Origin of the sequence: Rahnella inusitata (genome assembly GCF_003263515.1) — a bacterium.
In the GTDB taxonomy this organism is placed as follows: domain Bacteria; phylum Pseudomonadota; class Gammaproteobacteria; order Enterobacterales; family Enterobacteriaceae; genus Rahnella; species Rahnella inusitata.
In genome coordinates, this window is sequence record NZ_JYDE01000031.1 from 1 (window position 1) to 115343 (window position 115343).

Genomic DNA, 115343 nt, shown 5'->3' on the forward strand with positions numbered 1-115343 from the left:
TTCGCAGGGGGAGGACCAGGGCTGCATCATTTACTTAAATTTCTTATGGTTCTCATTCCTGGTCGCCTTAAATCCTTCAGCTTCTTTCTTCGCTTCATCCACTTTGCCCGCTTTAGCTAAAGCGGCAGCCGAATCGATCTGGCCAATCAGCGTATCCAGCCCTTTGTGGTAGTCCTTCATCTCAGGGCTGTCCGGCGCTTTGCCTTTCAGCTTCGGTGGGGTCGCTTTCTTCGCATCTTCCGCTGCTGCTTTCATGTTCGCCAGACCGGTGGTCAGTTCCGCCTGATCGTTGGTTTTCAACACTTTGCCGTAGTTATCGGCAATCGTGTCCATGTCTGTTTCTAAATCTGCCGCCAGTGCGACCGTACTGCTTCCTAATAAAGCCACTACGGCTAACGCCATCAGATGTTTACGCATAAGGGAGTCTCTCTATTGTTATAAATTTGTTATTTAAAACGACATTGCTTGTAAGGCTTTATAAAAATAGGCTGAGAAGGGGCAAAGTGGAACGACTTTTTTTGTAAAGAGGCGTGATAGGCGAGGAAAAAAGTAAGCAGCGATCGGGCGACCGCTGCTTCGGGAGATTATTCGCCGGCGATTTTCATCGACGGGAGCAATACAGAACCACACTGGATGTTGCTGCGGGTTTCGATATCGCTGCCGATGGCGACCATATCGCGCCACATGTCTTTCAGGTTACCGGCGATGGTGATTTCACTTACCGGATACTGGATTTCACCGTTCTCGACCCAGAAACCTGCCGCACCGCGGGAGTAGTCGCCGGTAACGCCGCTGACGCCCTGCCCCATCAGTTCCGTCACCACCAGACCTTTGTCCAGCTTACGCAACATGCCGGCGAAGTCGTCACCCTGACCGGCGATGCGCCAGTTGTGGATGCCGCCTGCGTGCCCCGTGGTTTGCAGACCGAGTTTGCGCGCGGAATAGCAGGTCATCAGCCAGGTTTGCAGCACGCCCGCTTTAACGATGTCACGACGCTGGGTGCGTACACCTTCGCTGTCGAACGGCGTCGAGGCCAGCCCCTGCAACAGGTGCGGATGTTCTTCGATGGTCAGCCACTCGGGCAGGATCTGTTCGCCAAGGCTGTCGAGCAGGAAGGAAGATTTACGGTAAATGCTGCCGCCGCTGATCGCACCAACCAGATGGCCGAACAGGCCGGTCGCCACTTCGGCAGCGAACAGCACCGGTGCGTGCATGGTCGGTAATTTACGCGGTGCCAGACGCGACAACGTGCGGCGTGCGCACTCTGCGCCAACCCATTCCGGGTCTTTCAGATCGCTCATTTTACGGGCAATGGAATACGCGTAATCGCGCTCCATGTTGCCTTCGTGCTCGGCGATGACTGAGGCGGAGATCGAGTGGCGCGTCGAGCAATAACTTTGCAGCATGCCGTGGCTGTTGCCAAAGACGCGAATGCCGTAATGGCTATTGAAGCTGCCGCCTTCGGTGTTAGTGATGCGTTTGTCGGCTTTCAGCGCGGCCTGTTCAGCGCGCGCCGCCAGCTCAATGCTGCGATCCGGATCCAGCTCTTCCGGATGGAATAAATCCAGATCCGGCGCGTCGAACGCCAGCATCTCTTTATCCGCAACGCCTGCGAAGGGATCCGGCGAGGTGTAACGGGCAATGTCCAGCGCGGCCTGCACGGTGCGGGAAATCGCGTCCGGGCTTAAATCTGTGGAAGACGCGCTGCCTTTGCGGTTTTGATAGTAAACGGTGATGCCCAGCGCGCCGTCGCTGTTGAATTCAACGTTCTCGACTTCACCAAAACGTGTACTGACGCCGATACCGGTGGTTTTGCTGACCGCCACTTCCGCGGCGTCTGAACCCGCTTTCGCCAGTTCTAATGCCTGAGATACGGCCTGTTCGAGGGTTTTACGCTGCTGCGCAACTTGATTCACTACGTTCATCGGCATGCCATCGCTTATGAGATAAAAGGGATTGTTCTACACTGAAACACAGATACTTATACTTTTGAGTCTAACAGAGACTCGCCATAATTTCGCATGGCGTGCGGCGTTGTTAAGACCGAAGTTGCAACAGAATAGCCATCTCTGTGGCATAATGCCGCCGAAGCAATAAAGCACAATCAAACTGACAGGATTACCTCGATAAGAGGAAGCGCCCATGACAAAGAAAATTGACGACTGGCTCGATGACGTTCCCGAGAATAATGAGAACGAAGAAGATGATGAGATCATCTGGGTCAGTAAAAGTGAAATCAAACGTGACGCCGAGGCGCTGAAAGATCTCGGTGCAGAAATGGTGGATCTGGGTAAAAACTCACTCGATAAACTGCCGCTGGATGAAGATCTGCGTGCGGCCATCGATTTAGCTCAGAAAATCAAAAAAGAAGGCCGTCGCCGCCAGTTACAGCTGATCGGTAAAATGCTGCGTTCGCGCGATGTGGAGCCGATTGAAACCGCGCTCGACAAGCTCAAAAACCGCCACAACCAGCAGGTTTCGCTGTTCCATAAACTGGAAATGCTGCGTGACCGTCTGGTCGAAGAAGGCGATGAAGCGGTGCCAACGGTGCTGGAGTTATATCCGGAAGCCGACCGCCAGCAGCTGCGTGCATTAATCCGCAACGCACAGAAAGAGAAAGCGACCAACAAACCGCCGAAATCTTACCGCCAGATTTTCCAGTATCTGCGCGAACTGGCTCAGGCCCAGGAATAAAAAACAAAACCCGCTGAAAGGCGGGTTTTTTGTTTTCAGCCTTTCGCTTTCGCGACAGGTTTCTCCAGCAGGTTCAGACGCAACTCGCCTTCCAGCTCTTCTTCTGCCTCTTCAAACAGCAAAATCAGTGCGCCGAAACGCCGCTTACGGCTGGCAGTCAGATTGATAAAATCTATCTCCACCGGCAGCGCAATACCGCCCGTGACTTCATCCCAAAGTGCATCCAGATTCGCGCCAAAGCTTTCTGTCAGTGCAAACTGACGGACAAACTCGGCATAGAATGCCGGTAAATCCGGGATGTGATTAAAATCGAAGCTCACTTTATTCATCGACATTACTCCACCCGAACAAAATTCTGATAATGGTCACGGCTGACATAAATCAGCCCGTCGCTGGCGAACAGCACGCGGTCAGCGCCGCGACGTCCGCAGCGATAGTTGATATCCGCCTCACGCCAGACCCGTTTGTACGCTGTCGGTAAACGCCCTTCCCGGTTCGAGAAACGGTCGCCGCCGATGGCTTTTCCCGGCAGCACGTCGCAAAGATTACCGGAACGTGCATCCCAGCCCGCTTCCCGCGCTTTTTTCTTGGTGATGTAGTTGTCAGGCAACCGGTGATTCTGGCGTAAATAGCTGACTACCGTTTTCTCATCGGTGCCCGAGACGATGGTGCCAGAGTTGTATGTCGTTTTCGCGACAACCTGCCCGGCGACGCCGGACAGCCCCAGAATCACGGCGGCGACCATCATCAGCGTGCGTGAACGCAGCCCGTTAAATACCTTCATTGACGTCCTTTGTGCATAGCCGGAAATGATGTGTTCCTCTTTATTGTTTCCTAAAATCCGCTTTCTGAAAAGGTGACTTATAGATTTCCTAAATGTAACGTTTTTACCTGCAAATACTCTTCCAGCCCCAGCACCGACCCTTCGCGCCCCAGACCGGACTCTTTCACCCCACCAAACGGCGCGGCTTCGTTGGAAATCGCGCATTCGTTCACGCCGATCATGCCGCTTTCAATCGCGTCCGCGACGCGGAAAACGCGTTGCAGGTTCTGGCTGTAGAAATAGGCTGCCAGCCCGAACGGAGTATCATTGGCGCGCTGAATAACTTCCTCTTCCGTTTTGAAACGGAAACAGGCCGCCAGCGGGCCAAAGGTTTCTTCGTGGGCGACTTTCATATCGTCGGTGGCATCGGCAATCACCGTCGGCTGGAAGAAGTTGCCGCCGAGCTTGTGACGCTCGCCGCCTTCCATCAGTCGTCCGCCTTTCTCCAGCGCATCTTTGACGTGATCTTCTACTTTCTCCAGCCCTTTGATGTCGATCAGCGGCCCGACAATCACGCCGTCATCCATGCCGTTGCCGACTTTCAGCTTGCGGACTTCTTCCACCAGACGGGAAACGAACGCATCGTAAACGCCGTCCTGCACGTAGATGCGGTTGATGCACACGCAGACCTGTCCGGTGTTACGGAATTTACAGGTGATCGCGCCTTTGACGGCGGCTTCGAGATCGGCATCGTCAAACACGATATACGGCGCGTTGCCGCCGAGCTCCATCGACACTTTTTTCATGGTGTCGGCGCTGTTACGCACCAGCGTTTTGCCCACTTCGGTCGACCCCGTGAAGGAGACTTTGCGCACTTTGTCGCTGGCCATGATGGCGTCACTGATAGCATGCGTATCACCGGCCACGCCGTTTATCACACCATCAGGCACACCGGCGTCTTTTGCCAGCTGTAACAGCGCGAAGGCCGAAAGCGGCGTGTTATTGGCCGGTTTGATGAGGCCGGTACAACCCGCCGCCAGCGCCGGGCCGAGTTTGCGGGTCAGCATCGCCAGCGGGAAATTCCACGGTGTGATTGCCGCGACCACGCCGACGGGTTCACGGGTGGCAAAAATGCGGGAACCGGCCTTTGCTGGCGGAATAATTTCGCCGTTCGCGCGCTTAGCTTCTTCGCTGAACCATTGCAGATAGCTGGCGGCGTAATCGACTTCGCCCAGCGCCTCTTTCAGCGGTTTGCCCTGCTCCGCCACCATCAGCTCGCCGAGAAACTGTTTGTTCTCCAGCATCAGCTCATACCAGCGGTGCAAAATTTCAGAACGTGCTTTGGCAGTGGTTTTGCGCCACGCCGGGAAGGCATCGCTGGCCGCTTTGATCGCCGCTTCGGTTTCCGCTTTCCCGGCTTTGGCGACTTTTGCCACCACGTCGCCGGTGGCCGGATCCAGCACATCAAACGTGGTTTTGGCTTCATGCCATTTACCGCCGGTGAAATAACCGGTCTTAAATAAAGGATGTTCGGACAGTTTCATAGAGTGGGCAGACATGTAAATCCTCCTGACGTATGCCGTTTAAAGCAGTGAATAGAAATAAGTATAGCGGCTCAGGAGGAAGCGTCTCTCAGACAGCACTGAGAGACACAGCTCGCAAAGTGGAATGTCACACGTTCACAACCGCAAAGCCGGTGAGTAAACTGAGTTATCACGGTCTTAATAATTAAGGAAAAGGGATGTCGACACGCGTAAAAATGAATATCGGCGAGCTGTATACGGACATGGGCGAAGGGCTGCCGGAAGAGCGCCGCGCAGGGAAAGAACGGGTGTACGATTACAACCTCACCCGCCCCTCGGAAGAGGAAAAGCGCCAGCGGATGCTGAAAGACATGATGGGCAGCATCGGCGAGAACGGCTGGATTGAACCGCCGCTGCGCGTGGCCTACGGCACGCATACGCACATCGGCAAGAACTTCTATGCCAACTTCAATCTCACGCTGGTAGATGACGCCACGGTCACCATCGGCGATAACGTGATGATTGCGCCGAACGTGACCCTCGCCACCGCCGGGCATCCCATCGATCCGGAAATCCGCATCACCGGGCAACAGTTCTCCCTGCCAATTGTGATTGAAGATAACGTCTGGCTGGGTGCGGGCGTAATGGTGAATCCGGGCGTAACGATTGGTCGTAACAGCGTGATTGGCGCAGGCAGCGTGGTCACAAAATCTATCCCGGCGAATGTAGTCGCGGCAGGCGTCCCGTGCCGCGTTATGCGGGTCATCGGGCCGCAAGATCGCGAAGCCTTCCCGACGTAAAAGAGAACGAAAAAGGCCGGTGCTTTTCAGCATCGGCCCTGCTTTTGATTGACTCAGGCGACGAACGAATGCTGATAACGGTGCAGCATGTCGGTCAGGCGCCGCACCGGTTCGGTGACTTTCAGCGGCGCGTCGTATTCCACCAGTTTTTCCTGATACTCCCCGAGCTCACTCAGCAAGCGCTGATAATAATACGTCCGCTTTCCTTCGCCCGAGGCTGACACTACGTGGTCAGCCGTATTACGGATTTTCTTATGGAAGGCCGACAGTTCGTCGTTCACCGGCACTTCCGCCAGCTTCATCCGCTGATGCGCGATTATCAGCATCAGCGCCAGGCGGTATTTACCGATGTCGTTCGGGAACATCACCAGCAGCTGATTCAACTGATGGTATAACGCAGGCAGATGGTTCTCGCGGCGGCGATAGGCTTTGGTGGTCAGCGCGGAAACGGCGCTGCTCATAAAGCGGTTAAGCAGCGTGCGGCCCGTTTTCTCCCGCGATTTATCACGCACCACCAGCAGCACCACCATTGCAATCACCGTACCGATCGCCTGACCGGTGACGTTATCCAGAAACGACGTCACGTTGAATTTCATCGGGTTACTCAGAACCAGAATATTGATGGTCCCCGCCAGCAGCCCAAGCATACCGAGGCGGCGCTTGGTCACTTCAATACCGATGAAGAAGGTGAAAATCCCCAGAGACAGACACAGCAGGAACAGGCTTTGCTGCGTCGCGGGCATGATCAGCATAAACATCATCGACCCCACCGGGATCGCCAGCAGCATACCGACGATAAAGTCCATCGCCATGCCTTTCGGGTTAGGCGTGCGCATCGCCAGCGAGGTCACGACGGCGATAATCACCACGCAGCCGCTGCCCGACGTCCAGCCGGTCCACAGCCACATCAGGCAGCCGATGGCGGTCGCGGTAAAGGTGCGCAGGCCGTTAATCAGCGCATGATGGCGCTCCGCCGAAGCAGGTCGCACCACCACTTCGCTGTCCAGCACGCTGCTTTCAATACTGCTGATGCTGCTATTAGTGTGAACGCCTTTCATCAGCAACAGCGCACGGGTAGCCGCTCCGGCCCAGGCGCTGATGGTCATCAGGACGTTATCACTGTGCGAACCGGTAATGGTCTGGCGCAGCAGTTTCAGCCGGCGGTGTACATCCGCGATGGTTTCCGCGGGTTCATCGAACATCGCCTTCAATTCCGGAGACAATCTTTCCGGCGTGTTTTGCAGGATCAGATAGGTTTCGCAGGCCTGCGTAATCATGCTCAGCGAGGTGCTGTGCAGCGCTTTCAGACGCCGGTTGCAGCGCTGCCAGCGTGATGATTCCATCATCAGACTGCTGCGCATGCCGTTGAGCGCCGTGGTGCTTTTCACCAGATTATTCCACGATTTATCAATATCTTCCTTTGACGCGTTGTTCACGCAAATCCGCATCAGCGCGAACTGATCGAGCAACAGCTGACTGACGGCGCGGTCGATATCTTTTTTGATAGAACGGGGAGAAAACAACAGATCAGCGACGATCGCACAACAAATCCCGAGGACGATTTCACTGCAACGCTCTACCGCAAACTGCGGCGTTTGCAGCGGCGTGGCGGCGGACGTGACGACGATAATCAGCGCGGTGTAACCGGCCAGACCGAGCGCATAGGAGTTTTCGACGCGAACCAGCGAAGACCACCAGGTGCAGACGCCCGCCCAGATACAGCACAGGAGCAGCATCACCACCGGTGCGCGCGCCGTGGCGATCACGATCACCAGTGCGGCCAGACAGCCGATAAAAGTGCCGATAACGCGCAGAAAACCACGGTGGCGGATGGCACCGGCAAACGGCTCGCCACCGGCCGCCAGCGCAGGGCCGGAGGTCACGATGGCGGCGGTCATGGCCGACCAGCGCGGGGTTTCGAGTTGCAGATAGAACCCGAGCACCAGCGCGCCGAGGATCGCGAACGTCAGCTTAAACGCAAAACGGACACGGGGAATAAGTACGCTATTCATCTTCCGGCCTTAGCCAAATTCTCTCAGGCGGTGTAACAGACGACGGAACGGCGAGCCGTCAGTTTGCTTACGATCGTGACTGCCGGTAATAACAACGGTCGCCGTAGTGCCTGCCGGATACGGATGCAGCTGATCGGCATCATCAAGGACAATTTTGACCGGCACACGCTGCGCCAGACGTACCCATTCGAGGTTGCTGTCGATAGTCGCCAGCCCGTTGGTTGCCGCAGAGGATGAACTGTTGGTTACCGCGGCCGCCACGCTGTCGACCGTGCCGTGCATGATGCGATTGCTGCCAAGCGGCGTGATTTCCACGCGGTCACCTTTGCTCAGGCCGGACAGTTTCGTTTCTTCCAGATAGGCAAGAATATAGAAGGAGTTTTTCTTCACCAGCGCGACGGCGGTCGAGCCGCGGTTGATGTAGTTACCCGGATGCACGGTGAGGTTAGTCACCCAACCATCGGCAGGGGCAACAACCACGGTGCGCTGGAGATCAAGCACCGCCAGATCGCGCGCAGCCTGGGCTTTCGCCAGCTGATGTTGTGCAGTTTGCAGCACGTTGTTCGCCTGGTCGATCTCTTCCTGCGACATCGCCTGCACACCCAGTTTCACACGACGTCCGGCTTCGCGTTTTTTCTCAGCGGCCAGCGCCTGATAGTACGCGACGTCAGCACTCGCTTCGTCCAGCGCCTGCTGATAACGCGGCTGATCGATTTTGAACAGCACTTGCCCCTTCTTCACCAGCTGGTTATCAATGACCGGCACATCGGTGATAAGACCGGTGACGTCGGGTGCGATGGATACCACGTCAGCGGTAAATTTGGCATCACGGGTCCACGGTGATTCAGTGTAGAACGCCCAGGCTTTGAAGATTGCGATGACAGCCAGAACGACAAGAATCAGCGTAATTAGATAACGTATTATTTTTATAGAGAAATTTTTCACAACGCCCTCAGACGAACATGCAGGAGATCAGGTAGAAAAGACAGCAGTACAAAGCTGTGTTGAACAACGCCGGGTGCCAGACAAAGTCGTAAATTCCCGTAGGCTGCAAAACGCGCCGCAGCAGGAAAAACACCACCAGCGCCAGCAGTATTTCAAAGAACACCGGGGGAAACGACAATCCGAAAATCACCATTACCGGAAGCAAACTCATCAAAAATTCCTTACATTATGACGACGGGCAGTATGACGGCAGAAATGCTGGTTAATCCCGCGCGCACATTATTCATTATTTTAGGCAACAGCTCACAAACCCGGAGAAATAATTCACGGGAGGCAGAGATGGAAACTGTGGGGTTGCCAGGGAAGTGTGCGAAGGTAAGTAATCAGGATAACTGAAACCTGAGGTTTATCGCCCGGAAGGGTATATTAGCCTGCTTATTATCAAGGGATCAACGTTATGTGATCTAAATCACTTTTAAGCCAGAGTTAACAATGGACCGATTAAAACGCATGTCAATTTTCGCTCAGGTTGTGGAGAGCGGCTCATTTACCGCCGCGGCGCGACGCCTTGATATGAGCGTTTCCGCCATCAGCCAGACGATCTCAAAGCTTGAAAATGAGTTACAAATCAAATTATTAAACCGAAGCACCCGCAGTATCGGCCTGACCGAAGCCGGAAAAATTTATTATCAGGGCTGCCGGAAAATGCTTCATGACGTGCGTGAAGTGCATGAGCAATTATACGCCTTCAACAACACACCCACCGGGACGTTACGCATCGGCAGCTCATCAACAATGGCACAAAATGTTCTTGCTGCGATGACCGCCGAAATGCTCAGTGAATACCCCGGCCTGACCGTCAATCTGGTCACCGGCATCCCGGCGCCGGATCTGATCGCCGACGGCTTAGACGTAGTCATCCGCGTCGGGGCGTTACAGGACTCGAGTCTGTTCTCCACGCGACTCGGTTCGATGCCGATGGTGGTGTGCGCCGCCCGCAGTTATCTGGCTCAGCACGGCACGCCGGAAAAACCGGCGGACATGGTGAATTTCTCATGGCTGGAGTACAGCGTCCGTCCGGACAGTGAATTTGAACTCATCGCCCCCGAAGGTATCACCACCCGTATCAATCCGCAGGGACGCTTCGTCACCAACGATTCGCAGACGATGATCCGCTGGCTGAAAGCAGGCGTCGGCATCGCCTACGTACCGCTGATGTGGATTATCGAAGAGATTAACGCCGGAGACGTGGAGATTCTGTTTCGCAGCTATCAGTCGGATCCGCGCCCGGTTTACGCGCTGTACACCGAAAAAGACAAACTGCCGCTGAAAGTGCAGGTCTGCATTAACTATCTGACGGATTACTTCAAACAGGTCGGCAAGGTATATCAGGGCTACCGGCAGGGGAAGAAGGGGATGCCGTGGGAGTGATGTCTGGAAAAAACACACCAAAATCCCACCTAACCTCCCCTTATCAAAGGGGAGGGATAAAAACAAAAAGAGTAGAGATTACGCCGTGCCACCCACCGTCAGATTATCCAGCTTGAGGGTCGGCTGGCCGACGCCGACCGGCAGGCTCTGGCCTTCTTTGCCGCATACACCGACACCTTTATCGAGCGCCAGATCGTTACCGACCATCGAAATCTGCTGCATCGCTTCGATACCGGAACCGATAAGCGTCGCGCCCTTAACGGGTTTGGTGATGCGACCCTTTTCAATCAAATAGGCTTCGGACGTGGAGAACACGAATTTGCCGGAGGTGATGTCCACCTGACCGCCGCCGAAGTTCGGTGCATACAGACCATATTCGACGCTGCTGATGATGTCTTCCGGCGTGGATGTTCCCCCCAGCAGGTAGGTGTTGGTCATACGCGGCATAGGCAGATGCGCATAAGATTCACGACGGCCATTACCGGTCGGCGCAACGCCCATCAGGCGCGCATTCAGTTTGTCCTGCATGTAGCCTTTCAGCACACCGTTTTCGATCAGCACGTTGTACTGGCCCGGCACGCCTTCATCATCAATCGCCAGCGAGCCGCGCAGGCCGTGCATCGTACCGTCATCGACCACGGTACACAGTTCAGATGCCACCAGTTTGCCCATCTGACCGCTAAAGACCGACGTACCGCGACGGTTGAAATCGCCTTCCAGCCCGTGACCCACCGCTTCGTGCAATAAAACGCCCGGCCAGCCCGCGCCCAGTACCACCGGCATACCGCCAGCCGGTGCAGCAACCGCCGTCAGGTTCAGCAGCGCCATACGCACGGCGTCACGTGCAAAAGCTTCGGCGCGCACTTCACCGTTCACAGTTTCGAGGAAGTAATCATACCCGACGCGCGCACCGCCACCGCTGGAGCCGCGCTCACGGCGACCATCATGCTCGACCAGTACGCTGACGGACAGACGCACCAGCGGACGGATATCCGCCGCCAGCGTGCCGTCTGTCGCTGCGACCAGTACGGTTTCATAGACGCCGGTGATGCTGGCGCTGACTTCCTGCACGCGCTTATCGGCCGCGCGGGCAATTTTGTCCACGCGATGCAGAAGGTCAATTTTCGCTTCGCGCGACAGGCTTTGCAGCGGATCCAGCGCAGAGTACATAGATTTGTAGGCCACTTCGCCCAGCGTTCGCGTTTTTCCGTTGCCCTGTTCGCGGACAATACTGCGCGCCGCCGTGGCGCTTTGGTTCAGCGCATTCAGTGTTATCTGATCGGCGTAGGCAAAACCGGTTTTCTCGCCGCTGATGGCGCGCACGCCGACGCCCTGATCGATATTGTAAGACCCATCTTTGATGATGCTGTCTTCGATTACCCAGGCTTCATGGAAGCTGGACTGGAAAAAGAGATCGGCGTAATCGAGACGACGTTCTGACAACTGGCCCAAAACGGAAAACAGATCCTGATGACTCAGATTATTGGCAGTTAGTAACTGCTCACTGACTAAGGCCAGACTCATAGATGTTCACTCTCTTTTAGACGAAAATCCGGCGTGCTGAGGTGCAGAGATGACCTCAGTCCACCGGACAATCCATTGTTACAGGGTTATTAACAGCCTAACACAGCCCGCACGAGGTTGCCTGCCGCCATCTTTATGGCATTACTGCGCGGCGGCTTTCGGTGCGGTGACAGGTTTACGCAGAATTTCATTAATGTGCGGCTCCGCGATGGTGCCGGTTATCTGATAGCGAATCAGCGAAATTTTATTCCACAGCGGGGCGAGCACTTTACTGGCGGCAAACACCGCCACGCCGACCACCGGGTTAATCACAAAGGCGGTTGCCACGCCAACGGTAGCGGAAATTTCCGGGGCGATCACGGCCTGGAGATCCAGCTGCTGATTCACAAAATTCACTTTGCCGGTGATGGCGATGTCCGCCGCCAGCCCGTCAACCAGCAGATCGTCGGTGTGTAACGTGCCGTCTTTAATCCATGCGGTCGATTTGATCGAATCGAAGTAGAAGCCCTCTCCGAAGGTATCGCTGAAATCGAGGCGCAGCTTACGCAGCAATGCGTCGAAGCTCACCAGACGCAATAACTGACCGGCACGGCCACCGCCGACGTCGGCGATTTCACCTTTACCCAGCTCGTTTTTCAGCGTGCCGTTGAGGGTACTGACGTCCGGTTTCCACGGCACGGATTTCCAGTGCAGGTCGAAGTTGATGTCAAACGGCGCGCCCTTCAGCGGTGTGGTGACGCCAAAGAAAGACATCGCCTGATCGATATTTTTGCCGCTCAGCTTACCCTTCAGGCCGGTACTTTCGCCCTGAGCATTCTGTTTCCAGTCGCCCTGAACGTCCAGACGCGCGACGCCAGTGTCGATCAGGCCGTTGCGCAGCATCAGTTGATCGCCCTGCGGTGTCACATCGGCGTTCACCTTACGGAAGTTCTGACCGAGGAACCAGCAGACCTCACAGCGCAACTGCACCGCAGGCCAGCTGGCGAAGGAAACTTTGTCACTGGCAAACGGATTCCCCGCCGGTTTGCCGCTGCCTGCGACATCGGCCACCGTCCATTGCGGGTTGAAATAGAGATAGCTAAGGTTCGCCAGCCATGGACCGTTGTCGTTCATGTTCAGCGTGCCGTCAATCTCTTTGCCTTTCGCCTTGATCTCCATGCCCTGACGCCCCTGCGTGGAGCTTATCGTCAGGTCATTCCATACCTGTCCCCCCAGCGTCAGCGCCGGTGTCGTCAGGATGATTTCATGCGGGAAGCTGAATCCGGCCATTTTGCCGTTGCCGCTTTTACCATTACTGCTGCTTTGCGCGGCTTTATCCGGCGACAGCAAACCGAGCCAGCTTTCGCCATCGAGCGGCGGCAGGTTTAGCGTCAGGCTGCTGTCTGCGGGCAGCGGCGGCGTTTTTTTGGTATTGGCCTGCCAGGAAGCACGATCCAGTTTCAGCTGTTTACCCAGCAACCAGCGGCTGTTGAAATGATCTTTACCCGCCAGCACACCTTCGAGATTGAAACTGTGTAAATCGCCTTTCACCTTCACCAACAGTGGCATGGCGTTTCCGGCCTTTTTGCTCAGCGGATCAGGTAAGTGACTGCTCACATCTTTCAGATCGGCGTTCACATCCACGGTGTAGTTGGGTGTGCCTTTGTGCGGCAGGGAGATATTGACGTCACCCTTCCACGGCGTTCCTCCGGAAATTTTGCTCGCTGCTGCGGCAGGCAGACCCGGCAATTTCGAAAGTTGCCAGTTTGCGTTCAGACCGACCTGAATTTTGAAGTCATCCGCCAGTTCCTGCGTACTGAACATCACGTTGACTGGCTGCCCGAACCAGGTGCCGGTTAACTGATTGCTTTGCAGGTTGCCGTTGTCATAGCTGAACTGACCGGTGAGATGGCTGATCGTGCTTTCCAGCGGTTTGATCAGCAGGCTGTTGTCTTTAAGCGTCACGCCACCGGTCGCGCGAACTTCCTCGCCGTCCAGCGGAATATCCAGATGTAAGCGGCCATTCACTTCGCCGCTGATTTGCAGCTCCTGTAATGCGCCGCCCAGCGTGTCGTGCAGCGGCGTATTCATGAAGTAATCGCCGATATCTTTGCCTGAACCGCGCAGGTCGGCATCAACAAACAGCTTTTGTTTCAGATAGTCAGGAATATTGGCGACAACATTATTACCATCAACATTGCCCAGTTTGGTGTGCTCAGCCTTCATGAACAGGCCGTCGTTGAGGAAATCGAGATCGATATCCAGATCGGTCAGCGCTGGCCATTTCGGCTGGAATTCGAATGTGGAATGACGCAGGGGCACCCAGACCTGGAACTGCCCTTCGTTCTTTTTGAACGGGAAGTGATGCGGATTGCCGTTGAAGGTCAGCGTAGCGTTATCCACCTGACCGCCTTTAATCGCGCCGGTCAGATAATCCACCAGATGTTTACCCATCAGGTGTTCAGGGAAGTAGCGCCACGCCTGTCCGGCGTCGTACAAACGGATACCAGCCAGAATATTCAGCCACGGCTCGCCTTTTGCCGGCTGAGCATAGTGGAAATCGCCCTTCGCCCACAGCGCATCGGCTTTGACGTCGACGTCTTTACCGGACAGCGTCCAGCCATCCTGATCGTTCGTCCAGCTGATGGACCCGGTTGCCGCACTCACATCCAGCGGCGCGCGGAACATTTCCCCGTAAGGCAGCAGGCTGTCTTGCAGTTTGACGTCTAGCTGACCGCTGGCCACGCTGCCTTTCAGGCTGCCGTTGAAATGATTAATACCCGGCAGTAATTCCCAGCGCTGCCAGCTGACATCGTGCCAGTCGGCGATAAAACGGGTGTTTTCAGGTTGTTTAAGTGGAATGTCGAGCGCGAGGCGATCGATATTGCCCGCCGGTTTCAGATCCTGCCAGCGTTCTAACAGCGTTGGGGTAAGGAAAGAAATGGTCGGAATGACCGGCCCCAGACGTTCCAGTTGCAAATTGGTGCCGCGAATGCGCAGTTCTTCACCCTGCGACGGGCCAAGAAATTCGTTATTTTCCGGCAGATACAGTGCCTCCAGCGTACCTTTCGGCCAGGCGACGCCGTCGGTTTTGATGTTCAGCTGTTGAGTACCGAGCTGCCAGCCATTGCCCTGACGGTTTCCGTGCAGCGTCAGGTTATCGACGTCCAGACGGTGTAGATCATCACCGGTTTTCCAGGTCGCGGAACCGGCCTTCAGCAGCGCGTCACCGGCGTAGACATCGCCGTTGCGTACGGTCAGCCACGCCGCCAGACTGAAATTAGCCGTCTCAAGACCGGTGTTGCTGCGCAGCCAACGGCTAAACCACGGCTTCATGTCGATATCATCGGCCTGAAGGTAAATCTTGCCGTTGTTCAGCAGGCCGTTGGAATCGTTCAGATCCATACGCAGTTGCACCACGCCATGCTGGCCGTTGAAACTCGACAGGCTCAGTTGCCCCTCGGCACGGTGGCGGTTGTGCGTGTTCAGCCAGGTCAGCTGCGGGATATCAAATTCGGCGCGCGGGCCGGACGGGGTCAGGAAGGAAATACGACTGTTGCGCAGGTCGAAGTGATCCACCTGGCGGAGGAAAATATCGCTGATGCGGTTGGGCTTAAGGCCGTTGCCTTGGTTGTCTCCGCCCAACGTACTGTTGAGATCCAACTGCATATTGTAGAAAGTGAGATCGCGGAACTGCCAGCGCAGATGCAGCATCGATTGCCAGACGTCCAGCGCCATGGTGATACGCTGAACCTTCAGGTTGGCATCCGGCAACGTGACCTGCAGGCCGCGGATCTCCATAATCGGGCCAAAGGTTTTCCAGCTGGCACTGATCTGTGACAGTTCGATCGGCACGCCCGTGACGGATTCAACTTTTTCGACCAGCTGATTCTGGAAACGGCTCAACTGAGGCAACGCCAGACGTAAGCCACTGATCACCAAAGCCACTATCACGACAAGGGTTGCGCTGGTGGTTAATAAGATACCGGGCAGTCGCCTCAAACTTCTCTCCTTGTTTCCCATTCCATACCGGTCTTCACCCGTACAGACGGCAATGGAAACCTGTTACTTCCTGATGCATCTGACACTTTGCCTTCAGATCACATCATCACGACGTCAAACTGCTCCTGACTGTAGAGCGGCTCCACTTGCACTTTGACCTGTTTGCCGACGAAAATTTCGACTTCAGCCAGTGCATGGGATTCTTCGCCCTTCAGCGCTTCGCCCACGGCCGCCGAGGCGTAAACCAGGAAGCGGTCGGAATCATACGCATGATGCACGCGCACGATTTCGCGCAGAATTTCGTAGCATACCGTTTCGACGGTTTTCACCGTGCCGCGCGCATGACAGGTCGGGCAATCGCTGCACAACACATGTTCGACGCTTTCACGGGTGCGTTTGCGGGTCATTTCAACCAGACCGAGCGCAGAGAAACCGTGAATGCCGGTTTTCACGCGGTCTTTCGACAACGCCTGCTCAAGACTGTGCAATACGCGACGGCGGTGATCTTCATTCGACATATCAATAAAGTCGATGATGATGATGCCACCGAGGTTACGTAACCGCAGCTGACGGGCAATCGCCTGCGTCGCTTCGGTGTTGGTGTTGAAAATGGTGTCTTCCAGATTGCGATGGCCGACGAACGCACCGGTGTTGATGTCCACGGTGGTCATGGCTTCGGTCTGATCGATGATCAGATAGCCGCCGGATTTGAGTTCCACCTTGCGCTCGAGCGCACGCTGGATTTCATTTTCCACATCGTACAAATCGAAAATCGGTTGCTTGCCGTTGTAATGCTCAAGCTTGCTGGTCATTTCCGGCATGTACTCACTGGTAAATTCCACCAGTAATTCATAGGTCAGGCGGGAATCAACACGAATGCGATCCAGCGCTTCACCGGCAAAATCACGCAGCACGCGGTGCGCCAGTGCCAGCTCGCCGTACAATTTGTACTTGGTTTTGTTGCGACGTTTGCGCTCCATCACCTTGGTCCACAGGCGCTTGAGATAAGCTGCATCCTGCTTGAGTTCTTCTTCGCCCACGCCTTCGGCGGCGGTACGAATAATGTAGCCACCGTGCTCGTCACAATATTCAGAGACGATACGTTTCAGGCGATCGCGCTCGGCTTCGCTTTCAATGCGCTGCGAAACGCCCACGTGCGACGCACCCGGCATAAACACCAGATAACGTGAAGGCAGAGTGATGTCCGTGGTCAGACGCGCGCCTTTGGTACCGAGCGGGTCTTTCACCACCTGCACCATCAGATCCTGGCCCTGATGCACCAGTTCTGCGATGTCGCGCACGTTGAAATTTTTCTGCTCATCACGGGCGACACATTCAGTGTGCGGCATAATGTCAGACGCGTGTAAAAACGCGGCTTTCTCAAGTCCGATATCAACAAACGCGGCCTGCATCCCAGGCAATACGCGACTGATTCGTCCTTTATAAATGTTGCCGGCAATCCCGCGCTTGGTTTCGCGCTCAATATGGATTTCCTGCAGAATGCCACCGTCAATGTAGGCCACGCGGGTTTCAGACGGCGTGACATTGACCAGTAATTCAGCTGTCATGTTTTCTCCTAAGCTCGCGTAAGGCAGCAAATTCATTGAGCAGCTCCTGAGTCTCCACCAGCGGGAGCCCCACGACTGCATAGTAACTGCCGCGAATTTCACGGACGAAACAACCGCCCTTTCCCTGAATACCATAAGCGCCCGCTTTATCCATGGGCTCACCGCTCAGAATATAGTGTGCAATGTCATCGGCAGATAGCGAACGAAAGGTGACATCGGTCACAACCAGCGTACTCAGACAATCTCGCCTGTCAGCGAAAGCGACAGCGGTCATGACCTGATGCTGCCTGCCGGACAATGCATTAAGCATAACAGCGGCTTGCGATTCATCACGCGGCTTTTCCAACACTTTACCGTCGAGGACAACAATGGTGTCCGCGCCCAGCACCGGCAGATCTTCCGTCGCGACCGCAACACCGGCTCGCGCTTTATCTTTCGCCAGACGCATAACATACGCGTCCGGTGCTTCATCATGCTGACGTTCTTCCGCCACGTCAGTTACCAGACGCTCAAAAGGCAGATCCAGTAACCCCAGCAATTCACGCCGGCGGGGCGATCCGGAAGCGAGATAAAGTTCGGTCATAACATCCTCATTGAACAGCAAACTGACGACGAATTTTACGCATCAGCAAGAACAGCCACGGCCACAGAATACCGTCCACCACGCTGCTCCAGAAAACTTCAGGGCGAAACGACACGTTCACCACCATGAACTGGCCCCAGAACACCATCACGTCTACCGCCAGCGACAGCACCATGACGATAAGCGCCTGCTGCCAGAGTGCCAGATTGCGGAATAACTGGAATTTGAACGCGACCAGATAAGCGGTGATGGCAAACGCCAGCGCGCGAATACCCAGCGTTGAACCGAGGATCAAATCCATGATGAAACCGACAATAAAACCGGTGCCGACGTTGACGCGGTGCGGTAATGCCATCACCCAGTAAATTAAGATCAGCAACAACCAGGAGGGCCGGAACATATAGATCTGTTCAGGCCACGGCATGACCTGCAACAACATGGCTATGATAAAGGATAGCCAAATAATCCAGCGTCCGTGGCTCCGGTAGCTGTTCATCGCGTCGCCCTCGGCGTCACGGATGTGCTAACCGGTGCCGTCACAGTGCCGGTTGCCGGTGCCGGAAGCGGTGCCGGAGGCCCCATATCACCCGGCGGCGGCAATACCTGAGGCATCATTTGCATCAGACGTTCATTGGCCACACGATGGACTTCATCAGGCGGCAACGGATGATCACCGTTGCGATCCGAGCCCCACAGCAGTAGCAGATAACGCAGACGTTGCAGACCGGCCGTCGGACGTGCCTGAATCACCGTATAAGCGCGCTGGTTGTCGACTTTGACAGAAGACACCACGCCCACCGGATAACCTTCAGGGAAACGGCCACCGAGACCAGAGGTGACAAGTACATCGCCGACGCGAATATCGGTATTGCTTGGCAGATGTTCCAGTTGCAGATCGTCCGCACAGCCGCTGCCGGCAGCGATCACGCGGATATCGTTACGCAACACCTGAATCGGCAGGGCATGAGACGCATCGCAAATAAGCAGCACACGGCTGGTGAGTGCACCGACGGCAACGATCTGACCAACAACGCCCTTATCGCTTATGACCGGCTGGCCGACGTAAACGCCGCTATTGCTGCCTTTATCAATGACGACCTGATCACTGTACGGATCATCGCTGGTAGACAGAACCTGAGCCACCATTTTGTGCTCGTCCTGACGCAGCGGCGAGCCCAGCAGCTCACGCAAACGGGCGTTCTCTTGTTTGTATTGACCAAGCAGCATCAGGTCGCTGTTTTTCAGCAACAATTCCTGGCGCAAAGCACGGTTTTCCAGCTCGAGCTGGCCGCGCGTCGCGAACGTCGAGGAAACCTGATCTAAGAATTCACGCGGGGCGTTTGACAGAAAATAGAAGGGACTGACGGCAGTATCCATATAGGTGCGGATTTTAACAAACGTACCTATTTTACTGTCGGCAACAATCAGGACAATGGCCGTAAGAATAGCCAAAAAAAGTCGCAGTTGCAGGGAAGGTCCCCTGCTAAAAATTGGCTTCATAAAATATGCGAGTTCCTCGGCAACAGAAGGTTTCAGTCAGACGAAGTCAATGCTTCCCCTGACAGAAAAGGCGGCAATCTCATGGGATAGCCGAAAACACCGCCTAAACATTCTCAGTTTAGACAGTGTTTGCGCGGATCCACATTGAACACTGCACACTTCGCGTTGCAGGTTTTACCTGACGGACAACCACCTTCCCGGGCAGACTATTTTTTGAGAGGAATAAAGGAAAAAACGTATTCCGTCATCAATCAAATCGTCGCTGAGATTACTCTTCGCTGAATAAGTCGCCGCCGTGCATGTCGATCATTTCTAATGCTTTACCGCCGCCGCGAGCAACGCAGGTCAACGGATCTTCTGCGACTACCACCGGAATACCGGTTTCTTCCATCAGCAGACGATCGAGGTTGCGCAGTAACGCGCCACCGCCGGTCAGCACCATGCCACGCTCGGAAATGTCAGACGCCAGTTCTGGCGGACATTGCTCCAGTGCAACCATCACTGCGCTGACGATACCGGTCAGCGGCTCTTGCAGCGCTTCCAGGATTTCGTTGGAATTCAGCGTGAAACCACGCGGAACGCCTTCAGCCAGGTTACGGCCACGCACTTCGATCTCGTGCACTTCATCGCCCGGATACGCCGAACCGATGCTGTGTTTGATACGTTCAGCTGTGGCTTCACCAATCAGGGAACCGTAGTTACGACGCACGTAGTTAATGATAGCTTCATCGAAGCGGTCACCACCAATACGTACAGAAGAGGAATACACGACGCCGTTCAGGGAAATCACAGCCACTTCCGTGGTACCGCCGCCGATATCCACCACCATAGAACCGGTGGCTTCTGAGACAGGGAGACCCGCACCGATCGCCGCAGCCATCGGTTCTTCAATCAGGAACACTTCACGTGCACCAGCACCTTGTGCGGATTCACGAATAGCACGGCGTTCAACTTGCGTTGCGCCGACCGGTACACAAACCAGCACGCGCGGACTTGGGCGCATGAAGCTATTGCTGTGAACTTGCTTAATGAAGTGTTGCAGCATTTTCTCAGTCACGAAGAAGTCAGCGATAACGCCGTCTTTCATTGGACGAATAGCTGCGATATTGCCGGGAGTACGACCCAGCATCTGTTTTGCGTCGTGACCAACAGCAGCAACGCTTTTAGGTGAACCAGCACGATCCTGACGAATTGCCACAACTGATGGCTCATTCAGCACGATGCCTTGTCCTTTTACATAGATGAGGGTATTGGCGGTACCCAGGTCGATGGACAAGTCGTTGGAAAACATGCCACGAAATTTCTTAAACATAACGAAAGGATAATCCTGCTAGCTGGGGGCGGAAAATAAAATCCGCCTACTTTACCAACCACGCGAAGCAGCGACAAGGCGCAAAAACGTCCTGCTTACGTGAAAATTGTCCGCGATGTCGCCATTCACTTGAGGTGACTTTTTGAGGCTGATGGCACTGCGATATAATTCTGTATCGCAGGCTAGATTTACCTCGGGCAGGCACCCAGGCGAAGTAGCAACACCGCACATAAATTCTTACACTTTCACCAGGAATCTCCGTCAACCCGCGGCCAGATGATAAGCACCGTATGCCAGGCAAGGGAGTCGGTCGAAAGCTGGGTCATTCTACGTTAAATAATCGGTTTACGGTCACTTAAACATCGCTGTTGTGTGAATATTTTTTACCAACCGGTTCAACGGGCTCCGGTCCGGCAAAAAAATCACCCTGGCCGCCGTGGATCCCCTTACTCAGCAGGATCGACCACTCATCCTTTGTTCGCACGCCGGAGGCAAAGACCAGAGCCTGAGTCCCTTCACATGCACTCAGCAGGCTTTGTACAAACAGCTGATTTTCAATTCTTTTATCTATATCGCGCACCAGACCCGGATGAAGTTTGACCCTTTCCACCGGGAAGGTTTTCAGATAAGAGGTACTGACCACCGTCAGACCGGCCTGTGAAACTGCCAGACGACAGCCTAAACCTTGCAATAAACGAATCGCAGGACGCAGGCGGTCGGTATGTTGACAAAGATCTGCCTCAGCAAGTTCAATCAAAATCCGATTTCGCTGTAATCTTTCACACTGAAGCAGCGTATCGCGCAGCCAGCGAACAAATGAGCGCTGCAATAATGAATCAACCGTCAGGTGAAATGCCAACGTTTCGTCCGGCCAGCGGTTAAGTAACGGAATAATCTGACTTATCATTATGCGGTCGTAACTTTGAGAAAGACCGAACTGCACGACCAGTGGCACAAACTCTGCGGCCAGCAACTCATTCTCCCCGTCGAAGACGCGGCGCTGTAATTCACGATGATCGAGTTTGCCATTTCGGGAGAAGGCCGGTTTCTGATACAAACGCGGCCCGCCGCGCGCCAGTGTATTTTCCAGTAAGGTTCGCCAGCGCACGCTGCCGCGCCCTTTCTCAGGCACATTATTGTCGAAAATAAACCAGCTGTTGCTGCCCTGGAACGCCGCGTGACGCGTTGCCTGCTGAACCATATCCATTACCTGATCCGGCGTCTGGCCAAAACGATAGGCGCTGATGCCGATGTACATCAGGGCATCGCGATCAATCAGCGACGACGTCGGTAATACCCCGAGCGCATTGACCAGCTGCGCCGCCATCACTTCAGCTTCTTTGAGCGTCCGGTGTGGCAGCAGAACGGCAAAATCACTGTGGAAATAACGCGCCAGTAAGGCATCAACGTGGCGCATCACGAAGGTTGAGAGCAGATTAACCATCGCGGAGCGCAACTCATCGACCATCGCCTGACCGTGAGTTTCACGCATCAGGTCGAAATCAGGCAGGCGCAGCAGCATGATCACACCATGTGTGCCCTCTTCTTCCAGCTGCGTCGCCAGCTGATTATCAAAGAACAAGCGGTTACTGAGCCCGGTTTGTGAATCCTGCTGGGCGTAGGCGCGGATCAGAGTATCAACGCGGCTGCGCTGCTCGCGGGCTTCATTAAGATCGGTCAGCAGGAGATCAATGGCGCTGCTGGCGGAATGCGGCCATTCGCCCAGATTTCCGGTCAGTCCCTCGCGCTCACCGCGTAAAATCCGTATCGCGCGATCTTCCAGTTTCTCAACGCCATCGGTTTCCTGTCGCAGCCAGCGAAAACTGAGCAATACCATGCCGAACATAATCAGGATCGCCACACTGATGGTTAGCGTCGAGCGCATGGAACGGATGTAACTGCTGACGGGGTCAATATAAGACACATGCAGCGACATATCGGGGTGTTGCATGAGAGGGTAAATGGCCGTGTTGTATTCAGGCATCACGCTGTCCCACGAGCGGTGTAAATCCGGACGTTCGTGGTACTCGTACACAGTGGAGCTGTTGAGTTTCACCACAATATCGGTGACGTCCAGCATGCGCATCGCCTGCGGCAGCCAGCGCTGCGCTTGTTCGGGAGATTGGGTCAGCAGCGCCTGGTCATAGGTCGTCGTCAGTGCCTGAAGATGTTGCTCTGTGTTTTGCTTATTCAGATAGATAAAACTAAAGGTCACGCCGAGCAACATCAACAACATTGCCAGCGCAACTAACATCGAAATCAGTGCTGAGAGTCGGGTAGTAAATCGCATCCCTGTGCCTTACTCGCTACGGTGAAGTGAAAACAGGACCGTTCTCCTGCCATAAAAAACGTGGCTATATTACCTCAGTAAGAGAAACAGGATTTGACATACATTCATAGCATAGCAACTGAAAAACCCATTAATTCAGAATTGTTATACTTCCGATCACTTTTTAGAAATTCGTTTTTACTTTCCATACCTCGCAAAAGCCGGAGTTACACGCCATGCTGTCTGAATAATCATAAAAATTATGAATGCGTTTGATGTTTAAAACCGGAGACTGCCATGTACAAACCCCGCAAACTCACCGAGGCGGATGTCACGCCCGAAAGCATATTCTACGATCGCCGCAAAGTGTTGCAGGCGCTGGGGATTAGCGCTGCAGCACTGGCACTGCCGCAGACTGCCCAGGCGGATATTCTCTCCTGGTTTAAAGGCCACGACCGACCGCCTGCACCTTCGGGTAAACCGCTGGACTTCAGCAAACCTGCTGCCTATCAGAATGACCTGCCGCTGACGCCGGAAGATAAAGTCTCCGGTTACAATAATTTCTATGAATTTGGTCTGGACAAGGCCGATCCGGCTGCCAATGCGGGGCAACTGGTCACATCGCCGTGGAAGATCACCCTTGATGGCGAAGTCGGTAAACCGATGACGCTGGATATGGATGACATCATGAAGCGCTTCCCGCTCGAGCAACGCATCTACCGTATGCGCTGCGTCGAGGCGTGGTCGATGGTGGTGCCCTGGGTTGGTTTCCAGCTGAGTGATATTCTCAAACTCGCTGAACCTACCAGCAACGCACGCTATGTGGCCTTCACCACGCTGTATGACCCGGAGCACATGCCCGGCCAGAAAGACCGGTTTATTGGCGGCGGGCTGGATTATCCGTACGTGGAAGGATTGCGTATAGATGAAGCGATGAATCCGCTGGCGATGCTGACCGTCGGCGTTTATGGCAAAGCGTTGCCGCCACAAAACGGTGCACCTATCCGCCTGACGGTGCCGTGGAAATATGGCTTCAAAGGCATCAAATCGATCGTGAATATCAAATTTACCAAAGATGAACCGCCAACGACGTGGAATCAGATTGCCAACAACGAATACGGCTTTTATGCCAACGTGAATCCGCATGTGGATCATCCGCGCTGGTCGCAGGCAACAGAACGCTTTATCGGCGCAGGCGGATTACTCGACGTCAAGCGCCAGCCTACGCTGCTGTTCAACGGTTATGCCGAACAGGTGGCGTCGATGTATCACGGCATGGATCTTCGTAAGTTCTATTAAGGAAAGGAAGTCATACGTATGCCCCGTCTGAGCCCTGCAAACATTACCTGGCTGAAAGTCATCATCTGGCTTGCCGCAATCCTGCCCTTTATATGGCTGCTGCTTTCTGTCGATCAGGGCTGGTTCAGCGCCGATCCGGCGAAAGACATTCAGCACTTTACCGGTCGGATGACGCTGAAATTTTTACTGGTGACGCTGCTGGTGACGCCGGTTGCACGCTATGGCAAGCAACCGTTGCTGATCCGCACCCGCCGTCTGCTGGGATTGTGGTGTTTTGCGTGGGGAACACTGCATCTTCTGAGTTATTCCTTCCTCGAACTGGGGGTCAGTAACCTGCGACTGTTAGGCAGTGAACTGATTTCGCGCCCCTATCTCACGTTGGGGATTATCAGCTGGATACTGCTGCTGGCACTGGCCTGCACTTCGACGCTGTGGGCACAGCGTAAAATGGGCACAACCTGGCAGAAATTGCATAATTTTATCTATCTGATCGCCATTCTTGCGCCGATCCACTATCTTTGGTCGGTGAAAGTGTTATCGCCACAACCCGTGATCTACGCGGCAATCGCCGCCATTTTGTTGGCACTTCGTTATAAGAAATTCCGCCAGTGGCTGCGATAGGCTGCGGAACTTTTCTGTGTTCTGCCCCTCATAATTCCTGTAAATCAACCCTCTTGCACCGGCCGAGGGTTGATTATCTTCGCTGATAAGACCAGTATTTAGCTGCTAATTGCCACGATATCATTATAATGCCCGACCTCATGTTGAGGAGACAGGACGATTTGCCCCGAAACAGGTGACAAATCGGTGACATCAGGGTATTTTCTACAATCTTTGTCTAATTGCCGGAGATAGGCTCACAATGGCGCATAAGTTTGACATTTTGCTACTGAACGGTCCTAACCTGAATTTGTTAGGTACCCGTGAGCCTGAAACGTACGGACACACCACGCTCAACGATATTGTTAAAGGTTTGGAAACGCAGGCTGCTGCCGCTGATGTGGCACTGAGCCATCTGCAATCTAACGCAGAACATGTCCTGATTGAACGCATTCATCAGGCACGCGGAAATGTCGATTTTATCCTGATCAATCCCGCGGCCTTTACCCATACCAGCGTGGCGCTACGCGATGCATTACTGGGGGTCTCGATTCCGTTTATCGAAATCCATCTGTCAAATGTACATGCCCGCGAAGCGTTCCGGCATCATTCCTATCTTTCCGACATCGCAGTGGGCGTCATTTGCGGACTTGGCGCAGACGGCTACCACTTTGCTTTACAGGCAGCAGTTAATCGCTTGTCTAAAACCCACTAATTTCTACGCAAAAAGAGTACGGAATCACACCCATGGATATTCGTAAAATTAAAAAACTGATCGAACTGGTTGAAGAATCAGGTATTTCTGAACTGGAAATTTCTGAAGGTGAAGAGTCAGTTCGTATCAGCCGTGCTGCACCTGCGCAGGCTTATCCTATGATGCAACAGGCTTACGCTATGCCTGTTCAACAGCAGCCGGGTCTGGCTGCTGCGGTCGCTCCAGCAGCACCTGCTGAAGCCGCTGCTCCGGCTGCAATCAGTGGTCACATCGTTCGCTCCCCGATGGTAGGTACCTTCTACCGCACGCCAAGCCCGGACGCGAAAGCCTTTATCGAAGTGGGCCAGAAAGTGAATGCTGGCGATACTCTTTGCATCGTTGAAGCGATGAAAATGATGAACCAAATCGAAGCGGACAAATCCGGTGTTGTTAAAGCAATTCTGGTAGAAAGCGGCCAACCGGTTGAATTCGACGAGCCGCTGGTCGTCATCGAATAAACGAGGCGTACCATGGTAGATAAAATTGTTATCGCGAACCGCGGCGAAATTGCCCTGCGTATTTTGCGTGCCTGTAAAGAAATGGGCATCAAAACCGTTGCTGTGCACTCCACCGCTGACCGTGACCTGAAACACGTGCTGCTGGCAGATGAAACCGTCTGTATTGGCCCTGCACCTTCAGTTAAAAGCTATCTGAACATCCCTGCAATTATCGCTGCAGCAGAAATCACCGGCGCGGTGGCTATCCATCCTGGCTATGGTTTCCTGTCCGAGAATGCGGATTTCGCAGAGCAGGTTGAGCGTTCTGGCTTCATCTTCATCGGCCCGAAAGCAGAAACTATCCGCCTTATGGGCGACAAAGTATCTGCAATCCACGCGATGAAAGCCGCTGGCGTTCCTTGCGTGCCGGGTTCTGACGGCCCGCTGGGCGACGACATGGATCTTAACCGTGGCTTCGCAAAACGCATCGGCTATCCGGTCATCATCAAAGCCTCTGGCGGCGGCGGTGGTCGTGGCATGCGCGTTGTACGCAGCGACAAAGATCTCGAGCAATCCATCAACATGACCCGTGCTGAAGCCAAAGCGGCTTTCAACAATGACATGGTGTACATGGAGAAATACCTCGAAAATCCACGCCACGTGGAAATTCAGGTACTGGCCGATGGTCAGGGCAATGCGGTCTATCTGGCCGAACGTGACTGCTCCATGCAGCGTCGTCACCAGAAAGTCGTGGAAGAAGCGCCAGCACCTGGCATTACAGAAGAACTGCGTCGCTTCATCGGTGAACGTTGTTCAAAAGCCTGTGTGGATATCGGCTACCGCGGTGCGGGTACTTTCGAGTTCCTGTACGAGAACGGTGAGTTCTTCTTCATCGAAATGAACACCCGTATCCAGGTTGAACATCCGGTTACTGAGATGATCACCGGTGTGGACTTGATCAAAGAGCAGCTGCGGATCGCATCCGGCCAGCCTTTGTCGATCAAGCAAGACGAAGTGCGTGTCAAAGGCCATGCGGTGGAATGCCGTATTAACGCGGAAGACCCAAACACCTTCCTGCCAAGCCCGGGCAAAATCACTCGTTTCCATGCGCCTGGTGGTTTCGGTGTTCGTTGGGAATCGCACATTTACGCAGGCTACACCGTGCCTCCGTACTACGATTCCATGATTGGTAAACTGATCACTTACGGCGAAACCCGTGAAGTGGCCATCGCCCGCATGAAAAATGCACTGGCGGAACTGATCATCGACGGCATCAAGACCAACATTGAACTGCAACAACGCATCATGAATGACGAGAACTTCCAGATCGGTGGGACTAACATCCACTATCTGGAGAAAAAACTCGGTTTGCAGGAAAAATAAAAAGACCGTACCGTTGCGTACTCTCTTATCAAGGCCGGATATTCCGGCCTTTTTTACGTTTAGGGGGAGAAGAAAATGACATTTGATAAACGTTTTCTGCAAGCCAACCGGGAAGCCCGCTGGGCATTCGGGCTGACCATTGCTTATCTGCTGGCGTGGTGTTTTGCCGCTTATATTCCTGATGATAAACAGGGCATAACCGGTCTTCCGCACTGGTTCGAGATGGCCTGCCTTCTGGTTCCGCTGATTTTTATTCTTTTGAGCTGGCTGATGGTGCGCGTCATCTATCGCGACATTCCGCTGGAGGACAGTCATGAAGACTGAAGTCTTATTGCCGCTGATCGCCTATTTGCTGCTGGTCTTCGGATTGTCGGTGTATGCCTACACCCGCCGTCAACAGGGCAGCTTCCTCACCGAGTACTTCCTCGGTAATCGCTCAATGGGCGGCTTCGTCCTGGCGATGACCCTCACCGCGACGTACATCAGTGCCAGCTCCTTTATTGGCGGACCGGGTGCGGCGTATAAATTCGGCCTCGGCTGGGTGCTGCTGGCAATGATCCAGTTGCCGGCGGTCTGGCTGTCGCTCGGCGTGCTGGGCAAAAAATTCGCTATTCTGGCGCGGCGCTATAACGCCGTCACCCTCAACGATATGCTGTTCGCACGCTATCAGAGCCGTCTGCTGGTCTGGCTGGCAAGCCTCAGCCTGCTGGTGGCGTTCCTCGGCGCAATGACCGTGCAGTTCATCGGCGGCGCACGTCTTCTGGAAACAGCGGCCGGGATCCCTTACGACACCGGTCTGCTGATTTTTGGCGTGAGTATTGCGCTATACACCGCGTTTGGCGGTTTCCGTGCCAGCGTGCTCAACGATGCGATGCAAGGACTGGTGATGCTGCTGGGCACGATTTTGCTGCTGGTGGCGGTGATTCATGCGGCCGGTGGCCTGCACACCGCGGTTGATAAGCTGCAACAGATCGACCCGAAACTGGTTTCCGTCCATGGCGGCGACGACGTTCTTTCGCTACCGTTTATGGCATCCTTTTGGATTTTAGTGTGCTTTGGGGTGATCGGCCTGCCGCACACCGCCGTGCGCTGTATCTCCTACAAAGACAGCAAAGCGGTGCACCGCGGTATCGTGCTCGGCACCGTGGTGGTCGCCATCCTGATGTTTGGGATGCATCTGGCCGGGGCGCTAGGGCGCGCTATCTTGCCGGATTTGAAAATACCCGATCAGGTCATTCCCACGCTGATGATCACTGTCCTGCCGCCTTATGCCGCTGGGATTTTCCTTGCAGCGCCAATGGCCGCGATTATGTCGACCATCAACGCGCAGCTTTTACAGTCGTCCGCAACGATTGTTAAAGATCTGTACCTCGGCGTCAAACCAGAGCAAATCACCAATGAGCGCCGTTTAAAACGCTTCTCCAGCTGGGCGACATTCATCCTTGGTTTACTGGTGGTACTGGCCGCGTGGCGTCCGCCTGAAATGATTATCTGGCTTAATCTTCTGGCCTTTGGCGGGCTGGAAGCGGTGTTCCTGTGGCCACTGGTGCTCGGCCTTTATTGGGAGCGCGCGAATGCCACCGGTGCGCTGAGCTCAATGATTGTTGGCGCAGTTTGTTATACCCTGCTCGCCAGTATCGACCTGCACATTGCCGGTCTGCATCCGATTGTGCCGTCGCTGTCGCTGGGCTTGCTGGCGTTTTACATCGGCAATAAATTTGGCGTACAGCCGCGCGAAACCGCACTCAAGCCGTCCTGACCGGGCGGCACTGATTTAACAGATTGCTAAGAAGAGAATCGCTATGCCTTGGATCCAACTGAAAATTAACACCACCGGTAATGATGCAGAAACGCTGAGCGACGCGCTTATCGAAAGTGGTGCGGTGTCTGTCACTTTCCAGGACACGCATGATAATCCGGTGTTTGAACCACTGCCGGGTGAAACCCTGCTGTGGGGCGATACCGACGCTATCGGCCTGTACGATGCCGAGACCGACATGACAGAAGTCGTTGCCATGCTGGAGAACGAGCCGCTGCTGGGCAAAGGTTTCGTACACAAAATCGAACAACTGGAAGACAAAGACTGGGAACGCGAGTGGATGGATAGCTTCCACCCGATGCGTTTTGGCGAGCGTCTGTGGATTTGCCCGAGCTGGCGTGACGTCCCGGATCCGACCGCCGTGAACGTGATGCTGGATCCGGGCCTGGCGTTCGGCACCGGGACTCACCCGACCACGGCGATGTGCCTGCAATGGCTCGACAGTCTGGATCTTACCGATAAAACCGTGATCGACTTCGGCTGTGGCTCCGGCATTCTGGCGATCGCCGCGCTGAAGTTGGGCGCGAAACACGTCGTCGGGATCGACATCGATCCCCAAGCGATTCAGGCCAGCCGCGATAACGCCGAACGTAACGGCGTATCCGAGCGTCTGTCGCTGTTTCTGCCAAAAGATCAGCCAGAGAACCTGTCAGCAGACGTGGTGGTCGCCAATATCCTGGCCGGCCCGCTGCGTGAACTGGCGCCGCTGATTGGCGTGTTACCGGTGGCGGGCGGTCATCTTGGGCTTTCCGGTATTCTGGCGAGTCAGGCGCAAAGCGTGGCCGATGCTTATCAGGATAAGTTCGAGCTGGATGCCGTGGCTGAGAAAGAAGAATGGTGCCGGATCACCGGCGTTAAAAAAGCCTGATCCCTGCAATTTCATGCCCGTTCCCCTCAGGAGCGGGCTATTTCCTGCACATTAAGTGCGATCTGATCTGTGAAGTGATCCCTGCCACTTTTTGCTCTATTTACCTTTTTATAAAGTCATTACAATCCACGCGGTTTTTATCCATGTGTTTCTACGACTTTAGAAAAGGGATGTTCCATGAAATTCAAATTACTGGCCATTATTCTGGCCGCTTGCAGCATTTCTGCCTTTGCCAGTGAACAAACACACTGGTCTTACGAAGGTAACGGCGCTCCGCAAAACTGGTCCAAAATCAGTCCGGAATTCAGCGAATGTACTAACGGAAAGAACCAGTCACCCGTCGATATCCATAACTCTTTCACGGTTCACGCCACGCCATTATCTTTGAGCTATCTGGCTTCGCCTGAAAGCATCGTGAACAACGGCCACAGCGTGCAGGTCAACGTTCCTAAGGGCGACACCCTCATTGCAGATGGTGAAACCTTCACACTGCAACAGTTCCATTTCCATTCACCAAGCGAAAACACCATCGATGGAAAATCCTTCCCGATGGAAGCTCACTTTGTTCATACCAACGCCGCGGGTGAAATCGCCGTGGTCGCAGTGATGTTTAACGTGGGTGATGAAAATAAAGAACTGGCGAAAATCTGGGAAAAGATGCCGTCTGAACACGGCAAACCGGCAAATATCACTGAAAAAGTGAATCTGGCGAAATTGCTGCCTGCTGAACACAATCACTATCGCTTTAGCGGTTCGCTGACCACGCCACCGTGCACCGAGGGCGTTCGCTGGCTGGTGATGAAACAGCCTCAGACGCTGTCAGAAGCGCAGCTGGAGAAATTCCAGCATGCGATGCATCATGCCAATAATCGCCCTGTGCAGGACCTGCACGGCCGCGTCATCGTCGCTGAATAACTACGTCTGCCAAATGAGGCACAGAACTCGCTTCTGCTGCCTCTCTTTTCACGGGTTAATCCTTTCCACATTTCCTAAAAAGAAGTTACTTTCTGACCATATAGCGACCTGCATCACAGAATTTTGTGGTTGTTGATGCTTAAAACGGCGATCAAGCCCTTAGAATCACCTGTTATAACAGGGTGATTTAGAGAGATATTAGGAATTTCTTCAAGCGCACAATTTAGCCAATCACACCTAACTCAATGTTAATGTTCAATAAAATAAAAAACGCCTCAACACATTAGCTGTCGTAAGGCATTTTCTTATCAAATCGCTCAAAGTTTGGCCTTTCATCTCACATCAAAAATGCGTAATATACGCGCCCTTGCGGACATCAGTATGGTCATTCTAAGTCTATGCGCATCGGACACCACCAGCTTACAAATTGCCTGATTGCGGCCCCAATGGCCGGTATAACAGACCGACCGTTTCGTGCCTTATGTCATGCGATGGGTGCTGGGATGGCTGTATCCGAAATGCTCTCTTCCAATCCGGAAGTGTGGCGGACGGACAAGTCCCGATTGCGTATGGTGCATAACGATGAACCGGGAATCCGGGCCGTGCAAATTGCCGGTTGCGATCCCGAAGATATGGCGGCTGCCGCCCGAATTAATGTGGCGAGCGGTGCGCAGATCATTGACATCAATATGGGCTGCCCGGCCAAGAAAGTGAACCGCAAACTGGCAGGATCTGCGCTGTTGCAGTATCCGGATTTGGTCAAACAAATCCTCACTGCCGTGGTTAACGCGGTAGATGTGCCAGTCACGTTGAAAATTCGTACTGGTTGGGCACCGGAACACCGTAACTGTGTACAAATTGCCCAATTGGCTGAAGACTGTGGAATTCAGGCCCTGACGATTCATGGCCGAACCCGTGCCTGCCTTTTCAATGGAGATGCAGAGTACGACAGTATTCGGACAGTTAAGCAGAGTGTTTCCATTCCGATTATCGCGAATGGCGACATAACTGACCCGCATAAAGCCAGAGCGGTGCTCGACTACACCGGAGCTGATGCTCTGATGATAGGACGTGCCGCTCAGGGGAGACCCTGGATCTTCCGGGAAATCCAGCACTATCTGGACACAGGGGAACTGTTACCGCCACCGCCTTTGGGTGAGGTACAGCGCTTGTTAATAGGGCACGTACGGGAACTGCACGACTTTTATGGTCAAGGCAAGGGATTCCGTATCGCCCGTAAGCATGTTTCATGGTATCTCCAGGAACATGCCCCGAGTGACCAGTTTCGGCGCTCCTTCAACGCCATAGAGGATGCCAGCGAACAGCTGGAGGCGTTGGAAGCATATTTCGAAAATCTTGCGTAACAAAAAAGAGCTGACAGAACTATGTTCGAACAACGCGTGAATTCTGACGTACTGACCGTTTCAACCGTAAACTCACAAGACCAGGTGACTCAAAAGCCTCTGCGTGACTCGGTAAAACAAGCACTTAAGGGCTATTTTGCTCAACTGAACGGTCAGGACGTGAATGACCTGTATGAGTTGGTTTTGGCTGAAGTTGAACAGCCACTGTTGGACATGGTGATGCAGTACACCCGTGGCAACCAGACTCGTGCGGCCCTGATGATGGGTATCAACCGCGGTACGCTGCGTAAGAAACTGAAAAAATACGGCATGAACTGATACTAATCAGTCGTTGTCTTGAAAAGGCGCTTTTCCGCAAGGGGAGCGCCTTTTTTGTTTATATCCGCGTAAGAATTCTGCTTGTCATATCCGCTCAAAACTTAACCCAGATCAATCGCAATGAGAATAATTCTCTCCCGCATTCAACGATTAAGAATTACTTTAGAGTGACAAAAAAATCATCTCTGGGGAGTGGCAATCAATGAAGCAACTTTATACGCGTTTTACCGCCGCGCTGAATAAGCCTGATCTGGCAATTCTGCTGTTACGTATCACCTACGGGCTGCTGATTTTTCATGGCTGGCATAAGTTGCACGACGGACTGGGTGGCATTCAGGGGATGCTGGCGGGTTATGGCATTCCAGCATTCGTGGCGTATGGCGTGATCATCGGCGAGGTGATTGCCCCGATCATGATGATACTGGGGATCTTCACCCGTCTGGCGGCGCTTTCTGCCGCTGCCACCATGGTTGTCGCCTGGTTGATGGTTGGGGTTCACCATACGTTCGCGCTGTCACCGGTCGGTGCATGGGCGATTGAAGATATTGTTTACTACTTTATGGCCGCTATTGTCATTGCGCTTTACGGCAGTGGCCGTTACTCGGTGATGAGCAATCCGCTGTATCGATAAGCCGGTTTGCGGCATACCTTTTCACCAAAGTATGTCGCTCTCCCACCCCGGTCTGAGCGCTTTATCAACGGTAAAGCCCTGCTTTGCGTGGTGTTTTAAAATGGTCTTTTAAATCATCCAAAATTGGATGCAAATTCGCGTAATTATCAGAAAATTACCCTCTCCGGAACGATGATAGAACATGTTATACTTTCCGTAAGAGTCGTATTCGCCCGCTCAACGCCTACGGACAGCCCTTCAGCTTCGCGATCCCGTCTTCTCAATGTACCGTCTGTTAATGTAAAAGTTTCGTCAATTGGCGGCTTTTATAAAACATTGCCAGACATGTGTTGTCCCACTCTTTGCAGGATAATCCGTACCGCGCCGCGCTATTCGCCATGCGTTACACCGGTTTTTTTATGCAGATGATTAGGCATTTATGACATCTCCACGATTTCAGGCTTCGTTTTTACATCCACGCTACTGGCTGACCTGGTTCGGTCTCGGCATTCTGTTTCTTCTGGTTCAGCTTCCTTATCCGGTCTTATACCGGTTAGGCGTTTGGCTTGGCCGTACTTCCATGCGTTTTCTGAAACGCCGCGTGTCGATCACCCGCCGCAACCTGCAATTATGTTTCCCTGATCTCACGCCAAAACAGGTAGAAGCCAGAATTGTCAGCAACTTTGAATCTCTTGGCATGGGCTTACTTGAAACCGGCATGGCCTGGTTCTGGTCAGACGCCCGTGTTAAACGCTGGTTTGACGTCAGCGGTCTGCACAATCTGAAAAAGGCGCAGGAAAACAATCAGGGCGTACTGGTTATCGGCGTACATTTTATGTCGCTGGAACTGGGTGGCCGTGCGATGGGGTTATGTCAGCCGATGATGGCGATGTACCGTCCGCATAACAATAAAGCGATGGAATTCGTGCAGACCTGGGGTCGTATGCGTTCTAACAAAGCGATGCTGGATCGCAAAGATTTACGCGGCATGGTTCATGCGCTGAAAAAGGGCGAAGCCGTCTGGTTTGCACCAGATCAGGACTACGGCCCGCGCGGCAGTGTGTTTGCCCCGCTGTTTGCCGTTGATGAAGCGGCCACTACCAGCGGCACTTACATGCTGGCACGTCTGGCAAAACCTGCGTTAATAACCGTGGTCCTGGTGCGTAAACCGGCCGGTAAAGGTTATGACCTGGTGATTCAGCCGGCGTTACAGGATTACCCTATCGATGACGAACTGGCCGCGGCGGCTTACATGAACCGCGTCATTGAAACCGAAATTATGCGCGCGCCAGACCAGTATCTCTGGCTCCATCGCCGCTTTAAAACCCGCCCGGCGGGCACGCCTTCGCTCTACCTGTAGACGTGATAACTACATCAAGCCCGATGCCACCGCGTCGGGCTTTTTATTTGAACAACATCTGATAAGAGACCGGTAATCCTCATGGCTAAAAAATCCGACGCTGCGCCTTCCATTTTTGATCACCTTAAAGATGACGACAGTTTTGACCTCTGGGGACGTTCGAGCCTCAGCACCGCGCTTAACAAAACCAAGCCTAAGACGCCGGATAACGACCAAATCGCCGCAGCCCGTAAACTGATCAATGGCAGTAAAGATCAGGCGGAATAACATCCGCAGCGGCTTAAAATAACCCACTTCGCGTGGGTTTTTTATTGCCTGTTTAGCCGTAACGCGCCGCACTGATCAACGCCCTGCTCTAAATAAATCCTTCCTGCCGCGCCTTAATCATACGAAATGTTTCTGTTTTCGAATGATTAAGAAGCAACGAGATCTGCACTCCAAATAATAAATTCTCCGCACCCTTTTACGGCAGTCACATTGACCGCGCACTGAAACAGGGCAATACATTTCATAACGTACATCAATGTTACTGAGCAATTCCTCACTGTGACTAGATTGATGGCCGTTTTTCGATGTTGGCACTCCCCTTGCAATGACAGGTGCAGAGGGCGACGCCCCAAAACAGACAGGGTGCCCCGGCACTCACACAATAATAATTCTCAGTTTTGTCTCACAGGACGCTTTATGAAAAAAATATTGCTCTCAACGCTGATTGCCGCAGCAAGCTTCGTGACACTGGCTGGTCAGGCGCATGCCGGTACTACTCTGGACGCTGTTAAAAAGAAAGGTTTCGTACAATGCGGTATCAGCGACGGTTTACCGGGTTTCTCCTACGCTGACTCAAAAGGCAAATTCACCGGTATCGACGTAGATCTTTGCCGCGCAGTCGCCGCTGCCGTATTTGGTGACGCTGAGAAAGTAAAATACACACCGCTGACCGCCAAAGAGCGCTTCACCGCGCTGCAGTCTGGCGAAGTGGACATCCTGTCACGTAATACCACCTGGACCTCTTCCCGCGACGCGGGCATGGGAATGATCTTCGCTGGGGTCAACTACTACGACGGCATCGGCTTCCTGACGCACCAGAAAGCCGGCCTGAAAAGCGCCAAAGAGCTCGACGGCGCGACAGTCTGTCTGCAGGCCGGTACTGATACTGAGCTGAACGTCGCTGACTACTTCAAAGCCAACAAAATGACCTACACGCCGGTGACCTTCGACCGTTCTGACGAAAGTGCTAAAGCGCTGGATTCAGGCCGCTGCGACACCCTCGCCTCTGACCAGTCTCAGCTGTATGCACTGCGCATCAAACTGGGCAAACCGGATGAATTCATCGTTCTGCCGGAAGTGATTTCGAAAGAACCTCTCGGCCCGGTTGTTCGTCGTGGTGATGAAGACTGGCTGGCCGTTGTTCGCTGGTCTCTGTACGCCATGCTGAATGCTGAAGAAATGGGAGTGACCTCTGCCAACGTCGATCAGCTGGCTGCTAACCCGACTACGCCGGACATGAGCAATCTGCTGGGCAAAACAGGGACCTACGGCGCTGACCTGAAAGTCCCTAACGACTGGGTAGTGAAAATCGTTAAACAAGTCGGTAACTACGGCGAAAGCTTTGAACGCAACGTCGGTCAGGGCAGCGAGTTGAAAATCAAACGTGGTCAGAACGCCCTGTGGAATAAAGGCGGGATCCAGTACGCACCACCGGTTCGCTAAATATCCCTGGTTCCTGACGTTGAAAAGTGTTTAAGGATGCTGATGCACCGGTCGTTCCCCGGTGCATCACTTCCAGGGTTTTACCTGCAGGTCGAGGTTAATAATGTCGCAACGCCCAACCGTAAAGGCTTCGTTCTCGCTGACCAACCCGGCAGTCCGCGCCTGGATTTACCAAATTTTCGCGGTGGTGTTGCTGGTAGCCTGTCTCGGTTACCTTCTCCACAACACCATTACCAATCTGACTACACGAGGGATCACCTCGGGATTTGCGTTTCTTGAAAAAGGTGCCGGTTTCGGCATTGTTCAGCATCTCATTGATTACCAGGAAGGCGACACCTACGCCCGCGTCTTTGTCATTGGCCTGCTTAATACCCTGCTGGTTTCGGCGCTGTGCATCGTGTTCGCATCGATTCTCGGTTTCATTATTGGATTAGGACGCCTCTCCGATAACTGGCTGATTCGCAAAGTCTCGACGGTGTATATTGAGACGTTCCGTAATATTCCCCCGCTGCTGCAAATCTTCTTCTGGTATTTCGCGGTACTGCGTAACCTGCCAGGCCCGCGTCAAAGTCTCAATGCATTTGATCTGGCCTTCGTCAGCAACCGCGGTTTATACCTGCCGTCGCCGGAACTATCGCCAGGCAGTCTGGCCGGTTTCATCGCCCTGCTGCTGGCCGTTTTTGGGATTTTCGCCCTCAAGCGTTACAACCATTTTCGTCAGATTCACACTGGCCGCGTCTGGCATATCTGGCCCTGGGCTGTGCTGATGCTGCTGGTTTTCCCGGCTCTCGCACACCTGTTCTTCGGGCCTGCGGTGCATTGGGACGTACCTGCCCTGCGCGGATTTAACTTCCGTGGCGGCATGGTGCTGATACCTGAGTTGGCGGCGTTAACGCTGGCGCTGTCGGTCTACACCTCGACGTTTATCGCCGAAGTGATCCGCTCCGGTATTCAGTCGGTATCGCACGGTCAGCATGAAGCCGCCCGTTCTCTCGGCCTGCCGAATCCGGTCACGCTGCGTCAGGTCATTTTACCGCAGGCGATGCGGGTCATCATTCCCCCGCTGACCAGTCAGTACCTGAATATCGTCAAAAACTCCTCGCTGGCTGCCGCTATCGGTTATCCGGATATGGTGTCGCTGTTTGCCGGTACGGTGCTCAATCAGACCGGTCAGGCGATTGAAACCATCGCCATTACCATGTCGGTTTACCTGATCATCAGCCTGCTGATCTCGTTCCTGATGAACATTTATAACCGGCGTATTGCGCTGGTCGAGCGTTAAGGGAAACTCATGACGATGACAACACTTCCTCCGGGAGTCAGAGCCGTGAAGCCCGGCACGCCGCTGGGGACTGCCGTGCTGTGGGCGCGCAAAAATCTGTTTTCGAGCTGGTTCAACAGCCTGCTGACGGTATTTTGTTTGTGGCTGATGTGGCTGGTGATCCCTCCGATGCTCAACTGGATTGTCTTCCAGGCAAACTGGGTGGGTACCACGCGCGCAGACTGTACCAAAGCCGGTGCGTGCTGGGTCTTTGTGCATCAGCGCTTCGGACAGTTTATGTACGGCCTGTATCCGGGCGATCAGCGCTGGCGCATCAACCTCACGCTGATTGTCGGGCTGCTGACTCTTGCGCCGATCTTCTTTAAAGCGATGCCGCGTCGCGGACGTTATATCGCGGTATGGATCGTCCTCTTTCCGATCTTCACCTGGTTCATGCTTTATGGCGGATTCTTTGGTCTCAGCCGCGTCGAAACCCGCCAGTGGGGCGGCCTGACGCTGACGCTTATCATTGCCGCCGTGGGTATCGCCGGGGCGTTACCGCTGGGGATTTTGCTGGCGCTGGCGCGACGTTCGCGTCTGCCGATCGTCCGCATCCTGTCGGTGATTTTCATCGAGTTCTGGCGTGGCGTGCCGCTCATCACCGTGCTGTTCATGTCCTCGGTCATGCTGCCGCTGTTCATGACCGAAGGAACTAACATCGACAAACTGGTGCGCGCACTGGTGGGTGTGGTGCTGTTCCAGTCGGCGTATGTCGCGGAAGTGGTACGCGGTGGTTTACAGGCGCTGCCTAAAGGGCAGACCGAAGCTGCTGAATCTCTGGCGCTGGGCTACTGGAGGACGCAGGGATTAGTCATTCTGCCGCAGGCGTTGAAAATGGTAATACCGGGTCTGGTCAATACCATTATCGCCCTGTTTAAAGACACCAGCCTGGTGATCATCATCGGCCTGTTTGATTTGTTCAGCAGCGTACAGCAAGCCACCGTCGACCCTGAGTGGCTCGGTATGTCGACCGAAGGCTACGTCTTCGCCGCCGCCGTTTATTGGATTTTCTGTTTTAGCATGTCGCGTTATAGCCAGCATTTGGAAAGACGCTTTCACACCGGACGTTCCGCACACTGAGGTAAACCATGAGCGACCATCAAGTCACTGAAAACCAAAATATGATGATCACGCTGGAAAACGTGAATAAGTGGTACGGACAGTTCCACGTATTGAAAGACATCAATCTGAGCGTCAAACCGCGCGAGCGCATTGTGCTGTGTGGCCCGTCCGGTTCCGGTAAATCAACGACCATTCGTTGCATCAACCATCTGGAAGAGCATCAGCAGGGCCGCATCATCGTTGACGGCACGGAGCTCAACGATGATCTGCGTAACATCGAACGCGTACGCACGGAAGTCGGCATGGTGTTCCAGCACTTCAATCTGTTCCCGCATCTGACCGTGTTGCAAAACTGCACGCTGGCGCCGTGCTGGGTACGTAAGATGCCCAAGAAAGAGGCGGAAGAACTGGCGATGCATTATCTCAAACGCGTGCGCATTGCCGAGCACGCCCACAAGTTCCCCGGCCAGCTTTCCGGCGGCCAGCAACAGCGCGTTGCCATCGCCCGTTCGCTGTGTATGAAGCCGAAGATCATGTTGTTCGACGAACCGACGTCCGCGCTGGATCCGGAAATGGTAAAAGAAGTCTTAGACACTATGATCGGGTTAGCAGAAGAAGGCATGACAATGTTATGCGTGACGCATGAGATGGGATTTGCGCGGACTGTCGCTGATCGCGTGATCTTTATGGATCGCGGGGAGATCGTGGAGGAAGCGCCACCGCTGGAGTTCTTTGCGAATCCTAAATCTGCGAGAACCCGGGAGTTCTTATCGCAGGTTATTCATTAACGTTAAACGCCGGGGCGGTGTTTAATCGCGCCAATTTTAAGAAGAGTAGTGGCTGCCGCCGACCCGTGACGCGGGTTTGGGCGGCAGCCGAAGAATTTGCCCTTTACATAAGACACGGGGGATCGCTACCACATCAAGATCCCAATCGCTGGCGCCATCACCACCGTCACGACTCCCGCCAACATCATCACCAGACTCGCCACAACGCCCTCCTCAGCCCCCAGTTCATACGCCCGTGCAGTCCCGGCGCCATGGGATGCTGCGCCAAACCCGGCACCTTTCGCCAGCCCGCTTTTCACCGCCAGTCGCAGGAACAACATATCCCCGACGGCCATACCGAATACGCCGGTGATCACGACAAACAGCGCCACCAGATCCGGTTGCCCGCCCATTTGTTTTGCCGCAGCCAGCGCGAACGGCGTGGTAATCGAACGCACCGCCAGACTGCGCTGAATTTCTTCCGGCAGCGTCAGCATTCTCGCCAGCCAGACCGAACTGCTGACTGCCACGACGATAGCCGTCAGCACGCCCGCACTGAGCGACATCCAGTGACGACGGATCACCGCCATGTTTTCATATACTGGCACCGCGAAGGCGATCGTTGACGGCCCGAGCAGCCACAGCAGCCAGTGGGTTTCACCGATATAATCCTGATACGACGTGTGCGTCGCGACCAGCAACACCACCAGCACGATCGGCGTGAACACCAGCGGCATCAGCAGCAACGTGCGGCGCTGGCGGTAAAGTTTTTTATTGGCGTAGTACAGGCCAAGCGTGATGACAAAACACATAATACTGATGAGCAGATCAGTCACGGGATGCCTTCCTCGCCGCCAGACGCTGTTCCAGCCGGTAAACCCGATCGACAACTAACGCCGTTGCGCCGAGTGTCAGCACAGTGCTGATGCCAATCACCAGAAAAATTTTCCAGCCCTCGATCATCAGCAACTGCGCGTAATTCACTACCGCGACCACCGCGGGCACGAAGAACAGCAGCATTTCCGCCAGCAACCAGCGCGAACCGGCCTTCACCCATTTTAGTGGTAACACACGGCACATAATCAGCAGCAAAAGCATCAGCATGCCGACAATGTTGGCGGGTAACGGCAGATGCAGCGCGGTGACAAGACGATCGGCAATCACAAATAAAAGCGCATATAAAATCACCTGAACGGGGATTTGACAGCGGATCAGCAGGGACGGCGCTTTAGTGCGCAACGCCAACAACATGGGAACGACCTCGAAAGGCGAAATAAGAGAAGAAATGAAGTATACGCTGGCAGGAAACCGGTAAAGAAATGAATTAAAATCATAAAAATGATTCCAAAACGGAATACTCAAAGATGGACGTTCGTACGCTACGTTATTTCGTCGAAGTGGTCCGCCAGCAAAGCTTCACCCGTGCGGCGGAAAAGCTGTTCGTCACCCAACCGACTATCAGCAAAATGCTGCGGCATCTGGAAGAAGAGCTGGAATGCACACTGATTGTCCGTGAAGGGCGGCGCTTACGCCTGACCGACAGCGGTCAGGCGCTTTATCAGCGCGGGCTGAATATCCTCGAAGAGTTTCGGCAACTGGAGGCCGAACTCGAGGACATTAACGCCTTGAAATCAGGCCACCTGCGGCTGGGCATTCCGCCGATGGTTGGCACACAGATCGCACCGCTGATCGGCAGTTTCCGCCAGCAATATCCGGGCATCGAACTGGTCATCTCCGAATTTGGCGGGCTGACCGTGCAACAGGCGGTGATTTCCGGCGAACTGGATCTGGCACTTACCGCCCTGCCCGCCGATGCCGTCCCCTCTATCGCGTCGCTTCTCCTCTTCAGCCATCCGCTGTGCGTAGTGGTGCCACGTACGCCGCACTGGCAGAACCGCGCCAGCATCGCCCTTAGCGAGCTGTCGGAAGAAAGCATCCTGATTTACAACGAAGATTTCGCGCTTTACCGGCAACTGATGGACGCCTTTGCTGCGCAAGGTTTCATTCCGAAAATCGCCGCCCGCAGCGGGCAATGGGACTTCCTGGCTGCGATGGTGCAAACCGGCATGGGTGTCGCAATCCTGCCCGAACCCATCTGTCAGCGATTGGATAAAAACGTGCTGATGTGGCTGCCGCTGGTGCCCTTGATGCCGTGGCAACTCGGCCTAATCTGGCACGACGGCAGTTACCTTTCCAACAGCGCACAGGCATGGATTACGCTGTGTCGGGATTACTGGAAACCGGCGCAACACGGATAAAAATGAAAAAACCCGCTCAAGGCGGGTTTTTTATCACTATCACTTATCTGCTCAGGCTCAGGCCTTCATCGCTGTCGTAAATGTTAGTGCAATTATCGGCAATTAAAGCGCGACAACGTTTACTGCTGACGGGCCTTTCGCGCCGTTCTCGATAGAGAACTCCACTTTTTGGCCTTCGTCTAAGGTTTTAAAATCGCTGCTCTGAATGGCGGAGAAGTGTACGAACACGTCCTTGCTACCGTCTTCAGGAGTGATGAAGCCGAAGCCTTTTTCAGGGTTAAACCATTTTACTAAACCAGTAATTTTATTAGACATAGATACTTCCTTTCATTTTTTTGAGCCGCTTATGCAGCAAAGATGGCCTGTTTTGCAGAGTTTTACTTATTGGGCACTTAGGAGGAGGCTCATGAAGAAGGGGTATCTAGGATAACGCTTGAAATGAGGACTGCTTTACTAAAACTGCTTTCATAAGGTCTGTGTTCCAAACCGATGCCATCATAATAGGCTTGGTTTGATTTTTTAAGCAAGGATTAATTTTTGATTAATAATTAGGCAGATAGCGGCGAAGCATTAAAAAAGGGGGAGGATAGAGGGAAATTCAGTGTTGATGCATAAACAATAAAAGCCCTGACCATTGCAGTCAGGGCTTTTAAGGTACTACGAACTTAAGATTTAACATTAATGGACTTACTGATTATTACTGCTCATGGTACTGCTTTTAAATGCACACGTTCACTAAGATAATATCGGGTTAATACTAACTAAAACCTCCCTCTATTTCCCGTTTAAACTACACCACTCTAATAATACAACTCGAGAATGGCACCTTAAACAAGTACATTTCCCCTCGCGACATATATTTTTGATGCATGGCCTTACTTTCGTTGCGATGACTTAACCAAAAAATCCTAAAACCCATATCGCAAACAATCACTCTTTGTATCATGGCCTTACATCGTCGCGCTAACGTCACTACTTTGCGATTTGATATATCAACTACAGAGCCTTAAAGCATTGCCGATTTAAGATTTTAAACTTCTCTTAACCTCGGACATCCCATACAAAAACACTTCGTGGCCTTTATCGCAAATAACACTTTACACTTATCCAAAACTAATCAACTACAACTCAACTTCAACAGCAAACTCCTATAACGCCGCTGTTGATGGCTAATTTACGGATTTTTAAAACAGTGTCAATACTGTTTTTAATAACATGTTTTAATACACATGTTATTAAAAACAGCATGCGCTAATCGTTGCGCTTTAAGATGTTGCTTATTCCTTTATCCCTGGAATGCGCCATTGAAGCTAATGGCGCAGGCAGGCCACGAAGTATCACTAGCACAGGTGATAGCCCGCTTGCTAAAGCGGGCTTTTTACACTCATCTGGCGGACGTTACACTTCTTTTTCCACGAGGAGAGCTTCCAGCAAATCGAGGTCGTGCAGCAGTTTTTGCAGCGTCTCGTTGCTGATTTTCTGCGTGGCGCGCAGGTGATACAGCTCGCCACGCTCAGCGCGCAGCGCGGTCAGGCGGAAACGTCGCTCCAGGTTTTCCAGCTTCAGTGCGGTTTCCATGTCATCACGGTTCGCCGTCCTTCGCCGCAGAGTCCCGATCACCCGCGAACTGATTTCCTTCAGCGTCTGTTCATCAATGTTCTCTTCGGTATCGGCCGCCAGACGTTCTTCCATCTTATGCAGGCTTTCGATCGCCACTTCCGCCGCAATGGATTTCGCCATGCGCTCTTCTTCGCGATACGCCGAGCCATCGGCGACAACCACGCCTTTGAGCAGGAACGGCAAGGCAATCACACCGGCAATTAACGAGAACAGAATGACGCCGGTCGCCAGAAAGACCAGCTGATAGCGCGACGGGAAGGCAGAACCATCGGCCAGGAACAGCGGAATCGACAGCACACCAGCAAGAGTAATGGCCCCACGCACACCAGCAAACGAGGCCACCCACAGCTCACGCGTACTGTAGCTGCCGAACAGCAGCGGTTTCTTTTTCAGGAAACGGTTACTGAAGTTCTTCATCACCCACAGCCAGACGAAACGCAGGATCAGCAGCGCGAAGTAGATAATCCCGACGTCGGCGAACAGGTGCCAGGTCACGATAGACGGATCATGCGTTGCCTGATCGATCGAGTTTTCCAGAATGCCCGGCAGTTGCAGGCCCAGCATGATAAACACCATGCCGTTGAACACAAACTCAAGCATCGCCCAGACGCTGTTCGCACGCAGACGCATCGCCAGCGGCGCATTGCGGATAATACCGGACTGGCTGATCGTCATACCGGCGGCGACGGCGGCCAGAATGCCCGATACGCCGATGTGTTCGGCAATCAGATAAGACGCGAATGGCAGCAGCAGCAGGAACACGATTTGCGTCGCCGGGTCATCTCCGCTCCAGCGGCTCATGATGCGCAGCGATTTACTGTACAACCACGTCACCGCGACACCGGCCATCAGGCCGCCGATGGCGACTTTCAGGAACTCGACGCTCGCCCCACCGACAGTGAAGATCATCGTGCCCATTGCCACGGCAATGGCGAATTTCAGCGACACCAGACCGGACGCGTCATTCATCAGCGCTTCACCTTCCAGCACACTCATGATCGACTTCGGAATGCGACCCTTGCCGACAATCCCGCCCAACGCCACGGCATCGGTTGGTGACAACACGGCAGCCAGCGCAAACGCAGCAACCAGTGGAATATCCGGCACCATCATATAAATCAGATAGCCGATACCGACGACGGTGAGCAGCACCAGTACCAGCGCAAGCCCAAGTATTTCGCGCCCGTGGTGGAGGAATTCACGGGTCGGGGTTTTCCAGCCATCAGCGAACAGCAGTGGCGGAATGAAGAGGACTAAAAACAGTTCAGGGTCGAAATCCACGTGCAGACCGAAATTCGGCCAGGCCAGCAAGGCACCGACGGCGATCTGCATTAATGGAAGAGGAACCTGAAACGGCAACATTCTGGTTACGACACCGGAGAGCGACACCACCAGAATCAAAATCAGAATGGTAAAGAATATTTCCATGCTTTCCTTAGACTCTTGTTTTTATGATTTCAATCAGACAGCGTCTGACACATACAGGGGGAATAGTAGATCAAAAGAGGCGTTTTTTTAAATCAGAGCGTGCTTAAACCCGCATTTAAACGCACGGTCGGGGGCTCGTTGCTGAAGCACTGAGTCTTCAGTCTGCTCCGTTCGGCAGGATTTTTCGATCGCGCCATCTCAACATTTAAAAAAACAAAACCAGAAAATTTGCTCAACGTATTGGGTTTTCTCAAATGTTCCGAGCCGGTGAAGTTGTGACCTAAAAAGCTTTGGCCGCTTTCAAAAATCACGCCGGAGGGAGAGGTGGAAAACCGCGCGGCTTTTTTTGCGCGGGTTGTAACCCGACCGGAGGGCACCGCGCAGCGGCGAGATTTTGCGGCAATCACAGAAGCTGCTGAAACATAGCCCGTCTGCATGGCACGTGTTTGAAAAAGCGAGGAGAGTGTAGAGGGGAAAAGCTTTTCCCCTCTGCTAGTTTTACGCGCGGTAAGTTAAACGATCACCGCTATTGAGAAACCGAAAACTTCGATCAAAAATTAAGGCCGCCAAATGCCCGGCCAGGCATTAGATAGCCCATCCACCCGCATAAAACACCACCAACGCCACCGCGATGATCACCGTCCCGACGTTAAGCTTGCGCCATTCCCCCGAGAAGATACGGCCAATCACCAGCGCGCTGAAGCCCAGCATGATCCCTGTGACGATGTTACAGGTCAGCACGATAAATACCGCGCATAACAAACCCGCCATGGCATCGACAAAATCTGTGAAATCCAGCTTGTTAACGTTGCTCAGCATCAGCAGGCCGACGTACATCAGCGCTGGCGCGGTGGCATAAGCCGGCACCAGATAAGAGAGCGGAGACAGGAACAACATCAGCAGGAATAACACGCCGACAACGGTGGCCGTCAGGCCGGTTTTGCCGCCCGCTGCCGTACCTGCGGCTGACTCAATGTAAACCGCAGCGGGAGAAGCACCTACCAGTGAGGCGAAAATGCTGCTGACGGAGTCGGCTGTCAGAGCTTTACCGCCGCTGATGATCTGACCCTTTTCGTCCAGCAGATTAGCCTGCCCGGCGACTGCACGGATGGTGCCCGTGGCGTCGAAGACCGCTGTCATCACCAGCGCCAGAACGCTTGGCAAGACTGCCGCTTTCATCGCGCCCATGATGTCGAGATCGAAAATCACTGATTTGCCATCCGCGCCCGCCAGAGAAGGCATCGCGAATAAGCCCTGATATTTCACTGCCGGATCGAAAATCAGACCGATAATCGAAATCGCGATGATCACCAGAAGAATGCCGCCCGGCACGCGCAGTTTTTCAAGGCCGAAAATCACCGCCAGACCAAGCAACGTCATGACCACCGGGAAAGAGGTGAAGGCACCCAGCGCGACAGGCAAACCGTCTAAAGGATTTTTCACCACCAGGCCAACACCGTTGGCGGCTATCAGCAGCAGGAAAAGACCAATACCGATGCCTGTCCCGTGCGCAACGCCCATCGGCAAATTGCGCAATATCCACGAACGGATCCCAGTGACCGAGATAATCGTGAACAACACGCCCATCAGGAAGACCGCGCCCAGCGCAACCGGCACGCTGATGTGCTGACCGAGTACCAGACTAAACGCAGTGAACGCCGTCAGGGAGATGGCGCAACCAATCGCCAGTGGCAGATTTGCCCACAGCCCCATCAGCAGGGAACCGAAACCGGCGACCAGACAGGTCGCGACAAACACCGCGGTCGGAGAGAAACCCGCTTTGCCGAGCATCGACGGCACCACAATCACCGAATACACCATGGCCAGGAACGTCGTTAACCCGGCGATCACTTCCTGACGCACGTTACTGCCACGCGCACTGATTTTGAAATAAGCATCAAGCGGGCCCTTTGGCGCAATCGCGCGGCCCGTTTGAGGTTGTTGACTCGACATGGGAAATCCTCTGGATGTCTTTACTGAATAGCCTGCGTGGTCATTATGAAATCGTTTCTTCACGTTCGCTTCCCTGCCTGCTGCGATGAACACCGGCGAAACCGGCATCAACACCGCAGGGCAAACGTTTAACTCACATCGCGTATGGCGGGACTAAAATTTGGCGCAAACGATTATCCGGCCTCTTATACCCTCTTTTCAACTCCGTTTGCCGACAATTTACCTTTGTCCGGTCAATAAAAATGCGGATTTGCTGCAATTTCACTCCCATGGCGATTTACTGAACGGTATCGGTTGCGCACGCGGGCACGGCAATGGAGAAATCGCGGGTGGGGGAAAAGGAAGGAAAGTGGCATCAGAATTAAAAACAGACACTGAAAAAGAAGAGAGAAAACCAGAGCAGAGATCGGACAAATGAAAATCAAAAATAGCATGACTGTTTTTAAGGGTTATTTTTAGAGGCGCTCATTAAGTAAAATATTTCACTGATGAACGCCAGAAATAAAAATAACAGCAGTGTTAAAACTCAGAGGGGTTTAAAAAAGCCTAGCGCATTATCGTAAATGGCCCTCCTGTTTCCAGGGCTTTTTGATAAGCCGGGCGCGCCGTGACATTTGATAACCACGCATTCAGATGAGGATATTTACCCAGCCCGGCGCGCGCACTGATGGCTTCGACCGGGAAGCTCATCTGTATGTCAGCTGCGCTGAACTGATAACCGGCGAAATAAGGATGGGTGGCGAGATGTTGCTCGAGGTAATCCATGTGGGTCACCAGCTGCTTGTCGATGTAATTTTTCTGCACCCCCTGCCCGATAGCACCGGCCATCGGACGGATCAGCCACGGCATCGGCGGCTTACCTAATCGGCCAAATATCAGCTTCATGACCAGCAGCGGCATTAGCGAACCTTCAGCATAATGCATCCAGTAACGGTATTGCTGGCGCTCGGCAAAGGCGGCCGGTTTGAGCAGCCCTTCGGCATCATAAACTTCCTGCAAGTATTCAATGATGGCGCCCGACTCGGCAAGGATCAGCCCGTTGTCTTCCAGGACCGGTGATTTTCCCAGAGGATGCACTTTTTTAAGTGAAGCGGGCGCCAGCATAGTGGATTTATCCCGCTGATAACGCTCAATTTCATAAGGGACGCTCACTTCTTCCAGCATCCACAGAATTCGCTGTGAACGTGAATTATCCAGATGATGCACTTTAATCATAATTCTGTTCTATCCCGTGACGTTTAATTATTTGTTAACTATAGACAACAGTTTCGCTCTCTGTTTATCACGCTTTTAAAAACCACGCTGTTCGCAGGTGTAATTGTGTGGCTCTATATTTTTATTTGATTAAATTCACTTACAGATTAATCTTAATTACACGAAAAACTCTCTCGTGACTTCATTCGCGTTTAATAACTCTACTGCGATTAATGCCGAATATAAAAATAGCCTGTCGTTTTTGACCCCTGCTTGTGTGGAGCCTTACATGTTTTCCAGTAATTACAACAATGTGCTGGTGATGTTTTCATTCATTGTTGCAATGCTTGCCTCTTATACCGCGCTGGATATGGCCGGTCGGGTCGCGACCACTCAGGGAAAGGCCTCCCGTCTCTGGTTAACCGGTGGCGCCATCGCCATGGGGATCGGTGTCTGGTCGATGCATTTCATCGGAATGCTGGCATTCAATTCTACCATATCAATGGGTTACGACCCTCTGATCACCTTGCTTTCTATGCTCATCGCCATTATCTCTTCCGCCTTTGCGCTGTGGCTGGTGTGCCTGCCACAGTTGCCGATGATGCGCTTACTGGCCGGTTCGTTGCTGATGGGCGGCGGGATTGCCGCGATGCATTACACCGGTATGGCGGCGATGCGCATGATGCCCGCTATCGTATACAGCATACCGTGGGTGATGGTGTCTGTGCTGGTGGCCGTGGTGGCCTCGGGCGCGGCGCTGTGGATGGCGTTCCATTTGCGCCAGCAGTCGCCGAATGTGCGTTTGTTGCGCATCAGCGCGGCGGTGATCATGGGCACCGCAATTGTCGGAATGCACTATATCGGCATGGCTGCGGCCAGTTTCCCGCCAATGAGCCACAGCATGGCGGAGTACAGCGGCGTGGATAACAACTGGCTGGCGTTGCTGGTCATTGTCGTGACGCTGGCGATACTGGCGATCACGCTGATTATCTCGGTGCTCGATGGCCGTATGCAGGCACGCACCTCGGTGCTGGCCTCTTCGCTGGCGCAGGCCAACCGCGAGCTGACGCAACTGGCGCTGCACGACAATTTGACCAAACTGCCAAACCGTTTACTGCTTGAAGACCGCCTCGGTCAGGCGGTGCAGAAAGCGGTGCGCGAGGAATCTGAGTTTGCAGTGCTGTTTATCGATCTTGATGGTTTTAAAGCAGTGAACGACGCCTTTGGCCATCACATTGGCGATCAGTTGCTGATCTCGGTGACCGAACGCCTGCTCTCGCATGTCCGCGCATCGGATACGCTGGCGCGTCTGGGCGGTGACGAATTTGTCCTGCTGACCGAAATCACCGAGCCTACCGATGCCTCGCAGCTGGCGGATAAACTGGTGCATCTGATTGCGCGACCGTTCTACGTTTCCCGCTATGAGCTGCTGGTCTCGGCCAGTATTGGTATCGCGGTGTATCCGGGCGATGGCGAGAACGAACGTGAGCTGATGCTCAATGCCGATGCGGCGATGTACCACACCAAAAACTCCGGGCGCAACGGCCACAGCTTCTTCCAGCCGTCGATGAACGCCAATGCACAGAACCAGCTACAGATGCTTAACGATCTGCGTCTGGCTATCGAACACCACGAGCTGCGCCTGCATTATCAGCCAAAATTTATCGCGCCTTACGGGCCGGTCAGCGGTTTCGAAGCCCTGCTACGCTGGGAGCGTGATGGGAAAACCCTTAGCCCGGACGTGTTCCTGCCGCTGGCGGAAAAAACCGGTCTGATTATTCCCATCGGCGAATGGGTTTTGAATGAAGCCTGCCGCCAGCTGCGTGAATGGCACCTCCAAGGTCACACCACCTGGACGGTGGCCGTTAATCTTTCCGCGCTGCAATTTGAGCAGGCAAATCTGGTGGAGATGGTGATCGATACCGTGGAACGTCATCACATTCCACCGGCGATGCTGACGCTGGAAGTGACCGAAACCACCGCGATGCGCAACCCGGACGTCAGCGTGGCGATCCTCGAGCGTCTGACGCAGTTTGGCGTGAAGGCGTCGATTGATGATTTCGGCACCGGCTATTCGAGCCTGCTGTACCTGAAACGTTTACCGGCCAGCGAGCTGAAAATCGACGGCGCCTTTATCAACGATCTGATTGCCGGAAGCGAAGACGCCAGCATTGTCTCGGCGATTATCGCCCTCGGCCAGACGCTGAATCTGAAAGTGGTGGCCGAAGGTGTGGAAACCACCCAGCAGCAGGATTTCCTGACCCAGCTGGGCTGTGACACCCTTCAGGGTTACCTGCTCGGACGCCCGATGACGCCTGAGCAAATCGCCCGGCACCCGGATTCGGCGTGGGAGCCGCAGCTGACCATTACGCAGCAACCCTGAAGCGCTTCTGACTTATTCGACCGCCGTGCGGAAAAACCGCACGGCGTTGCGCAATTCGAGACTCTGTTCCGTCAGCGATTGCGCCGCCGCAGCGGCCTGTTCCACCAGCGCGGCGTTCTGCTGCGTCACCCTGTCCATCTGATCCACCGCAATCCCGACTTCATGAATGCCCGTGTGTTGCTCGGTGCTGGCGGTGGAAATCTCACTGACGATCCCTGCCACTTTATTCACTGAATTCACAATCTCGTTCATTGCCTGGCTGGCACGATCGGCCTGCTGCGACCCTTCGGCAATTTTTGTCACGGTGCCGTGGATCAGGTTTTTAATCTCCTTCGCCGCCTGCCCGCTTTTTTGCGCCAGCACGCGCACTTCGCTGGCGACCACCGCAAAGCCTTTGCCCTGAGTGCCCGCCCGCGCCGCTTCCACGGCGGCATTCAGCGCCAGAAGATTGGTCTGGAAGGCAATCCCTTCAATCACGCTGATGATATTGATGATTTCTTTCGAACTGCCGGAAACGTCACGCATGTGTGCCTGCATCCCGCTGACGATCGACCCGCCCTGCGATGCCGTCTCAGACGTCGCATGCGCCAGCTGGCTGGCTTCTCGCGCGTTATCTGCATTCTGGCTGACCGTCGTCGTCAGGTTCTGCATGTTGGCGCTGGTCTGCACCAGCGACGCCGCCTGCTCTTCGGTGCGCTGCGATAAATCGATGTTGCCCTGCGCAATCTCGCTGGCGGCATGATTGATCGACTCGCTGCCGCTCATAATCTGATGGATGGTCTGATTGAGCTGCTGATTCATGCTGCTCAGCGACGCCAGCAAACTGCTTGTATCGCCAGGGCGCAGGATAATGTCCGTCGCCAGATTCCCCGCCGCAATCTCCTGCATGATTGACGCCGCATATGCCGGTTCGCCGCCCAGTTGCCGGTTAAGATTTCGCGCCAGCAACAGCGCCATACCGAGAGACATCAGCAACGCCACAATCACCAGCACCAGAAAAAGCACGCTGGCGGCGTGATAATGACTGCGCGCCGAGGCAGCCGCCTGCTCGCTGTTGCTCACTTCGTCTTTGACCAGCCGGGCCAAATCGGCCATCAGCTGCGTGCGGTATTTACGTGAGTTGTCACCGCTGATTTGCGTGGCCTGCGCAATATCATTGCGCGCCATCGCTTCAATGACCTGATCGTTAGCCAGCGAAAACTGCTCAAAGTTAGCGACGATTTGCTTAAACAGCGCCGACTGACTGCCGCCGCTGTTCAGGTTGCGGTAAGCATTTTCAGCGGCTTTAAAGTTCTCTACCGCCTGCATGATTTCTACCCGATGGCCGTCGCGCGGCGCACCCTGCGGGGAGGCAATGTATTGCACCTGTTGCAGGCGCAGCTCGGCCAGCGTGCCGCGCATCACCAGCGGGTACTGCACGCCCGGCAAACGGTAAGCCCGGTAGTCTTCAATTTGCTGATTAATGTTCTTCAACTGCCAGGCGGAGGTAGCCGCCATTACCAGCATCAGGGAAAGTACGAGCGCAAACGCTCCCAGGAGACGGTTAAGAATAGAAAGCTTGGTCAATTTGTTCATCAGGACACAACAAGGTGAGTGACGGGAATCAGAGATAACGGCAGCGCGGAGGGGAACTTTATGGTGAAATGAAACAATATTTCATTTTGTTAAATTCAATTATTTATCCTGTAATCAGCCGGTTACTGGACGAATTCAGGATGTTACTTAACGTCAGTAAAGAGGGATGGCAATCGCATTTTCCGCTGTGCCCCCGAAAATAACCGGGAGCGCAGTTAAGCAAAAATAAAGCCTCAGCGCGGCTCGAAATCAGGCCATAACGGTTCTGTCGCTGCCATCAGGGAAGGTGTTCCGGTGGCGACCGCCATATGGCGATAATTTTCGTTTCCCGCGGTGCCGGTAAAGCGGACGACGGTTTGTAAACCGGCTTCCTGACACAGCACCGCGCCACCGGCAATATCCCACAGCGTGGTGCGCCGTTGCAGGTGACCGTCGATAATTCCTTTCGCGGCGAACACCATGCCGATGGTGGTGCAACGATAGCAATGCACCGACCACTCAGCCGCACGCAGGCCGCGATAAAACGCCGAGGCTTCATCCAGCTTGTCATCCGAACTGTCGCCCAGTGAGACAATTTGTACATCGCCGAAACGGTCATCACGGCGGAAAGGTTTGCCATTGTGGAAGATGCCTTTACCGGATTCTGCGGCCAATAACTCGTTCAGCACTGGCAGGGCCACCACGCCGATCACCGGCTTCTTGTTCTCCACCAGCCCCAAAGACACGCCCCACAGCGGCGAACCGCGCAGGAAATTCGACGTGCCGTCAATCGGGTCGATCACCCAACAGGCCGCATCCGTCAGCACGCCGCCCATCTCCTCGCCGATGACGGCATCCTGCGGGAAATGCTCAGCCAGCTGCGCACGGATAAACTGCTCTACCGCCACATCGGCCTCCGACACAAAATCCTGCGTGCGTTTACTGCTGACTTCGATGCTGTCACGGCGGTTAAAAAATCCCAACGCCAGTTCAGCGGCCTGAGCCGCAATATGGCTGGCTTTCGCCAGACGCGCCGACATCGTGGTATTGCTCATTATCAATCCTGATTTATAGTCTGAAGGGAAAGTCGCTCTCATAGAATGTACCTGATTTTATCTGGAGAGGATGAAGGCAGGATGACAAACGGCGTGATAATCATTTTCTGAAGGCTTGCCAAGACAGCCTAAAAACCTCTATATCTTTTTGCTTAACGTTTCTGATTCCCCCGGAGAATGCCATGCCCGATGCCGCCCATTTGCTGCCCTTTTTACTGATTTGCGTCGGGCTGGTGCTCACGCCCGGACCGAATATGATTTACCTGATCTCGCGTTCGCTGTGTCAGGGCCCGAAAGCAGGTCTTATCTCGCTCGGCGGCGTAGTGGTCGGTTTTTTGTTTTACATGGTGTTTTCAGCGCTGGGCATCACCGCATTGCTGATGGCAGTGCCGTTCGCCTATGATGCGCTGCGGATTTGTGGCGCGGCATACCTGCTGTATATGGCGTGGAATGCAGTAAAACCCGGCGGCCGCTCGCCGTTTCAGGTGAAAGATTTACCGCGAGACAGCAACAAAAAGCTGTTCACCATGGGGCTGGTGACCAATCTGCTGAACCCGAAAGCCGCAGTGTTGTACCTGTCGTTGCTGCCGCAATTTATTGTGCCGTCACAAGGGCATGTGCTGATGCAGTCACTGGTGCTGGGCGGTTCGCAAATCATGGTCAGCTTTACGTTTAATGCGCTGATCGCGGTTTCAGCGGGCTATATCGCGGCATTTCTGGCCGGGCGTCCTTTGTGGATGGTCATTCAGCGCTGGCTGATGGGCGCCGTGCTCGGCGGGCTGGCGGTGAAAATGCTTACCGAAGGCCGTAAGTAACCTGCTCTTTTGCGACAGTGCTGTTTCTAAAAGCGGCATTGTCGCCGGTCATATTCATCACGCCCTTAACGCTATATAATCCTCTGCATAACGAAACCAGAGGATTTCCCCGTGCGCGCTTTTTCATCCACTGTTCTACTCGGACTCGTTCTGAGCCTTGCTTCGCATTCCGCTCTCGCTTCCCGCCAGATAACCGACCAGTTGGGTCGTCAGGTCACCATCCCCGATCACGTCGATCGCGTGGTCGTGCTGCAACATCAGACCCTTAATTTGCTGGTGCAACTGGACGCCACGAAAGACATCGTCGGCGTGCTCAATAACTGGCAGCAGCAGCTCGGCAGCGGCTACGTGCGTCTCGCGCCGTCTCTGGTGAAAACGCCGGTGGTGGGCGACCTGACCAGCGTAAATCTGGAAAGCGTGGTGGCTTTGCATCCGCAGGTGGTGTTCGTTACCAACTATGCGCCGCAGGAAATGATCGACCAGATTAGCCAGACCGGCATCGCCGTGGTGGCGGTTTCATTGCGGGACGATCCGAAGGGCGAAGAACACAAAATGAACCCGGCGTTGCCGGATGAGGACAAAGCTTATACCGAAGGACTGAAGAAGGGCATTCAGTTGATTGGTGAGGTGGTGAACCGCCAGAAACAGGCGCAGGCATTGATCGACTATACTTTTTCACAGCGCCAGTTAACCGGCGAACGGCTGAAAGCCATTCCGGCTGACCAGCGCATCCGCACGTACATGGCCAATCCTGACCTGACCACCTACGGTTCCGGAAAATATACCGGGCTGATGATGGCGCGTGCGGGGGCGATGAACGTGGCCGCCGCGACGGTGAAAGGCTACAAACAGGTGTCGCTGGAACAGGTGATCGCCTGGGATCCACAGGTGATCTTCGTACAGGACAGGTATCCGGAAGTGGTCGGACAGATAGTCAGCGACCCAAACTGGCAAAGCATTGACGCGGTGAAAAACCATCGTGTGTACCTGATGCCTGAATACGCCAAGGCCTGGGGCTATCCAATGCCTGAAGCGATGGCGATCGGTGAATTGTGGATGGCGAAAAAACTCTATCCACAAAAATTCACCGACATCGACATGCAAAAGCAGGCGGATGCCTACTATCAGCGTTTCTACCGGACGGATTTCAAACCCGCCGCAGAAGCCCCGCACGCCGGGAAATAATCGTCTTCTCCGGCATCGCGCTTATTTTCAAGCAATGTGACAAGGAGATCTGATGACCAAAGCGATCAAAGTGCTCGCCGCAGGCAGCCTGCGACGGGCGTGGGCGCCCCTGTGTGAGGCGTTCCTGGCACAAACCGGCATCAAAGTGGTGACGGAATTTGGCCCCGCCGGGCTGCTGCGTGAGCGAATCGAAAAAGGGGAAAAAACGGATTTATTCGCCTCGGCTAACACCACGCATCCGCTGGCGTTGCAGCAGCACGGTAAAGCGCTGAGCGTGGAGACTTTCTGCGGCAACAGTCTGTGTGTGACGGCGCGTAAAGGGCCGGATCTGGAGAAGCTGAACTGGCTGAGCGTACTGCTGGATCCGCGCTTTCGCCTCGCGACATCGACGCCGCTGAGCGATCCGTCCGGCGATTACACCTGGAAGATGTTCGAGCAGATCGAACGCCGCCACCCGGATGCCGGTGCGATACTGCGCAATAAAGCCTTACGACTGGTGGGCGGTGAGAACTCGGCGAAAGTGCCGGAGGGGAAACTGGCGGCAGAATGGCTGATTTGCACCGGGCAGGCCGACGTGTTTATCGGCTACACCAGTTACGCCACCCTGCTGCGGGAAAACGATGAGCTGGAGGTCTTTAATATTCCTGCGGATTATAACGTGCGCGCCAGCTATGCGCTTGCCACCTGTACCGGGAAAGCGAAACCGCTGGCGGATTTCATCCTTTCAGAAACCGGGCAGCATATTTTGCAGAACGCCGGTTTTTGCGGGAAACATGCGGTGATGCCTGACTGAGCAACTCAGTCGAAATCTCTTTCCTTCATTGCCCGCTGACGATCGTAAAACTCATCTTCGGCGGCAATGATTTCATCGAGCAGTGAATCTACATCGGCTTTATGCGTATCTTCTGCGAACTCACCGGTCAGAATGGTTTGCGGCGTCAGTTTGCCATCTTCATACAATGCCCAGATTTCTTTCGCAAAACGCGTGGTCGCCAGCTGCGGTGCAAAGCGGCTGTAGTATTCGGTCATGTTATTCACATCGCGCTCAAACATGGATTCGGCATGGTTATTGGCTGCCGCATCCACTGCCTGCGGCAAGTCGATAATCACTGGCCCTTCGGCATCCATCAGCACGTTAAATTCTGATAAATCGCCGTGAACGATACCGGCGCACAACATACGCACGATGTTGCGGATCATCGTCTCGAAATCCGCGACGGCTTCCTCTTCTGTCAGGATCACATCGCTCAGACGCGGCGCAACGACACCATCGCCATCGGTGATGAGTTCCATCAGCAGCACGCCGTCGAGGCAGATATAGGGCTGCGGAACGCGCACGCCGGCATTTGCCAGACGAAACAGCGCATCGACTTCCGCCGTCTGCCAGGATTCTTCCTGCTGCTTACGGCCAAACTTCGAGCCTTTTTGCATCGCACGCGCGTTGCGGCTGTTACGGACTTTTCGGCCTTCCTGATACTGCACAGCCTGCTTAAAGCTGCGCTGCGTCGCTTCCTTATAAACCTTGGCGCAACGGATCTCTTCACCGCATAAAACAGTGTAAACGTCGGCTTCTTTGCCACTTTTCAGTCGACGGACCACATCGTCTATCAGGCCGTCATCCACCAGAGGTTGGATTCTATTTGGGATTTTCATGCAGCCTTGTACCTTATTTCAGCGCGTGAGGGAATGACCTGCGCAATATTCCCTGCATTACACACCAGACACGCCGTTCGCGTCATCCTCGTTATCGCTATAGACCGGTCAAAAGACAGACCCCCTAAACACCACTAGTTTAACGTAGTGACAGCATGGTGGATACTTTCTGCACGTATCTTCTCACTTTTACCTGCAAAAAAATGTCGTCCGCGCTTAGGCTTTCCTCATCGAGAGATTACGGTGTAATTTGACTTAAATGATGATTTATTATTCCATCACCGTTTAATTAAAATGTTTCCCCGTGTAAGTAAGAAATGCCAGTTATTTAATTTTTTAATAAAAATGAACTTTTCCAAATCTTTAAGCTTTTCGTGCTGTTGAGCTACCGTTTAATAAGCGCAAAAAACGGTATACGTTCCGTTTATCATGCCGGTGGTACTGTCGCAGGACTTTCCCGCTGCAGGTCTTAAAGATGAACAGCATTTTAATTACCGGAGCCACCGGTTTTGTCGGCGGCGCAGTTATCGAATATCTCTTACGCCAGAAACTTACGGCAAAAAACCAGATATTATTATTAGTCAGGGCCGACGATAATGCGACGGGACTCGCCAGAATTATCGATAATCTAAAAAAATTTGAATTAAGCGATGAAATACTTTCCGCACTCACCGAACAATCTATTTTGACCGGTGACCTTGCCGAGCCGGAGAGTTTTATTCACGATGCGCGTTTAGATAACGTCACCCATGTGATCAATTGCGCCGCGATTGCCTCGTTCGGCAATAATCCGGCAATGTGGCGGGTGAATGTCGAAGGCTCGCTGGTCTTCGCCAAACGCATGGCGCAGGTGAAAGGCTTGCAGCGTTTTGTCCACGTCGGCACGGCGATGGCCTCGATGCCGGACAAAGACAGCGTGTTCTACGAAGGAATGCCGGACAACGAGCACAACGAAGATCTGGTGCAGTACACCATTTCCAAACGCGCTATCGAGAATCTGGTACGTTCAGAATGCCCGACGTTGCCGTTTGTGGTCGCGCGTCCGTCTATTATCGTCGGTCACACCCAGTATGGCTGCCAGCCTTCCAGCAGCATTTTCTGGGTGTTCATGATGGCGATTAAACTCAAAAAATTCACCTGTAACCTCGATGATGAAGTCGATGTTATTCCTGTGGATTACTGCGCCATGGTGCTGGTGAAATTATGCCTGGCCGATGAACTCAGTCACAGCTTCTATCATATTTCCTCCGGCGAAGAAATGTGTACCCCTTTCCATGAAATTGATACGTCGGTGGCGCAAGCCAATAATACGCCACGCATTATTAGCGAGTATGAACAGATCAGTTATCAGGAATTCACGGGCATCCGGAAACAGTTTAAAGATGTACTTGGCCCGTGTAATGACAAGATTATTCTACGCGCCATTAAGCTTTACGGCGGTTTCGCACAATTAAATGTGAAATTTGATAATTCCCGACTGATGGATATGGGCATTCCCAAACCCGCGGCGTTTAAAAGTTATATTGATAAATGCGTCTACTCGACGCATGGCCAGACCATTCCCGAGCTTATGAGAGTTGATTTTAAATAAACCGATGCGTTTGTTTTAAAAATACAAAAAGTATAATGACGCAGCGCGATACCGTGCTGCGTCATTTTGTTATTTCTCCGGTTTTAGATCACCAGACACCCTTCATACCATGCCATTTCGGCCAAACAGCCGGTAACCCTCGCGCTGATTCAACCGGTCATAATAGGCCGAGACCGCAGGCAGCGCCGGGCGCGACATCGGCGTCATCGACCAGCGGTTAACGGAAAGCCCGACCGGGATATCCGCCAGCGAAAAATTATCGCCCAGCACGTAATCGCCGCTGCGCTGGAGTTGTTCTTCCAACATCTGCATATGGCGGTTCCATTCGCTGACACCCGCATCAATCAGCGCCTGATCGGTATGCTGCGGACTGTTGCGTGCCAGCGCCGGAAACGCATAGCGCCAGGAATTGTTCAGCTCGCCCGCTTGCCAGTCCATCCATTGTTCGGCCAGCGCACGGCGTTTCGGATCCGACGACAGTAAATCCTCCCGCCCTTCCCTCGCCGCCAGATAGCGGCAAATCACGTTGGATTCCCACAGCACAAACTCGTCGTCGAGCAGCACAGGCACCATGGCGTTCGGATTCAGCGCCTTAAATTCCGGCGTCTGAGTGGACTGAAAACCCGAACCAAATTGCGCCTGTTCAACGTCCAGTCCCAGCTCGTGACAGGTCCACAACACCTTGCGCACATTGATCGACGTCGATTTACCCAGAATCTTCAGCATGATTTCCCCTGCAAAATGGAACAACCAGAATGACTGGCGAGGTTACGTGCGGCGCAGAAAAATCCGCGTCGCCGAGCCGTGATAAGTGGTGTCGGTTTCTGCGACAAATCCGCACTTCTCCGCCAGCCGGATTGACGCCTGATGCTGCGGGTCAATAATGCAGCATAGCTGACGATCGAGATGTGTATCGGCCCATTCCAGCACCGCCTGCGCAGCTTCGAAAGCGTAACCCTTTCCGTGAAAGGCAGGCGCAATCACCCAGCCCATTTCCGCCATGCCGTCGAGCGAGGGGGTGATTTCACGCTGGTAATCCGCCAGCCCAATCTCACCGGCAAACGCACCTTCCGCGCCGTTGTTTTTTTCGTACAGGATCCAGTAACCAAAACCGAGCATCTGCCAGTGGCCGGGATAACGCAGCAAGCGACTCCAGCTGGCTTCGCGGCTCGACGGCGTTCCACCGATATATTTCACTACGGCGGGATCGGCCCACTGCGCAGCAATCGCTTCAAAATCTTCTGCACGATGACCGCGTAAAATCAGGCGTTCGGTTTCAATAACGGGGGCTTGGGTAGGCATGATTTTCCCTGAGATTTTTTCTGATAATGTGGACAACCGTTAAATTAGCACCGGAACCGAGCGGACGGGAAGAGAGCAAAAGAGAAGGGGAAGTATTTCAGACGATAATGCCGCTGCGCAGCGCGGTCGGCGTCATCCCGCGTACGGATTTAAAGCGGTTGCTGAAGTGGCTGGTGGAGCTGAACCCGCATTCCAGCGCGATAGCAGTGATCTCCATATCCGTGGTTTTCAGCAGCTGTTCCGCGCGGATCAAACGGGCATTCATCACGTACTGATGTGGCGCCATGCCCATACTTTGTTTGAACATGCGCGCAAAATGGAATTCGCTGAGCCCGGCCAGCAGTGCAAGTTCAGGCAGCATCAGGGGTTGTGCAAGATGGGCATGAATATAGTCTTTCACGCGATTAAGAATATGCGGAGCCAGCCCGCCGCGCACCGTCGGCAGTGCCCATTGCAGATGGGTATAGTTTTTTACCAGATGCGCCATTAGCAGATTTGCTGCGCTGCTGAGCATCAGCTGATTGCTGTTTTCCTGCCACTGACTGCTGAGTAAAAAGTGGCGATACAGCAGGGTAATCTGCGGATCTTCCTCGAACGTGCGTTCTTCCATCTGAATAGCCGCAGGGCTGCGATCCCAGGTTTGCTCCACCAGATGCCGCAGATGCTCGTCGGAGCAATACAGATGCACGAACGACAAATCATCACGCACATCCCAGCTGGACATGCTGTTTTTGGGCATGATGCAGAACCGGTCCGGCCCGCCACCGTTGCGCCAGCCGCCGCGGGTTTTGTGATAGCACTCGTAACCGTCAGCGACGTACAGGCTCAGCGTATGGTGATCCGGGCTTTCCTGCGTCACGGTGTCATTTTTATTCGACCAGGCCGCCAGCTGGATGCCGGACCCCAGCTCCACACTGTCGTGCAGAACCGCTTTGTGCTTACGCAGCGTGTCGAAAGCCTGATAAACCTTAGTCATGGCATGCACCGGTAGAAGAAAGAAGACGCCCAGTTTACGGGTTATGGCGGCATCAGAGCCAGATTTTGCTGCTGCTGTGCACGAAAAAATGCGCAAGAATCTGCAACTCACCGCAAGCCGTTGAACGCCAACGCCGCCGCTTTCCCGCACACTTCACTCAGGCCAATATTTTTAATGAGAGAAGTCCATGAATGCACTGCTTTATATCTCGGTGATTATTATCTGGGGCACGACCTGGTTTGCGATTTACCTGCAACAGGGCGATGTGCCTGTGACGGTGTCGATTTTTTACCGCTTCCTGCTGGCGGCGGTGATCATGCTGGTGGCGCTGCTGGCCGCACGTCGCCTGCGTCGTCTGGCGCTCAAAGACCACCTGTTCTGCATGGTGCAGGGCTGCTGCGTCTTCGCCTTTAACTTTTACTGCTTCTATCACGCGGCGGCTTACATCACCAGCGGGCTGGAATCGGTGATTTTTTCGATGGCGGTGCTGTTTAACGCCTTCAACGGTATGCTGTTTTTCCGTCAAAAGCTGGCACCTGCGGTAATCCCGGCGTCCCTTCTCGGGCTGGCGGGGATCGTCACGCTGTTCTGGCATGACCTGAGCGCTGCCCACATCGCACCGGAACTGCTAAAAGGCATCGGCCTCAGCCTGCTCGGCACTTACGGTTTCTCGCTGGGTAATATGATCAGCGCCCGCCATCAGCGCCGCGGTCTGGACGTGCTCTCGACCAACACTTACGCAATGTTCTACGGCACCGGGGTGATGGGCGTACTGAGCCTGTTTCAGGGCGCTTCGTTTGCCATCGATATGACCCCGCAGTACCTCGGTTCGCTGGTCTACCTTTCGGTATTCGGATCGGTACTCGCCTTCGGCATTTACTTCACGCTGGTAGGCCGCATCGGTGCCAGTCAGGCCGCCTACAGCACCCTGCTCTTCCCGCTGGTCGCCCTGACGGTTTCCACCTTCTACGAAGGCTATCAATGGCACACCAACGCCGTCGTCGGACTGGCGCTCATTCTGCTCGGTAATCTGGTGATGTTCTGCCGCCCGAGCTGGCTGGAAGTCTTCAGACGGAAAGTGGCGGTGGTGAGAAGTTAGCGGTCTTTTTGCAGCCTAAAGATTGCCCTTGGCAGGCAATCTTTAGGCTCCGTTCAAAAAGGCCACAGCTTCTCCTACGGTAAAAATTGTCCACCCCGGCAATTTAACGGGTACAAGATTAATAGCTATTTTCTCTGCGGCCCACGCAGCGTCCAGAGTTATGACCGTATTTCGCTCATCGTTGACCTGATGGCAAAGTTGAGGCAAAGAGTATCTTTGAGTTTCTAACATTTGAAGATCACCATGAAGTGAAGTGTCCGTTAGGGAATAAATATCTTTCCAACTTTTGGCAGTGAGAAGCTTTTGTTGGTTTGTGCTGGGATTGGAGTACTTCATGTATATGGTCAGGCGTTACGGTCACTGGCGAAGCGATACCATTGTTCTTAGATGACGGCAGTAATCTATCTAAAATATTAAAAGCTAATGCACCCACCATTCCGACAATACTCGTAATAAACGCTGTTTTTAGGCCGCCAAGTAAAACAGGAATACTGTGTTCTATATTGGTTGTATCGAAATGCAGAAGCCCGATGACAACCCCTACGAAGGTTCCGAGGATCCCAAGCGCAGTCATCAAAGTAGGGGCATATTCCAGGAAATGTGATGATTCACCTTTTTTTCTGGCATATAAAGCACCTAAAAACACCGCGATAACAGCCCAAATAAAACAATCAGTGATCGTTGTCGAGTTCATTGTACTCAGCAAAGATTCCAGCACTTTTGATAGCATCATGATCCCTTTGAAACCTATACAGAAGCGAAGGTTTATACCTTAGCTTGTACAAATTATTACGATGGAGTCTGAAAACTGTTGTTGTCAGAAAAAGGAAACATAAAATACCAAAAAATAAATGATAAAGGCATGATAAATATCATTCTTCATCACTTATTAATTTTATTGTAAATTGCATTATTTCACTTAAGTGGATGCTTAGTTTTCATCTATTTAAAAAATAACTTTAAGAGAAAGAAAAAACATAAAGAAATAATTCGTACAAAATTCAACTCGACACATCTCTTCCTATCATGCATACCTGAAAGGCCGCATCCAGCGAGATGCGCGCCCTGCAAATAAAAATGAGGATACGAAGATGCCATTTGTTCGAATTGATATGGTTGAAGGAAAACCCGAAACCTACCGTAAAACTGTGGGCGATACCATTTACGAAGCATTGCGTACCCAGATGAACGTGCCTGAGAACGATCGGTTTATTGTCATAGCCGAACACTCTCCGGAAGAAATGATGATTTCTCCGGATTATCTGGATATCCAGCGCAGCCCTAACTGCATCGTCATTCAGATAACACTTAACACCGGCCGCACGGTGGAAATGAAGAAAGCCTTCTACCACGCCGTGGCCTATGGCCTGCATGAAAGAGTCGGTCTGCGTCTGGAAGATGTCTTCATCAGTCTGGTGGAAGTGCCGAAAGAAAACTGGTCCTTCGGCAACGGTGAAGCGCAGTACGCGTGATTTAAGCAGAGTAAAGCCGCTTCAGGCCAACAGTGTTTCCCTGCCGGTGACGCCAGCCCATCGTGTAGATGTGCGTGGTAGCGACAACACAGGGTGAACCGAGGTTGTTCACCCGCACTTCGTCCGGCGCGCCACGCAGGCTGGTGCTTATCGGCATACAAACCCCCTCAAACAATCCCCCCGTTCGCCTTCAGCGTTTGCCCGTTAATCCACGCACCGTCGGGGCCTGCGAGGAAAGCGACGACGGAGGCGATGTCTTGCGGCTGGCCGAGGCGTTCGAGCGGCGCGATTTTGGTGATGTTTTCAATCAGTTGCCCGGATTTACCGTTGAGGAATAAATCCGTTGCCGTCGGACCGGGCGCTACCGTGTTCACGGTAATATTGCGGCCACGCATTTCTTTAGTCAGGACACGGCTCAGCGCTTCCACTGCGGCTTTCGTCGCGGCGTAGACGCCATACGTCGGCTGATATAATCCCACCACGCTTGAGGAGAAATTGATGATGCGGCCACCGTCGTGCAGATTTTTCGCCGCTTCACGCAGGGTGTTGAAAGTGCCTTTCAGGTTGATATCAATCAGCCGGTCAAACGCGGCGTCATCGGTGTCGGCAATGGCGGAGAGCATCATGATCCCGGCATTATTCACCAGCACGTCAACGCCGCCGAACGCCTGTTCTGCGCTGGCAAACATCCGGCGGACAGCGGCTGCATCGCTGACATCAGCCTGTGCGCTGACCGCTTTTCCGCCCGCTTGTTCGATCTTACTTACCACCGCATCGGCCTCAGCTGCGCCGCGTGCATAGTTCACGATCACCGTAAAGCCGTCCTGCGCCAGACGCTCAGCAATCGCCGCGCCAATACCGCGTGATGCGCCGGTCACCAGCGCCACTTTGTGTTGAGTCGAAGAAGTCATGGAATATTTCCTTAAGGCTAATTGTCGGTCAGTGAACAAAGCATAGCGGATTGACGCTGCCGGATAATTCCCTGATATTCGATATCACTATCCGGAAAAGGCGAACAATCATCATGGATAAACTCGACAGCATGCGGCTGTTTACCCGCGTGGTGGAACTGCGCAGTTTCACGCAGGCCGCCGAGAATCTGAGCCTCAAACGCTCAACGGTTACGGATGCTATAAAGCAGCTGGAGGCACGGCTGAATGTCCGCCTGCTGCAACGCACGACGCGCCACGTCAGTCCGACGCTGGATGGTGAAGCCTATTATCAGCGCTGCCTGCGCATTCTGGCCGACGTGGAAGATGCTGAAATGGCCTTCGCGGGTGCGCAACCTAAAGGGCTGCTGCGGGTAGATGCGCACGGGACGCTGGCACGACATTTCTTGTTGCCGGGTCTGCCGCATTTTCTGGCGCAGTATCCTGATATCGAGTTTTACCTCAGCGAAGGTGACCGGCTGGTGGATTTGGTGCGCGAAGGCATTGACTGCGTGATCCGCGCCGGAGAGCTGAAAGACAGCGATATGGTAGCCCGCCCGCTGGGGACGCTGGCTGAAATCACCTGCGCCAGCCCGGAGTATCTGCAACGTTTCGGTACACCCGATACGCCAGACGATCTCAGTACTCACCGGATGATTGGCTACCGCTCAAGCGCGACCGGCGGCCTGTTACCGCTGGTATTTCGACACCAGGGAAAACCACGCGAAGTGATGCTGCCGACCAGCCTGTCAGTCAGCGGCGCAGAAAGCATGAAAGAAGCCGCACGGCGCGGGATGGGGATCATTCAGGTGCCGCAGTACGGCCTGGCAGAGGATCTGGCTCAGGGAAAACTGGTGCAAATTCTGGAGAATTTCCCGGTGGGTTCAATGCCGGTTTCCCTGCTTTATCCGCGCAACCGCCAGCTTTCGCCCCGTGTAAGGGTGTTTATCGACTGGATGGTGAAAGAGTTTGCGCGACGTAATGTGCTGCTGGCGGGATAGACCGTTCGGGGGTATTCAGAGTAAGTTAGAAAACACACGTTTTGGAGAATCGCTGATGACAACACCTGCTGTACTGCTGCATATCGGCAGCGAAGAAACGCTGATTACTGTCAGAAATACCGATGGCGAGGACAAAACTCTGCCGCTGACGCTCGGCTCGCAGCTGACCTCCGTCGGCTATTTTCGTCACTCTCCGCCAACCCCGGATGAAATGGAAACGGCTATCATGGTGGTCGAAGATGAGATCAGCCGCATTCGTCATGACATTCCGCAAGGCGCGCATCTGTTCAGTAGCGACAACGATATCCGCGCGCTCGCCCGGATTGCCGGCGTGGCGGAAAATGAAGTCATGACGCTGTCCGTCGAGGCCGTCGAGCGCACGTTTGACCGGCTGGCACTGGTGATTAACGGCCGACCTGCGCACTTTGAAGGGTTACCCGACGGCAATGATTTCGCCGCCACTTTGCTGATTTTGCGCGAGTTTATGCATCATCTGCAATTTGCAGACATTGTTCTGAAAGGCGCGAAGTTTGAGATGGTATGAGGAAGATTGACAGCCTCTCGCGAGACTGCCTGGAACGCGATCAGAACGTCGCTGAACTTTTTTGAAGCTGATTAGGATCAGACTCCAGCAACACCAGACCGCTCAGGTCCGGCAACGTGTGCTTAGTCAGATAATCCTGGAATGACATCCGCGATTTATCATTTTCCCATGCTGATTGCAGCTTACCGAGCAGATCAGTGGTTTTCGACGTTTCCACCGGCGTGGTGGTGTCTGACTCCAGCCATCCCTTCACATATTTTTGGATACGCGTGGACGTGCTGGCGCTCTGGTCCACCGATGCACTTACCAGGGCGCCCTTCTGATACTGAATATTAGTGGTGCTCTCGGCTTTATCATCAATCTGATAATACAGGTAATTTTGCGAGTTTCGGTCAGTCGTCAGGTTGAGCTGTAAACCCGTCGTCAGCGATTTGTGGTAGCTGGCGACCAGATGTGACTGCTGCTTCTGCGAGATGTTGCGATCCTGCGAGCTGGTCCCGTTGATGTTGCTCGATTGCGAGACCTGATAGGAGAAGGTGTCCACTTCATCAGGGCGCATTGGGTTGGTTTTATCCCCCGGCGTCTGCGAGATTGACGCCGTGAAATCCGCCAGCCCGGAAACCATGTTTTTATCAGTCTTCGTCAGTGAGAAATAGACAGGCTCTTTGCCACTGCTTTGGTGCGTCGTCGACGTCTCACCGTAATGACTGTTCAGCGCCGTGAAGGCATCTTTGAACATCGTCATCAGAGAATCATTGGCGTTGCCGCGCACTCCCGCGCTGTCAAACTGTTTCAGATACTGATTCAGCGCCTGCGTCTGCTGACTTTCGCTGCCCAGAAGTGCGCGCTTACTCATGTCCACGCTGATATCCACCGTGCCGTCGATCCCGGTGGATTTCACCGAGCGGGTACTGGCATCGGCGTGGAAATCCAGCGTCTGCGTATTTTCCGTACCCAGACTGGCGTGCAGATCGACAGACGTCAGCACCGAGGTATCAAAGGTCGTCAGGCCACTCAGATCCAGCTTTGGCGGTTGCGCCGTCAGGCCATCAATCGCTTTTTGAAAACCGTCCGCCATCTTCGCCAGTGCCTGCCGGTCGGCATCACTCAGCGTGCCTTTGCTGACGTTGACCTGTACGCCAAGGCCATCAGTATCACTGCCGAGCGTGATATCCACCAGTGCGCCGCTGGCGGTTTTGATGCTCAGGCTGATCTGATTATCGGCTTTGGTGTGCAGTTGCGATTGTCTGGAAACGGTCGCCAGCGAGGTGGCGGAATCCGCCTGCGAAGAAGCTGTCTGTCTGATCACCGACTGCGAATAATTTCCGCCGTTGTGTGCAAAGCGTTCCATCAGCGCCGAGCCAAGACCGGCAAAACGCGCCGCATTCCCGGAGGCACTGAAGTTACCTGCAAGTTTGGAAGAAAGAAGATCGCCAGATGCACTTTCCCAGGCCAAAGCGGGCCGGGTGATGGTGTAAACCGGCGTACTGGTTGTCGCCTGACCGAGGGTAACAGCTGTCGACTGCGTGGTAGCAGCCTGCTGTTGCGCCGCAGCGGAAGACACCGTCGCCGTTGTTTTTATTGCGGTTACCAGCGGCGTAACCGACTGATTTCCTGCCAGAGCATTGATTGTCATGCCGATAAGTCCCTATGTTTTTGCGCATAACGCCAGTGGATATCATGATCCTACTGATGCTATTTTCGGCAAAAACGCAGAGAACTTTACGGTTGATTAAAGGGGAATGCCCAGGACATTCCCCTTCAGATCACAAAAACGGAGAGATTATTCCAGCGGCCCGCCCAAAATGGTTTCGCACATACCGGAAAGAATGCGCTCGCCGGTTTCCTGTTTCAGATCTTCGTACCATTGCTCGGTCACCGCCATTTCTTTGCCATGGGTGACGTCGCAGCGCTTGCGCGCTTTCAGCACTAAATCCTTGACGCGGTAAGCGCGTTTTTCCTGATAGCGCAACAGCGCATCTTCAATTCCTAACGAATTGGTTTGCAGCACATTGGCCAGCACGACGGCATCCTCCATCGCCGCGCAGCCGCCCTGCCCGATGTCCGGCGTGGTGCTGTGGCCGGAATCGCCGAGCAGCGCAATACGCCCTTTCACCAGTTGCATAAACGGATCGATGTCGTGGATTTCGACGCGGTTAGTGGTTTCCGGGTTAATCATGCCGATCAGTTTCTGCACCGGCTCCGCCCATCCGGCGAAATAGCGCAGTAAATCCTCGCGCACCGTGGCGCGATCTTCCGCTAAACCTTTCGGCAGCGGCACATCGAAGAAGAAGTAGAAACGGTTACCGCTCACCGGCATCAGGGAAACGCGTTTGCCTTCGCCGACGAACGTCGTCCACTGATCGGCGGGCGCGATGCTTTCGTCGATATCCACCAGCCCGTTCCAGTTAACGTAACCGGCGTAACGGCGCTCAGTGGCGTAACCCAGCACGTGCTGGCGGATCACTGAATGGGTACCGTCGGCGGCAATCAGCAGATCGCCGGTAGCGGATGTACCGTCGTCAAACCAGGCGGTGACGCTGTCAGCGGACTCTTCGACGTGCGTCACGCGCTTGCCGAACTGCACCTCGTCGCGACCATAGGTATCGAGCAACATCGACTGCAGTTCGGCGCGTGCCACCGGATACGGCTGTTCGCCGACGCTCTGAATCAGCGGATCCATACTGAATCGCGTCATGGTCTGGCCTTGCTGATATTCTTTGTATGCCATGAAGCGCATCTGTCCGCCGAGCGCACGCAGCGCGTCCTTCATGCCGAGATAATTCAAGCATTTCACGCCGTTTGGCCAGATGGAAATCGCCGCGCCGACCGGTTTGATCTCTTTCACCGCCTCGTATACAGCGGTCTCAATACCAAAACGCTTCAGCGCAATCGCCGCACACGTACCGCCAATACCGCCACCAATCACGATCGCTTTCATGTTTTTCTCCTTGAAGTCTCACAAGGAAAAAGCAATTTCTGTACCACAACCGCGATTTGCCACGAATGGCTTGTATACAATCTTAAGCGAAATCGTCAGAGACGAAATAAGCAGGAATTGCACTAAAACGAGGCGCTGTTGTGGATCAGGAGTGAAGCATGAGGGCGGCAATCGCGTGGTAATGCGTCAGTCTGGTGCGTGACGGCGAAGGTTGATACTCTCCGATGTATTCAGATTTCCAATACCACAACCAGAAGTAGTGATGAAATGAATCGCTATCCGATGTTTAGCCCGCAGCAGTTACTCAGTTTCGTGGCCGTCTCCGAGACCGGCAGCTTTACCCGCGCCGCCGATCGCGTCTATTTATCACAATCGACGGTCAGCCAGCAGATTCGCAGGCTGGAAGAGGCGCTCGGCAAACCGTTACTGGAACGCACATCGCATCAGGTCCAGCTCACCGAAGAGGGCGAACGGCTGCTCGGCTATGCCCGCCGGATCATCGCACTCAACGGCGAAGCGCACGACGCTCTGAGCGATCAGTGGCGCGACGGCGTAGTGCGTCTCGGCGTGCCCGAAGATTTTGCCGCCGCGACGACTTCGCTGCTGGCGCAGTTTTGCCGCGAACATCCACATATTCGTCTCGACGTCACCAGCGGCCTGAGCCATGAGCTGCGCCGCGCCTGGCAACAAGACATGCTGGATATCATTCTGGTGAAGCAGCTGACCGGCGATAAAGCCAACGCCTCGCGCCCCGAGCCGATGCTGTGGCTCGACAGCGCCGAGTTTCCGGCATTTGAGCGCGACCCGGTGCCGCTGGTGTTGTTTCCACTCAATGCGCTGTATCGCGACGAGTTGTGTCAGGCGCTGGATGCTATCGGGCGCAGCTGGCGGATCAGCTACAGCAGCGCCAGCCTTGCCGCGCTGGTCGCGGCGAGCGCCGCCGGATTAGGCGTTACGTTGCTGCCCGCCCGTTGCCGCCTGCCGGAGCACAGAGTTCTGGGCGCAGAGAGCGGTTTACCGCCGATCGATAACGTCGAACTGGCACTGTTTTACCGCCCCGATGCCACGCCTGCGCAAATCGCACTGGCCGGAAAACTGCGTGCATTTTGTCAGCTCAGCTAGCCATTGCATTTGCCACTGGCTGGCAGTGGCAAATATCGCAGCCGGAACCGGCGTAATCTTTTAGGGTGAAGGGAAAAGCAACATCCTCTGAGCATCGTGATTAAGGAATTCGACGTGCAAAATCCTCAGCAACAAAGCCGCAGAAACTTTCTCTCTCATAGCGCCAAAATCACCGCGACCAGCGCGTTACTGGCCACTGGCATGGCCTCGGCATCGACGGTCAGCGCAGGCAATAAATCTGAAAAATGCGAGGACACTGGCCAGATCACCGTAATTTCCGCGCCCCACTACCAATTGCGCAATGTCCGGCTGGAGGAAGGCTTCGAGCGTGAAGGCGATATGATCATCGGCACCCAAACCGGGCTATATAATCTGGAAATCAATAACGGCAAGATCGTCGCCATTCAGCCCGCGAACGGCGCACCGGCCAGCACGTTACCGGCTTTTGACGCCAAAGGGCTGCTTCTGCTCCCCGCCACGCGCGATATGCATATTCACCTCGATAAGACGTTTTACGGCGGAAAATGGGAAGCGCCACGCCCGCGCAAAGGCAAAACCATCATGGATATGATTGCCCGCGAGCAGGTGCTGATCCCCAAACTGCTGCCGACGTCGGTCGAACATGCCGAAGCAATCATTGGCCTGTTGCAATCCAAAGGCACGACCGTGGCGCGCAGTCACTGCAATATCGATCCGGTCAGCGGCCTGAAAAGCCTCGAGCATCTGAAAATTGCGCTGGAAAAACATCAGCAGGATTTCAGCTGTGAGATCGTCGCGTTTCCGCAGCACGGTTTGCTGCATTCGAAAGTCGATGGCCTGATGCGCGAAGCGATGCAAATGGGCGTGCAGTACGTCGGCGGGCTGGATCCAACCAACGTCGACGGCGCGATGGAAAAGTCGCTGGACGCAATGTTCCAGATTGCACTGGATACCCAAAAAGGCGTGGATATTCATTTGCATGAAACTACGCCCGCCGGGATCGCGGCGGTAAAATACATGATTCATACCGTGGAGAAAAATCCGCAACTGAAAGGCAAGGTAACGCTCAGCCACGGTTTCGCGCTGGCCATGATGCAGGGCACGGAACTTGAAGAAGTGATCGCGGGGCTTTCCGAGCAGCAGTTCACTGTCGCCTCCACCATTCCACTCGGCAAACTGAATATGCCGCTGCCGCAGCTAAGCCAGAACGGCGTCTTCGTCATGACCGGCACCGACAGCGTGATCGACCACTGGTCACCGTTTGGCACTGGCAGCATGCTGGAAAAAGCCAGCCTTTATGCCCAGTTGTATGGTAACTCCGACGAATTCGGCCTCACGCGCTCCCTCGCCATCGCCACCGGCAACGTCCTGCCGCTTGACGATGCCGGTAAACGGCAGTGGCCGGCCGTCAACGACAGCGCCGAAATGATCCTGGTCGACGCCAGTTGCTCGGCAGAAGCCGTGGCGCGGGTGTCTGAAGTGAAAGCGACGTTCCATCAGGGAAGACTGGTGTTTGGAGCGGTGGGGAAGGTTTGAGGCTCTGAATATTTATACATAAAACAACAAACATGATGGGAAAAATTAACATTTTCCCATCATGTTATTAAAAAACATTGACCCGTTTTCAATGACTGAGATGGAAATGACCGGATCTAATTAACAATATACTGAATAGAACGTAAATATTTTAGACCCGTCTTTTTTCATTGGAAATTTTAGATCATGATCGCAAAAAACACATTATCACGACTCATTCTCATAAAGTGACAAATATGATTATTTTCTAGTGGGCATATATGATTCTATAATAAAAGTTGTGTACTTACCTGGATAATACACATTTAAAAGAAAACTAATGAAAATACTCATTCCCTTACTTTTTTTATTAACGTAAGCAAAAGAAAACTCACCATAATTGGGGTCAAAAAGTCGTATCCTACCATCATTAAATCTCATGCTTATCGCGTGACCACTTTGGCCGCTGCACATAGCAATCATATAACAAATTGAGGGGTCAATATTATCGAAAACTCCAGCCCCACCATTTTCATACATAGCACTGGCGGGTAGAGTTGCTGCATTTAAATAAATCACATGATGAGCCTTTAAAATATCTTCTCGTATGTCAGACTTTTTAATCCCGTTAGCAGAACGCACCTTTGGAGATATCCACTGGAGGTTGGTCAAGCCACGTATTAAATTTTTACCACTTGCGCTTGCGACATATGATTGAAAGTTACTCCAACTTTTCCCTGAAATCATATAGGCAGCAACTAAGCCTTCGCAGACGCCGGCACCATTTCCATAAGCAATCACTTTCCCATGTTCATCATATTGATTCCCGGTCCAGGAACCCTGGCGTTTCGTAGGGTCTTCATCTGACCAATGATTACGTGTTATATAGTCATCCTGCTTAAAAAAATGATAATCACCATTAAGCGCAAGAAGGGCTATAAGTATATCACTCTGCATATCGAATTCCTTTTATATATAATTTCCATTTTACCAAGTGCGAGAATACATTCACGGCATATATATGAGTGCAGGCAATCATTAATAGTTCGCGTCAGTAACCCACAAGTTATTAACTATATACCCATTTATTAGGTAATGTTATAGAAAAATAAGACGTAACAAGTTATTTTATTACGTTATTGTTTTATATGAAAAAAGAGTGGTTAGTTAATGTACATATAAAAACAGACGAGATTTAAAAATAGTCAAAAATATATTTATTGCTAATGACTGATTTTAAAATATATAAATAGTTTATATTTTAATGGCAGCATATTTGTCACATAAAATTAAAAGCCTCGTATTCGCGAGGCTCTTACTGAATAATATTTAACCATATAAAATGGCGCTTAGAACGGGATATTGTCGTCGAAATCCATTGGTGGTTAGTTGTTCTGTGCTGGCGCGTTGTTTTGCGCAGCCGGACGAGCCTGCTGGCCGCCGCTGAACTGGTTGCCGCCTTGTGGCTGCTGAGGTTTACCCCAACCGCCTTGCGCGCCCTGGTCACCTGAAGCCTGACCACCGCCTGCTGGTGCGCAGCCGCCGCCGGTACGGCCGCCGAGCATCTGCATGGTGCCGCCCACGTTAACAACGACTTCAGTGGTGTATTTTTCAACGCCAGCCTGATCGGTCCATTTACGGTTTTCTGGTGAGCTTATATGATTCTATAATAAAAGCTATGTACTTACCTGGATAAAACACATTTAAAAGAAAACTAATTAAAATACTCATTTCCTTACTTTTTTTATTATCGTAAGCAAAAGAAAACTCACCATAATTTGGGTCGAAAAGTCGTATCTTACCATCATTAAATCTCATGCTTATCGCGTAACCACTTTGGCCGCTGCACATACCAATCATATAACAAATTGAGGGGTCAATATTATCGATAAATCCAGCCCCGCCAGTTTCATACATAGCACTGGCGGGTAGAGTTACTGTATTTAAATAAATCACATGATGAGCCTTTAAAATATCTCCTCGTATGTCAGACTTTTCAATAATGTTAGCAGAAGGCACCTTTGGATATATCCGCTGGAGATTCATCAAGCCACGTATTAAATTTTTACCACTTGCGCTTGCGACATATGATTGAAAGTTACTCCAATTTTTCCCTGAAATCATATAGGCAGCAACTAAGCCTTCGCAGACGCCGGCACCATGTCCATAGGCAATCACTTTCCCATGTTCATCATATTTATTGCCAGTCCAGGAACCCTGGCGTTTCGTAGGGTCTTCATCTGACCAATGATTACGTGCTATATATTCACTCTGCTTAAAAAAATGATAATCACCATTAAGCACAAGAAGGGCTTGAAGTATATCCCTCAGCATATCGAACTCCTTTTATATATAATTTACATTTTACCAAGTGCGAGAATACATTCACGGCGTATATATGAGCGCAGGGAGTCATTAATAGTACGCGTCAGTAATCCGCAAGTTATTAACTATATACACATTTATTAGGTAATGTTATAGGAAAATAAGATGCAACAAAGTTATTTTATTACGTTATTGTTTTACATGAAAAAAGAGTGACTCGTTAATGTATATATAAAAAAGACGAGATTTAAAAATAGTCAAAAATATATTTATTGCTAATGACTGATTTTAAAATATAGAAATAGTTTATATTTTAATGGCAGCATATTTGTCACATAAAATTAAAAGCCTCGCATTCGCGAGGCTCTTAATGAATATTATTTAACCTATAAAATGGCGCTTAGAACGGGATATCGTCGTCGAAATCCATTGGTGGTTCGTTGTTCTGTGCTGGCGCGTTGTTTTGCGCAGCTGGACGAGCCTGCTGGCCGCCGCTGAACTGGTTGCCGCCTTGTGGCTGCTGAGGTTTACCCCAACCGCCTTGCGCGCCCTGGTCACCTGAAGCCTGACCACCGCCTGCTGGTGCGCCGCCGCCGGTACGGCCGCCGAGCATCTGCATGGTGCCGCCCACGTTAACAACGACTTCAGTGGTGTATTTTTCAACGCCAGCCTGATCGGTCCATTTACGGGTTTGCAGTGCACCTTCGATGTAAACCTGAGAACCTTTCTTCAGGTATTCACCGGCCACTTCGGCTAATTTGCCGAACAACACAACGCGGTGCCATTCCGTTTTTTCTTTCTGCTCGCCGGTGGCTTTGTCACGCCAGCTTTCGGACGTCGCCAGAGTCATGTTGGCTACTGCGCCGCCGTTTGGCATGTAACGGATTTCCGGATCTTGTCCGAGATTACCGACGAGAATAACTTTGTTTACGCCTCTGCTGGCCATGTGGATTCTCCTGATGATGTATGTCGTGGTTGAAACCACAGTTTGGGGTGAGGGTCTCACTTCGCGTCATTATAACCACAAATTGCAGCCTTCGTACCATGGATGTCATTCGCTGGAAGATTCCTTCCAAATTCCTTAGTAAACGTTCCGCTGTTACATCGAGTACTGGATATACATTCAGGTTTCGGGGTGGCATAGACTGTGATTTGTGTCATAATTGCGCGTTACGTTCTTCTCTGTGCCCGATTCGCTGACCGGCGCGATGCAACATTTTCCGACGGTCACCGGCACGGTGAGCTATCAAGTTAATCCGGGAATGATGAATGGATAAGATCGAAGTTCGGGGCGCACGCACCCATAATCTCAAGAATATCAACCTGATTATCCCGCGCGACAAACTGATTGTTGTCACCGGCTTATCGGGATCTGGCAAGTCCTCTCTGGCGTTCGATACGCTGTACGCCGAAGGCCAGCGCCGATACGTCGAGTCGCTGTCTGCCTATGCACGCCAATTTTTATCCTTAATGGAAAAACCGGACGTCGACCATATTGAAGGTCTGTCTCCGGCGATTTCGATTGAGCAAAAATCGACATCGCACAACCCGCGTTCCACCGTCGGGACCATCACGGAAATCCACGACTACCTGCGTCTGCTGTTTGCCCGCGTGGGCGAGCCGCGCTGCCCGGATCACAATGTGACCTTGTCAGCCCAGACCGTCAGCCAGATGGTGGATAACGTGCTGGCGCAGCCGGAAGGCCAGCGCCTGATGCTGCTTGCCACGATCATCAAAGACCGTAAAGGCGAGCACACAAAGACGCTGGAAAATCTGGCCTCGCAAGGCTATATCCGTGCGCGTATCGACGGCGAAGTCTGTGACCTGTCAGATCCGCCGAAGCTGGAACTGCAGAAAAAGCACACCATTGAAGTCGTGGTTGACCGCTTTAAAGTGCGTGAAGATTTACAGCAGCGTCTGGCGGAATCTTTCGAAACCGCGCTGGAGCTCTCCGGCGGCACCGCCGTGGTCGCCGATATGGATGACCCGAAAGCACCGGAAATGCTGTTCTCGGCGAACTTTGCCTGCCCGATTTGTGGCTACAGCATGAGCGAGCTCGAACCGCGCATGTTCTCATTCAACAACCCGGCCGGTGCCTGCCAGACCTGTGATGGCCTGGGCGTGCAGCAGTTCTTTGACCCGGATCGTGTGGTGCAGAATCCGGAGCTTTCCTTGGCCGGTGGCGCAATCCGCGGCTGGGATCGCCGTAACTTCTATTATTTTCAGATGCTGCGCTCTCTCGGCGAGCATTATGATTTTGATGTGGAAGCGCCTTACAACGAGCTGAGCAGCGACGTGAAAAACGCCATCCTGCACGGCTCGGGCAAAACCACCATTGAATTCAAATACATTAACGACCGCGGTGATACGTCGATTCGTCGTCATCCGTTCGAAGGCGTGCTGCACAACATGGAGCGCCGTTATAAAGAAACGGAATCCAGCGCGGTGCGTGAAGAACTGTCGAAATACATTAGCAACCGTTCGTGCGCGTCCTGTAAAGGCACTCGTCTGCGCGAAGAAGCGCGTAACGTGTTTGTTGAAGAAACCACGCTGCCGGAAATCTCTGATTTCAGCATCGGTCATGCGATGGATTTCTTCCGCAATATGAAACTCAGCGGCCAGCGCGCGCAGATCGCCGAGAAAGTGTTGAAAGAGATCGGCGATCGCCTGAAATTCCTGGTGAACGTCGGCCTGAATTATCTTTCTCTGTCCCGTTCGGCTGAAACACTGTCCGGCGGTGAAGCCCAGCGTATCCGTCTGGCAAGCCAGATCGGTGCCGGACTGGTGGGGGTCATGTACGTGCTCGATGAGCCGTCTATTGGCCTGCATCAGCGCGACAACGAACGCCTGCTGGAAACCTTGATCCACCTGCGCGACCTCGGGAATACCGTAATCGTGGTGGAACATGATGAAGACGCGATCCGCGCCGCTGACCATATCATTGATATCGGGCCGGGTGCGGGGGTTCACGGTGGCCGCGTGGTCGCCGAAGGCACCGCCGACGATATTATGGCGCAGGAAGAGTCCCTGACCGGCCAGTTCCTCAGCGGCAAACGTGAAATCTCAGTGCCCGCCGAGCGCGTGCCAGCAGATGCCACCAAAGTGCTGAAGCTATCCGGTGCCAAGGGCAACAACCTGAAAGACGTAACGCTGACGCTGCCGGTGGGTCTGTTCACCTGCATCACCGGCGTGTCCGGTTCGGGCAAATCGACGCTGATCAACGACACCCTGTTCCCGCTGGCGCAGCGCGAACTGAACGGTGCAACGCTCGCTGAAGCCGCGCCGTACCGTGAGATCGAAGGTCTGGGGCATTTCGATAAAGTTATCGATATCGACCAGAGCCCGATTGGCCGTACGCCGCGTTCTAACCCGGCGACCTATACCGGCATTTTCACGCCGGTACGTGAACTGTTTGCCGGTGTACCGGAATCCCGTTCACGCGGTTATACGCCTGGGCGTTTCAGTTTCAACGTCAAAGGTGGGCGCTGCGAAGCCTGTCAGGGCGACGGCGTGATCAAAGTGGAAATGCACTTCCTGCCGGATATTTATGTGCCGTGCGATCAGTGCCGTGGCAAACGTTACAACCGTGAAACGCTGGAAGTGAAATACAAAGGCAAGAGCATCCACGAAGTGCTGGAAATGACCATCGAAGAAGCCCGTGAATTCTTTGATGCCGTGCCGGCACTGGCGCGTAAATTGCAGACGCTGATCGATGTCGGCCTGACTTATATTTGCCTCGGCCAGTCAGCAACCACACTGTCTGGCGGTGAAGCGCAGCGTGTGAAACTGGCGCGTGAGCTTTCCAAACGCGGCACCGGTCAGACCCTGTACATTCTCGATGAACCAACCACCGGCCTGCACTTTGCCGATATTCAGCAATTGCTGGAAGTGCTGCATCAGCTGCGCGATCAGGGCAACACCATCGTGGTGATTGAACACAATCTGGACGTGATTAAAACCGCGGACTGGATTGTCGATCTCGGGCCGGAAGGCGGTGCGGGCGGCGGGCAAATTCTGGTCGCCGGTACGCCGGAAACCGTGGCGGAATGCAAAGAATCGCACACCGCCCGCTTCCTGAAACCGCTGCTGGAACGCCACCGCCAGCAGGCGAAGAAAACGGCTTAACCGCTACACAAAAGGCCTTCCCACCGGGAAGGCCTTTTTGTTGCTACGTCGTACTGTCTACTTAAAAATCTTCTGCACAAACTCAATGTAAGCCGGACGCCAGACGTCCATTTCATGACCGAGATTCGGGTATTCGTGGTAATCGAATTTAATCTTTTTCTCTTCAAGCTCAGATTTCAGCCCCGCAATATCTTTGCCCGTGACGACATCTTTCTGCCCGACGACCACGGTGAAGTTTTTCAGCTGCGCGTTGATTTTATCTGGCTCGGCAAAGCGTTTCGCCACGTCTTCATTCGGGACCGTCGTGGTACTGACACCGCTGAACGTCGCCAGCCAGCCAACTGGTCAAGATGCGTCATCCCGCTGACCAGCGTCTGGTATCCGCCCTGCGAAAGCCCGGCCAGCGCGCGTCCGGCGGCGTCATCTCGCGCGCGGAAGGTTTTGGAAATCAGCGGAATAATATCGCCTGTCAGCTCTTTATCCGCTGCGGCAGCATTGCGCGGATAGAACTCTTTACGGCGATCTTTGGTGACGAACTCCTCAGGCACGATGCCTTTGGCGTCGGTTTCGGTATCCGGGATGACCACTAACATTGGCGCGATTTTTTTCTCCGCCAGCAGGTTATCCATGATTTGCGGAATACGCCCCTGATCCAGCGCCGAGCGGCCGGTATCGCCAAAGCCGTGATAGAAATAGAGCACCGGCAGCGGTTGCGACGCATCGGTATAACCCGGCGGCGTCCAGACCGCGACCTGACGTTCTGAGTTCAGCGCCGCCGAATGATAGGTCAGCATACGCACTTCGCCGTGCGGGACGTTTTTCACATCCAGAATGCTGCCCGGCACCAGAATCAGGCTGGTGTTCACCTGACGCTGCGGTTTCGGCATCGCGCTGCCCGGATCGGCGATGCGCAGGCCATCCACGTTAAAGAAATATTCATAGAGATCCGGTTTTTGAGCCTCCGAGGTCCAGCTCCAGACGCCTTTGTCGTCCTTGGCCATCTGATGCGGAATGTAGCTCACCGGCGTCGAACCGGTCACCACGTCCACATGCTCCGCCGTCGGGGCGTAAAGGCGGTATGTGATGGTGAGATCAGGATTCACGGCGGTAATGTAGGTTTTCGCCGGAGACGATGCGTCAGGATCCTGCGGCAGGCTCTGCGCGAACGCGGTCAGGGGGAGCGGCGCGCTGAGCGCCAGAATCAAAAGCGTGGCAAGATTCAGCCGGTTACGGGTCATCATCCTTTCCTTCTGGGTTGGCGTGAGCAAGCGGACAACCTGTCCTGAAGTAACTCACTGTTTTTGCACAACTCTCAGAGTAGGTTATTTTTGCCGCAGATGAGTGTGACCGGCATCACTGTTTGGAGGATGGCGTCAGGGAATGCAACTGCGGAAGCGCGCTGAGCCGCTCAAAAGCAAAATCCCAGAAGGTGCGGACTTTGCGCGGCATTTGCTGCACCTGCTGCGCCACCAGCTGAACCGGCAACGGCAGCGGTTCGAACTCCGTTAACAGTCGCACCATGTTACCTGCCTGTAAATCGTCCATCACCTGATATGACAGCAGCCGTGCAATGCCCTGCCCGCTGCGCACAGCCAGCAGCTGCGACTCAACGTCATTCGACAGTAAGCGTGGCGAGAGACGCACGCGCAGCCCATCCTCGTGCGGCCCGAAGCGCCATTCGCTGATCTGCGCTCGCAGCGTGCCCATAATGGTCTGATGCCTGGCCAGCTCAGACGGGTGCTGTGGCACACCGTATTCAGCCAGATAGTCCGGGCTGGCGACCAGCACGCGGGTCACTTGCGCCACCTTCCGCGCTACTTTCCCCGAATCTACCTGATGCCCGATACGTACCGCCAGATCCAGACCTTCGTCGATCAAATCCAGATTGCGGTCGTTGAGCATCATCTCAATCTGCATGTCAGGGTTCTGCGCCAGAAACGCCATCACCAGCGGCGCAACGTGTTTACGGCCAAACTGCACCGGCGCGGTTAACCGCAACAGACCGCTGAGCTGGGTTTCGGTGGCGTCTTCGACGGCGTCCTGATACTGGCTGAGCAGAACGCGCGCTTTTTCGGCCAGCCGTGCGCCCGCTTCGGTCGGCGCGAGGCTGCGGGTGGTGCGCTCAACCAGCCGCGCGCCAAAGCGATGTTCCAGAGAGGCAATGGCACGGGTGATCGCCGGAGGGGAACGGTGAAGTTTACGGGCGGCTTCTGCCAGGCTGCCATACTGAAGTACGGCGACAAAAATCGCCATTTCGTCCAAACGATCCATAGATTCTTCCACAAACTGAAACACTCAATTTCAATCTTCGTGGATCACAATCATTTAATGCAAGAGTAATCTGCAAGGACAGTCACAGAGGAGAATATTTATGCCCGCCATTCAGCTCTACAGCACGCCGTTTTCCGGCCACTGCCACCGCGTCACCCTGCTGCTCAACATGCTCAGTTTGCCGTTTGAGGTAAAAGAAGCGCAGGCCGACGTGCGGAAATCCGCCGAATTTCTGCGCCTCAACCCGCTGGGGCAAATTCCGGTGCTGGTCGATGATGAACATGTGATCACCGACAGCAATGCGATTTTGGTGTATCTGGTCAAGCGTTACGCACCGGACAGCCACTGGCTGCCGGAAGATCCGCTGCAAGCGGCGGACGTGCAGAAATGGTTGTCCCGCGCCGCAGGTGAAGTGCGCTTTGGTCCGGCCTCTGCGCGGATGGTGAAACAGTTTTCTGCGCCTGAATCGATGGAAAGCGCGCGGGCGGTCACGGCAAAATTTCTGCCGCAGCTGGAACAGCACCTTGACGCGCATGAGTTTCTGGCGACAGCGCGCGCCACCATTGCCGATCTGGCCTGCTACTCCTATATCGCCACCGCACCGGAAGGCGGTATTTCGCTGGCAACGTATCCGGCGATTCAACGCTGGCTGACGCGCATCGAGAGCCTGCCGGGCTTTACGCCGCTGCCCGCCCTGCCGCTGCCAGAAGACGAGAAGTAAGCGCCATGAACAATCCGTTCCATGCCGGTGAACGTCAGGCGCAGGCACTGGCCGGTTTCGACGTCGTCGCGCATGGGATCCGCGAGGCGATGCCGGAGCAGCATCAGCTGTTTTTCACCGCACTGCCATACCTGTTTATCTCAACGCTGGATGAAGACGGATGGCCGGTGGCGACATTGCTGTGCGGCCCTGCCGGTTTTATCCGTGTGCCCGACGACGGTCATTTGCGGGTGAACGCACCCCGACGGGCGGATGACCCGGCGCTGGCCGTGCTGCAAACGGGGAAACAGATAGGCGCGCTGGGGATCGATTTTTCTAACCGGCGCCGCAACCGCGTCAACGGCAGGATCGGGCGGATGGACAAAAATCGGATCGAGATCGTCGTCGATCAGAGTTTTGGTAACTGTCCGCAATATATTCAGATCCGCAAACTGACCGACGTGCCGGTCAGCAGACCGCTGGCACCGCGGGAAGATATGACCATGCCCGATGATGACGCCCGTGCGCTGATTGCGCGTGCCGACACGTTTTTCATCGCCAGCCACGCGCCCGATGGCGCAGATGTCTCGCATCGCGGCGGTCAGCCGGGATTTGCGCATCTGGTGGGGAACCGGCTATGGATACCGGATTATCGCGGTAATAAGTACATGAACACGCTGGGGAATCTGCTGGCGGAACCCCGCGCCGCACTGCTGTTTATCGATTTCGACAACGGCGACGTTTTGCATATTCAGGGGACGACGCAGATCCACTGGCAGCCGGATGAGATCTCCGTTCCGGCGGGCACTGAACGCTACTGGACGCTGGACATCACACGTCTGTGGCGTTTCCGCTCCGCGCTGCCATGGCGGGCAGACGCGGTGGAATACTCGTCCGCCACGCTGAGCACCGGTCACTGGCAGCGTGAATCAGAGTCCTAAATCGTGACGCACCGCTTCCGGCAGGCCGGAGACGACCAACTGATAGGAACCGTCAATCAGATAATAAAACTGTGAATCCAAAAGCGCCCCGTCGAGATACACCGTGTTCCAGTGCGCTTTATTGAGATGATCGCCCGGTACAATTTCAGGGTGTTTGGCGCGCAGCTGCTCCGCCAGCTCCGGGCTGGTTTTCAGTGAAATCGCCTCACGGCCTCCGACGTCACACACCATGGCGAACATTGCATCGCCCACTTTTACCTGATTTGCACCGCGCTGATTTTCAACACTTTGCTCCGCACCGGGTTTTCCCATGCAGTAAGTCAGCAGTTCAGAACTGGTCATGTTTGGGTTTCTCCTTGTAACGTGATTACGATCCGGCGCTGTCCGCCGTCGATCCGATGTTCGCCCAGCCAGATCCCTTGCCAGGTGCCGAGCAGCAACCTTCCTCTGGAAACGGGCAGAACTAATGATGCACCGAGTAACGATGATTTAATGTGACCCGGCATGTCATCGCGGCCTTCGTAATCATGCTCGTAGGGCGCATTCTCCGGCACGCTGCGCATGAAGTGTTGCTCCATGTCGAACCGCACCGTCGGATCACAGTTTTCATTGAGCGTCAGCGAGGCCGACGTATGCTGAATGAACAGATGCAGCAGCCCGGTCTGGACCTCGCCGAGCCGCGAAATTTTGCCGACCACTTCGTCAGTGACCAGATGAAAGCCCCGCGATTTCGCGCCGAGGGTAATAGTTTGCTGATGCCACATAGGATTTCTCAACGCCTTGCCTGCGTAAAATTTAACTGTAGTAAGTGTGCAGCAACATGACGAAAAATAAAGGCGGAAGGCGTAAAGAGCCGTAAAGACCGAAAAAGGGCCGACATTGCTGTCAGCCCTTTGGAAGTATATTTTGGCGGGATTTACTGCACTCGGGCGAAGGCTTCAGCCACCTGTTTCACGTTGTGATGATTCAGGCCAGCCATGCAGACGCGGCCACTGGCTATCAGATAAACGCCGAACTCTTCACGCAGACGGATCACCTGTGCTTCGCTGAAACCGGTGTAGCTGAACATCCCGCGCTGTTGCAACAGGTAGTCAAAGTTACGGCCCGGCAAGGCGGTTTTCAGGGTATCGACCAGCGTGTGGCGCATTTCCAGAATACGGGTGCGCATCTTCTCAACTTCGGCTTTCCATTGGGCGTTCAGCACGCTGTCGCTCAGGACTTTGGCCACCACTTTCGCCCCGAAATTCGGCGGGCTGGAGTAGTTGCGGCGCACGGTCGCTTTCAGCTGACCGAGCACGCGGCCCGCCGCTTCGCTGTCTTCACACACTACGGATAACCCGCCGACGCGCTCGCCGTACAGGGAGAAAATTTTCGAGAACGAGTTGCTGACGAAGCAGTTCACGCCGGCAGAGGCCATCGCGCGAATTGCGTAGGCATCTTCTTCAATGCCTGCGCCAAAGCCCTGATAGGCGATGTCGAGGAACGGGATCAGCTCGCGCTGTTTGGTCACTTCGATCACCTGATCCCACTGCGCTGGCGTCAGGTCAGAACCGGTCGGGTTGTGACAGCATGGATGCAGCAACACGATGCTTTGCGCTGGCAACGTTTTCAGGCGGTCAATCATAGCCGCAAAATTTACGCCCAGCGTTTCAGGGTCATAGTACGGATACGTGTGAACTTTAAAGCCCGCGCCACCAAAGATAGCCACGTGGTTTTCCCAGGTCGGGTCACTCACGTAAACTTCTGAATTCGGGAAGTAAAATTTCAGGAAGTCTGCGCCCACTTTCAGTGCGCCGGAACCACCGACGGTCTGAATGGTGGCGATACGCTGCTGCTTCAGTGCCGGGTGTTCAGCGCCAAACAACAGCTCCTGGATGCCCGCACGGTAAGCGGTCAGCCCTTCCATTGGCAGATACACTGACGCGGCCTGCGGCCCGGCGTTCAGCTGGTTCTCTGCGCTTTCTACCGCCGCCAGTTGCGGAATAATACCCTGCTCGTCGTAATAAAGACCGATGCTCAGGTTCACTTTGTCTTGTCTTGGATCGGTTTTAAAGCTTTCCATCAGCGACAAAATCGGGTCACCGGCATAGGCATCGACATGTTGGAACACGGTATACATCTCCTTGGTTTGGTTAAGTGGCGCGGCGATCGCAACGCTCAGGCGGCGGATCGACACTGTTTCACAGACTATCAAAGTTCGTTAAAAAAGATGAGAACTATGTTGTCATTTTTCGGGCACCCATTGCGTATCAAATCCCCCGTTTACCTGAGAAGCTAAAAAGTCCGACTAGTCTAAGATCTTATAGTTAATTCATCCGAACCGGAGCCACTCAAAATGACCACTCATCAATCATTGCAAGGTAAGGCCGCTTTTGTTCAGGGCGGTTCACGCGGTATTGGCGCGGCCATCGTTCAGCGTCTGGCAAACGAAGGGGCGAGCGTGGCCTTCACTTACATTTCTTCCGAAGAAAAGGCACATGCTCTGGTAAAAACTATCGAGGCCAGCGGCGGCAAAGCTGTGGCGATTAAAGCGGACAGTGCCGATGAAAACAGTGTCCGCACAGCCATTGATGACGCCGCAAAAACCTTTGGCAAACTCGACATTCTGGTAAACAACGCAGGTATTCTGGCCTTCGGAGAACTCGACGCCCTCACCATGGACGATTTCGACCGCACGATCGCCATTAACGTTCGTAGCGTTTTCATCGCCAGCCAGCAGGCAGCGCGCCACATGCCTGACGGCGGCCGCATTATTACCATCGGTAGCGTTAACGCAGATCGAATGCCGTTCCAGGGCGGTGCGGTGTATGCCATGAGCAAATCTGCGCTCGTCGGGCTGACCAAAGGGCTGGCGCGCGATTTAGGCCCGCGCGGCATCACCGTCAATAACGTCCAACCCGGCCCGGTAGATACCGATATGAATCCGGCAGAAGGCGAAATGGCGGATGGAATGCGATCCTTTATGGCACTCAACCGATACGGAAAAGATGTCGAAATCGCCAGTTTTGTCTCTTATCTCGCCGGTCCGGAAGCGGGTTATATCACCGGTGCCAATCTGACCATTGACGGCGGTTTTGGCGCGTAGCTTTGCGTAATCTGATAAGCGATGACGCAATGTCTGCGCCATCTCTTATCCGTCGGTTCAGACGCTGTAACGCCCCGGACGGTGGTTCATCGCGATAATCAGATTCACAATCACCGCGCCCAAAATCGAGGCGATCAACATTTCATAGCTGACCACGAACAGCGACGCCAGCACGATGCAGCAGTCCACGCCCATCTGTAATTTTCCCGCGCGGAGGCCGTATTTATCCTGCAGAAACAGCGCCAGAATATTTACGCCGCCGAGGCTGGCCTTATGACGAAACAGAACGATGAAGCCAATGCCCATAATAACGTTGCCAAACAACGTGGCGTAAAACGGCTGAAGATGGTCGAAGTGAATGAAAAGCGGATGCAGGTCGGAAAACACCGAGACCAGCGCCACGGCGCTGAAGGTTTTCAGCGTAAACTGCCAACCCATGCGGCGGATAGAAAGATAGTAGAACGGTAAGTTGATAATAAAGAAGGCCGTACCGAAGGAGACCTGCGTCAGATAGTGCGCCAGAAACGCCATGCCAGCCGTGCCGCCGGTGAGCGCGCCAACCTGCCGCAGCATTACCACGCCAAAAGAGACCATCAGCGTACCGATAACAATCGCCAGCACGTCCTCCAGCGCAGTATGCGCGGTACGCGGTTGTTCCACCGGCTTTTCAAAATTGTCCACACTTGCCATAAATTCCCACTTCCCCGAAAAATAACCACCAAAAGAGTTTTAGTGATAATTCATGAGATGTGAATTCAAGGCAATATCGACGCACGGAATTTGCATTAAAAATCGAAAATAAGATTTTTAATGGCGTTAATTATTCTTTACATGCACAAATCACGCATTTTAATTAATAGTTATGCACCAGAAGAGTGGCTATGCACCAAAATAAATCACCATAATAGTGCGTTCAAAATAACAACCCTTGAAAATCAGGCAACCGTTAATAACCCATTTTCTTTTAAGCGATTAAGCACAACCGACGTTTTTACATGAGCCACACTTTTATGTACTGAAAGGATTTGGCTGATCAACGTGCTTAAACCGGCTAAATCTTTCACCGCGACTTTTAATAAATAATCGGCGTCGCCGGTGGTTTTATAGGCATCAATAATGGCGTCCACTTCACCGAGCATGCTGTGGAAGGAATCCACCTGTGCAGGCAAGTGATTGATTAATCTAACTTCAATCAGGCCAATCATCCCAAGACCGACAGCTTCAGGCGCCAGACGGGCGTGATAACCGAGGATCAACTGCGCCTGTTCCAGCCCGATACGGCGGCGGGAGCATTGTGATGCGGATAATCCTACCAGCTCGCTAAGCTCCTGATTGGTCAGTCTTCCATTCGCTTGTAATAACGTCAAAATCTTCAGGTCGTAATCATCGATGCTGTACATGGCACTTTTCCTGTCGTTTTATTTTTTGTTTATCGTCATGAACACTGCAAGGACTATTCCTTTTGCAGAGGCTAAATACTTATCGGCTGTTTTTTCTTATACTTGCGCAAAGAACAGAGTAATAGCAAAACAGAATGATTTCACCGCAAGGAAAGAATAATGAAAAAGATCCTCACCTCTCTCGCTCTCTTCGCCCTGTTTCCTGTGCTTGCCCAGGCAGACACGACCTCTTCACGTCTAGAGCGGGTTATTCAGAAAGGTTCTCTGAATGTCTGCACCACCGGTGACTACAAACCTTACACATTTTTGAAAGCGCCGGGCCAGTACGAGGGCATTGATATTGCGATGGCTGAGTCGCTGGCGGCAAGTCTGGACGTGAAGGTCAACTGGGTGCCGGTGACGTGGAAATCGCTGATGGATGAGATGTCCGCCGGGCATTGTGATATCGCGATGGGCGGGATTTCGGTCACGCTCAAACGCCAGCAAAAAGCCTGGTTCGCCAACGTGCTGGATCAGGACGGCAAGATCCCGCTGGTGCGCTGCGAAGACGTGCGTAAATACCAGACCGTTGCACAGCTGAACCAACCGACCGTGCGCCTGATCGAACCGGCGGGCGGCACCAATGAAGCCTTCGTTCACAGCCATCTGCCAAAAGGCACGCTGACGCTGAGCGACAACGTGACTATCTTCCAGAAGCTGGCGGATAAGGAGGCAGATGTGATGATTACCGACGCGTCCGAAGCGTTGTATCAGCAGAAACGCTATCCAAAACTGTGTGCGGTGAACCCGAAGAAGCCGCTGCAATATGGCGAAAAAGCCTACATGCTGCCGCGTGATGATCTGAGCTGGAAGATGTACGTCGACCAGTGGCTTCATTTGAGTAAAGCCACCGGTGAATATCAGCAGGTGGTCAGTAAATGGCTGGCGGTGAAGAAGTAAGGCGGTCAGTCGCCAATATAATTACGGCTGACACGCTCGCTTAACTGCGTGATCAGCTCGTAAGCACTGATGCCGGTGGCTGCCGCAACGCGCTCTGCCGGCAAATCCTTGCCCCAGAAAATCACTTCATCCCCGACGCTGTCCGTCGCATCCGGCCCTAAATCGACGGTGATCATATCCATTGAGACTCGTCCGGCGATCGGGACAATGCGGCCATTCACCCGCACCGGCGTGCCGTTCGGCGCACTGCGCGGATACCCGTCACCATAACCCATCGCCACCACGCCGAGGCGCGTATCGCGATCGCTGGTCCAGGTGCTGCCATAACCCACCGGCTCACCGGCGGCGTGTTCGCGCACGGCAATCAGGCTTGAAGTGAGCGTCATCACGGGTTGCAGGCCATAATCACTGGCATCACCGGTTTCCAATGGCGATACGCCGTAGAGGATGATGCCGGGGCGCACCAGATCCAGATGCGATTCCGGCCACAGCAGAATGCCACCCGAGGCCGCGATGGATTTCAGCCCTGCTTTGCCTTCGGATACCTCATGGAAAGAACGCATCTGTTTTGGCGTCGCATCGCTTTGAGGTTCATCGGCGCGGCAGAAATGGCTCATCATATTGACCGGCTGCACCACGTTCGGACAGGCGCTCAGGCGCTGATAAAACGTGTCGGCTTGCGCGGGCTGAACGCCCAGGCGGTGCATGCCGGTATCAATTTTTAGCCAGACATTTAACGGCTGCGCCAGCTGCGCATTTTCCAGCGCCTCGAGCTGTTCGAAACTGTGGACGGCGGTATGCAGCTGATGCTCCACCAGCAGCGGTAACTCGCTGGCGGAGAAGAACCCTTCAAGCAGAAGAACCGGTTTAACGATCCCAGCTTTGCGCAGCGATAACGCCTCGCTGAGCCGGGAGACGCCGTAAAAATCAGCGTCTTGCAGGCTGTGCACCGTCTCTAACAAACCGTGCCCATAAGCGTTTGCTTTCACTACCGCAACCAGACGACTTTGTGGCGCCAGATGACGCACCCGTTGCAGATTGTGTCGCAGAGCGCGGCGATCAATGACAGCCGTAGCCGCTTTCATTTTTGAGTCCTTTGAACGTTTAGATGTTGATTTAAATGCCATAGATCGGGTGCCGCCGGGCTTGAAACTAAACCCCTCCCTGCTTTCACCGTCTTAAAGTGGAAAGAGGTCACACCCGGTTCCATTAAAATGGGTTTTGAATTTATCCCTCCCCTTTCAGAGGGGAGGTCAGGTGGGGTTCAGCGCTTACCCGATGACAATCAGTCCTCATCGTACTGAGGGCCGCCATAATTATCGAAACGCGAGAACTGGCCGTTGAATGTCAGTCTTACCGTCCCGATCGGGCCGTTACGCTGCTTACCGAGGATGATTTGTGCGATGCCTTTCTCTTCACTGTTATCGTGATAAACCTCGTCACGATAGATAAACATGATCAAGTCGGCATCCTGCTCGATGGAGCCGGATTCACGCAAGTCGGAGTTGACCGGGCGTTTGTCCGCACGTTGCTCCAGGCTTCGGTTCAGCTGCGACAGCGCCACTACCGGCACCTGCAATTCTTTCGCCAGCGCTTTCAACGAGCGGGAGATTTCAGCGATTTCCAGCGTACGGTTATCGGACAGCGCCGGAACGCGCATCAGCTGGAGGTAATCGATCATGATGAGGCTCAGGCCGCCGTGCTCACGGAAAATACGGCGCGCGCGCGAACGAACTTCCGTCGGTGTCAGGCCCGAGGAGTCATCGATGTACATGTTCCGTTTTTCGAGCAGAATTCCCATGGTGCTGGAAATACGTGCCCAATCCTCGTCATCGAGCTGACCGGTACGAATTTTGGTCTGATCGACGCGGGAAAGCGACGCCAGCATACGCATCATGATCTGGTCACCGGGCATCTCGAGACTGAAGATTAAGACCGGTTTGTCCTGCATCATCGCGGCGTTTTCGGCGAGGTTCATCGCAAAGGTCGTTTTACCCATCGACGGACGCGCCGCCACAATGATTAAGTCGGATTTCTGCAAACCAGCAGTTTTCTTATCCAGATCGGCATAACCGGTCGAGACGCCCGTCACGCCGTCATGCGGACGCTGGAACAGCTCTTCGATACGGGAGACGGTGCTTTCCAGAATGCGGTCGATGCTTTTCGGGCCTTCGTCTTTACTGGCGCGGCTTTCGGCAATCTGGAATACGCGGGATTCGGCTAAATCCAGCAGGTCTTCGCTGCTGCGGCCCTGGGGATCATAACCGGCGTCGGCAATTTCATTGGCGACGGAAATCATTTCGCGCACCACGGCACGTTCGCGCACGATATCAGCATAAGCACCGATGTTCGCCGCACTTGGCGTATTTTTAGAAAGCTCTGCCAGATAGGCGAAACCGCCGACCGAATCCAAATCCCCTTTCTGTTCCAGAGATTCAGACAGTGTAATTAGGTCGATCGGTTTGCTCATTTCCAGCAAACGCTGCATTTCGGTGAAAATCAGGCGATGTGGCCGGCTGAAGAAGTCATTGCTGACCACGCGCTCGGCGACGTTATCCCAACGTTCGTTGTCCAGCATCAGCCCGCCCAGAACGGATTGCTCTGCTTCCAGCGAGTGCGGCGGAAGCTTGAGGCCTTCCATCTGGCGATCGCGGGTTTCGTTCTGTTGAAAGGTCGGTTTTTTTGCTGCCATCTGTGGATTACTTCCTGCTCTAAGCGCCTGTTTTGTGAGCGTCGGGCTTCTGAAAAACCAAAGCCAGACTAGCGCGTTAGTATAGGTTGTCATGTCTCATTTCAAAAGGGTATTAACCGGCTGTGCCTAAAATCTGGATTGTCGCGGGCATTTAGCCTAGGGTTGAAAACAGACTCCATCACGAGGGAAAAGCATGGCCAAGCGCATCCAGTTTTCTGAAACAGGTACACCTGACGTTCTGCAATACGTTGATTATCAGCCACAAGATCCTCAGGCCGGTGAAGTTCAGGTCGAAAACAAAGCTATCGGCATTAATTACATTGATACCTACGTGCGCAGCGGCCTGTATCCGCCCGCCAGCTTCCCCGCGAGTTTAGGCACCGAAGCGGCAGGCGTGGTCACCAAAGTCGGCAGCGCCGTCACCGGCATCAAACCGGGCGACCGCGTGGTGTATGCCCAGTCAGCCCTTGGTGCATACAGCGAAATTCATAACGTGCCTCAGGAGAAAATCGCCATTCTGCCGGACGCCATCAGTTTCGAGCAGGCGGCGGCGTCCTTCCTGAAAGGTCTGACGGTGTATTATCTGCTGCGTCTGACCCACAAAGTACAGCCGGGCGAAACGATTTTGTTCCATGCCGCAGCGGGTGGAGTCGGTTTGATTGCCTGCCAGTGGGCAAAAGCGCTGGGCGTCAAACTGATCGGCACCGTGGGTTCTGACGAAAAGGCGGAACGCGCGAAACAGGCCGGTGCCTGGGCGACGATCAATTATCATAAAGAAGATATCGCGACCCGCGTGGCGGAGCTGACGAACGGCGAGAAAGTCGGCGTGGTCTACGATTCCGTCGGCAAAGATACGTTTGAAAAGTCGCTGGACAGCCTGAAACGCCGTGGCTTACTGGTGAGTTTCGGCAATGCGTCCGGGCCGGTGAAAGGCGTGGATCTGGCGATCCTTAATCAGAAAGGCTCACTGTTCGTCACGCGCCCTTCCCTCAATGGCTATGTGACCAATCGTGAAGAGCTGGAAGAAGCCAGCGGCGAACTGTTCTCGCTGATCGCCAGCGGCGCGATTCAGGTGGAGGTCAGCGACGCACAGAAATTCCCGCTTTCAGAAGCCAAACGCGCGCACGAAACGCTCGAAAGCCGCGTCACGCAGGGATCAAGTCTGCTGATACCGGGTAAATGACTGCCTGGTCAGCCTAATGAATGATGAATGCAAAAAAGGCTTCCACAAGGGAAGCCTTTCTTACTGTCTGATCCAGACGACCTCTGATTTCAGACGGGTACTGCCGTAGGGTACTGCAAGGTAAATCCGAAGGGCGGTGTCACTTATGCGACTATTGTGTGCCTCATCGGACTTGATGAATTCAGTTTATGGCTTGCTGACCATGCATGAATCTCATCCTAACAGTCACCCATGTTAAAAAATATGATTTATAACCGCTGACCGCACATTCTGATCCAGCTTGTGATCGCTAGCACATAAGTAAAAGTTATCTTTGTAACGATTACATTTTTATGTGCGCAGCAGTGCGTTATTAACCGTCGTAATTTCATGATGTTATAGAAGCCACTTATTGACTTCAAAAATCATGGCAAACGGCGGCGACGGTATTTAGGCGCGTCCGGCCTGATCCAGGTGCGGTAAATCCAGACCGCGATGACTGCCAAAACCAACCATGGCAACATTTTTATAACAATCGCCAAAAATCCGCCCAGCATCATCAGAGCAAACGCCACGATCAGTGCAGCCGCCATGCCCAGCAGAGAGACGCCGGTCAGCATCAGCATGAAGAAAAAGCCAAGCACAAAGAGAATTTCCAGCATCGGGTGCTCCTTAATAAGCGAATTGCATTAAGACGCGATGTCATAACACCTGTTCACTGTTACAAGAAACGTGCCAACCGGATATGGAAATTATTGCATTGAATATCAAGGAGAAAATTATTCGCAGGCACGAATGGCCTGCGAAGAGATAGCGAATTTGACTAACAGATAGTGATTTTACCCACGACCTAAGCCTGTGCAACGGCTTCCTGGGGCTGATTGACCATCGACAGCGCCTGCTCGACCACGTCAATACCCGCGCCCGCTTTATGCGCATTTTCACTGAGATGACGACGGAACTGACGCGCACCCGGCACGCCCTGGAACAGGCCGAGAATATGGCGGGAAATATGGCCGAGATAGGTGCCTTTGCTCAGTTCCGCTTCAATGTACGGATATAGCGCGCGGATAATGTCCGGGCCGGTTTTTATCGGCGCTTCTGAACCGAACAATTCGCGATCCACGTTCAGCAACATGCCCGGATTCTGATAGGCTTCGCGGCCCACCATAACACCATCCATAAATTGCAGATGCGTTTTGGCCTCTTCCAGCGTCTTAATCCCACCATTAATCGCCATCGTCAGATGCGGGAAATCGCGCTTGAGCTGATACACCCGCGGGTAATCCAGCGGCGGAATTTCACGGTTTTCTTTCGGGCTCAGACCGGAAAGCCACGCTTTGCGCGCATGAATGATAAAGGTATCGCAGCCGCCGTGTTCAGATACCTGATGGATGAAATCACACAGGAATTCATAGCTGTCCTGATCGTCGATGCCGATGCGGGTTTTGACGGTGACAGGAATCGACACTACGTCGCGCATTGCTTTGATGCAGTCCGCTACCAGCGACGCCTGCCCCATCAGGCAGGCACCGAACATACCGTTCTGCACACGATCCGACGGGCAACCGACGTTAAGGTTAATTTCGTCATACCCGCGCGCTTCGGCCAGTTTCGCGCAATGCGCCAAATCGGCCGGATTACTGCCGCCGAGCTGTAGCGATACCGGATGCTCTTCCTCACCAAAGCCGAGATAATCGCCTTTACCATGAATGATGGCGCCGGTGGTCACCATTTCAGTGTAAAGCAGCGTCTGGCCAGTCATCAGGCGGTGGAAATGGCGACAGTGACGATCGGTCCAGTCGAGCATCGGCGCAACGGAAAAACGCTGAGGGGAAAACGGGCTATTTTGGGGCATTGCGTGTTGAGTTTCTGACATCGACCTGACATTCGCTGAAGGAGTTCGTGGCGCTCCCTCTGGCGCACGGGCCAGAAGGAAGATAATCGCTGATTATACCACAGAACAAAGATTCGGCATCCGGTGCGGTTTTAGCGGAGGCGAATATGTTACAGCACGGCGGCGCATAATTCGTCGATTTGACTGAAGCATGATAAAATCAACCATGGCCGCATGATGTGGCTTATCGATCCCAATCTGCGCTCAGAGAACGTTTTTATGACCCTGAATAATCCGGAAAAAGTCCTTTCACAAGCTGAAGAGCTTTGCCAGCAGCGTAATGTTCGCCTTACGCCGCAGCGGCTGGAAGTGCTGCGCCTGATGACGCAACAGCCCGGTGCGATCAGCGCCTATGACTTGCTGGATTTGCTGCGCGTCAGCGAACCGCAGGCCAAGCCACCAACGGTCTATCGCGCGCTGGATTTCCTGCTGGAACAGGGATTTATTCATCGGGTGGAATCCGCTAACAGCTACGTGTTGTGCCATCATTTTGAAGAGCCAAGCCACACATCGGCGCTGTTTATCTGTGACCGCTGCGGTCTGGTGACGGAAAAAACTACTGACGGCATCGAAGAACGCCTGGCGAAACTGGCACTGGATTCTGGCTTCGAATTACGTCATTCCGTGGTAGAAGCGCATGGTCTGTGTGGGGAATGCAAAGTCGTTGAGACATGCGAAAGCCATGACCACTGCGATCACGACCACACCATCGTGGTGAAGAAACGCTAAATTTATGCAGCTGGATTTGAATTGCGAGAATAGCGGTACTGTCGGGAGGGATTAACGGCGGTATCTGATGAGACATAAAACAGTGGGTACATCCTTGTACCCGTATCCTGAAAGCGTTCCGGGTAGGAGCAGCTACTACTCAGGATACGTCACTGAAACACGAGGGGGAGTCGCGTTTTTACCAGTGATATTTGTTGCTTGATTCCCAATCCTTGAGCTCTTTCTCGGCCTGATCTTTCTGATAGCCGTAACGCTCCTGAATCTTACCTACCAGCTGATCGCGTTTACCTTCCACTACGGTCAGATCGTCGTCAGTCAGCTTGCCCCATTTTTCTTTTACTTTGCCTTTAAACTGCTTCCAGTTACCGTCGGCTTGGTCCTTATTCATAAAATATCTCCTGTTACCTTAGGGTTTATGGCGCTGCGGGTTACCGCTGCAGCTCGGGCTTAACACTTCTAAGGTTAGTAGAGAATTTGGATTTATCCTGCAAACGAAGGGATAAAACGCGTTATTAGGATTATTCCAAAGCAGGATATAACGGCTAACCGCTATATTCTGCCCTGTAAAAAATTCGCCAATTCAGTGTGATGACGATGAAAACCAGGCGTCGCGCTGCCAGTACCGGTGCCATATCCAGCCGAGGGAAACGCCCCGCAGCCCGAGGAAAACGGTCAGCGCCAGCCACAACGCGTGGTTGCCCAAGAGCGGTAATGACAGCAGCGTCAGGCCATACCCAAGTGCGGCAATCGCCATGCTGTTGCGCATATCCCGCCCGCGGGTCGCACCGATAAACATACCATCGAGCAGGTAACACCAGACCGCAACCAGCGGCAGGACAATCTGCCAGCCCAGATAACTATCAGCCAGCTGACGCAGCTCTGGCAGAGACGTCAGCGCGTTAATGATGTGCTCGCCGGTCAGTGCGTACAACAGTGCAAACGCCAGTGCCACCAGACCCGCCTGCCGACATGCCGCGCGCCACACCTTCAGCAGTTTTTCACGGTTACGGGCACCAAACGCCTCGCCTGAATGGGCTTCAATCGCGTAAGCAAAGCCGTCGAGCGCAAAGGCTGTAAAGGTCAGAAGGTTCATCAGAACGGCATTCACCGCAACGATATGGCTGCCGAGCCGCGCACCGAGAATAGTCAGTGAGGCGAAACAGAGCTGGAGTAGCAACGAACGCAGCATGATGTCGCGGTTGAGACTCAGCAACCGGTGCAGGTCACCGCGCCACGATGAGGTCAGCAGCGAGAAAGTGATCCCCCATCGCTTCATCACACGCCAGACAAGATACAGCCCGATGAACAGCGTGAAATACTCCGAACAGGCAGTTGCCGTCGCTGCGCCCTGCACGTTCCAGCCGAACCCAATCACCAGCCAAAGATCCAGCACGATGTTAAGCAGGTTACCGGCAATGAGTAAAATCACCGGCCCGCGCACGTACTGAATTCCAAGGAGCCAGCCGAGGATCACCAGATTTGCCAGAGAAGCGGGTGCGCTAATCCAGCGGATTTCAATAAACAGCCGCGCCTGTTCCAGCACCGACTGGCTACCGCCGACAATATGGAAAGCCCCTTCCATCAGCGGATGCCTGAACAATAAAATCATCACGCCCGCCAGTACAGCCAGAAGAAAAGGCTGCACAAAAGCACGCGCCAGCAGGACTTTATCTTTCGCGCCGAGCGCCTGCGCGGTCATACCGGTGGTACTCATGCGCAGGAACAACAGCATCATGAACAGGAAAGTGGTAATCATCGAACCAACCGCGACGCCGCCCAGATAATCGGGGCTGTCGAGATGACCGATCACCGCCGTATCCACCAGCCCCAGCAGAGGCACGGTGATATTAGAAAAGATCATCGGCAGTGCGAGCATCCAGAGGGCTTTATCGGTCGGGCTCAGAAAAGTGTGTTGAAGCTTTTGCAGAAGGGATTGATGTTGCATAGAGAATCTCATGCCGGAGGTTCAGGATATGCCTAAAATGACATCGCCCCGTCAGGGGCGATGATGCGAAATTCTTTTGATTAACGTCCAGAACCGTTTACTACGTCAGAGGGGGGAGACGCAGAAAACCTGTTCAGGTTGACCAAAATAATTCGAGTTGCAGGAAGGCGGCAAGCAAGCGAATCCCGAATCGCTGACTTTAGGTCAGGGATTCGGATGTACGCCCGTAGCCAACGCATCTGCAGCTCGAAGTATGACGGTCAATTAAATCCAGTCGCCGTTACGGATAACACCGACCGCTAAACCTTCAATGCTGAAGTTCTGTTCACGCAGGTCGACAACAATAGGCTGGAACTCGCTGTTTTCCGGCAGTAAATGCACGACGGTGCCCTGTTTTTTCAGGCGTTTTACCGTCACTTCATCGTCGATACGCGCGACGACAACCTGGCCATTACGCACGTCCTGCGTTTTGTGAACGGCAAGCAGATCGCCATCCAGAATACCGATATCGCGCATCGACATACCGCTGACACGCAGCAGGAAATCCGCGCTCGGTTTAAACATCGCGGGATCGACCTGATAGTGTCCTTCGATGTGTTGCTGAGCCAGCAGAGGTTCACCGGCGGCTACACGGCCAATCAGCGGTAAACCTTCTTCTTCTTCCATCAGCAGACGGATACCGCGCGAAGCTCCGGAGACAATCTCAATGACGCCTTTGCGCGCCAGAGCTTTCAGGTGTTCTTCCGCAGCATTCGGGGAACGGAACCCAAGACGAGCGGCAATCTCCGCGCGGGTTGGTGGCATACCCGTAGTGGAGATATGATCGCGAATCAGGTCATAGACCTCTTGTTGTCTGGTCGTTAAAGCTTTCATTCCGCCCCCTGGTTGTTTATACAGTCTTGCTGTGAGTATATACAGCTATACGGGCAATGAAAACCTAAGATTGAATAAAAACAGTGCATAAGCGCGATTCCTGGAATACAGATTCCAAATCAGAACCATCGCGGCCAAAAGATGCTGACCCAGACAAAAATCGCCAATATGATGGTCAACAGCACGGCAGCAGAGCCGATATCTTTGGCACGCCCGGAGAGCACGTGAAACTCAGGGCCGATGCGGTCGATAGCGCATTCCACGGCGCTGTTGAGCAGTTCCACCACGCACACCAGGACCACGGAACCGATTAGCAGGATACGTTCGATGCTGCTCACATCGAACCAGAAAGAGAGCAAAATTAATGGGATAGCCGCACTGGCTTCCTGTCGGAAGGCCGCTTCATTTTGCCATGCCGCTTTCAGCCCTTTCCATGAGTATCCGGCTGCTTTATAAATTCGGGTAAATCCAGTGACTTGGTTCGCCATTCTGTTACTGATCCTTGAGGGGTAGTCCTTCGGGTGTTTGATGCATTTTAGCGGTTTAATGGTCTCTCATCACCACAGATCTCATTTGAGCTTTCTGGTATCCTTGCGGCGAAATGGCTAACAAGAGGCTTCACGTTTTTATGTCAGGTTGGCGTAGACTTTATTACACATTATTGAATTTACCGCTTTCATTGCTGGTAAAGAGCAAAGTCATACCTACAGATCCGGTGACCGAGTTGCACTTAGACCCGACGCGCCCGATCCTGTACGTATTACCTTATAACTCCAAAGCAGATTTGCTGACCCTGCGTGCGCAGTGTCTTGCCCAAAATTTGCCCGACCCTCTGATTCCGCTGGATATCGACGGCACGTTGCTGCCAAGCCATGTGTTTATCGCTGAAGGCCCGCGCGTGTTTTCGTATTACACGCCGAAGCAGGAATCCGTAAAGCTGTTCCACGACTATCTGGATCTGCACCGCAATAATCCGGATTTAGATATTCAGATGTTGCCGGTCTCGGTAATGTTCGGACGTGCACCGGGCCGTGAAGGTCAGGATACACCGCACCTGCGCGTGCTGAACGGCATTCAGAAATTCTTCGCCGTGTTGTGGCTTGGCCGCGACAGTTTTGTTCGCTTCTCCAATACAGTATCGCTGCGTTATATGGCGACCGAGCACGGTACGGATAAAACTATCGCGCAAAAGCTCGCCCGTGTGGCGCGAATGCATTTCTCACGCTTGCGTCTGGCAGCAGTCGGCCCGCGTCTGCCTGCCCGTCAGGATTTATTCAATAAGCTGCTGGCCTCGAAAGCCATCGAAAAAGCCATTGAAGATGAAGCGCGCAGCAAAAAGATTTCCCACGAAAAAGCCCAGCAAAACGCTATCGCGCTGATGGAAGAGATCGCCGCGAACTTCTCTTATGAAGCCGTGCGCCTTTCCGACCGCGTGCTAAGCTGGACGTGGAACCGCCTGTATAAAGGCATCAACGTGAATAACGCCGAGCGCGTGCGCCAGTTAGCGCAAGACGGGCAGGAAATCGTGTATGTGCCCTGCCACCGCAGCCACATGGATTATCTGCTGCTGTCTTACGTGCTCTATCATCAGGGGTTGGTGCCGCCTCACATTGCTGCCGGTATCAATCTGAATTTCTGGCCAGCCGGCCCGATTTTCCGCCGTCTGGGTGCGTTCTTTATCCGTCGTACCTTTAAAGGCAACAAACTTTATTCGACCGTGTTCCGCGAATATCTGGGCGAGCTGTTCAGCCGGGGTTATTCGGTGGAATACTTTGTCGAAGGTGGCCGCTCGCGAACCGGACGTCTGCTGGAGCCGAAAACCGGCACGCTGGCGATGACGATTCAGGCCATGCTACGCGGCGGTTCCCGCCCTATTACGCTGGTGCCGATTTACATCGGTTACGAACACGTGATGGAAGTGGGAACTTACGCAAAAGAGTTACGCGGCGCGACCAAAGAGAAAGAGAGTCTGACTCAGATGCTCAACGGCTTGCGTAAGCTGCGCAACCTCGGTCAGGGCTATGTGAACTTTGGTGAACCTCTGCATCTGACCACCTATCTGAACCAAAACGTGCCGACATGGCGTGAGGCGATCGACCCTATCGAAGCCCAGCGTCCGAGCTGGCTGACGCCGACGGTGCAGGATCTGGCTGAGCAGATTATGGTGCGCATCAACAATTCAGCGGCGGCCAACGCCATGAACCTGTGTTGTACCGCGCTGCTGGCGTCCCGTCAGCGATCACTGACCCGCGAACAGTTGACTGAACAGATTGATTGCTACCTGCAGCTGCTGCGCAACGTGCCGTACAACGCCGATTCCACCGTGCCCGATCTGACCGCCAATCAGTTACTTGATCACGCGTTGAACATGAATAAGTTCCAGGTCGAAAAAGATAATATCGGTGACATTATCGTTCTGCCGCGCGAACAAGCCGTGCTGATGACCTACTACCGCAACAACATTCATCATATGCTGGTGTTGCCGTCGCTGATTTCAAGCATCGTGATGCACCACCGTCTGGTCACTCGCGAGGAATTGCTGCGTCAGGTTGAGCTGATTTATCCGATGCTGAAAGCCGAACTGTTCATGCATTTCGATAAAGCCGATCTGCCACATGTGCTGAATGTTCTGACGCTGGAACTGGCGCGTCAGCAGATTATTCATCTGGAAGATGATGAGTTATCGCTGAACCCGGCACGTATCCGCACGCTGCAACTGCTGGCTGCCGGTGTACGTGAAACACTGCAACGCTACGCGATCACCTTCTCCTTGCTCACCACCAATCCAAGCATCAATCGCGGTGCGCTGGAAAAAGAGAGCCGGATTATGGCGCAGCGTTTGTCGGTGCTGCACGGTATCAATGCCCCTGAGTTCTTCGATAAAGCGGTGTTTTCAACGCTGGTCGGCACACTGCGCGCAGAGGGTTATATCAACGATATCGGTGATGCGATTCAGGAACAAACGCGTGAGATTTACAACATGCTCAGCGACCTGATGACGCCAGACATCAAACTCACTATCGAAAGTGCCGGTATGCCTTCCGAGCTGCCGCAGCCGACCGAACCACCGGCTGAGCCTAAGCTGGATGTGCGCGATACCGATCATTAATCGCCCGTTGTAACGCGGTAAATGGCAGGAAACAAAACGCCCGGACTTTGCAAAAAGTCCGGGCGTTTTTTATTGTCTGAAGAGATTGCCTGAAGAGATTAGAAACTGAACGCCGTCAGGCTCATCAGAATCCCCAGGAACAGCACCAGACCGACATAGTTATTCTGACGGAAAGCCAGGAAACAGGCGTCACGTTCGCGCTTCGCGATCAGTTTTTGCTGATGCACAAACAGCGCGGCGGCCAGCAACAGCGACCAGTAGAACGGTGCGCCCAGCTGCGAAAGATGCCCGACAATCGCCATCAGAACCAGCGTTGCCAACTGCAACAGGCCAATGATCAGCGTGTCAAAACGGCCAAACAAAATGGCCGTCGATTTTACGCCAATCTTTAAATCGTCATCACGATCGACCATCGCATATTGCGTGTCGTAGGCCACCGTCCAGCAGATATTTGCCACGAACAATAACCAGCAACTTAGCGGCACGGTTTCACTGACGGCAGCGTAAGCCATCGGGATTGACCAGCCAAACGCCGCGCCCAGCACAAACTGCGGCAGATGGCTGACGCGTTTCATGAACGGGTAAATCCATGCCAGCGCCAGCGCGGCTAGCGAGAGGAAAATCGTCATGCGATTGAGGGTCAGTACCAACAGGAACGACACCAGCACCAGCCCGGCAAACAGGATTTTGGCCTGCTTACCGCTGACCGCCCCGCTCGGCAACGGGCGGTTGGCAGTGCGCTTAACGTGCCCGTCTATTTTGCGGTCAGCGTAATCATTCACCACGCAACCGGCGGCGCGCATAAAGAAGACGCCCAGCACGAACACCACCAAAATTTTGACAGAAGGCATGCCTCCACCGGCCAGCCAAAGCGCCCACAGCGTCGGCCACAGCAGCAACAGCGAGCCGATGGGTTTATCAATGCGCATCAGGCGGCAATAATCCCGCCAGGTGCCCTGCGTCATACTTCCCGACACTCTCTGTTCTCCTTGTGGGTTGGTCTGGCTCATATCCCGCTCACTTTGCCTTCAGGGCGGTGAACCGGTGAATCTGGCAGGAAAATTTCCGTCAACAGCAGCGGCTTATCAGACAGACGCAGACGCGACCGGCGCGCCCATAAGTCGCCCTGCTCACTTTGCAGTTGCCCAAGATGAATGTAATCGCGAGTCAGGTTATTACCGCTAAACAAGTAGCGACCCAGCGGTAAGGTACCCAGATCCACCAGCGCCATGTCAGGCCCGGTCAGTGTCTCTTCGGGAATGACAGTACGTCCAAGCAACCACGGCTCGGCGTCGCCAAACAGTACGATTTCGCGCACCCAGTAACGGGCGCTTTCCGGCAACTGCTGAGCTTCACTTTCTCCCAGCTCAGCGCGGCTGACAAAGCATTCGTTTTGAGGTTTAACGGTGACAGTAACACCCTGTTTTTCAAAGCGACGGGTCATGGATCCCATTTCCATCAGCCAGTCGGCCACGTCCGCAGGAACGTCAGTCGGATCGTTAAACCAATGAATCGGGGGTTGTGCAGGGGAATGGGAATCAGACATCAACGGCTCCGTAATGGAGGCAGGTATACCTCCAATGAATTATCTGCCTCGTATTCTAACGCATGAATGCGAGGCAGTAATCGCATCATTTTACTCGCGGCGCAGACGTTCGCTGTTCGCCAGGAAGAGCGTCACGACCAGGACGAGGATCGCACAGGCGTACACCAGTGTGTCATAAGGGCTTTTGTGGTCGACGATAATCAGTCGAATAATCGCCGTGATACCGATATAAATAAAATAGCGTAATGGGAAGTGATATCCCGATGAAAAATACTTAATGATCAGCGCGATAAATTCGAAATAGAGGAAGTAAATCACAATTCCCTCTATCAGAAGATACGATGAAGATTGATCGTTGTTCACGAAAAGTACCATTGCTAAATGGTAGGTTTCGCGGCCAATGAAAATCATCAGTATCGCGGCCAGCCCCAATAAAAATACGTTCAAAATTCGCTGCATGATGACCGAAATCAGCGTTGCACGTTTTGATCCTGCCATGTGATCTACATCCCACTTTTGTTATTAATACCCGCAGAATACCACAGAGTCCGCACAGGAAAAGCGGCATTAAAAAAGGGCCAGCCTGTGAAGGCTAACCCTTTTGTTTCGGTGTGTTACTCACACTCGTTTACCCTAAATCATTCGAGTTGCGTCAAGGCGGCTCGAAGGATGACAGGTTTTAGCGCCAGTTTTTAAAGCGGTTGATTAGACCATTCGTCGAGCTGTCGTGACCTTTCACATCTTCGCTGCCTTCGAGCTCTGGCAGGATGCGGTTCGCCAGTTGCTTACCTAATTCCACGCCCCATTGGTCGAAGGTGTAGATGTTCAGGATAGCGCCCTGCGTGAAGATTTTGTGCTCATACATCGCGATCAACGCACCCAGGCTGTACGGCGTGATTTCACGCAGCAGGATGGAGTTGGTCGGACGGTTACCTTCAAACACTTTGAACGGTGCAACGTGTTTCACGTCTTCCGGTTTTTTACCCTGGTCGGCGAATTCTTTCTCGACCACGTCCAGAGATTTACCAAACGCCAGCGCTTCCGTCTGTGCGAAGAAGTTAGACAGCAGTTTCGCGTGGTGATCACTCAGCGGGTTATGGCTGATGGCCGGCGCGATGAAGTCACAAGGGATGATTTTAGTCCCCTGGTGAATCAGCTGATAGAACGCATGCTGGCCGTTGGTACCCGGCTCGCCCCAGATGATCGGGCCAGTCTGGTAATCCACCGGATTGCCGTTACGGTCAACGAATTTACCGTTAGATTCCATATTGCCTTGCTGGAAGTACGCAGCAAAACGGTGCATGTACTGATCGTATGGCAGGATCGCTTCGGTTTCAGTGCCGTAGAAATCGTTGTACCAGATACCGATCAGCGCCAGCAGAACCGGCAGGTTTTTCTCAGCAGGGGTATTGGCGAAGTGGTTATCCATCGCGTGTGCGCCGCTCAGCAGTTGCTCGAAGTTCTCGAAGCCGACGGACAGAGCGATTGACAGGCCAATTGCGGACCACAGAGAGTAACGGCCTCCGACCCAGTCCCAGAACTCGAACATGTTGTCCGTGTCGATGCCAAACTCGCCGACTGCTTTACCGTTGGTAGACAGCGCAGCGAAGTGTTTCGCCACGTGTTTGTCATCGCCCGCAGTTTTCAGGAACCAGTCGCGCGCGCTGTGGGCGTTGGTCATGGTTTCTTGCGTAGTGAACGTTTTTGATGCCACCAGGAACAGCGTCGTTTCCGGGGACAGATCTTTCAGCGTTTCGGCGATATGGGTGCCATCAACGTTAGAGACGAAATGCATATTCAGGTGGTTTTTGTACGGACGCAGCGCTTCGGTCACCATGAACGGGCCGAGGTCTGAACCGCCGATACCGATGTTGACGATGTCAGTGATCGCTTTGCCGGTATAACCCTTCCAGTCACCACCGATAACGCGCTCGGTGAAGCCTTTAATCTTCGCCAGAACCGCGTTGACTTCCGGCATTACATCTTTGCCATCGACCACAATCGGCGTGTTACTGCGGTTACGCAGGGCAACGTGCAGAACGGCGCGGTCTTCGGTACGGTTGATCTTCTCACCAGAGAACATCGATTTGATTGCACCCTGAAGATCAGTCTCTTTTGCCAGAGCCTGCAGCTTGTCCAGCGTTTCTGATGTGATGCGGTTTTTGGAGAAATCGACCAGCATCTGGTCTTCAAACGTGGCAGAGAACTTGGAGAAACGATCACCATCTTCAGCAAACAGATGGCTAATCTGCACATCTTTCATCGTGTCGAAATGCTGCTGCAGCGCTTGCCAGGCAGCGGTCTGAGTTGGATTGATATTTTTCATAGCAATGCTCTTAGGCTGAGAATAAATATGAGGTAACTGTCCCGATTGTATCCTGAACTTCCCGAGATGAGATGCCTTTTCTTGCGATAGGCCAGATCTGTGGATCCACAATGACAAAGAACAATATTAGATGACAATCGCTCAAAATGTGGCTCGACCGGCCGTGAGACCGTTGACAGACGCGCCATAACCCGTTATTCCTAAGCACCTAACTCGCACGCGTGCTCACGCACGCTGTTGTGAGCCAGAAGAGGCGCGTCGCCCAGGCAGTGTACCGGAGGAGCCGAAATCCTACGAAGGTGCATCAGGGGGAGCGGCGCCGAGGTCAAATGCTGACGGCAGGCAGATGATCGACCACAGGGGCTGAATCCTCTGGGTTGTCACCGACATACCCGAAAAAGGGTATTGGCATGGTGGGGCGCTTCTGGGTGTATCGTAGCATTTCTACGCCTGCTCCCGTTTCCCGCTCTCCCCTTGTGCCAATTCTTATGGATTAGGTGGCCGTCATTGAAATGACGTCCCGGACATGAGGTTTTACATGAATCACGCAGCATCCCGCAACGCCACTGTGCAGCCTTTGGGCAACGTTATCGTCGCCAAATTCGGCGGTACCAGCGTGGCAGATTTCGACGCGATGAACCGCAGTGCAGACATCGTTCTTGCGCGCCCGGAAGTTCGTCTCGTTGTTCTCTCCGCCTCTGCGGGCGTCACCAATTTATTAGTCGAGCTGGCCACAGGCAAAGAAACCGAACGCCGTGTCTTCCTGCTTGATGAAATCCGCCGCATCCAGAATGCCATTATTGACCGCCTCGATAATCCGACGGTGATCCGCGAAGAAGTGGGTCGCATGCTGGAAAATATCGCCATGCTGTCGGAAGCCGCAAGCCTCGCGACCTCCACCGCATTGACAGACGAACTGGTCAGCCACGGCGAGCTCATGTCCACCCTGCTGTTTGTTGAAGTCATCCGCCAGCGCAACGTGCCTGTGGAATGGTTCGACGTCCGTAAAGTCATGCGCACCAACGATCACTTTGGTCGCGCAGAACCGGATACGCAGGCGCTGACCGACCTGACACTTTCACAACTGCAACCGCGTTTGCAGGATGCGCTGGTGATCACCCAGGGCTTTATCGGTTCAGAAGGTAAAGGCCGCACCACCACGCTTGGCCGTGGCGGCAGCGACTACACCGCAGCATTGCTGGGCGAAGCGCTCGGCGCGGTGCGCGTGGATATCTGGACGGATGTACCGGGCATTTACACCACCGACCCGCGTCTGGTACCGGCTGCGAAACGTATTGACCGCATCGCGTTTGAAGAAGCCGCTGAAATGGCCACTTTCGGTGCCAAAGTTCTGCATCCCGCCACGCTGCTGCCTGCGGTGCGTCGCGGTATTCCGGTATTTGTCGGCTCCAGCAAAGATCCGTCGGGAGGCGGCACGTTAGTGTGCGATACCAGCGATAATCCGCCGTTATTCCGCGCGATTGCCCTGCGTCGCAGACAAACGCTGGTCACGCTGCACAGCCTGAGCATGCTGCATTCACGCGGTTTCCTCGCCGACGTGTTTGGTATTCTGGCGCGCCACAATATTTCTGTGGATTTGATCACCACCTCCGAAGTCAGCGTAGCGCTGACGCTGGACACCACAGGCTCCACCTCGTCTGACGCCAGCCTGCTGACCACGTCACTGCTGACCGAACTGTCGTCGCTGTGCCGCGTGGAAATCGAAGAGAATCTGGCACTGATCGCCATCATCGGCAACAAGCTGTCGCAGGCGTGTGGCGTTGGCAAAGAAGTCTTCGGCGTGCTGGATCCGTTCAACATCCGCATGATTTGTTACGGCGCAAGCAGCTACAACCTGTGCTTCCTGGTGCCGGGCAGCGATGCCGATCAGGTCGTCAAAACACTACACCGCAACCTATTCGAACAATAACGGGCGCGGTATCTGTGAAGACCGGGCCTTGTGCCCGGTCTTTTTTTTGCCTGTACTTTTGTAAAACAACAAAGACAAGGATCATCCTCAATGTTAGCCATCATCACCCGTCTGTTCCCGCTGTGGGCCGTGCTGTTATCGGTCGCCGCGTACTATTCGCCAACGACGTTTACCCCCATCGGCCCGCACGTTTCCACCCTGCTGATGCTGATTATGTTCGCGATGGGCGTCACCCTCGAATTCGGTGATTTCAAACGCGTGCTCTCGCGCCCCGGTCCGGTGGCAGCGGCGACGTTTCTGCATTATCTGATCATGCCGCTGGCGGCGTGGGTGCTGGCAAAACTGTTCCACATGCCGGCGGATTTGTCTGCCGGGATGATTTTGGTGGGCAGCGTTGCCAGCGGAACAGCATCCAACGTGATGATTTATCTGGCGAAAGGTGATGTGGCACTGTCGGTCACGATTTCAGCCGTATCAACGCTGGTGGGCGTGGTGGCGACTCCGCTGCTGACTCGGTTGTATGTCGATACGCACATTAAAGTCGATGTGGAAGGCATGCTGCTGAGCATTTTGCAGATTGTCGTGATCCCGATTTTAGCCGGTCTGATTATTCATCATCTGTTCACTAAAACGGTGAAACGCATCGAACCGCTGCTGCCGCTGTTTTCCATGGTCTGCATTGTCGCTATCATCAGCGCCGTGGTGGCGGGCAGTCAGGGCTTTATCGGTTCAGTCGGTTTAGTGGTGATTGTGGCGGTGATCCTGCACAACGCGATCGGCCTGCTGAGCGGCTACTGGGGCGGAAAACTGTTTGGCTTTGACGAAACCACCTGCCGCACGCTGGCGATGGAAGTGGGGATGCAAAACTCCGGTTTAGCCGCGACGCTCGGGAAGATTTACTTCTCCCCGCTGGCAGCCTTGCCGGGCGCGCTGTTCTCAGTCTGGCACAATCTGTCAGGTTCTTTGCTGGCCGGTTACTGGTCAGGTAAACCGGTTAAGAAAGACTAAAAAAAGAGACGGGCGCTTTTGACAGCGCCCGTTTCGCTTTTAATGAATACCTTACGTTAAACCACTTTCACGTCATCATTGGGTTCACGCATTTCATCTTCCTGCTCATCCTGATCCAGCACGTTATACGCCACCGCACAGAACAACGAATTCAAACGCTTCATGTCGCCCAACAGGCCGAGATGCAACGAACTGGTTTCGATACTCTGGACGTTGTGCTGATGCAGACGGTCAACGTGCGCATGTGCATAACGGCGGTCGAGAATGCGGAAGCGGTGTTTGGAACGGCGCAGACGACGCGCGCTGGTCAGGTCATTCGACAGGAACACCCCGAGGCTCAGACGCAGGTTATCCAGCAGTTTTTCATGCAAGGCTTCAAGCTCCACCAGCCCTTCCGGCGAAAATGCGCGGCGCGTGGCGTGGGATTTGGCGGTAATATCGCCGGTCATGCGTTCGATGATGTCGCCCGCCTGTTCCAGGTTTAGCGCCATTTCGATGATTTCCGCCCACCGACGTGAATCCTCTTCGCCCAGCCCCTCTTTGTTGATTTGCGCCAGATAGAGTTTGATGGCGGTGTACAACACGTCCACGTCGTCGTCGAGGCGGCGCACTTCGCGATCCTGCGCCAGTTTCCCGTGCATGACTTCGCGGTTGAGGATCAGCATATGTTCCACCACATCGCCCATGCGCAGGGTTTCGCGGGCCGCATTGGCCAGCGCCAGCGTCGGCGTATCAATGGCGCTGACGTCCAGATGGCGCGGACGAAGACGCGGATCGTCTTCCGGCACATCGGCAATCATCATCTCGCACACTCTCGCCATCGGGGCGGTAAGCGGCACCATCGCCAGACAGCGGATCAGGTTGTAGAACATATGGAAATAGATCACCAGCTCTTCGTCCGGAATACCGAGCCGCGCCAGCTGCGTCGAAAGCGGGCCGACAAACGGCAGTACAATCACCAGACCAATCAGCTTAAACAGCGTGCTACCCAGCGCCACGCGGCGACCTGCGGCATTCATTTTGCTGGCGTTAATCATCGCCAGTAAACCGCTACCGAGGTTGGCACCGATCACCAGACACAGCGACACTTTCAGTGAAATCACACCGGTGGCCGTCAGCGTGGCGGTCAGCAACACGGCGGCGAGACTGGAATAACTGATGATGGCAAAGACTGCACCGGTAAGGGCATCGAGCAGCACGTCCCCGGTCAGCGAAGAGAACAGCACTTTGACGCCGGACGCCTGCATGATCGGCGTCGCCGCCGAAACAATCAGTTCCAGCGCCAGCAATATCAGGCCAAGGCCGATCCCGACGCGCCCCATCTGGCCCGCGCGGGTTTGCTTGCGGCTGAGGAAGAAGGCGACACCGACGAAGATAAACAGCGGGGAAAGCCACGACAAATCGAACGTCAGGATACGCGCCATGACGGCAGTACCGACGTCAGCGCCGAGGATGATCACCAGCGCGGGCGCCAGCGCCACCAGCCCCTGTGAAACGAAGGAAGTCACCAGCAGCGCAGTGGCATTACTGCTTTGCACCAGCGCGGTCACGCCGATACCGGCCACGAAGGCCAGCGGTTTTTTTTCTACGCTACTGCTCAGCACCCGGCGCAAATTGGCGCCGAAAACACGCATGATGCCAGTACGTACGATATGTGTTCCCCACACCAGCAGGGAAACAGCAGATAACAGATGAAGAAGGGTTAACACGAAAAAACAGCTCCATTAACGCCAGGCATAGACCGGCCATCCTGCCTGCCGGGCGTGCTGGAGCAGGATGGCGTCCGGATTCACTGCATAAGGCTGACCCACTTTGGTAAGCAACGGCAGATCGTTATGGGAATCCGAATAAAAACTGGCTTGTTGCAGCAGGGTTTCGTCCTGATTGATGAGATCCAGCAACCGCGAGACTTTGCCTTCGCGATAGGTCATCGTCCCCTGCGTGGCCCCGGTAAAGCGGCCATTCTGAATTTCTACACCGATCGCCAGCGTTTCATTGACACCAAGGAAACGGGCAATCGGCTGCACCAGATGCTCACCGGAGGCGGAAATAATCACCGTCCGGTCGCCCTGTGCGCGGTGAGTGGCCAGACACTCACGCGCCTGCGTATAAATACGCGGTGCAATAACATCTTCGATGTAACGCGCGACCATCGCCGCGACGTCGCCTTGAGTTCTGCCGGTCAGCGGTGCCAGCGTACACCGCATGTATTCGCGCATATCCATCTGACCGACGGCATATTGCTGCATCAGCGCAGCATCTTGTTGCAGAAAAGCCTGTTCATCGGCCACCCAGCCCTGCGCCACCATATAAGCGGACCACAAACTGGAACAGTCGCCGCTAATCAGGGTTTCATCGAGATCAAACAGCGCCAGTTTCATGCAACTTCCCGTAACGTAACAAGATCTAACTGTAGACCAATATCGCTGCCATCGGCGCGAAGTGAGGCCACAGACCGGTTTAAGACATCCACAGAAAGCTCGACGCCATGCGCTAACACGCGGTAACGCACCACGTTGCCAAGCAGGCTGTGGCTGAGAATTTTGGCCGGAATGCCTTCAATCACTTCACACACAGTGACTGACTCCGGGCGGATAGCGACGCGCCCCGTGTAGGTGATGCCGGTCAGCGCCATCGCCTGTTCGGCACTCAACAGGTTGTAACTGCCGATAAACCCGGCGGCGAAAGCATTCACGGGTTCAGTATACAAGGTTTCGGCATCGGCATTTTGGACGATTTGCCCTTTGTTCATAAGCACAATGCGATCTGACATCGTCAGCGCTTCTTCCTGGTCGTGTGTGACAAAAATGGCGGTCAGGTTCATTTCACGCTGAATACGGCGGATTTGTTCGCGCAGATGTTTGCGGATACGGGCATCGAGCGCAGACAAGGGTTCATCGAGCAACAACAGGCGCGGCTGAGTCACCAGCGAACGGGCGAGCGCCACGCGCTGACACTGTCCGCCGGAAAGCTGATGTGGATAACGTTTGGCATAATCGTTCATTTCCACCAGTTCCAGCACTTCACCGACGCGGCGATGCACGTCACCGGCGGGCAATTTTTGCATTTTCAGGCCGAACGATACATTGGCTTCCACCGTCATATTGGGAAACAGCGCGTAGCTCTGAAAGACCATGCCGATCCCGCGCTGTTGTGGTGGCAGCGGCACGATGTCCTGCCCCTGCAGCACGATTTTTCCGCTGTCGACGGACGTCAGGCCAGCCAGACAGCGCAGCAACGTGGACTTGCCGCAGCCGCTCGGCCCCAGCAGCGTGACGAATTCGCCCTCTCCGGCAGAGAAATCAATATTGTTGAAAATCTGCGTCGGGCCATAAGATTTGTTGAGTTGAGTGACCTGTAAATAAGACATATCAGCTCTTTCCTTTGTTCAGCATGTTCGCCACCCAGGTGAAAATCAGGACGACCATAAAATAGGAGATGACCAGCGCACTGGTGAAATGGCCGCTGCCATTGCGCATGTTATAGAGATAGACCTGCACCGTTTCATAGCGGCTGCCCGCCAGCAGGTTGGCGAACACGAATTCCCCGATCAGGAAGGAGAAAGAGAGCAGCACGGCAATCATTCCGCCTTTGCGCAGGTTCGGTAACACCACCAGCAGCGCAGCTTTCCAGGTGCTTGCACCCAGCAGATGTGCGGCATCCATCAGATCACGCAGGTTAATGGCCTGCATGTTGTTGGAGATCGCGCGGTAGATAAACGGCAACGCGATAGTGAAGTAACAGCCAATCAGGATCCACGGCGTGCCGGTCAGCGAAAACGGTTCGCCGGAATAGAGCTGCATCAGGCCGACCGATGACACCACCGGCGGCACCGCAAACGGCAGCAGAATGAGTATATTCATCAGCGCGTCGAGCTTCGGAAAATAGTAAGCAATCACAAACATCAGCGGCAGGATCAGCACCAGCGAGAGGAAAAGCGTGCCGAAACACACCACCAGCGAATGCCAGAGCGCGATAAGAAATCTCGGATCGCTCCATAACGCCACCAGCCATTTGAGGGTAAAACCGCTCGGTAAAATCGTTGCTCCCCATTCCAGCACCAGCGCATAAACCAGCGTCGCCAGAAGCGGCAACATCAATATAATCAGTAAAATCCAGATCACCGCACGGTGGTAAATCGCTTCAGATCGCGACATCTCACATTCCTCTTTAACAGCAATCACTGACGTTGGCTGAGATAGCTCTTACGCAATAACCACTGATGTATCAGCGTGATAAAGGCCATCAGCACCACCAGTAACATTGCCAGTGCGCTGCCCATGTTCGGATCGAGGGAAATATCACCCGAGACCAGCGCGGCGATCCGCACTGGCACGACGTTGAAGTTGCCGGTAGTCAGGGCATACACCGTGGCGTACGCACCCAGCGCATTGGCGAGCAAAATCACGAACGTTCCCATCAGTGCCGGGAACAGCACCGGCATGCCGATATAACGCCAGTAACTCCAGCGCCCCGCGCCGAGCAACGCGGCGGATTCGCGCCAGTCTTCGCGCAGCGCGTCAAAAGCCGGGTACATCAGCAAGACGCCGAGCGGGATCTGGAAGTAGGTGTAAAGGACAATCAGCCCGCTTTTCGAGTACAGATTGAAGTTTTCCATCAGCCCGTATTTTTGCAGCAGTAAGGTCAGACAGCCGTTGAGACCGAGCAGAATGACAAACGCGAAGGCCAGCGGCACACCTGCAAAGTTGCTTGTCATGTTGGTAAACGACATGACGAAGTCATGAAGCTTTGTCGGGCCTAGCTGGCGGAGTGAGTAACTGCCCACTAACGCAATCAGCAAACCATAGAAACTCGACCAGATTGAGATATCCAGCGAGAAGCGCATCGCCTGCAAATAGAACGGCGACGTGAGGATATCGGTGTAATTTCCCAGCCCCCAGGCTGTATAGGTTTCGCTGTAGAAGCTACTGACCGCAATCCATGCCAGCGGCGCGAGCTGGAAGGCAATGAAAAACACCAGAAACGGCAGCATAAACAGCGCCGCAATCCACTTAGCTTTCATCGGGTATCCTCTAAAAGTGACGGGATTCAGGCCAGTAATGCCGCGCAGTGTGGCTTATCGTGGGCGATATTGAGAATCTGACAGACGGTGCCGCACAGCTCGGTTTGCAGAGGCGCAGCGTCTCCTAATGTGAACGCACTGCCGAAAACAAATAACGGCACCTGACGCTCCTCCGGCAAAATGCCGCCGTGGCTGCGATCGTCGTTCATGCCGTGATCTGCAGTAACAATGACCTGATAGCCCGCTTCCAGCCAGTCGCCTAAAAAGCGCGATAAAATGCCATCCGCTGTCCGCGCTTTGTTGCGGTACTGCGGCGTCGAGAGGCCAAACTTGTGGCCCGCATCGTCAATGTTCATCGGGTGAATCAGCAGAAAATCGGGGTCATGACGGCGGCGCAGGCTTTCGGCATCGTCAAACAAATGCGAATCCGGATAAGCATCATCGTAATAAAAATGACCGTGCTGGATTGCCAGCATTTCATCGCTGGTATGACGGTCACGCGGCGGATCGAACGGCGTGCGGTTGTATAATTCGCTGACCCAATGATAGGCCGCGGCCGCCGTCGTCAGACCGGCATCACGCGCATAGTGAAAAATACTGCGCTGTGTGGATAAACGATCGACCTGGTTGTTCACAATACCGCTCACTACCGGCGTAATTCCGGTGAGGATGCACTCATACAGCGGCCGGGACAGCGAAGGCAAGGCACATTCCAGCTGATACAAGCGGCCTCGCCCTTCGGCACACTGCGCCTGTAAATACCCCATTGCGTCGCGGGCGACCTGATAATTCAGGCCGTCCAGTACTACCAGAATGCTTTTCATGACACTTTGCCTTTCTTGCAGGTGTGAAATCCCCGCCGTCGCTCGGGCAACCCGAATGAGTTTGGGGATACTTTTATTATTTTTTCAGGTCATTACTGCTGCATATTGATCATGACGTTTTCCTGCCACAGACGAGGCAGCGTTTTGGCGCTCTTATCCCAGGCGGCCGGGTCAGCAATCGGATGGGCATTTTTGTATTCGCTGGACGGCAGAAGTTTGGCTTTTACGTCGTCAGGCAAGGTGATGTGATCGGCACGGATTGGGCGGGCATAACCCTGCGCCAGATTGATCTGACCGGCATCGGAGAAGATATATTCGCGCGCCAGTTTGGCGGCGTTCGGGTTTTTAGCGAATTTGTTGATGATAGTGGTGTAACCGGAGGTGATAGAGCCATCGGACGGAATGACGACGTCAAAACGGGTTTTATCGATTTTGTCGCGATAGCTCAGGCCGTTGAAGTCCCACACCACACCTACCTGCACCTCACCTTTTTCCAGAGAAGCGATCACCGGGTTACTCAGACTCAGACGCCCTGCTTTCGCCAGCTTACCGAAGTACTCCAGACCCGGTTTCAGGTTAGTTTCGTTACCGCCCATGGCATATGTGGCGGCGAGCACACCGTTAGCAGCCTGCGCCGCGGTGCTGACATCCCCGATAGTGACTTTGTATTTACCCTTCAGCAGTTCAGCCCAGCTGTGCGGTTCATCCTTCACCTGAGACTTGTCGATAATGAACGCAATGGTTCCGGTGTAAGCAAGTGCCCACATACCGTCTTTATCTTTCGCCCAGTCAGGCACCTGATCCCACGTCGTTGGCTTATAAGGCTGAGTGACGCCCTTCTGAACGGCGACCGGCCCGAACGCGGCACCCACGTCACCGATGTCGGCACTGGCGTTATCTTTTTCAGCGAGAAATTTGGCAATTTCCTGCGCCGAACTCATGTCAGTATCGCTGTGTTTGAGACCGTATTTGGTGCTCAGATCACTCCAGGTCCCTTTCCAGTTAGCCCAGTCATCAGGCATACCGACACTGTTTACCGTTCCTTCAGCTTGCGCTGCTTTGAGAAGTTCAGCAGGAGGCTCAGCGGCAAAAGCCGTTGAGGTGGATAATACGAGCGCGCTGGTTAACACAGAAGCGAACAACTGTTTCATAACGGAAGCTCCAGATGGTAGGGTGTGAGGTGCTGGTCTAGTCCAGCAATAACCAAGCCAATCTAACGATCAATTGTGATAATTATATGTCAGCATGAAAAAGCAGCAGTTTTAAGCTTCCAGCTGTTAGCCGACGCACATTATTTACACAAAAAAGGGTCGGATTGGTGCATAAACGCACTGAAATGAGGCTTGCTGACCAATGAGAGATCCGCAAACGACGTTGGCCGTGATCTGTAAGGCGCTGAGTGAAAGTATCGCGACGGGGGAATTTTCGGCCAAGGGAAGGCTGCCATCTGAGCGCGCGCTGAGCGAACATTTTTCAACCACCCGTATCACGCTGCGGGAAGCATTAAGTCAGCTGGAAGCAGAGGGGCTGATTTACCGTGAAGTCCGGCGCGGCTGGTTTGTCTCACCGCCACGGATTATCTACAACCCGCTGCAGCGCAGCCATTTTCATGCCATGGCGAAAGATCAGGGCCGCAGTGCGCAAACTGAAGTGATCGATGCCAGACAGTGCGCCGCAAGCGCAGCCGTGTGTCAGAAATTGCAGCTGCCGCCCGACAGCGAAGTGATATGTATCCGGCGGCTGCGTTACATCGACGGTCGCCCTGTCTTATACGTCGAACATTATCTCAATGCGCTGTATTTTCAGGGCATTCTCGACGCAGATCTCACTTCCTCGCTGACCGATCTGTATGCCTCGCGTTATGACATCCACTACGGGCGGGTTCGTTTCGAGATGGTGCCAACGCTGCTGACCGAAGAAGCCTCACGCGCGCTGAGAGTGGCCTCCGGGAGTCCGGCGTTATTTATTACGCGCACCAACCGCGATCAGCATGACCGGGTAATCGACTGCGATCTCGAGTACTGGCGCTATGATGCGTTGCACATTGATGTGGAAGTGAATTGAGCCGGGAAAACAGATAAAAAAATGCCCGTTAATTAACGGGCATTTTTACTCTCAGTCGGCGTCGTAGCCAAGATTCGGCGCCAGCCAGCGCTCCACTTCGGCGATCGGCATATTTTTACGCGCCGCATAATCTTCCACCTGGTCGCGCTGGATTTGCGCCACGGCGAAGTATTTGCTGTCCGGATGGCTGAAGTACCAGCCCGATACCGCCGCGCCCGGCCACATGGCGAAAGATTCCGTCAGTTGCATACCGGTGTTGGTTTCCACATCCAGTAATTGCCAGATCTGGCCCTTTTCCGTATGTTCAGGACAGGCCGGATAGCCTGGCGCAGGGCGAATGCCCTGATAGTTTTCGCGGATCAATTCTTCGTTACTGAGATTCTCATTGGCCGCAAAGCCCCAGTACACTTTCCGCACTTTCTCATGCAGATATTCCGCAAAGGCTTCGGCCAAACGGTCTGCCAGCGCCTTGATCATGATTTTGTTGTAGTCATCATGCTGTTTGTCGTACGCCTCGGCCAGCGCGTCTTCTTCCAGCCCGCCGGTGACCGCAAACGCGCCCATATAATCTTTCTTACCAGTGGATTTCGGGGCGACAAAGTCAGCCAGACAGTAGTTGGCGAAATCAGTTTTTTCCGTCTGCTGACGCAGATGATGGCTGACTACCAGCACGTCCTGACGGCGTTCATCGCTGTAAATCTCGATATCGTCGCCTTTGCGGTTGGCCGGAAATAAACCCACGACGCCACGCGGATTAAGCAGTTTTTCCACCGAAAGTTTATCCAGCAGATCGTTGGCATCTTTGAAGAGGCGCCTGGCTTCTTCGCCGACCACTTCATCTTCCAGAATGCGGGGATATTTACCGGCCAGAGACCAGGTCATGAAGAACGGCGTCCAGTCGATATAATTGCGCAGCGTTTCGATACTGGCTTCCACTTTCTGCACACCCAGACGGTGCGCAACCGGCGGCGTATAACTTTCCCAGTCGATAGTCGTGGCGTTATCACGCGCGACTTCCAGACTGACCGGAGGTGTACGCGGTTTTTTACGGCCATGCTGGATACGCACGGTGTCATACTCTTTGCGCGTGCGTTCAATAAATGGGCCGCGCTGTTCATCCGACAGCAACGCAGACACCACACCAACGGAGCGTGAAGCATTTTGCACATACACCGTTGGCCCGCTGTAGTTTTGCTCGATTTTCACCGCGGTGTGCGCTTTGGAGGTCGTCGCCCCGCCAATCAGCAGCGGCATGGTAAACCCGCGGCGCTCCATCTCTTTTGCCACGTTCACCATTTCATCCAGCGAAGGCGTAATCAGCCCGGAAAGACCAATAATATCGACCTTTTCTTCAATGGCGGTTTTCAG

Annotated in this window: 108 protein-coding genes, 2 pseudogenes and 1 riboswitch (1 of these 111 running past the window's edge); of the genes and pseudogenes, 45 read left to right on the forward strand and 65 right to left on the reverse strand. The window is 53.8% G+C overall.

The window, feature by feature from the left end:
* Positions 1–30: 30 nt before the first annotated feature.
* Positions 31–417, reverse strand: a complete 387-nt coding sequence (gene cybC, locus TU92_RS16985) for a cytochrome b562 (RefSeq protein WP_112168371.1) — start codon at positions 415–417, stop codon at positions 31–33.
* Positions 418–584: 167 nt separating this feature from the next.
* Positions 585–1925 carry a metalloprotease PmbA gene (pmbA, locus tag TU92_RS16990; protein WP_112168372.1) on the reverse strand — a complete coding sequence of 447 codons (1341 nt, stop codon included), beginning with the start codon at positions 1923–1925 and terminating at the stop codon, positions 585–587.
* A gap of 217 nt (positions 1926–2142) precedes the next feature.
* Here pmbA and yjgA point away from each other — a divergent pair, with 217 nt between their 5' ends.
* Positions 2143–2694, forward strand: a complete 552-nt coding sequence (yjgA, locus tag TU92_RS16995; protein WP_112168373.1) for a ribosome biogenesis factor YjgA — start codon at positions 2143–2145, stop codon at positions 2692–2694.
* 35 nt (positions 2695–2729) lie between these two features.
* Here yjgA and TU92_RS17000 read toward each other — a convergent pair whose 3' ends face one another.
* The 3 genes from TU92_RS17000 to TU92_RS17010 all read right to left on the reverse strand — a co-directional run bounded on the left by TU92_RS17000 (position 2730) and on the right by TU92_RS17010 (position 5016).
* A complete protein-coding gene (locus TU92_RS17000) occupies positions 2730–3023 on the reverse strand; it encodes a barstar family protein (protein WP_112168374.1) in 294 nt (97 codons plus the stop codon).
* A gap of 5 nt (positions 3024–3028) precedes the next feature.
* Complete coding sequence (locus TU92_RS17005) at positions 3029–3478, reverse strand: ribonuclease domain-containing protein (protein WP_112168375.1); 450 nt, start codon at positions 3476–3478, stop codon at positions 3029–3031.
* Between the two features lie 77 nt (positions 3479–3555).
* The gene (locus tag TU92_RS17010) at positions 3556–5016 is read right to left on the reverse strand and encodes an NAD-dependent succinate-semialdehyde dehydrogenase (RefSeq protein ID WP_112168376.1); all 1461 of its coding nucleotides are present in this window, start codon (positions 5014–5016) and stop codon (positions 3556–3558) included.
* 182 nt (positions 5017–5198) lie between these two features.
* On the opposite strand from TU92_RS17010, the gene TU92_RS17015 reads away from it, so the two are divergent.
* Positions 5199–5780: a maltose acetyltransferase domain-containing protein gene (locus tag TU92_RS17015; protein ID WP_112168377.1), complete on the forward strand. Its 582-nt coding sequence runs from the start codon at positions 5199–5201 to the stop codon at positions 5778–5780.
* A gap of 53 nt (positions 5781–5833) precedes the next feature.
* Here TU92_RS17015 and aaeB read toward each other — a convergent pair whose 3' ends face one another.
* From aaeB to aaeX, 3 genes are read right to left on the reverse strand one after another with little or no spacing between them, the layout of a single operon-like run.
* Positions 5834–7792: a p-hydroxybenzoic acid efflux pump subunit AaeB gene (gene aaeB / locus TU92_RS17020; RefSeq protein WP_112168378.1), complete on the reverse strand. Its 1959-nt coding sequence runs from the start codon at positions 7790–7792 to the stop codon at positions 5834–5836.
* 9 nt (positions 7793–7801) lie between these two features.
* Positions 7802–8737 carry a p-hydroxybenzoic acid efflux pump subunit AaeA gene (gene aaeA / locus TU92_RS17025; protein ID WP_112168379.1) on the reverse strand — a complete coding sequence of 312 codons (936 nt, stop codon included), beginning with the start codon at positions 8735–8737 and terminating at the stop codon, positions 7802–7804.
* A gap of 7 nt (positions 8738–8744) precedes the next feature.
* Positions 8745–8948, reverse strand: a complete 204-nt coding sequence (aaeX, locus tag TU92_RS17030) for a p-hydroxybenzoic acid efflux pump operon protein AaeX (RefSeq protein WP_015698919.1) — start codon at positions 8946–8948, stop codon at positions 8745–8747.
* A 281-nt stretch (positions 8949–9229) separates the two neighbouring features.
* Between aaeX and aaeR the strand changes: the two genes are divergently transcribed.
* Entirely contained in the window at positions 9230–10168 is a 939-nt protein-coding gene (aaeR, locus tag TU92_RS17035; RefSeq protein WP_112168380.1) for an HTH-type transcriptional activator AaeR, read from the forward strand.
* Between the two features lie 78 nt (positions 10169–10246).
* On the opposite strand, the gene tldD is transcribed toward aaeR, so the two are convergent.
* The 8 genes from tldD to csrD all read right to left on the reverse strand — a co-directional run bounded on the left by tldD (position 10247) and on the right by csrD (position 22926).
* Positions 10247–11692, reverse strand: a complete 1446-nt coding sequence (tldD, locus tag TU92_RS17040) for a metalloprotease TldD (protein ID WP_112168381.1) — start codon at positions 11690–11692, stop codon at positions 10247–10249.
* Positions 11693–11833: 141 nt separating this feature from the next.
* The gene (gene yhdP, locus TU92_RS17045) at positions 11834–15673 is read right to left on the reverse strand and encodes an AsmA2 domain-containing protein YhdP (RefSeq protein ID WP_112168382.1); all 3840 of its coding nucleotides are present in this window, start codon (positions 15671–15673) and stop codon (positions 11834–11836) included.
* A gap of 98 nt (positions 15674–15771) precedes the next feature.
* Positions 15772–17241: a ribonuclease G gene (rng, locus tag TU92_RS17050; RefSeq protein ID WP_112168383.1), complete on the reverse strand. Its 1470-nt coding sequence runs from the start codon at positions 17239–17241 to the stop codon at positions 15772–15774.
* Positions 17231–17824 carry a Maf family protein gene (locus tag TU92_RS17055; protein WP_112168384.1) on the reverse strand — a complete coding sequence of 198 codons (594 nt, stop codon included), beginning with the start codon at positions 17822–17824 and terminating at the stop codon, positions 17231–17233. Before TU92_RS17055 ends, rng begins: the two co-directional genes overlap by 11 nt.
* 7 nt (positions 17825–17831) lie before the next feature.
* The gene (gene mreD, locus TU92_RS17060; RefSeq protein WP_112168385.1) at positions 17832–18320 is read right to left on the reverse strand and encodes a rod shape-determining protein MreD; all 489 of its coding nucleotides are present in this window, start codon (positions 18318–18320) and stop codon (positions 17832–17834) included.
* A complete protein-coding gene (mreC, locus tag TU92_RS17065) occupies positions 18317–19324 on the reverse strand; it encodes a rod shape-determining protein MreC (RefSeq protein WP_112168386.1) in 1008 nt (335 codons plus the stop codon). The genes mreD and mreC overlap by 4 nt, the downstream gene beginning before the upstream one ends.
* Positions 19325–19592: 268 nt before the next feature.
* Positions 19593–20636 (reverse strand): rod shape-determining protein MreB, encoded by a 1044-nt coding sequence (mreB, locus tag TU92_RS17070; protein ID WP_013577291.1) that lies wholly within the window; start codon positions 20634–20636, stop codon positions 19593–19595.
* 355 nt (positions 20637–20991) lie between these two features.
* Complete coding sequence (csrD, locus tag TU92_RS17075) at positions 20992–22926, reverse strand: RNase E specificity factor CsrD (RefSeq protein WP_112168387.1); 1935 nt, start codon at positions 22924–22926, stop codon at positions 20992–20994.
* A 276-nt stretch (positions 22927–23202) separates the two neighbouring features.
* Between csrD and msrP the strand changes: the two genes are divergently transcribed.
* From msrP to TU92_RS17165, 18 genes are all read left to right on the forward strand, one after another.
* Positions 23203–24204 (forward strand): protein-methionine-sulfoxide reductase catalytic subunit MsrP, encoded by a 1002-nt coding sequence (gene msrP / locus TU92_RS17080; RefSeq protein WP_112168388.1) that lies wholly within the window; start codon positions 23203–23205, stop codon positions 24202–24204.
* A gap of 18 nt (positions 24205–24222) precedes the next feature.
* On the forward strand, positions 24223–24825 hold the full coding sequence (gene msrQ / locus TU92_RS17085) for a protein-methionine-sulfoxide reductase heme-binding subunit MsrQ (protein ID WP_112168389.1): 603 nt from the start codon (positions 24223–24225) through the stop codon (positions 24823–24825).
* 241 nt (positions 24826–25066) lie between these two features.
* The gene (aroQ, locus tag TU92_RS17090; protein WP_112168390.1) at positions 25067–25519 is read left to right on the forward strand and encodes a type II 3-dehydroquinate dehydratase; all 453 of its coding nucleotides are present in this window, start codon (positions 25067–25069) and stop codon (positions 25517–25519) included.
* Between the two features lie 32 nt (positions 25520–25551).
* Positions 25552–26016 carry an acetyl-CoA carboxylase biotin carboxyl carrier protein gene (gene accB, locus TU92_RS17095; protein WP_056776171.1) on the forward strand — a complete coding sequence of 155 codons (465 nt, stop codon included), beginning with the start codon at positions 25552–25554 and terminating at the stop codon, positions 26014–26016.
* Between the two features lie 12 nt (positions 26017–26028).
* Positions 26029–27378 carry an acetyl-CoA carboxylase biotin carboxylase subunit gene (gene accC, locus TU92_RS17100; RefSeq protein ID WP_112168391.1) on the forward strand — a complete coding sequence of 450 codons (1350 nt, stop codon included), beginning with the start codon at positions 26029–26031 and terminating at the stop codon, positions 27376–27378.
* A 75-nt stretch (positions 27379–27453) separates the two neighbouring features.
* Positions 27454–27702, forward strand: coding sequence for a YhdT family protein (locus TU92_RS17105; RefSeq protein ID WP_112168392.1), 249 nt, complete (start codon positions 27454–27456; stop codon positions 27700–27702).
* Complete coding sequence (gene panF / locus TU92_RS17110) at positions 27692–29137, forward strand: sodium/pantothenate symporter (protein ID WP_112168393.1); 1446 nt, start codon at positions 27692–27694, stop codon at positions 29135–29137. Before TU92_RS17105 ends, panF begins: the two co-directional genes overlap by 11 nt.
* Before the next feature lie 43 nt (positions 29138–29180).
* A complete protein-coding gene (gene prmA / locus TU92_RS17115; RefSeq protein ID WP_112168394.1) occupies positions 29181–30065 on the forward strand; it encodes a 50S ribosomal protein L11 methyltransferase in 885 nt (294 codons plus the stop codon).
* 177 nt (positions 30066–30242) lie between these two features.
* Positions 30243–30980, forward strand: coding sequence for a carbonic anhydrase (locus TU92_RS17120; protein ID WP_112168395.1), 738 nt, complete (start codon positions 30243–30245; stop codon positions 30978–30980).
* Between the two features lie 398 nt (positions 30981–31378).
* Positions 31379–32344, forward strand: coding sequence for a tRNA dihydrouridine synthase DusB (dusB, locus tag TU92_RS17125; RefSeq protein WP_112168396.1), 966 nt, complete (start codon positions 31379–31381; stop codon positions 32342–32344).
* Positions 32345–32365: 21 nt separating this feature from the next.
* Positions 32366–32662 carry a DNA-binding transcriptional regulator Fis gene (gene fis / locus TU92_RS17130; protein WP_004097144.1) on the forward strand — a complete coding sequence of 99 codons (297 nt, stop codon included), beginning with the start codon at positions 32366–32368 and terminating at the stop codon, positions 32660–32662.
* Between the two features lie 202 nt (positions 32663–32864).
* Positions 32865–33293 (forward strand): DoxX family protein, encoded by a 429-nt coding sequence (locus TU92_RS17135; protein ID WP_112168397.1) that lies wholly within the window; start codon positions 32865–32867, stop codon positions 33291–33293.
* A gap of 418 nt (positions 33294–33711) precedes the next feature.
* Positions 33712–34632, forward strand: a complete 921-nt coding sequence (gene lpxP, locus TU92_RS17140; protein WP_112168398.1) for a kdo(2)-lipid IV(A) palmitoleoyltransferase — start codon at positions 33712–33714, stop codon at positions 34630–34632.
* 81 nt (positions 34633–34713) lie between these two features.
* A complete protein-coding gene (locus tag TU92_RS17145) occupies positions 34714–34899 on the forward strand; it encodes a hypothetical protein (protein ID WP_112168399.1) in 186 nt (61 codons plus the stop codon).
* A 417-nt stretch (positions 34900–35316) separates the two neighbouring features.
* Entirely contained in the window at positions 35317–36342 is a 1026-nt protein-coding gene (locus TU92_RS17150; protein ID WP_112168400.1) for an amino acid ABC transporter substrate-binding protein, read from the forward strand.
* 103 nt (positions 36343–36445) lie between these two features.
* The gene (locus TU92_RS17155; protein WP_112168401.1) at positions 36446–37624 is read left to right on the forward strand and encodes an amino acid ABC transporter permease; all 1179 of its coding nucleotides are present in this window, start codon (positions 36446–36448) and stop codon (positions 37622–37624) included.
* Positions 37625–37633: 9 nt separating this feature from the next.
* Positions 37634–38743: an amino acid ABC transporter permease gene (locus TU92_RS17160; RefSeq protein ID WP_112168402.1), complete on the forward strand. Its 1110-nt coding sequence runs from the start codon at positions 37634–37636 to the stop codon at positions 38741–38743.
* Between the two features lie 8 nt (positions 38744–38751).
* Complete coding sequence (locus TU92_RS17165) at positions 38752–39513, forward strand: amino acid ABC transporter ATP-binding protein (protein ID WP_112168403.1); 762 nt, start codon at positions 38752–38754, stop codon at positions 39511–39513.
* 125 nt (positions 39514–39638) lie between these two features.
* On the opposite strand, the gene TU92_RS17170 is transcribed toward TU92_RS17165, so the two are convergent.
* Both TU92_RS17170 and TU92_RS17175 read right to left on the reverse strand, forming a co-directional pair.
* Positions 39639–40328 carry an LrgB family protein gene (locus TU92_RS17170; RefSeq protein ID WP_112168404.1) on the reverse strand — a complete coding sequence of 230 codons (690 nt, stop codon included), beginning with the start codon at positions 40326–40328 and terminating at the stop codon, positions 39639–39641.
* Positions 40321–40743 (reverse strand): CidA/LrgA family protein, encoded by a 423-nt coding sequence (locus tag TU92_RS17175; RefSeq protein ID WP_112168405.1) that lies wholly within the window; start codon positions 40741–40743, stop codon positions 40321–40323. The genes TU92_RS17170 and TU92_RS17175 overlap by 8 nt, the downstream gene beginning before the upstream one ends.
* Positions 40744–40856: 113 nt before the next feature.
* Between TU92_RS17175 and TU92_RS17180 the strand changes: the two genes are divergently transcribed.
* Positions 40857–41750: a LysR family transcriptional regulator gene (locus tag TU92_RS17180; protein ID WP_112168406.1), complete on the forward strand. Its 894-nt coding sequence runs from the start codon at positions 40857–40859 to the stop codon at positions 41748–41750.
* Between the two features lie 102 nt (positions 41751–41852).
* Here TU92_RS17180 and cspE read toward each other — a convergent pair whose 3' ends face one another.
* From cspE to TU92_RS17200, 4 genes are all read right to left on the reverse strand, one after another.
* Positions 41853–42065, reverse strand: coding sequence for a transcription antiterminator/RNA stability regulator CspE (cspE, locus tag TU92_RS17185; RefSeq protein WP_112168407.1), 213 nt, complete (start codon positions 42063–42065; stop codon positions 41853–41855).
* A gap of 1083 nt (positions 42066–43148) precedes the next feature.
* Entirely contained in the window at positions 43149–44798 is a 1650-nt protein-coding gene (locus TU92_RS17190; RefSeq protein WP_112168408.1) for a Na+/H+ antiporter, read from the reverse strand.
* A gap of 92 nt (positions 44799–44890) precedes the next feature.
* The gene (locus TU92_RS17195) at positions 44891–45235 is read right to left on the reverse strand and encodes a hypothetical protein (RefSeq protein WP_136627593.1); all 345 of its coding nucleotides are present in this window, start codon (positions 45233–45235) and stop codon (positions 44891–44893) included.
* Positions 45236–45383: 148 nt separating this feature from the next.
* Positions 45384–46751: an NCS2 family permease gene (locus tag TU92_RS17200; RefSeq protein WP_112168410.1), complete on the reverse strand. Its 1368-nt coding sequence runs from the start codon at positions 46749–46751 to the stop codon at positions 45384–45386.
* A 160-nt stretch (positions 46752–46911) separates the two neighbouring features.
* On the opposite strand from TU92_RS17200, the gene TU92_RS22245 reads away from it, so the two are divergent.
* A complete protein-coding gene (locus TU92_RS22245; RefSeq protein ID WP_136627594.1) occupies positions 46912–47169 on the forward strand; it encodes a hypothetical protein in 258 nt (85 codons plus the stop codon).
* A gap of 128 nt (positions 47170–47297) precedes the next feature.
* Here the strand turns inward: TU92_RS22245 and TU92_RS17205 are convergent, their stop codons facing one another.
* Entirely contained in the window at positions 47298–47966 is a 669-nt protein-coding gene (locus tag TU92_RS17205; protein WP_112168411.1) for a glutathione S-transferase family protein, read from the reverse strand.
* Positions 47967–48234: 268 nt separating this feature from the next.
* On the opposite strand from TU92_RS17205, the gene TU92_RS17210 reads away from it, so the two are divergent.
* A complete protein-coding gene (locus tag TU92_RS17210; RefSeq protein WP_112168412.1) occupies positions 48235–50328 on the forward strand; it encodes a putative bifunctional diguanylate cyclase/phosphodiesterase in 2094 nt (697 codons plus the stop codon).
* Between the two features lie 12 nt (positions 50329–50340).
* Here the strand turns inward: TU92_RS17210 and TU92_RS17215 are convergent, their stop codons facing one another.
* Complete coding sequence (locus TU92_RS17215; RefSeq protein ID WP_112168413.1) at positions 50341–51903, reverse strand: methyl-accepting chemotaxis protein; 1563 nt, start codon at positions 51901–51903, stop codon at positions 50341–50343.
* Positions 51904–52136: 233 nt separating this feature from the next.
* The gene (locus tag TU92_RS17220; protein ID WP_112168414.1) at positions 52137–52937 is read right to left on the reverse strand and encodes an inositol monophosphatase family protein; all 801 of its coding nucleotides are present in this window, start codon (positions 52935–52937) and stop codon (positions 52137–52139) included.
* Positions 52938–53119: 182 nt separating this feature from the next.
* On the opposite strand from TU92_RS17220, the gene TU92_RS17225 reads away from it, so the two are divergent.
* The 3 genes from TU92_RS17225 to modA all read left to right on the forward strand — a co-directional run bounded on the left by TU92_RS17225 (position 53120) and on the right by modA (position 55730).
* Positions 53120–53752: a LysE family translocator gene (locus TU92_RS17225; RefSeq protein WP_112168415.1), complete on the forward strand. Its 633-nt coding sequence runs from the start codon at positions 53120–53122 to the stop codon at positions 53750–53752.
* A gap of 111 nt (positions 53753–53863) precedes the next feature.
* Positions 53864–54937 carry an ABC transporter substrate-binding protein gene (locus tag TU92_RS17230; protein ID WP_112168416.1) on the forward strand — a complete coding sequence of 358 codons (1074 nt, stop codon included), beginning with the start codon at positions 53864–53866 and terminating at the stop codon, positions 54935–54937.
* Between the two features lie 52 nt (positions 54938–54989).
* Positions 54990–55730 carry a molybdate ABC transporter substrate-binding protein gene (gene modA, locus TU92_RS17235; RefSeq protein WP_112168417.1) on the forward strand — a complete coding sequence of 247 codons (741 nt, stop codon included), beginning with the start codon at positions 54990–54992 and terminating at the stop codon, positions 55728–55730.
* A gap of 5 nt (positions 55731–55735) precedes the next feature.
* On the opposite strand, the gene TU92_RS17240 is transcribed toward modA, so the two are convergent.
* Positions 55736–56590, reverse strand: coding sequence for a PA4780 family RIO1-like protein kinase (locus TU92_RS17240; protein WP_112168418.1), 855 nt, complete (start codon positions 56588–56590; stop codon positions 55736–55738).
* A 475-nt stretch (positions 56591–57065) separates the two neighbouring features.
* On the opposite strand from TU92_RS17240, the gene TU92_RS17245 reads away from it, so the two are divergent.
* Entirely contained in the window at positions 57066–58181 is a 1116-nt protein-coding gene (locus tag TU92_RS17245) for an SDR family oxidoreductase (RefSeq protein ID WP_112168419.1), read from the forward strand.
* 102 nt (positions 58182–58283) lie between these two features.
* Here TU92_RS17245 and TU92_RS17250 read toward each other — a convergent pair whose 3' ends face one another.
* The 3 genes from TU92_RS17250 to TU92_RS17260 form a co-directional block, all read right to left on the reverse strand.
* The gene (locus tag TU92_RS17250) at positions 58284–58907 is read right to left on the reverse strand and encodes a glutathione S-transferase family protein (protein WP_112168420.1); all 624 of its coding nucleotides are present in this window, start codon (positions 58905–58907) and stop codon (positions 58284–58286) included.
* A 42-nt stretch (positions 58908–58949) separates the two neighbouring features.
* On the reverse strand, positions 58950–59483 hold the full coding sequence (locus TU92_RS17255; protein WP_112168421.1) for a GNAT family N-acetyltransferase: 534 nt from the start codon (positions 59481–59483) through the stop codon (positions 58950–58952).
* Positions 59484–59580: 97 nt separating this feature from the next.
* A complete protein-coding gene (locus tag TU92_RS17260) occupies positions 59581–60459 on the reverse strand; it encodes a helix-turn-helix domain-containing protein (RefSeq protein WP_112168422.1) in 879 nt (292 codons plus the stop codon).
* Between the two features lie 187 nt (positions 60460–60646).
* On the opposite strand from TU92_RS17260, the gene TU92_RS17265 reads away from it, so the two are divergent.
* A complete protein-coding gene (locus TU92_RS17265; protein WP_112168423.1) occupies positions 60647–61558 on the forward strand; it encodes a DMT family transporter in 912 nt (303 codons plus the stop codon).
* Between the two features lie 238 nt (positions 61559–61796).
* Here TU92_RS17265 and TU92_RS17275 read toward each other — a convergent pair whose 3' ends face one another.
* Positions 61797–62288 (reverse strand): MotA/TolQ/ExbB proton channel family protein, encoded by a 492-nt coding sequence (locus TU92_RS17275; RefSeq protein ID WP_167457513.1) that lies wholly within the window; start codon positions 62286–62288, stop codon positions 61797–61799.
* 361 nt (positions 62289–62649) lie between these two features.
* Between TU92_RS17275 and TU92_RS17280 the strand changes: the two genes are divergently transcribed.
* The gene (locus TU92_RS17280) at positions 62650–63030 is read left to right on the forward strand and encodes a tautomerase family protein (RefSeq protein WP_112168426.1); all 381 of its coding nucleotides are present in this window, start codon (positions 62650–62652) and stop codon (positions 63028–63030) included.
* A gap of 1 nt (position 63031) precedes the next feature.
* On the opposite strand, the gene TU92_RS22320 is transcribed toward TU92_RS17280, so the two are convergent.
* Together TU92_RS22320 and TU92_RS17285 are read right to left on the reverse strand one after the other, a co-directional pair.
* Positions 63032–63187 carry a hypothetical protein gene (locus tag TU92_RS22320; RefSeq protein ID WP_167457512.1) on the reverse strand — a complete coding sequence of 52 codons (156 nt, stop codon included), beginning with the start codon at positions 63185–63187 and terminating at the stop codon, positions 63032–63034.
* A 10-nt stretch (positions 63188–63197) separates the two neighbouring features.
* Entirely contained in the window at positions 63198–63941 is a 744-nt protein-coding gene (locus TU92_RS17285) for an SDR family oxidoreductase (protein ID WP_112168427.1), read from the reverse strand.
* 113 nt (positions 63942–64054) lie between these two features.
* On the opposite strand from TU92_RS17285, the gene TU92_RS17290 reads away from it, so the two are divergent.
* Both TU92_RS17290 and TU92_RS17295 read left to right on the forward strand, forming a co-directional pair.
* Positions 64055–64960: a LysR family transcriptional regulator gene (locus TU92_RS17290; protein ID WP_112168428.1), complete on the forward strand. Its 906-nt coding sequence runs from the start codon at positions 64055–64057 to the stop codon at positions 64958–64960.
* 55 nt (positions 64961–65015) lie between these two features.
* Positions 65016–65504 carry a hypothetical protein gene (locus tag TU92_RS17295; RefSeq protein ID WP_112168429.1) on the forward strand — a complete coding sequence of 163 codons (489 nt, stop codon included), beginning with the start codon at positions 65016–65018 and terminating at the stop codon, positions 65502–65504.
* A 40-nt stretch (positions 65505–65544) separates the two neighbouring features.
* Here TU92_RS17295 and TU92_RS17300 read toward each other — a convergent pair whose 3' ends face one another.
* Both TU92_RS17300 and hpxO read right to left on the reverse strand, forming a co-directional pair.
* Positions 65545–67140, reverse strand: coding sequence for a hypothetical protein (locus TU92_RS17300; protein WP_112168430.1), 1596 nt, complete (start codon positions 67138–67140; stop codon positions 65545–65547).
* Between the two features lie 147 nt (positions 67141–67287).
* A complete protein-coding gene (hpxO, locus tag TU92_RS17305) occupies positions 67288–68445 on the reverse strand; it encodes an FAD-dependent urate hydroxylase HpxO (protein ID WP_112168431.1) in 1158 nt (385 codons plus the stop codon).
* Positions 68446–68712: 267 nt separating this feature from the next.
* Here hpxO and TU92_RS17310 point away from each other — a divergent pair, with 267 nt between their 5' ends.
* Positions 68713–69567, forward strand: a complete 855-nt coding sequence (locus TU92_RS17310; RefSeq protein WP_112168432.1) for a LysR family transcriptional regulator — start codon at positions 68713–68715, stop codon at positions 69565–69567.
* A 114-nt stretch (positions 69568–69681) separates the two neighbouring features.
* On the forward strand, positions 69682–71082 hold the full coding sequence (locus TU92_RS17315) for an amidohydrolase family protein (RefSeq protein WP_208640475.1): 1401 nt from the start codon (positions 69682–69684) through the stop codon (positions 71080–71082).
* Positions 71083–71322: 240 nt separating this feature from the next.
* Here the strand turns inward: TU92_RS17315 and TU92_RS17320 are convergent, their stop codons facing one another.
* The 4 genes and pseudogenes from TU92_RS17320 to TU92_RS17340 form a co-directional block, all read right to left on the reverse strand.
* Positions 71323–72018, reverse strand: coding sequence for a YopT-type cysteine protease domain-containing protein (locus TU92_RS17320; RefSeq protein ID WP_112168434.1), 696 nt, complete (start codon positions 72016–72018; stop codon positions 71323–71325).
* Between the two features lie 428 nt (positions 72019–72446).
* A pseudogene (locus tag TU92_RS17330) lies at positions 72447–72701 on the reverse strand (single stranded DNA-binding domain-containing protein); the annotation flags it as partial.
* Positions 72697–73395, reverse strand: a complete 699-nt coding sequence (locus tag TU92_RS22580) for a YopT-type cysteine protease domain-containing protein (protein ID WP_112168436.1) — start codon at positions 73393–73395, stop codon at positions 72697–72699. The gene TU92_RS22580 and the pseudogene TU92_RS17330, both read right to left, overlap by 5 nt.
* Before the next feature lie 391 nt (positions 73396–73786).
* Positions 73787–74332, reverse strand: coding sequence for a single-stranded DNA-binding protein (locus TU92_RS17340; protein ID WP_112168437.1), 546 nt, complete (start codon positions 74330–74332; stop codon positions 73787–73789).
* Between the two features lie 323 nt (positions 74333–74655).
* Here TU92_RS17340 and uvrA point away from each other — a divergent pair, with 323 nt between their 5' ends.
* On the forward strand, positions 74656–77511 hold the full coding sequence (gene uvrA, locus TU92_RS17345; protein WP_112168438.1) for an excinuclease ABC subunit UvrA: 2856 nt from the start codon (positions 74656–74658) through the stop codon (positions 77509–77511).
* A 57-nt stretch (positions 77512–77568) separates the two neighbouring features.
* Here the strand turns inward: uvrA and TU92_RS17350 are convergent.
* Positions 77569–78752: pseudogene (locus TU92_RS17350) on the reverse strand (alpha/beta hydrolase-fold protein).
* A 112-nt stretch (positions 78753–78864) separates the two neighbouring features.
* Positions 78865–79782 carry a LysR family transcriptional regulator gene (locus TU92_RS17355; RefSeq protein ID WP_112168439.1) on the reverse strand — a complete coding sequence of 306 codons (918 nt, stop codon included), beginning with the start codon at positions 79780–79782 and terminating at the stop codon, positions 78865–78867.
* A gap of 100 nt (positions 79783–79882) precedes the next feature.
* On the opposite strand from TU92_RS17355, the gene TU92_RS17360 reads away from it, so the two are divergent.
* Both TU92_RS17360 and TU92_RS17365 read left to right on the forward strand, forming a co-directional pair.
* Positions 79883–80503 carry a glutathione S-transferase family protein gene (locus TU92_RS17360; protein ID WP_112168440.1) on the forward strand — a complete coding sequence of 207 codons (621 nt, stop codon included), beginning with the start codon at positions 79883–79885 and terminating at the stop codon, positions 80501–80503.
* A 5-nt stretch (positions 80504–80508) separates the two neighbouring features.
* Positions 80509–81423, forward strand: a complete 915-nt coding sequence (locus TU92_RS17365; protein ID WP_112168441.1) for a pyridoxamine 5'-phosphate oxidase family protein — start codon at positions 80509–80511, stop codon at positions 81421–81423.
* On the opposite strand, the gene TU92_RS17370 is transcribed toward TU92_RS17365, so the two are convergent.
* The 3 genes from TU92_RS17370 to TU92_RS17380 form a co-directional block, all read right to left on the reverse strand.
* Positions 81412–81765: an MmcQ/YjbR family DNA-binding protein gene (locus TU92_RS17370; protein WP_112168442.1), complete on the reverse strand. Its 354-nt coding sequence runs from the start codon at positions 81763–81765 to the stop codon at positions 81412–81414. The two genes, TU92_RS17365 and TU92_RS17370, sit on opposite strands and share 12 nt — an antisense overlap.
* On the reverse strand, positions 81762–82187 hold the full coding sequence (locus TU92_RS17375) for a secondary thiamine-phosphate synthase enzyme YjbQ (RefSeq protein ID WP_112168443.1): 426 nt from the start codon (positions 82185–82187) through the stop codon (positions 81762–81764). Before TU92_RS17375 ends, TU92_RS17370 begins: the two co-directional genes overlap by 4 nt.
* A 152-nt stretch (positions 82188–82339) precedes the next feature.
* Complete coding sequence (locus TU92_RS17380) at positions 82340–83533, reverse strand: amino acid aminotransferase (RefSeq protein ID WP_112168477.1); 1194 nt, start codon at positions 83531–83533, stop codon at positions 82340–82342.
* 225 nt (positions 83534–83758) lie between these two features.
* On the opposite strand from TU92_RS17380, the gene TU92_RS17385 reads away from it, so the two are divergent.
* Positions 83759–84508 (forward strand): 3-oxoacyl-ACP reductase family protein, encoded by a 750-nt coding sequence (locus TU92_RS17385; protein WP_112168444.1) that lies wholly within the window; start codon positions 83759–83761, stop codon positions 84506–84508.
* Between the two features lie 57 nt (positions 84509–84565).
* On the opposite strand, the gene TU92_RS17390 is transcribed toward TU92_RS17385, so the two are convergent.
* A complete protein-coding gene (locus TU92_RS17390; protein ID WP_112168445.1) occupies positions 84566–85198 on the reverse strand; it encodes a YitT family protein in 633 nt (210 codons plus the stop codon).
* Between the two features lie 245 nt (positions 85199–85443).
* Positions 85444–85908: an Lrp/AsnC family transcriptional regulator gene (locus TU92_RS17395; protein WP_112168446.1), complete on the reverse strand. Its 465-nt coding sequence runs from the start codon at positions 85906–85908 to the stop codon at positions 85444–85446.
* A 159-nt stretch (positions 85909–86067) separates the two neighbouring features.
* Here TU92_RS17395 and TU92_RS17400 point away from each other — a divergent pair, with 159 nt between their 5' ends.
* The gene (locus tag TU92_RS17400; protein WP_112168447.1) at positions 86068–86847 is read left to right on the forward strand and encodes a transporter substrate-binding domain-containing protein; all 780 of its coding nucleotides are present in this window, start codon (positions 86068–86070) and stop codon (positions 86845–86847) included.
* A gap of 5 nt (positions 86848–86852) precedes the next feature.
* Here the strand turns inward: TU92_RS17400 and alr are convergent, their stop codons facing one another.
* Both alr and dnaB read right to left on the reverse strand, forming a co-directional pair.
* Positions 86853–87932 carry an alanine racemase gene (gene alr / locus TU92_RS17405; protein WP_112168448.1) on the reverse strand — a complete coding sequence of 360 codons (1080 nt, stop codon included), beginning with the start codon at positions 87930–87932 and terminating at the stop codon, positions 86853–86855.
* A gap of 200 nt (positions 87933–88132) precedes the next feature.
* Positions 88133–89539, reverse strand: a complete 1407-nt coding sequence (gene dnaB / locus TU92_RS17410) for a replicative DNA helicase (protein WP_112168449.1) — start codon at positions 89537–89539, stop codon at positions 88133–88135.
* A gap of 193 nt (positions 89540–89732) precedes the next feature.
* Between dnaB and TU92_RS17415 the strand changes: the two genes are divergently transcribed.
* Positions 89733–90722 (forward strand): quinone oxidoreductase, encoded by a 990-nt coding sequence (locus tag TU92_RS17415; protein WP_112168450.1) that lies wholly within the window; start codon positions 89733–89735, stop codon positions 90720–90722.
* A 404-nt stretch (positions 90723–91126) separates the two neighbouring features.
* Here TU92_RS17415 and pspG read toward each other — a convergent pair whose 3' ends face one another.
* Positions 91127–91363, reverse strand: coding sequence for an envelope stress response protein PspG (pspG, locus tag TU92_RS17420; protein ID WP_112168451.1), 237 nt, complete (start codon positions 91361–91363; stop codon positions 91127–91129).
* A gap of 188 nt (positions 91364–91551) precedes the next feature.
* Positions 91552–92559, reverse strand: coding sequence for a tRNA dihydrouridine(20/20a) synthase DusA (gene dusA, locus TU92_RS17425; protein ID WP_112168452.1), 1008 nt, complete (start codon positions 92557–92559; stop codon positions 91552–91554).
* A gap of 258 nt (positions 92560–92817) precedes the next feature.
* Here dusA and zur point away from each other — a divergent pair, with 258 nt between their 5' ends.
* Positions 92818–93327: a zinc uptake transcriptional repressor Zur gene (zur, locus tag TU92_RS17430; RefSeq protein WP_112168478.1), complete on the forward strand. Its 510-nt coding sequence runs from the start codon at positions 92818–92820 to the stop codon at positions 93325–93327.
* A 178-nt stretch (positions 93328–93505) separates the two neighbouring features.
* Here the strand turns inward: zur and TU92_RS17435 are convergent, their stop codons facing one another.
* The 4 genes from TU92_RS17435 to TU92_RS17450 all read right to left on the reverse strand — a co-directional run bounded on the left by TU92_RS17435 (position 93506) and on the right by TU92_RS17450 (position 96633).
* On the reverse strand, positions 93506–93715 hold the full coding sequence (locus tag TU92_RS17435; protein WP_056776037.1) for a CsbD family protein: 210 nt from the start codon (positions 93713–93715) through the stop codon (positions 93506–93508).
* Between the two features lie 192 nt (positions 93716–93907).
* Positions 93908–95272 carry an MATE family efflux transporter DinF gene (gene dinF, locus TU92_RS17440; RefSeq protein WP_112168453.1) on the reverse strand — a complete coding sequence of 455 codons (1365 nt, stop codon included), beginning with the start codon at positions 95270–95272 and terminating at the stop codon, positions 93908–93910.
* 264 nt (positions 95273–95536) lie between these two features.
* Complete coding sequence (lexA, locus tag TU92_RS17445; protein ID WP_112168454.1) at positions 95537–96145, reverse strand: transcriptional repressor LexA; 609 nt, start codon at positions 96143–96145, stop codon at positions 95537–95539.
* 119 nt (positions 96146–96264) lie between these two features.
* The gene (locus TU92_RS17450) at positions 96265–96633 is read right to left on the reverse strand and encodes a diacylglycerol kinase (RefSeq protein WP_112168455.1); all 369 of its coding nucleotides are present in this window, start codon (positions 96631–96633) and stop codon (positions 96265–96267) included.
* Positions 96634–96773: 140 nt separating this feature from the next.
* Between TU92_RS17450 and plsB the strand changes: the two genes are divergently transcribed.
* Positions 96774–99254 (forward strand): glycerol-3-phosphate 1-O-acyltransferase PlsB, encoded by a 2481-nt coding sequence (gene plsB, locus TU92_RS17455; RefSeq protein ID WP_112168456.1) that lies wholly within the window; start codon positions 96774–96776, stop codon positions 99252–99254.
* A gap of 98 nt (positions 99255–99352) precedes the next feature.
* On the opposite strand, the gene ubiA is transcribed toward plsB, so the two are convergent.
* The 4 genes from ubiA to pgi all read right to left on the reverse strand — a co-directional run bounded on the left by ubiA (position 99353) and on the right by pgi (position 103126).
* A complete protein-coding gene (gene ubiA / locus TU92_RS17460; protein WP_112168457.1) occupies positions 99353–100219 on the reverse strand; it encodes a 4-hydroxybenzoate octaprenyltransferase in 867 nt (288 codons plus the stop codon).
* Positions 100220–100260: 41 nt separating this feature from the next.
* Complete coding sequence (gene ubiC, locus TU92_RS17465) at positions 100261–100800, reverse strand: chorismate lyase (protein WP_112168458.1); 540 nt, start codon at positions 100798–100800, stop codon at positions 100261–100263.
* 90 nt (positions 100801–100890) lie between these two features.
* The gene (psiE, locus tag TU92_RS17470) at positions 100891–101298 is read right to left on the reverse strand and encodes a phosphate-starvation-inducible protein PsiE (RefSeq protein ID WP_112168459.1); all 408 of its coding nucleotides are present in this window, start codon (positions 101296–101298) and stop codon (positions 100891–100893) included.
* A gap of 181 nt (positions 101299–101479) precedes the next feature.
* The gene (pgi, locus tag TU92_RS17475; RefSeq protein ID WP_112168460.1) at positions 101480–103126 is read right to left on the reverse strand and encodes a glucose-6-phosphate isomerase; all 1647 of its coding nucleotides are present in this window, start codon (positions 103124–103126) and stop codon (positions 101480–101482) included.
* Positions 103127–103366: 240 nt separating this feature from the next.
* Positions 103367–103558: riboswitch (Lysine riboswitch) on the forward strand.
* Positions 103559–103664: 106 nt separating this feature from the next.
* Between pgi and lysC the strand changes: the two genes are divergently transcribed.
* Positions 103665–105056, forward strand: coding sequence for a lysine-sensitive aspartokinase 3 (gene lysC, locus TU92_RS17480; protein WP_112168461.1), 1392 nt, complete (start codon positions 103665–103667; stop codon positions 105054–105056).
* A gap of 90 nt (positions 105057–105146) precedes the next feature.
* Positions 105147–106064, forward strand: a complete 918-nt coding sequence (panS, locus tag TU92_RS17485; RefSeq protein ID WP_112168462.1) for a ketopantoate/pantoate/pantothenate transporter PanS — start codon at positions 105147–105149, stop codon at positions 106062–106064.
* A gap of 56 nt (positions 106065–106120) precedes the next feature.
* Here the strand turns inward: panS and TU92_RS17490 are convergent, their stop codons facing one another.
* The 7 genes from TU92_RS17490 to TU92_RS17520 form a co-directional block, all read right to left on the reverse strand.
* A complete protein-coding gene (locus tag TU92_RS17490; protein WP_112168463.1) occupies positions 106121–107773 on the reverse strand; it encodes a Na/Pi cotransporter family protein in 1653 nt (550 codons plus the stop codon).
* A 15-nt stretch (positions 107774–107788) separates the two neighbouring features.
* A complete protein-coding gene (locus TU92_RS17495; RefSeq protein WP_112168464.1) occupies positions 107789–108445 on the reverse strand; it encodes an HAD family hydrolase in 657 nt (218 codons plus the stop codon).
* Positions 108442–109434, reverse strand: coding sequence for an ABC transporter ATP-binding protein (locus tag TU92_RS17500; RefSeq protein ID WP_112168465.1), 993 nt, complete (start codon positions 109432–109434; stop codon positions 108442–108444). Before TU92_RS17500 ends, TU92_RS17495 begins: the two co-directional genes overlap by 4 nt.
* 1 nt (position 109435) lies before the next feature.
* Complete coding sequence (locus TU92_RS17505) at positions 109436–110221, reverse strand: ABC transporter permease (RefSeq protein WP_112168466.1); 786 nt, start codon at positions 110219–110221, stop codon at positions 109436–109438.
* 23 nt (positions 110222–110244) lie between these two features.
* Positions 110245–111087, reverse strand: a complete 843-nt coding sequence (locus TU92_RS17510) for an ABC transporter permease (protein ID WP_112168467.1) — start codon at positions 111085–111087, stop codon at positions 110245–110247.
* Positions 111088–111113: 26 nt separating this feature from the next.
* A complete protein-coding gene (locus tag TU92_RS17515) occupies positions 111114–111911 on the reverse strand; it encodes an alkaline phosphatase family protein (RefSeq protein ID WP_112168468.1) in 798 nt (265 codons plus the stop codon).
* A 92-nt stretch (positions 111912–112003) separates the two neighbouring features.
* Positions 112004–113062, reverse strand: coding sequence for an ABC transporter substrate-binding protein (locus tag TU92_RS17520; RefSeq protein WP_112168469.1), 1059 nt, complete (start codon positions 113060–113062; stop codon positions 112004–112006).
* A 202-nt stretch (positions 113063–113264) separates the two neighbouring features.
* On the opposite strand from TU92_RS17520, the gene TU92_RS17525 reads away from it, so the two are divergent.
* Positions 113265–113975 carry a UTRA domain-containing protein gene (locus TU92_RS17525; protein ID WP_112168470.1) on the forward strand — a complete coding sequence of 237 codons (711 nt, stop codon included), beginning with the start codon at positions 113265–113267 and terminating at the stop codon, positions 113973–113975.
* Positions 113976–114026: 51 nt separating this feature from the next.
* Here the strand turns inward: TU92_RS17525 and metH are convergent, their stop codons facing one another.
* Positions 114027–115343 carry the end of a methionine synthase gene (metH, locus tag TU92_RS17530; RefSeq protein WP_112168471.1) on the reverse strand. It continues 2385 nt past the right edge of the window, so 1317 of the gene's 3702 nt are visible here — the last part of the coding sequence; the start codon falls outside the window, past its right edge — the gene reads right to left on this strand; the stop codon is at positions 114027–114029.

Excerpts from the sequence above, each read along its gene's own strand:
- TU92_RS17255 (WP_112168421.1), bottom strand. The coding sequence starts at position 59,483 with ATGCCTACCCAAGCCCCCGTTATTGAAACCGAACGCCTGATTTTACGC.
- TU92_RS17145 (WP_112168399.1), top strand. The coding sequence starts at position 34,714 with ATGGCTAAAAAATCCGACGCTGCGCCTTCCATTTTTGATCACCTTAAA.
- fis (WP_004097144.1), top strand. The coding sequence starts at position 32,366 with ATGTTCGAACAACGCGTGAATTCTGACGTACTGACCGTTTCAACCGTA.
- TU92_RS17290 (WP_112168428.1), top strand. The coding sequence starts at position 64,055 with ATGGATAAACTCGACAGCATGCGGCTGTTTACCCGCGTGGTGGAACTG.
- lpxP (WP_112168398.1), top strand. The coding sequence starts at position 33,712 with ATGACATCTCCACGATTTCAGGCTTCGTTTTTACATCCACGCTACTGG.
- pgi (WP_112168460.1), bottom strand. The coding sequence starts at position 103,126 with ATGAAAAATATCAATCCAACTCAGACCGCTGCCTGGCAAGCGCTGCAG.
- TU92_RS17505 (WP_112168466.1), bottom strand. The coding sequence starts at position 110,221 with ATGTCGCGATCTGAAGCGATTTACCACCGTGCGGTGATCTGGATTTTA.
- lexA (WP_112168454.1), bottom strand. The coding sequence starts at position 96,145 with ATGAAAGCTTTAACGACCAGACAACAAGAGGTCTATGACCTGATTCGC.
- TU92_RS17285 (WP_112168427.1), bottom strand. The coding sequence starts at position 63,941 with ATGACTTCTTCGACTCAACACAAAGTGGCGCTGGTGACCGGCGCATCA.
- TU92_RS17390 (WP_112168445.1), bottom strand. The coding sequence starts at position 85,198 with ATGGCAAGTGTGGACAATTTTGAAAAGCCGGTGGAACAACCGCGTACC.
- zur (WP_112168478.1), top strand. The coding sequence starts at position 92,818 with ATGACCCTGAATAATCCGGAAAAAGTCCTTTCACAAGCTGAAGAGCTT.
- cybC (WP_112168371.1), bottom strand. The coding sequence starts at position 417 with ATGCGTAAACATCTGATGGCGTTAGCCGTAGTGGCTTTATTAGGAAGC.
- tldD (WP_112168381.1), bottom strand. The coding sequence starts at position 11,692 with ATGAGTCTGGCCTTAGTCAGTGAGCAGTTACTAACTGCCAATAATCTG.
- accC (WP_112168391.1), top strand. The coding sequence starts at position 26,029 with ATGGTAGATAAAATTGTTATCGCGAACCGCGGCGAAATTGCCCTGCGT.
- ubiA (WP_112168457.1), bottom strand. The coding sequence starts at position 100,219 with ATGACGCAGGGCACCTGGCGGGATTATTGCCGCCTGATGCGCATTGAT.
- TU92_RS17415 (WP_112168450.1), top strand. The coding sequence starts at position 89,733 with ATGGCCAAGCGCATCCAGTTTTCTGAAACAGGTACACCTGACGTTCTG.
- TU92_RS17000 (WP_112168374.1), bottom strand. The coding sequence starts at position 3,023 with ATGAATAAAGTGAGCTTCGATTTTAATCACATCCCGGATTTACCGGCA.
- TU92_RS17355 (WP_112168439.1), bottom strand. The coding sequence starts at position 79,782 with ATGGATCGTTTGGACGAAATGGCGATTTTTGTCGCCGTACTTCAGTAT.
- modA (WP_112168417.1), top strand. The coding sequence starts at position 54,990 with ATGACCAAAGCGATCAAAGTGCTCGCCGCAGGCAGCCTGCGACGGGCG.
- dusA (WP_112168452.1), bottom strand. The coding sequence starts at position 92,559 with ATGCCCCAAAATAGCCCGTTTTCCCCTCAGCGTTTTTCCGTTGCGCCG.
- TU92_RS17340 (WP_112168437.1), bottom strand. The coding sequence starts at position 74,332 with ATGGCCAGCAGAGGCGTAAACAAAGTTATTCTCGTCGGTAATCTCGGA.
- accB (WP_056776171.1), top strand. The coding sequence starts at position 25,552 with ATGGATATTCGTAAAATTAAAAAACTGATCGAACTGGTTGAAGAATCA.
- TU92_RS22320 (WP_167457512.1), bottom strand. The coding sequence starts at position 63,187 with ATGCCGATAAGCACCAGCCTGCGTGGCGCGCCGGACGAAGTGCGGGTG.
- TU92_RS17160 (WP_112168402.1), top strand. The coding sequence starts at position 37,634 with ATGACGATGACAACACTTCCTCCGGGAGTCAGAGCCGTGAAGCCCGGC.
- msrP (WP_112168388.1), top strand. The coding sequence starts at position 23,203 with ATGTACAAACCCCGCAAACTCACCGAGGCGGATGTCACGCCCGAAAGC.
- TU92_RS17105 (WP_112168392.1), top strand. The coding sequence starts at position 27,454 with ATGACATTTGATAAACGTTTTCTGCAAGCCAACCGGGAAGCCCGCTGG.
- TU92_RS17240 (WP_112168418.1), bottom strand. The coding sequence starts at position 56,590 with ATGAAAATCCCAAATAGAATCCAACCTCTGGTGGATGACGGCCTGATA.
- TU92_RS17260 (WP_112168422.1), bottom strand. The coding sequence starts at position 60,459 with ATGACTAAGGTTTATCAGGCTTTCGACACGCTGCGTAAGCACAAAGCG.
- mreB (WP_013577291.1), bottom strand. The coding sequence starts at position 20,636 with ATGTTTAAGAAATTTCGTGGCATGTTTTCCAACGACTTGTCCATCGAC.
- panF (WP_112168393.1), top strand. The coding sequence starts at position 27,692 with ATGAAGACTGAAGTCTTATTGCCGCTGATCGCCTATTTGCTGCTGGTC.
- aaeB (WP_112168378.1), bottom strand. The coding sequence starts at position 7,792 with ATGAATAGCGTACTTATTCCCCGTGTCCGTTTTGCGTTTAAGCTGACG.
- ubiC (WP_112168458.1), bottom strand. The coding sequence starts at position 100,800 with ATGTCTGATTCCCATTCCCCTGCACAACCCCCGATTCATTGGTTTAAC.
- alr (WP_112168448.1), bottom strand. The coding sequence starts at position 87,932 with ATGAAAGCGGCTACGGCTGTCATTGATCGCCGCGCTCTGCGACACAAT.
- panS (WP_112168462.1), top strand. The coding sequence starts at position 105,147 with ATGTTAGCCATCATCACCCGTCTGTTCCCGCTGTGGGCCGTGCTGTTA.
- TU92_RS17190 (WP_112168408.1), bottom strand. The coding sequence starts at position 44,798 with ATGGAAATATTCTTTACCATTCTGATTTTGATTCTGGTGGTGTCGCTC.
- TU92_RS17215 (WP_112168413.1), bottom strand. The coding sequence starts at position 51,903 with ATGAACAAATTGACCAAGCTTTCTATTCTTAACCGTCTCCTGGGAGCG.
- mreD (WP_112168385.1), bottom strand. The coding sequence starts at position 18,320 with ATGAACAGCTACCGGAGCCACGGACGCTGGATTATTTGGCTATCCTTT.
- csrD (WP_112168387.1), bottom strand. The coding sequence starts at position 22,926 with ATGCGATTTACTACCCGACTCTCAGCACTGATTTCGATGTTAGTTGCG.
- TU92_RS17510 (WP_112168467.1), bottom strand. The coding sequence starts at position 111,087 with ATGAAAGCTAAGTGGATTGCGGCGCTGTTTATGCTGCCGTTTCTGGTG.
- TU92_RS17525 (WP_112168470.1), top strand. The coding sequence starts at position 113,265 with ATGAGAGATCCGCAAACGACGTTGGCCGTGATCTGTAAGGCGCTGAGT.
- uvrA (WP_112168438.1), top strand. The coding sequence starts at position 74,656 with ATGGATAAGATCGAAGTTCGGGGCGCACGCACCCATAATCTCAAGAAT.
- pspG (WP_112168451.1), bottom strand. The coding sequence starts at position 91,363 with ATGCTGGAAATTCTCTTTGTGCTTGGCTTTTTCTTCATGCTGATGCTG.
- TU92_RS17205 (WP_112168411.1), bottom strand. The coding sequence starts at position 47,966 with ATGATTAAAGTGCATCATCTGGATAATTCACGTTCACAGCGAATTCTG.
- lysC (WP_112168461.1), top strand. The coding sequence starts at position 103,665 with ATGAATCACGCAGCATCCCGCAACGCCACTGTGCAGCCTTTGGGCAAC.
- dinF (WP_112168453.1), bottom strand. The coding sequence starts at position 95,272 with ATGCAACATCAATCCCTTCTGCAAAAGCTTCAACACACTTTTCTGAGC.
- TU92_RS17385 (WP_112168444.1), top strand. The coding sequence starts at position 83,759 with ATGACCACTCATCAATCATTGCAAGGTAAGGCCGCTTTTGTTCAGGGC.
- TU92_RS17450 (WP_112168455.1), bottom strand. The coding sequence starts at position 96,633 with ATGGCGAACCAAGTCACTGGATTTACCCGAATTTATAAAGCAGCCGGA.
- TU92_RS17435 (WP_056776037.1), bottom strand. The coding sequence starts at position 93,715 with ATGAATAAGGACCAAGCCGACGGTAACTGGAAGCAGTTTAAAGGCAAA.
- pmbA (WP_112168372.1), bottom strand. The coding sequence starts at position 1,925 with ATGAACGTAGTGAATCAAGTTGCGCAGCAGCGTAAAACCCTCGAACAG.
- TU92_RS17015 (WP_112168377.1), top strand. The coding sequence starts at position 5,199 with ATGTCGACACGCGTAAAAATGAATATCGGCGAGCTGTATACGGACATG.
- TU92_RS22580 (WP_112168436.1), bottom strand. The coding sequence starts at position 73,395 with ATGCTGAGGGATATACTTCAAGCCCTTCTTGTGCTTAATGGTGATTAT.
- TU92_RS17155 (WP_112168401.1), top strand. The coding sequence starts at position 36,446 with ATGTCGCAACGCCCAACCGTAAAGGCTTCGTTCTCGCTGACCAACCCG.
- TU92_RS17220 (WP_112168414.1), bottom strand. The coding sequence starts at position 52,937 with ATGAGCAATACCACGATGTCGGCGCGTCTGGCGAAAGCCAGCCATATT.
- TU92_RS17120 (WP_112168395.1), top strand. The coding sequence starts at position 30,243 with ATGAAATTCAAATTACTGGCCATTATTCTGGCCGCTTGCAGCATTTCT.
- TU92_RS17360 (WP_112168440.1), top strand. The coding sequence starts at position 79,883 with ATGCCCGCCATTCAGCTCTACAGCACGCCGTTTTCCGGCCACTGCCAC.
- TU92_RS17395 (WP_112168446.1), bottom strand. The coding sequence starts at position 85,908 with ATGTACAGCATCGATGATTACGACCTGAAGATTTTGACGTTATTACAA.
- yjgA (WP_112168373.1), top strand. The coding sequence starts at position 2,143 with ATGACAAAGAAAATTGACGACTGGCTCGATGACGTTCCCGAGAATAAT.
- dnaB (WP_112168449.1), bottom strand. The coding sequence starts at position 89,539 with ATGGCAGCAAAAAAACCGACCTTTCAACAGAACGAAACCCGCGATCGC.
- TU92_RS17495 (WP_112168464.1), bottom strand. The coding sequence starts at position 108,445 with ATGAAACTGGCGCTGTTTGATCTCGATGAAACCCTGATTAGCGGCGAC.
- dusB (WP_112168396.1), top strand. The coding sequence starts at position 31,379 with ATGCGCATCGGACACCACCAGCTTACAAATTGCCTGATTGCGGCCCCA.
- TU92_RS17295 (WP_112168429.1), top strand. The coding sequence starts at position 65,016 with ATGACAACACCTGCTGTACTGCTGCATATCGGCAGCGAAGAAACGCTG.
- TU92_RS17515 (WP_112168468.1), bottom strand. The coding sequence starts at position 111,911 with ATGAAAAGCATTCTGGTAGTACTGGACGGCCTGAATTATCAGGTCGCC.
- mreC (WP_112168386.1), bottom strand. The coding sequence starts at position 19,324 with ATGAAGCCAATTTTTAGCAGGGGACCTTCCCTGCAACTGCGACTTTTT.
- msrQ (WP_112168389.1), top strand. The coding sequence starts at position 24,223 with ATGCCCCGTCTGAGCCCTGCAAACATTACCTGGCTGAAAGTCATCATC.
- TU92_RS17005 (WP_112168375.1), bottom strand. The coding sequence starts at position 3,478 with ATGAAGGTATTTAACGGGCTGCGTTCACGCACGCTGATGATGGTCGCC.
- TU92_RS17175 (WP_112168405.1), bottom strand. The coding sequence starts at position 40,743 with ATGTTGTTGGCGTTGCGCACTAAAGCGCCGTCCCTGCTGATCCGCTGT.
- TU92_RS17500 (WP_112168465.1), bottom strand. The coding sequence starts at position 109,434 with ATGTCTTATTTACAGGTCACTCAACTCAACAAATCTTATGGCCCGACG.
- TU92_RS17245 (WP_112168419.1), top strand. The coding sequence starts at position 57,066 with ATGAACAGCATTTTAATTACCGGAGCCACCGGTTTTGTCGGCGGCGCA.
- TU92_RS17280 (WP_112168426.1), top strand. The coding sequence starts at position 62,650 with ATGCCATTTGTTCGAATTGATATGGTTGAAGGAAAACCCGAAACCTAC.
- psiE (WP_112168459.1), bottom strand. The coding sequence starts at position 101,298 with ATGGCAGGATCAAAACGTGCAACGCTGATTTCGGTCATCATGCAGCGA.
- TU92_RS17400 (WP_112168447.1), top strand. The coding sequence starts at position 86,068 with ATGAAAAAGATCCTCACCTCTCTCGCTCTCTTCGCCCTGTTTCCTGTG.
- TU92_RS17375 (WP_112168443.1), bottom strand. The coding sequence starts at position 82,187 with ATGTGGCATCAGCAAACTATTACCCTCGGCGCGAAATCGCGGGGCTTT.
- TU92_RS17210 (WP_112168412.1), top strand. The coding sequence starts at position 48,235 with ATGTTTTCCAGTAATTACAACAATGTGCTGGTGATGTTTTCATTCATT.
- TU92_RS17250 (WP_112168420.1), bottom strand. The coding sequence starts at position 58,907 with ATGCTGAAGATTCTGGGTAAATCGACGTCGATCAATGTGCGCAAGGTG.
- aaeR (WP_112168380.1), top strand. The coding sequence starts at position 9,230 with ATGGACCGATTAAAACGCATGTCAATTTTCGCTCAGGTTGTGGAGAGC.
- TU92_RS17520 (WP_112168469.1), bottom strand. The coding sequence starts at position 113,062 with ATGAAACAGTTGTTCGCTTCTGTGTTAACCAGCGCGCTCGTATTATCC.
- prmA (WP_112168394.1), top strand. The coding sequence starts at position 29,181 with ATGCCTTGGATCCAACTGAAAATTAACACCACCGGTAATGATGCAGAA.
- plsB (WP_112168456.1), top strand. The coding sequence starts at position 96,774 with ATGTCAGGTTGGCGTAGACTTTATTACACATTATTGAATTTACCGCTT.
- TU92_RS17275 (WP_167457513.1), bottom strand. The coding sequence starts at position 62,288 with ATGCTATCAAAAGTGCTGGAATCTTTGCTGAGTACAATGAACTCGACA.
- TU92_RS17180 (WP_112168406.1), top strand. The coding sequence starts at position 40,857 with ATGGACGTTCGTACGCTACGTTATTTCGTCGAAGTGGTCCGCCAGCAA.
- TU92_RS17370 (WP_112168442.1), bottom strand. The coding sequence starts at position 81,765 with ATGACCAGTTCTGAACTGCTGACTTACTGCATGGGAAAACCCGGTGCG.
- TU92_RS17055 (WP_112168384.1), bottom strand. The coding sequence starts at position 17,824 with ATGACCGAACTTTATCTCGCTTCCGGATCGCCCCGCCGGCGTGAATTG.
- TU92_RS17265 (WP_112168423.1), top strand. The coding sequence starts at position 60,647 with ATGAATGCACTGCTTTATATCTCGGTGATTATTATCTGGGGCACGACC.
- TU92_RS17200 (WP_112168410.1), bottom strand. The coding sequence starts at position 46,751 with ATGTCGAGTCAACAACCTCAAACGGGCCGCGCGATTGCGCCAAAGGGC.
- aaeX (WP_015698919.1), bottom strand. The coding sequence starts at position 8,948 with ATGAGTTTGCTTCCGGTAATGGTGATTTTCGGATTGTCGTTTCCCCCG.
- TU92_RS17010 (WP_112168376.1), bottom strand. The coding sequence starts at position 5,016 with ATGTCTGCCCACTCTATGAAACTGTCCGAACATCCTTTATTTAAGACC.
- TU92_RS17300 (WP_112168430.1), bottom strand. The coding sequence starts at position 67,140 with ATGACAATCAATGCTCTGGCAGGAAATCAGTCGGTTACGCCGCTGGTA.
- hpxO (WP_112168431.1), bottom strand. The coding sequence starts at position 68,445 with ATGAAAGCGATCGTGATTGGTGGCGGTATTGGCGGTACGTGTGCGGCG.
- aroQ (WP_112168390.1), top strand. The coding sequence starts at position 25,067 with ATGGCGCATAAGTTTGACATTTTGCTACTGAACGGTCCTAACCTGAAT.
- TU92_RS17225 (WP_112168415.1), top strand. The coding sequence starts at position 53,120 with ATGCCCGATGCCGCCCATTTGCTGCCCTTTTTACTGATTTGCGTCGGG.
- TU92_RS17310 (WP_112168432.1), top strand. The coding sequence starts at position 68,713 with ATGAATCGCTATCCGATGTTTAGCCCGCAGCAGTTACTCAGTTTCGTG.
- rng (WP_112168383.1), bottom strand. The coding sequence starts at position 17,241 with ATGACAGCTGAATTACTGGTCAATGTCACGCCGTCTGAAACCCGCGTG.
- TU92_RS17150 (WP_112168400.1), top strand. The coding sequence starts at position 35,317 with ATGAAAAAAATATTGCTCTCAACGCTGATTGCCGCAGCAAGCTTCGTG.
- TU92_RS17165 (WP_112168403.1), top strand. The coding sequence starts at position 38,752 with ATGAGCGACCATCAAGTCACTGAAAACCAAAATATGATGATCACGCTG.
- cspE (WP_112168407.1), bottom strand. The coding sequence starts at position 42,065 with ATGTCTAATAAAATTACTGGTTTAGTAAAATGGTTTAACCCTGAAAAA.
- TU92_RS17195 (WP_136627593.1), bottom strand. The coding sequence starts at position 45,235 with ATGCAGACGGGCTATGTTTCAGCAGCTTCTGTGATTGCCGCAAAATCT.
- TU92_RS17135 (WP_112168397.1), top strand. The coding sequence starts at position 32,865 with ATGAAGCAACTTTATACGCGTTTTACCGCCGCGCTGAATAAGCCTGAT.
- TU92_RS17320 (WP_112168434.1), bottom strand. The coding sequence starts at position 72,018 with ATGCAGAGTGATATACTTATAGCCCTTCTTGCGCTTAATGGTGATTAT.
- TU92_RS17365 (WP_112168441.1), top strand. The coding sequence starts at position 80,509 with ATGAACAATCCGTTCCATGCCGGTGAACGTCAGGCGCAGGCACTGGCC.